The sequence below is a fragment of the Gilvimarinus sp. F26214L genome (assembly GCF_054401055.1).
Genome location: NZ_JBTIYG010000008.1, coordinates 1 through 115,343 on the forward strand (window position 1 = coordinate 1; position 115,343 = coordinate 115,343).

At 59.9% G+C, this 115,343-nt stretch carries 94 protein-coding genes and 1 pseudogene; 36 read left to right on the forward strand and 59 right to left on the reverse strand.

Annotation, left to right across the window (positions count from 1 at the left end):
- Positions 1-77 precede the first annotated feature (77 nt).
- Positions 78-293, reverse strand: a pseudogene (locus tag ACURWW_RS10350) (helix-turn-helix domain-containing protein); the annotation flags it as partial.
- A 650-nt stretch (positions 294-943) separates the two neighbouring features.
- Between ACURWW_RS10350 and ACURWW_RS10355 the strand changes: the two are divergent.
- Together ACURWW_RS10355 and ACURWW_RS10360 are read left to right on the forward strand one after the other, a co-directional pair.
- Positions 944-1,318, forward strand: a complete 375-nt coding sequence (locus ACURWW_RS10355; protein WP_445617343.1) for a PaaI family thioesterase — start codon at positions 944-946, stop codon at positions 1,316-1,318.
- A 58-nt stretch (positions 1,319-1,376) separates the two neighbouring features.
- Complete coding sequence (locus ACURWW_RS10360) at positions 1,377-1,745, forward strand: VOC family protein (RefSeq protein ID WP_445617342.1); 369 nt, start codon at positions 1,377-1,379, stop codon at positions 1,743-1,745.
- Positions 1,746-1,842: 97 nt separating this feature from the next.
- Here the strand turns inward: ACURWW_RS10360 and ACURWW_RS10365 are convergent, their stop codons facing one another.
- On the reverse strand, positions 1,843-2,592 hold the full coding sequence (locus ACURWW_RS10365; protein ID WP_445617341.1) for an FKBP-type peptidyl-prolyl cis-trans isomerase: 750 nt from the start codon (positions 2,590-2,592) through the stop codon (positions 1,843-1,845).
- A 177-nt stretch (positions 2,593-2,769) separates the two neighbouring features.
- Positions 2,770-3,453 (reverse strand): hypothetical protein, encoded by a 684-nt coding sequence (locus ACURWW_RS10370; protein WP_445617340.1) that lies wholly within the window; start codon positions 3,451-3,453, stop codon positions 2,770-2,772.
- Positions 3,454-3,907: 454 nt separating this feature from the next.
- Between ACURWW_RS10370 and ACURWW_RS10375 the strand changes: the two genes are divergently transcribed.
- Together ACURWW_RS10375 and lnt are read left to right on the forward strand one after the other, a co-directional pair.
- Complete coding sequence (locus ACURWW_RS10375; protein WP_445617339.1) at positions 3,908-4,576, forward strand: hypothetical protein; 669 nt, start codon at positions 3,908-3,910, stop codon at positions 4,574-4,576.
- Positions 4,569-6,119 (forward strand): apolipoprotein N-acyltransferase, encoded by a 1,551-nt coding sequence (lnt, locus tag ACURWW_RS10380; RefSeq protein ID WP_445617338.1) that lies wholly within the window; start codon positions 4,569-4,571, stop codon positions 6,117-6,119. The genes ACURWW_RS10375 and lnt overlap by 8 nt, the downstream gene beginning before the upstream one ends.
- A gap of 21 nt (positions 6,120-6,140) precedes the next feature.
- On the opposite strand, the gene ACURWW_RS10385 is transcribed toward lnt, so the two are convergent.
- Together ACURWW_RS10385 and ACURWW_RS10390 are read right to left on the reverse strand one after the other, a co-directional pair.
- On the reverse strand, positions 6,141-7,211 hold the full coding sequence (locus tag ACURWW_RS10385) for a lipase secretion chaperone (RefSeq protein WP_445617337.1): 1,071 nt from the start codon (positions 7,209-7,211) through the stop codon (positions 6,141-6,143).
- 201 nt (positions 7,212-7,412) lie between these two features.
- Positions 7,413-10,067, reverse strand: a complete 2,655-nt coding sequence (locus ACURWW_RS10390) for a nitrate/nitrite transporter (protein WP_445617336.1) — start codon at positions 10,065-10,067, stop codon at positions 7,413-7,415.
- 249 nt (positions 10,068-10,316) lie between these two features.
- On the opposite strand from ACURWW_RS10390, the gene ACURWW_RS10395 reads away from it, so the two are divergent.
- The gene (locus ACURWW_RS10395) at positions 10,317-11,495 is read left to right on the forward strand and encodes a cytochrome P450 (RefSeq protein WP_445617335.1); all 1,179 of its coding nucleotides are present in this window, start codon (positions 10,317-10,319) and stop codon (positions 11,493-11,495) included.
- A 27-nt stretch (positions 11,496-11,522) separates the two neighbouring features.
- Here ACURWW_RS10395 and ACURWW_RS10400 read toward each other — a convergent pair whose 3' ends face one another.
- Entirely contained in the window at positions 11,523-12,533 is a 1,011-nt protein-coding gene (locus ACURWW_RS10400) for a hypothetical protein (RefSeq protein ID WP_445617334.1), read from the reverse strand.
- Between the two features lie 301 nt (positions 12,534-12,834).
- Here ACURWW_RS10400 and ACURWW_RS10405 point away from each other — a divergent pair, with 301 nt between their 5' ends.
- Positions 12,835-15,726, forward strand: a complete 2,892-nt coding sequence (locus ACURWW_RS10405; protein ID WP_445617333.1) for a M16 family metallopeptidase — start codon at positions 12,835-12,837, stop codon at positions 15,724-15,726.
- Positions 15,727-15,751: 25 nt separating this feature from the next.
- On the opposite strand, the gene ACURWW_RS10410 is transcribed toward ACURWW_RS10405, so the two are convergent.
- From ACURWW_RS10410 to ACURWW_RS10425, 4 genes are all read right to left on the reverse strand, one after another.
- On the reverse strand, positions 15,752-16,744 hold the full coding sequence (locus tag ACURWW_RS10410) for a response regulator (RefSeq protein WP_445617332.1): 993 nt from the start codon (positions 16,742-16,744) through the stop codon (positions 15,752-15,754).
- A 57-nt stretch (positions 16,745-16,801) separates the two neighbouring features.
- Positions 16,802-18,661, reverse strand: a complete 1,860-nt coding sequence (gene pepF, locus ACURWW_RS10415) for an oligoendopeptidase F (RefSeq protein ID WP_445617331.1) — start codon at positions 18,659-18,661, stop codon at positions 16,802-16,804.
- A 240-nt stretch (positions 18,662-18,901) separates the two neighbouring features.
- Positions 18,902-19,465, reverse strand: a complete 564-nt coding sequence (locus ACURWW_RS10420; RefSeq protein WP_445617330.1) for a porin family protein — start codon at positions 19,463-19,465, stop codon at positions 18,902-18,904.
- 245 nt (positions 19,466-19,710) lie between these two features.
- Positions 19,711-21,618 carry an outer membrane protein assembly factor BamB family protein gene (locus tag ACURWW_RS10425; RefSeq protein WP_445617329.1) on the reverse strand — a complete coding sequence of 636 codons (1,908 nt, stop codon included), beginning with the start codon at positions 21,616-21,618 and terminating at the stop codon, positions 19,711-19,713.
- A gap of 336 nt (positions 21,619-21,954) precedes the next feature.
- Here ACURWW_RS10425 and ACURWW_RS10430 point away from each other — a divergent pair, with 336 nt between their 5' ends.
- The 4 genes from ACURWW_RS10430 (at position 21,955) to ACURWW_RS10445 (ending at position 25,191) form a co-directional block, all read left to right on the forward strand.
- Positions 21,955-23,517 carry an AbgT family transporter gene (locus ACURWW_RS10430; protein ID WP_445617328.1) on the forward strand — a complete coding sequence of 521 codons (1,563 nt, stop codon included), beginning with the start codon at positions 21,955-21,957 and terminating at the stop codon, positions 23,515-23,517.
- A 70-nt stretch (positions 23,518-23,587) separates the two neighbouring features.
- Entirely contained in the window at positions 23,588-24,382 is a 795-nt protein-coding gene (locus ACURWW_RS10435; protein ID WP_445617327.1) for a DUF1499 domain-containing protein, read from the forward strand.
- 104 nt (positions 24,383-24,486) lie between these two features.
- Entirely contained in the window at positions 24,487-24,942 is a 456-nt protein-coding gene (locus ACURWW_RS10440) for a hemerythrin domain-containing protein (protein ID WP_445617326.1), read from the forward strand.
- A gap of 90 nt (positions 24,943-25,032) precedes the next feature.
- A complete protein-coding gene (locus ACURWW_RS10445; protein WP_445617325.1) occupies positions 25,033-25,191 on the forward strand; it encodes a YqaE/Pmp3 family membrane protein in 159 nt (52 codons plus the stop codon).
- Positions 25,192-25,247: 56 nt separating this feature from the next.
- Here the strand turns inward: ACURWW_RS10445 and ACURWW_RS10450 are convergent, their stop codons facing one another.
- Entirely contained in the window at positions 25,248-26,219 is a 972-nt protein-coding gene (locus ACURWW_RS10450; protein ID WP_445617324.1) for a calcium/sodium antiporter, read from the reverse strand.
- A 915-nt stretch (positions 26,220-27,134) separates the two neighbouring features.
- Here ACURWW_RS10450 and ACURWW_RS10455 point away from each other — a divergent pair.
- Together ACURWW_RS10455 and ACURWW_RS10460 are read left to right on the forward strand one after the other, a co-directional pair.
- Positions 27,135-32,684 carry a HAMP domain-containing protein gene (locus tag ACURWW_RS10455; RefSeq protein WP_445617323.1) on the forward strand — a complete coding sequence of 1,850 codons (5,550 nt, stop codon included), beginning with the start codon at positions 27,135-27,137 and terminating at the stop codon, positions 32,682-32,684.
- Between the two features lie 117 nt (positions 32,685-32,801).
- The gene (locus ACURWW_RS10460) at positions 32,802-34,571 is read left to right on the forward strand and encodes a response regulator (RefSeq protein WP_445617322.1); all 1,770 of its coding nucleotides are present in this window, start codon (positions 32,802-32,804) and stop codon (positions 34,569-34,571) included.
- Positions 34,572-34,686: 115 nt separating this feature from the next.
- Here ACURWW_RS10460 and ACURWW_RS10465 read toward each other — a convergent pair whose 3' ends face one another.
- Both ACURWW_RS10465 and ACURWW_RS10470 read right to left on the reverse strand, forming a co-directional pair.
- Positions 34,687-35,238, reverse strand: coding sequence for an HPF/RaiA family ribosome-associated protein (locus tag ACURWW_RS10465; RefSeq protein WP_445617321.1), 552 nt, complete (start codon positions 35,236-35,238; stop codon positions 34,687-34,689).
- A 56-nt stretch (positions 35,239-35,294) separates the two neighbouring features.
- Positions 35,295-35,684: a DUF3775 domain-containing protein gene (locus tag ACURWW_RS10470; protein WP_445617320.1), complete on the reverse strand. Its 390-nt coding sequence runs from the start codon at positions 35,682-35,684 to the stop codon at positions 35,295-35,297.
- Positions 35,685-36,194: 510 nt separating this feature from the next.
- Here ACURWW_RS10470 and otsB point away from each other — a divergent pair.
- A complete protein-coding gene (gene otsB / locus ACURWW_RS10475; RefSeq protein ID WP_445617319.1) occupies positions 36,195-37,730 on the forward strand; it encodes a trehalose-phosphatase in 1,536 nt (511 codons plus the stop codon).
- Between the two features lie 75 nt (positions 37,731-37,805).
- Here the strand turns inward: otsB and ACURWW_RS10480 are convergent, their stop codons facing one another.
- The 7 genes from ACURWW_RS10480 to ACURWW_RS10510 form a co-directional block, all read right to left on the reverse strand.
- Entirely contained in the window at positions 37,806-38,810 is a 1,005-nt protein-coding gene (locus ACURWW_RS10480; RefSeq protein WP_458618487.1) for an Ldh family oxidoreductase, read from the reverse strand.
- The gene (locus tag ACURWW_RS10485; protein ID WP_445617317.1) at positions 38,789-39,979 is read right to left on the reverse strand and encodes a carboxylate--amine ligase; all 1,191 of its coding nucleotides are present in this window, start codon (positions 39,977-39,979) and stop codon (positions 38,789-38,791) included. Before ACURWW_RS10485 ends, ACURWW_RS10480 begins: the two co-directional genes overlap by 22 nt.
- 48 nt (positions 39,980-40,027) lie before the next feature.
- Positions 40,028-41,164 carry a hypothetical protein gene (locus ACURWW_RS10490; protein ID WP_445617316.1) on the reverse strand — a complete coding sequence of 379 codons (1,137 nt, stop codon included), beginning with the start codon at positions 41,162-41,164 and terminating at the stop codon, positions 40,028-40,030.
- Positions 41,136-41,846, reverse strand: coding sequence for an RraA family protein (locus ACURWW_RS10495; RefSeq protein ID WP_445617315.1), 711 nt, complete (start codon positions 41,844-41,846; stop codon positions 41,136-41,138). The genes ACURWW_RS10490 and ACURWW_RS10495 overlap by 29 nt, the downstream gene beginning before the upstream one ends.
- A 417-nt stretch (positions 41,847-42,263) precedes the next feature.
- Complete coding sequence (locus tag ACURWW_RS10500) at positions 42,264-44,996, reverse strand: cation-translocating P-type ATPase (RefSeq protein ID WP_445617314.1); 2,733 nt, start codon at positions 44,994-44,996, stop codon at positions 42,264-42,266.
- Positions 44,989-46,641 carry a Na/Pi cotransporter family protein gene (locus tag ACURWW_RS10505; RefSeq protein ID WP_445617313.1) on the reverse strand — a complete coding sequence of 551 codons (1,653 nt, stop codon included), beginning with the start codon at positions 46,639-46,641 and terminating at the stop codon, positions 44,989-44,991. The genes ACURWW_RS10500 and ACURWW_RS10505 overlap by 8 nt, the downstream gene beginning before the upstream one ends.
- Positions 46,642-46,733: 92 nt before the next feature.
- Positions 46,734-48,134 carry an MBL fold metallo-hydrolase RNA specificity domain-containing protein gene (locus tag ACURWW_RS10510; RefSeq protein ID WP_445617312.1) on the reverse strand — a complete coding sequence of 467 codons (1,401 nt, stop codon included), beginning with the start codon at positions 48,132-48,134 and terminating at the stop codon, positions 46,734-46,736.
- Between the two features lie 307 nt (positions 48,135-48,441).
- Between ACURWW_RS10510 and ACURWW_RS10515 the strand changes: the two genes are divergently transcribed.
- Complete coding sequence (locus tag ACURWW_RS10515) at positions 48,442-49,455, forward strand: sensor domain-containing diguanylate cyclase (RefSeq protein ID WP_445617311.1); 1,014 nt, start codon at positions 48,442-48,444, stop codon at positions 49,453-49,455.
- Between the two features lie 33 nt (positions 49,456-49,488).
- Here ACURWW_RS10515 and ACURWW_RS10520 read toward each other — a convergent pair whose 3' ends face one another.
- From ACURWW_RS10520 to ACURWW_RS10530, 3 genes are all read right to left on the reverse strand, one after another.
- Positions 49,489-49,815 carry a YqcC family protein gene (locus tag ACURWW_RS10520; RefSeq protein ID WP_445617310.1) on the reverse strand — a complete coding sequence of 109 codons (327 nt, stop codon included), beginning with the start codon at positions 49,813-49,815 and terminating at the stop codon, positions 49,489-49,491.
- Positions 49,816-49,889: 74 nt separating this feature from the next.
- Complete coding sequence (locus ACURWW_RS10525) at positions 49,890-50,105, reverse strand: DUF3820 family protein (protein ID WP_445617309.1); 216 nt, start codon at positions 50,103-50,105, stop codon at positions 49,890-49,892.
- A gap of 54 nt (positions 50,106-50,159) precedes the next feature.
- Positions 50,160-50,636, reverse strand: coding sequence for a DUF2489 domain-containing protein (locus ACURWW_RS10530; protein ID WP_445617308.1), 477 nt, complete (start codon positions 50,634-50,636; stop codon positions 50,160-50,162).
- A gap of 210 nt (positions 50,637-50,846) precedes the next feature.
- Here ACURWW_RS10530 and ACURWW_RS10535 point away from each other — a divergent pair, with 210 nt between their 5' ends.
- Both ACURWW_RS10535 and ACURWW_RS10540 read left to right on the forward strand, forming a co-directional pair.
- On the forward strand, positions 50,847-51,194 hold the full coding sequence (locus ACURWW_RS10535; RefSeq protein ID WP_445617307.1) for a nucleotide pyrophosphohydrolase: 348 nt from the start codon (positions 50,847-50,849) through the stop codon (positions 51,192-51,194).
- 135 nt (positions 51,195-51,329) lie between these two features.
- Positions 51,330-51,668 carry a zinc ribbon domain-containing protein YjdM gene (locus ACURWW_RS10540; RefSeq protein ID WP_445617306.1) on the forward strand — a complete coding sequence of 113 codons (339 nt, stop codon included), beginning with the start codon at positions 51,330-51,332 and terminating at the stop codon, positions 51,666-51,668.
- A gap of 22 nt (positions 51,669-51,690) precedes the next feature.
- On the opposite strand, the gene ACURWW_RS10545 is transcribed toward ACURWW_RS10540, so the two are convergent.
- The 8 genes from ACURWW_RS10545 to ACURWW_RS10580 form a co-directional block, all read right to left on the reverse strand.
- Positions 51,691-54,486 carry a PAS domain-containing protein gene (locus ACURWW_RS10545; RefSeq protein ID WP_445617305.1) on the reverse strand — a complete coding sequence of 932 codons (2,796 nt, stop codon included), beginning with the start codon at positions 54,484-54,486 and terminating at the stop codon, positions 51,691-51,693.
- Positions 54,487-54,677: 191 nt separating this feature from the next.
- Positions 54,678-55,094 carry a YchJ family protein gene (locus ACURWW_RS10550; RefSeq protein ID WP_445617304.1) on the reverse strand — a complete coding sequence of 139 codons (417 nt, stop codon included), beginning with the start codon at positions 55,092-55,094 and terminating at the stop codon, positions 54,678-54,680.
- Positions 55,095-55,200: 106 nt separating this feature from the next.
- Positions 55,201-55,419 carry a hypothetical protein gene (locus ACURWW_RS10555; RefSeq protein WP_445617303.1) on the reverse strand — a complete coding sequence of 73 codons (219 nt, stop codon included), beginning with the start codon at positions 55,417-55,419 and terminating at the stop codon, positions 55,201-55,203.
- A 665-nt stretch (positions 55,420-56,084) separates the two neighbouring features.
- On the reverse strand, positions 56,085-58,079 hold the full coding sequence (locus ACURWW_RS10560) for a pyrroloquinoline quinone-dependent dehydrogenase (RefSeq protein WP_445617302.1): 1,995 nt from the start codon (positions 58,077-58,079) through the stop codon (positions 56,085-56,087).
- Positions 58,080-58,167: 88 nt separating this feature from the next.
- On the reverse strand, positions 58,168-58,479 hold the full coding sequence (locus tag ACURWW_RS10565; RefSeq protein ID WP_445617301.1) for a c-type cytochrome: 312 nt from the start codon (positions 58,477-58,479) through the stop codon (positions 58,168-58,170).
- A 75-nt stretch (positions 58,480-58,554) separates the two neighbouring features.
- Positions 58,555-59,337 carry a rhomboid family intramembrane serine protease gene (locus ACURWW_RS10570; protein ID WP_445617300.1) on the reverse strand — a complete coding sequence of 261 codons (783 nt, stop codon included), beginning with the start codon at positions 59,335-59,337 and terminating at the stop codon, positions 58,555-58,557.
- A gap of 40 nt (positions 59,338-59,377) precedes the next feature.
- The gene (locus tag ACURWW_RS10575; RefSeq protein WP_445617299.1) at positions 59,378-59,731 is read right to left on the reverse strand and encodes a HopJ type III effector protein; all 354 of its coding nucleotides are present in this window, start codon (positions 59,729-59,731) and stop codon (positions 59,378-59,380) included.
- Between the two features lie 156 nt (positions 59,732-59,887).
- A complete protein-coding gene (locus ACURWW_RS10580) occupies positions 59,888-61,546 on the reverse strand; it encodes a carboxylesterase/lipase family protein (protein ID WP_445617298.1) in 1,659 nt (552 codons plus the stop codon).
- Positions 61,547-61,925: 379 nt separating this feature from the next.
- On the opposite strand from ACURWW_RS10580, the gene ACURWW_RS10585 reads away from it, so the two are divergent.
- Positions 61,926-63,026, forward strand: a complete 1,101-nt coding sequence (locus ACURWW_RS10585; protein WP_445617297.1) for an acyltransferase family protein — start codon at positions 61,926-61,928, stop codon at positions 63,024-63,026.
- Between the two features lie 224 nt (positions 63,027-63,250).
- Here ACURWW_RS10585 and ACURWW_RS10590 read toward each other — a convergent pair whose 3' ends face one another.
- Positions 63,251-65,011 carry an autotransporter domain-containing protein gene (locus tag ACURWW_RS10590; RefSeq protein ID WP_445617296.1) on the reverse strand — a complete coding sequence of 587 codons (1,761 nt, stop codon included), beginning with the start codon at positions 65,009-65,011 and terminating at the stop codon, positions 63,251-63,253.
- Positions 65,012-65,157: 146 nt separating this feature from the next.
- On the opposite strand from ACURWW_RS10590, the gene ACURWW_RS10595 reads away from it, so the two are divergent.
- Positions 65,158-65,481 carry a DUF3301 domain-containing protein gene (locus ACURWW_RS10595; RefSeq protein ID WP_445617295.1) on the forward strand — a complete coding sequence of 108 codons (324 nt, stop codon included), beginning with the start codon at positions 65,158-65,160 and terminating at the stop codon, positions 65,479-65,481.
- A 28-nt stretch (positions 65,482-65,509) separates the two neighbouring features.
- Here ACURWW_RS10595 and ACURWW_RS10600 read toward each other — a convergent pair whose 3' ends face one another.
- The 5 genes from ACURWW_RS10600 to ACURWW_RS10620 form a co-directional block, all read right to left on the reverse strand.
- Entirely contained in the window at positions 65,510-66,007 is a 498-nt protein-coding gene (locus ACURWW_RS10600) for a TspO/MBR family protein (protein ID WP_445617294.1), read from the reverse strand.
- 225 nt (positions 66,008-66,232) lie between these two features.
- Positions 66,233-66,934 (reverse strand): DUF1722 domain-containing protein, encoded by a 702-nt coding sequence (locus ACURWW_RS10605; protein ID WP_445617293.1) that lies wholly within the window; start codon positions 66,932-66,934, stop codon positions 66,233-66,235.
- A 44-nt stretch (positions 66,935-66,978) separates the two neighbouring features.
- A complete protein-coding gene (gene blaDIM, locus ACURWW_RS10610; RefSeq protein ID WP_445617292.1) occupies positions 66,979-67,770 on the reverse strand; it encodes a DIM/SIM/IMP family subclass B1 metallo-beta-lactamase in 792 nt (263 codons plus the stop codon).
- Positions 67,771-67,933: 163 nt separating this feature from the next.
- The gene (locus tag ACURWW_RS10615) at positions 67,934-68,314 is read right to left on the reverse strand and encodes a VOC family protein (RefSeq protein ID WP_445617291.1); all 381 of its coding nucleotides are present in this window, start codon (positions 68,312-68,314) and stop codon (positions 67,934-67,936) included.
- Positions 68,315-68,395: 81 nt separating this feature from the next.
- A complete protein-coding gene (locus ACURWW_RS10620) occupies positions 68,396-69,412 on the reverse strand; it encodes a DUF2235 domain-containing protein (RefSeq protein ID WP_445617290.1) in 1,017 nt (338 codons plus the stop codon).
- Between the two features lie 224 nt (positions 69,413-69,636).
- On the opposite strand from ACURWW_RS10620, the gene ACURWW_RS10625 reads away from it, so the two are divergent.
- The gene (locus ACURWW_RS10625; protein ID WP_445617289.1) at positions 69,637-70,116 is read left to right on the forward strand and encodes an SRPBCC family protein; all 480 of its coding nucleotides are present in this window, start codon (positions 69,637-69,639) and stop codon (positions 70,114-70,116) included.
- Positions 70,117-70,142: 26 nt separating this feature from the next.
- Here ACURWW_RS10625 and ACURWW_RS10630 read toward each other — a convergent pair whose 3' ends face one another.
- Positions 70,143-71,012 carry a universal stress protein gene (locus tag ACURWW_RS10630; protein WP_445617288.1) on the reverse strand — a complete coding sequence of 290 codons (870 nt, stop codon included), beginning with the start codon at positions 71,010-71,012 and terminating at the stop codon, positions 70,143-70,145.
- Between the two features lie 26 nt (positions 71,013-71,038).
- Positions 71,039-72,529 carry a SulP family inorganic anion transporter gene (locus ACURWW_RS10635; protein ID WP_445617287.1) on the reverse strand — a complete coding sequence of 497 codons (1,491 nt, stop codon included), beginning with the start codon at positions 72,527-72,529 and terminating at the stop codon, positions 71,039-71,041.
- A 391-nt stretch (positions 72,530-72,920) separates the two neighbouring features.
- Between ACURWW_RS10635 and traF the strand changes: the two genes are divergently transcribed.
- Complete coding sequence (gene traF, locus ACURWW_RS10640; protein ID WP_445617286.1) at positions 72,921-74,063, forward strand: conjugal transfer protein TraF; 1,143 nt, start codon at positions 72,921-72,923, stop codon at positions 74,061-74,063.
- Positions 74,064-74,213: 150 nt separating this feature from the next.
- Here traF and pta read toward each other — a convergent pair whose 3' ends face one another.
- Positions 74,214-76,355 (reverse strand): phosphate acetyltransferase, encoded by a 2,142-nt coding sequence (gene pta, locus ACURWW_RS10645; RefSeq protein ID WP_445617285.1) that lies wholly within the window; start codon positions 76,353-76,355, stop codon positions 74,214-74,216.
- 53 nt (positions 76,356-76,408) lie between these two features.
- On the reverse strand, positions 76,409-77,599 hold the full coding sequence (locus ACURWW_RS10650) for an acetate/propionate family kinase (protein WP_445617284.1): 1,191 nt from the start codon (positions 77,597-77,599) through the stop codon (positions 76,409-76,411).
- 314 nt (positions 77,600-77,913) lie between these two features.
- On the opposite strand from ACURWW_RS10650, the gene ACURWW_RS10655 reads away from it, so the two are divergent.
- From ACURWW_RS10655 to ACURWW_RS10685, 7 genes are read left to right on the forward strand one after another with little or no spacing between them, the layout of a single operon-like run.
- Complete coding sequence (locus tag ACURWW_RS10655; RefSeq protein WP_445617283.1) at positions 77,914-78,471, forward strand: GspH/FimT family protein; 558 nt, start codon at positions 77,914-77,916, stop codon at positions 78,469-78,471.
- A 10-nt stretch (positions 78,472-78,481) separates the two neighbouring features.
- On the forward strand, positions 78,482-79,084 hold the full coding sequence (pilV, locus tag ACURWW_RS10660) for a type IV pilus modification protein PilV (protein WP_445617282.1): 603 nt from the start codon (positions 78,482-78,484) through the stop codon (positions 79,082-79,084).
- Positions 79,081-79,851, forward strand: a complete 771-nt coding sequence (locus ACURWW_RS10665; protein ID WP_445617281.1) for a PilW family protein — start codon at positions 79,081-79,083, stop codon at positions 79,849-79,851. The genes pilV and ACURWW_RS10665 overlap by 4 nt, the downstream gene beginning before the upstream one ends.
- A gap of 5 nt (positions 79,852-79,856) precedes the next feature.
- The gene (locus ACURWW_RS10670) at positions 79,857-80,342 is read left to right on the forward strand and encodes a PilX N-terminal domain-containing pilus assembly protein (protein ID WP_445617280.1); all 486 of its coding nucleotides are present in this window, start codon (positions 79,857-79,859) and stop codon (positions 80,340-80,342) included.
- A gap of 13 nt (positions 80,343-80,355) precedes the next feature.
- Positions 80,356-80,697: a hypothetical protein gene (locus tag ACURWW_RS10675; RefSeq protein ID WP_445617279.1), complete on the forward strand. Its 342-nt coding sequence runs from the start codon at positions 80,356-80,358 to the stop codon at positions 80,695-80,697.
- 22 nt (positions 80,698-80,719) lie between these two features.
- Entirely contained in the window at positions 80,720-84,658 is a 3,939-nt protein-coding gene (locus ACURWW_RS10680) for a hypothetical protein (protein ID WP_445617278.1), read from the forward strand.
- Entirely contained in the window at positions 84,655-85,056 is a 402-nt protein-coding gene (locus tag ACURWW_RS10685; protein WP_445617277.1) for a type IV pilin protein, read from the forward strand. The genes ACURWW_RS10680 and ACURWW_RS10685 overlap by 4 nt, the downstream gene beginning before the upstream one ends.
- Positions 85,057-85,105: 49 nt before the next feature.
- Here ACURWW_RS10685 and ACURWW_RS10690 read toward each other — a convergent pair whose 3' ends face one another.
- From ACURWW_RS10690 to ACURWW_RS10700, 3 genes are all read right to left on the reverse strand, one after another.
- Positions 85,106-85,495 carry a cupin domain-containing protein gene (locus tag ACURWW_RS10690; RefSeq protein WP_445617276.1) on the reverse strand — a complete coding sequence of 130 codons (390 nt, stop codon included), beginning with the start codon at positions 85,493-85,495 and terminating at the stop codon, positions 85,106-85,108.
- Entirely contained in the window at positions 85,492-85,956 is a 465-nt protein-coding gene (locus ACURWW_RS10695) for a carboxymuconolactone decarboxylase family protein (protein WP_445617275.1), read from the reverse strand. The genes ACURWW_RS10690 and ACURWW_RS10695 overlap by 4 nt, the downstream gene beginning before the upstream one ends.
- A 103-nt stretch (positions 85,957-86,059) precedes the next feature.
- Positions 86,060-86,884 carry a helix-turn-helix domain-containing protein gene (locus ACURWW_RS10700; RefSeq protein ID WP_445617274.1) on the reverse strand — a complete coding sequence of 275 codons (825 nt, stop codon included), beginning with the start codon at positions 86,882-86,884 and terminating at the stop codon, positions 86,060-86,062.
- A 256-nt stretch (positions 86,885-87,140) separates the two neighbouring features.
- Here ACURWW_RS10700 and ACURWW_RS10705 point away from each other — a divergent pair, with 256 nt between their 5' ends.
- Complete coding sequence (locus tag ACURWW_RS10705) at positions 87,141-89,885, forward strand: M1 family metallopeptidase (protein WP_445617273.1); 2,745 nt, start codon at positions 87,141-87,143, stop codon at positions 89,883-89,885.
- Positions 89,886-90,174: 289 nt separating this feature from the next.
- On the opposite strand, the gene ACURWW_RS10710 is transcribed toward ACURWW_RS10705, so the two are convergent.
- The 4 genes from ACURWW_RS10710 to ACURWW_RS10725 form a co-directional block, all read right to left on the reverse strand.
- Positions 90,175-90,693 carry a GyrI-like domain-containing protein gene (locus ACURWW_RS10710; RefSeq protein WP_445617272.1) on the reverse strand — a complete coding sequence of 173 codons (519 nt, stop codon included), beginning with the start codon at positions 90,691-90,693 and terminating at the stop codon, positions 90,175-90,177.
- Between the two features lie 103 nt (positions 90,694-90,796).
- Positions 90,797-91,201 (reverse strand): VOC family protein, encoded by a 405-nt coding sequence (locus tag ACURWW_RS10715; protein ID WP_445617271.1) that lies wholly within the window; start codon positions 91,199-91,201, stop codon positions 90,797-90,799.
- Positions 91,202-91,224: 23 nt separating this feature from the next.
- Entirely contained in the window at positions 91,225-91,650 is a 426-nt protein-coding gene (locus tag ACURWW_RS10720) for a YciI family protein (protein ID WP_445617270.1), read from the reverse strand.
- Between the two features lie 241 nt (positions 91,651-91,891).
- Positions 91,892-92,365 (reverse strand): VOC family protein, encoded by a 474-nt coding sequence (locus tag ACURWW_RS10725; protein ID WP_445617269.1) that lies wholly within the window; start codon positions 92,363-92,365, stop codon positions 91,892-91,894.
- Between the two features lie 120 nt (positions 92,366-92,485).
- Between ACURWW_RS10725 and ACURWW_RS10730 the strand changes: the two genes are divergently transcribed.
- Positions 92,486-93,700: an MFS transporter gene (locus tag ACURWW_RS10730; RefSeq protein ID WP_445617268.1), complete on the forward strand. Its 1,215-nt coding sequence runs from the start codon at positions 92,486-92,488 to the stop codon at positions 93,698-93,700.
- Positions 93,701-93,777: 77 nt separating this feature from the next.
- On the opposite strand, the gene ACURWW_RS10735 is transcribed toward ACURWW_RS10730, so the two are convergent.
- Positions 93,778-94,137 (reverse strand): YciI family protein, encoded by a 360-nt coding sequence (locus tag ACURWW_RS10735; protein ID WP_445617267.1) that lies wholly within the window; start codon positions 94,135-94,137, stop codon positions 93,778-93,780.
- A 136-nt stretch (positions 94,138-94,273) separates the two neighbouring features.
- On the opposite strand from ACURWW_RS10735, the gene astE reads away from it, so the two are divergent.
- Complete coding sequence (gene astE / locus ACURWW_RS10740) at positions 94,274-95,311, forward strand: succinylglutamate desuccinylase (protein WP_445617266.1); 1,038 nt, start codon at positions 94,274-94,276, stop codon at positions 95,309-95,311.
- On the opposite strand, the gene astB is transcribed toward astE, so the two are convergent.
- From astB to ACURWW_RS10770, 6 genes are all read right to left on the reverse strand, one after another.
- A complete protein-coding gene (astB, locus tag ACURWW_RS10745) occupies positions 95,308-96,639 on the reverse strand; it encodes an N-succinylarginine dihydrolase (RefSeq protein ID WP_445617265.1) in 1,332 nt (443 codons plus the stop codon). The two genes, astE and astB, sit on opposite strands and share 4 nt — an antisense overlap.
- 139 nt (positions 96,640-96,778) lie before the next feature.
- A complete protein-coding gene (astD, locus tag ACURWW_RS10750) occupies positions 96,779-98,254 on the reverse strand; it encodes a succinylglutamate-semialdehyde dehydrogenase (RefSeq protein WP_445617264.1) in 1,476 nt (491 codons plus the stop codon).
- 43 nt (positions 98,255-98,297) lie between these two features.
- Positions 98,298-99,380 (reverse strand): arginine N-succinyltransferase, encoded by a 1,083-nt coding sequence (gene astA, locus ACURWW_RS10755; RefSeq protein ID WP_445617263.1) that lies wholly within the window; start codon positions 99,378-99,380, stop codon positions 98,298-98,300.
- The gene (locus ACURWW_RS10760; protein WP_445617262.1) at positions 99,374-100,411 is read right to left on the reverse strand and encodes an arginine N-succinyltransferase; all 1,038 of its coding nucleotides are present in this window, start codon (positions 100,409-100,411) and stop codon (positions 99,374-99,376) included. The genes astA and ACURWW_RS10760 overlap by 7 nt, the downstream gene beginning before the upstream one ends.
- A gap of 203 nt (positions 100,412-100,614) precedes the next feature.
- The gene (locus ACURWW_RS10765) at positions 100,615-101,832 is read right to left on the reverse strand and encodes an aspartate aminotransferase family protein (RefSeq protein WP_445617261.1); all 1,218 of its coding nucleotides are present in this window, start codon (positions 101,830-101,832) and stop codon (positions 100,615-100,617) included.
- 324 nt (positions 101,833-102,156) lie between these two features.
- Entirely contained in the window at positions 102,157-103,389 is a 1,233-nt protein-coding gene (locus ACURWW_RS10770) for an RNA polymerase sigma factor (RefSeq protein ID WP_445617260.1), read from the reverse strand.
- 236 nt (positions 103,390-103,625) lie between these two features.
- On the opposite strand from ACURWW_RS10770, the gene ACURWW_RS10775 reads away from it, so the two are divergent.
- Positions 103,626-105,494 carry an alkaline phosphatase PhoX gene (locus ACURWW_RS10775; RefSeq protein WP_445617259.1) on the forward strand — a complete coding sequence of 623 codons (1,869 nt, stop codon included), beginning with the start codon at positions 103,626-103,628 and terminating at the stop codon, positions 105,492-105,494.
- Between the two features lie 69 nt (positions 105,495-105,563).
- Positions 105,564-107,240 (forward strand): hypothetical protein, encoded by a 1,677-nt coding sequence (locus ACURWW_RS10780; RefSeq protein WP_445617258.1) that lies wholly within the window; start codon positions 105,564-105,566, stop codon positions 107,238-107,240.
- A gap of 32 nt (positions 107,241-107,272) precedes the next feature.
- Here ACURWW_RS10780 and ACURWW_RS10785 read toward each other — a convergent pair whose 3' ends face one another.
- Complete coding sequence (locus ACURWW_RS10785) at positions 107,273-108,451, reverse strand: PepSY-associated TM helix domain-containing protein (RefSeq protein WP_445617257.1); 1,179 nt, start codon at positions 108,449-108,451, stop codon at positions 107,273-107,275.
- 329 nt (positions 108,452-108,780) lie between these two features.
- Between ACURWW_RS10785 and ACURWW_RS10790 the strand changes: the two genes are divergently transcribed.
- The 4 genes from ACURWW_RS10790 to ACURWW_RS10805 all read left to right on the forward strand — a co-directional run bounded on the left by ACURWW_RS10790 (position 108,781) and on the right by ACURWW_RS10805 (position 113,448).
- Positions 108,781-110,604 (forward strand): MDR family MFS transporter, encoded by a 1,824-nt coding sequence (locus ACURWW_RS10790; protein ID WP_445617256.1) that lies wholly within the window; start codon positions 108,781-108,783, stop codon positions 110,602-110,604.
- A 107-nt stretch (positions 110,605-110,711) separates the two neighbouring features.
- On the forward strand, positions 110,712-111,566 hold the full coding sequence (locus ACURWW_RS10795; protein ID WP_445617255.1) for an SDR family NAD(P)-dependent oxidoreductase: 855 nt from the start codon (positions 110,712-110,714) through the stop codon (positions 111,564-111,566).
- Positions 111,567-111,825: 259 nt separating this feature from the next.
- Positions 111,826-112,497 (forward strand): class I SAM-dependent methyltransferase, encoded by a 672-nt coding sequence (locus tag ACURWW_RS10800; RefSeq protein ID WP_445617254.1) that lies wholly within the window; start codon positions 111,826-111,828, stop codon positions 112,495-112,497.
- A 24-nt stretch (positions 112,498-112,521) separates the two neighbouring features.
- The gene (locus ACURWW_RS10805) at positions 112,522-113,448 is read left to right on the forward strand and encodes a glycosyltransferase (protein WP_445617253.1); all 927 of its coding nucleotides are present in this window, start codon (positions 112,522-112,524) and stop codon (positions 113,446-113,448) included.
- A 9-nt stretch (positions 113,449-113,457) separates the two neighbouring features.
- Here the strand turns inward: ACURWW_RS10805 and arsB are convergent, their stop codons facing one another.
- From arsB to ACURWW_RS10820, 3 genes are read right to left on the reverse strand one after another with little or no spacing between them, the layout of a single operon-like run.
- Complete coding sequence (gene arsB, locus ACURWW_RS10810) at positions 113,458-114,513, reverse strand: ACR3 family arsenite efflux transporter (RefSeq protein WP_445617252.1); 1,056 nt, start codon at positions 114,511-114,513, stop codon at positions 113,458-113,460.
- On the reverse strand, positions 114,489-114,986 hold the full coding sequence (locus ACURWW_RS10815) for an arsenate reductase ArsC (RefSeq protein ID WP_445617251.1): 498 nt from the start codon (positions 114,984-114,986) through the stop codon (positions 114,489-114,491). The genes arsB and ACURWW_RS10815 overlap by 25 nt, the downstream gene beginning before the upstream one ends.
- Before the next feature lie 23 nt (positions 114,987-115,009).
- Positions 115,010-115,327 (reverse strand): metalloregulator ArsR/SmtB family transcription factor, encoded by a 318-nt coding sequence (locus ACURWW_RS10820; RefSeq protein ID WP_445617250.1) that lies wholly within the window; start codon positions 115,325-115,327, stop codon positions 115,010-115,012.
- Positions 115,328-115,343: the final 16 nt, after the last annotated feature.

Genomic DNA, 115,343 nt, shown 5'->3' on the forward strand with positions numbered 1-115,343 from the left:
GCGCAAAACCTTGTGGACATCGAAGCGTTGTTACCCTGGAAAGCTCAGTTCCAAGATGGGGTTTGCTGATCGCTTACCCACTTGCGCCGGGACTCGCGACGTACGCGGGACGTTCTCTGTATTGCGCGTCGTGCGCAGTATTTGCCGTCTTCTCGACGATTCCTGCGTAACTCCCGCGAAATAGTGCTGGGGCTCCGGCCCAAAAAACGGGCTATCTCAGCCTGACTCTTACGTTGCGAAAGGAGGGTGGCTATAGTATATCTGTCCCCTGCGGTGAGCTGGTGGTACATCACGGTGTTCCTCTTCTTGGCGGTTGAGAAGCACCTAGTGTACGCCAGCTCACCCTATATTCAGCAGTACGGGGCACTGTTGCACTTACATTGTGAATCCGCGACACATAACAATCGCAGGCAGCACGACGCATAAAACGCGCGTCTGCTGCGGGCGTTGTAACTCAGTATGAAACAGCGCACTGAAGAATTAATCAACGAGCTCATTGAGGCACGGGCGAGATTGGGCCTGGCCTCGGATGTCGATGACATTAAGCGATTCAAAGAGCAGCTGTTCTCGGAGTCATACTTGGAGCGGAAAGCGGCTGCAAAGCAAATTGATGATCGTTGTCACGTTAAGTGGTATGGCGATCTTGCGCTTCCGTAAAAAGAGAGGGGGATTACCCGGTTTACGTATCTCTTGATGAGCTACGAAATGCTGTCCGGGCCGAGCTGCAATGAGTTATACCAATCCGTTCAAATTGTCGGCAAGGAGATAGGCGGATGGTGAGCTGTTTGAGGAGATCAAGCGCATATTCGACAAGCACGGCGGCTGTTACGGTAGCCACAGGACCATTAGGGAGCCGCGTAAACCGGGTATTTGAACGGGGCAGGAGCGTGTGGCGCGTCTTTTGGCGTCCGCAGGCATCTTTCAAGACTCAGAGAGATGATATATGAAAGTAACAGGAAATATCGAGTTTACAGTCAAAAAGCAGTCAGACAGTATGGTTGTATCTGAGATGCCTCTAACCGACGGTATCAAGAACCCGTTTGGCGTGGCCCATGCTGGAGCAATACTTTGGTTTGCAGATGTGACAGCTACATTACTGGTTCTGGGTGGTCATGAAGCCAAAGAAGGAATGAAGGGGTTTCCTTTAGCGATCAACCTGAATGCGAATTTGGCATCAAATCAAACAAACGGTGAGTTTGTTGCAAAATCGGAGTTCGTCAAACGTTGTAAAACGGTGAGTATAGTGCGAACAACAGTCACCGGTGCCGGCGATAAACTGATTGCTGACGTTACTACAAGTCATGTTCTATCGAGATGAAATCCTTTAATGGATCGATAGGTCTGGTGAATAGCTCCCACAAACGACAGGAAGACCAATGTTTGATCATGTTGTGTTCGGTGTCAGTGACTATGCAGAGAGCAAAGAGTTCTTCCTGAAGGCGCTGGAGCCGATTGGTTTATCCGTCGTCTGGGAGGGGCCGGAGGGGATAGAGCTGAGTGCAGACGGAAAGTCGTCACTCTGCCTCCGCAGAACCGGGGAAAAATCCGGGCATCTGCATCTGGCGTTTGCAGCCAGGGATCGTCAGCAAGTCGAAGCGTTCTATCGCGCAGCCCTGGAGGCCGGCGCGAAGGACAATGGTGCACCGGGCCTGCGCCCGAACTACAGCGGGAAGTACTATGCCGCGTTCGTCATTGGCCCCGACGGGCACAATATCGAGGTCGTTTGTCACGAATCAGAAGCCTGACATTCTATCGTAACTGGCCGCCCTCGAGGTAGGTGCCGGTCTTGACACCTGTTCAACGGGGTAAGACGAGGCGATGGTCCTTACAGGGTTTTGAGCGTCAACTCCCGATTTCGAGCAATTCAACTTCAAATATCAATACGGCGTTTGGTCCGATATAAGGTTCGGACCCGCGCTCTCCATAAGCAATTTCAGATGGTACGTACAGCTCCCATTTGGAGCCTTCGGACATTAGCTGGAGTGCTTCGGACCAACCCGAGATGAGCTGCTTCACCTGAGCACTGAAAGGTTCGTCACGCTCAAGGGTGCTATCGAACTGTGTTCCGTCGATGAAGGTGCCTCGATAGTGTACCTTTACTTCGTCGTTTTCTGTCGGTTTACGTCCGCCGCTCCCTTCTTTGATGACCTTGTATTGCAAGCCACTCTCTGTGACGACCACCCCGTCCTTCCTGGCATTTGCCGCGAGGAAAGCCTCCCCTTCCTTGCTGTTCTTCTCCGCTGCGATTGCTCGTTCTTTGTCCTTCTTTTTCAAATGGACTTCGCGGTACAACTCTATGGTGGCAGCTGTTTCGTCGGCAGACATTCTTTTCTCGGCGCCTTTAAATGTTGTCTTCATGGCCTCTGCCATAAGATCTACATTCAGCTCAATGCCTTCCGCTCTGAACTTCTCGGCCAGGTCCGCGCCGTAGGCGTAGCTGAATCGATCCATGAGCGTTTTGAAATCCTGCTGTTGTGCGTGGACGAATGACGTTGCCGGTTCTACGTTTTCAGACTGGACCCCCTGACTGTAAGCTCCCAGGCATACCGCCGCCACAACCAGAGTCGCTAAGGCACCCGCACATTTGCTCATCTGAATTCCTCGCTATGTCATACAAGGGTCGACCCATCGTTCCGGGCCAATGTCGCTCCGATAGGATCTGATTTCGACCGCACGTCCTGGGTTTCGCGAGCGCGATCTGCCCGAACCCTAACGAAAAAACCCCAGCCACCTGGGCTGAGGTTTTTCGAGAACACAAGTGGTGCGCGATCAGTTCACCATCCACTGGTTGATGTAATCCCGCATTGCTTCACCAGGCGCGCCACCATCACCCGATGTGGGCGCGAAGTGAGTGCCGGAGGTCAACTCCTGGGAGTAACGGGTAGAGTTCGATCGGCAGTTGGAAGCGTTGAAGGGCAGCGCCGGCGCCAAGGTATCGCCTGTGCTGAAGATACAAACAACGTCAACGTCGCTGGCTACGGGACGATAGATACTGGTGGTGTAAACGGTGTCAGGCTGAACGGCGATCACGCAGTCTGCATCCAGACGGTTCGCAGCGTTGAAGGAGCCGCCGCCACCCTGGGAGTGGCCGGAGGTACAGACTTTCGGGTTTGAACCAACGATGCTGCGGTAGCGGCTCTTCGCTTCATTAACCGCATCGGCGACATCGGAGCCGTCCCCGGAGCTGGAGGTGGTAGCAGCGGCTACCAGCACACACTGCTCTGCGGCAGCTTCAAGAAGCCCGCGGTAAGTGGATGAACCACCGCCGGTACCGTTACCCCATCCCAGGATGTTGTAAGTGCCATCACCACCGCTCGGGACATAGAACACCGTGCCCCAGGTGGAAACACGGGAAACGCTGCAATCGCCGCCGTTGTCACCGGCAAAAGCCGTGGAGGACATTAGGAATCCGGCCAGGATCGACCCGGCTATAAGTGCTTTTCTGAAATTCATAGTTTCACCCTTTTGATTAGCAATGTGGGCATTACCTACAGTGGGTACTAACTACTATCCGGAGCGTAAGGAATGCACATCCCACAGTTTTGCAGTTGAGGTTCGGAACGTCTTTTTCGTGATACTTCCAAGAGTTTGGAACGTTATTATTGCCAGCGGCAAGACTGCGTTAGTTAGTGTTATTCAACTCACCGCGGGGCGCATTCTAGGAAAAATCCTGAAGCAGCGGTATAACTTCACTTCCCCATTCCAAGTAGAAATGGCAAGTCCTGCATGGACTCACTCAAAAGTGCGGATTCGTGCAACAAAACTGGCACAAAACAGTGCGGGTGCGCTATCTATCGTGAGTTTAATTAGGTGTTGCGCCAGCCTCGCAACTGCGGGAGCATATCGGATTTCAAGAAGCGCGAATCGCGCCCGGTCCAACTTCGGATAGCACAATGGTCTGAACGATATGTTTCCTACTGATAAGGTATCGACCTTTGTCACCGGTACACCATCGACGGGACAGCAACGGCCCTTTCTCTTAGCCATTGTGCTAGTCATGAGTGCCGGGGCCTGGTGGCAGAATGCCGGAGACAGCTCCCGGTATCCTGTCCAGAAGTTTTCAAGAACTCCGACGCCCACAGTAGTCGCGGAGCTTGACTTTACCAACGCCGAAGCTTCGTGGAGCGGCTTGCGGTTCGACTCGCGAGGCAACCTCGAGGTCGACGCCTTGACGCATACGGCCCTCGCGGACGCCATCGCCATGCTGAATGTGGATACGCTCAAGCCGCGAACCGAACGCCTTTCATTCCTGCTGGCAAAACAGTTTGGACCAGACGCACGGCAGCAGATTATGGAGCTGGTTCACCTCCTCCACGAATACGAGCAAAAGGAGCGGAGCTGGTTGCAGGACAACGGCGGCAGGAACCCACCGGATTACGAGGAGCTGTTTCAGCTGCAGGATGATTTTCTGGGCAGGGGGCTCGCCAGAAAGCTGTTTCACGAGCAGCGCCGCCTCGCAAGGTTGATGTTGGCCAGCCATGAGATTCAGAACAATCCTGATCTCACCCAGGCGCAAAGGAATGAGGCACTGATGGATCTGCAAAGTGCATTTGAAGACGGTGGGCCCAATGAATAATGACTCGTCGTTCTGGCTGCGCACTGGGTTCTGGGTTCCCTCGACGGCGCTGGCTTGTGCCTGCCTGTTTGCCATCCCCGCTTTGTTTCCCCGGTTTTACCCACTGCAGTGGATTGCCTTTGTTCCCTTCTTGCTGGGTTTGCAGCAGTGTCGCAGTACCTGGCAGGCCTACGGCCTGGGTGTGCTCACCGGGATCCTGGCTTACGGCCTGCTCACTTACTCCATTGCCGAGTTCGTCGTTCTCTTCAAAGGCTACAACACCGCCCACAGTGTGGGGCTGGCCTCGCTTCATTGGCTTTACTGCGCCCAAGCCTTCGGCCTTATCGCTGTATTGACCCATTACGCTCGGCGCGGAGGCGCCGTGCTGTGGGCGTTCCCGACCGTACTTGCGCTCGTTCTGGCGCTGTATCCCACTATCTTCCCGTGGCAGATCGGCAACTCTCAGAGTGAATTTCTGGTGGCCTTGCAGGCGGTAGAGATCACCGGCGTCAGCGGCCTGGATTTTGTGATCGGCGTCGTGAATGTGCTGGTTGCCCAGGCGTTGATCAGTCGGCCGTTATTCTTCCGGCGCGGCGCACCCGTGGCATACGTTTTGGTAGGTGTTTGGTTTGTGTACGGCTTGTTCAGCCTCGCCTGGTGGGACAGAGCCGTCCCGAGTTGGGAGGCGCTCAAGGTGGGCATCGTACAACCGGATGAACCGCCCACCATTGGCACCCCCGGGCCACGGCCAGGTTTCAGCCTGGGCTATCCCGTAGAAATGGATCTGACCGAGCAGTTGGTAGGAGCTGGTGCCGACCTGGTCATCTGGCCTGAATTGCGGAACAAGCAGTATTACACCAAACCGTTTGTGCAAGCCGCTTTCCAGCGGCAGGTGGCAGACCTTGAACGCCCTTTGTTATTTCAATCCTTTGAGCCCGTGGGGCGCGGCGACCGGGTGCGCAACTTCAACACGGCTACCCTGATTGACGGGAATGGAAATCAGAATGGCCAGTATCGGAAGGTGAAGCGTATCGCCATCGCAGAGTACCTGCCGCTGTTCGACGATTCGGAGACCGTGAAATGGTGGGTGCGGCAGTATCTGGGGGAGTTCTTTGGCGATTTCAGCGCTGGCCGGGATCTCGTGCGTTTCGATCTTGGCGAAACATCGATCAAACCGTTCATTTGTTACGAGGTTCTTTTCCCGGGGTTCGTAGCGGCTTCAGTTCGCAGCGCCGGGGGCGACATCCTTACTGTGCAATCCAACAACAGCTGGTTTGGTGATACCCGGGTTCCCTACCAGCACATGGGTGTTTCGGTGTTACGCAGCGTCGAGAATCGCCGCCCGCTGGTGCATGTGATGAACAATGGACTGGGTGGAGTGGTGCTGCCCAGTGGCCGTATTCTGCTGCGTACCGCACACCGGGAGATTGCCGGTTATTTGCTGGACGTACCCTATCGCCGGAATGCCGACACGACCTTTTACAGTCGCTATCCTTACGGGCTGATTACTCTTCTTGGGCTCGGGTTGGTGCTGATGTTGGTGCGCGCACGTCGGGCGGCGTAGGTTCCCGTGGGCGGGACTGCCTTACTCCGAGTCTCGCGCCTGCCATTCGAAGCTGGTGATGCGGGCTCGCTCTCGTTCCTCAGGGCTGAAGTGCTGCGCGAGTAACAGCTCGATCTGGCGTTCCTGCTCGGCTTCGTCCAGACTCGCCTGCATAACCTGCTGGCGGGCCTGCCAGAACCTTTCAAAACGGCTTTCCCACTCGGCCTCTTCACGGTCGGCCGCCGCAAGTTCTTGCGCCCTTTCGGGGCCAAGGTATGCCTCACGTGCGGAGTAGATGTCGGCAGTGGAAGCACCCGTTTCGCGCAGGCGTCGTACTTCCTCCGCCGCGGCTTCTTCCGGTTCCAGCTGGCCCAGCGCCAGTAAGCGATCATTCAGTTTTTCTTGCAAGGCAGCCTGTCGAGACTGCTTCTCTTCTTCGGTGAGGTCTTCACTTTGCTGCACTCCAATCGCGCCGAGCATATGGCGTGCCTGGATGTCTTCTACCGCAAACAAACCGTCGGCAATTTCATCACCGAGGAAACGGCGCCGCAGTTGTACCAATTCTTCGTAGCTCTCCGCGGTGGGTAAGTCACCGTTCTTCGGCCGTTGCCGATTGAACTCCTCCTCCGCCAGGCGGAAATCATAATAATTTTTCATGATGCGGGCTGCTTCTTCTCCCGCTTCGCCGGGCAACCCGATGCGGATCAACTCCTGCAGCTCTGACATGGCCTGCGGACTGATGTCAGGCCCAAGATACGCAAAGCCATCTTCAAGGGCCTCCTTTGCCATTTGATCCGGTACGACGCGGCCCTGTTCGTCGAGCTCGATGCTCTGCAGAACGTTGTAGATCGCAACCACGTCAAAAGGTACTTCACTGGGCGAGCCAGACGCGTCCGCTTGTGCATCACTACGGGCAGTAGGCGCTTGATCTGGTTTGGTTTCGGTGAAGTTGTCCCACTGCCATTGATTGGCAATAGCGTTAGGGTTCTGGGCGTCCTTGTTGGGGGTCGGTATCGGCACCAGGCCTTCATTTGCTGACAACTGCCAGTACGTCAAGCCACCGACCACGGCAAGTGCTGCAAGACCGGAAATCATTACAGGTGTTTTTGCCATGGGACCATCTCCATTGTCGTCGTTCTTGTTATTTTGTTTTGGTATAACCGAGCAGGGTCCACCTCCCGCCCGTTTGGAGTCTCAAGCATAACTCTGAAAACCGAATCGGGTCCAGAAGCGCCTGGGGCGGGTTTCGCTCCCTGTGAACAGTGGCCACATGTGAAACCGCCACACGAACCGCGTCATTTCCCAAGGCCGGTATCAACATGGCAACTCCGCATTCCTTCGCGCGTAGTACCACCAGGTAATCGCAATGCAACTCAGATAGAACACCACAAAAATCATCAGGGCCATGTTTACCCCGCCCGTCATGGTCATGGATGTGCCGTAAGCCTTGGGCACAAAGAAGCCGCCGTACGCAGCGATGGCGGAGATGAATCCGAGCACGGCCGCGGATTCGCGATTGCCTTCGAGTTCCGCCTGAGCCAGTTGTCCCTCGCCCAGCTCCCGCCGACGCAAGGTGAGAAACATCACCGGCACCATGCGGTAGGTGGAGCCGTTGCCGATGCCGGTGGCAATAAACAGGACCAGGAACATGAGGAAAAATCCCGCGAAGTTGCCACCGCTGCTTTCGCTCGGCACAAAGGCCATCAGCCCCAATACACCGGCGGACATGAGCACGAAGTTCCACAGGGTTACACGAGCACCACCCAGCCTGTCGGCAATTACCCCGCCGGCGGGGCGTGCCAGCGCCCCCAGCAGGGGGCCGAGGAAGGCGTACCGGGTAGCGTCAATCTGCGGGAAGAGCATGCCGGTCAGCAGGGGAAAGCCCGCGGCAAATCCGATGAAGCTGCCGAAGGTGCCCAGGTAGAGCCAACACATGAGCCAATTGTGTTTGCGCCGGAAGATGACTGCCTGCTCCCGGAAGGAGGACTTGGCGGAGGCGATGTCGTTCATCCCCAACCAGGCCGCGAGAGTGCCGATAATGATCAGCGGCAGCCAGATCAGCGCCACGTTCTGCAACCAGAGTGGCTGGCCTGATTGGCTGCCGGTTTGCGCCACGATGGGGTCGCCACTGAAGGGCCCGAACACCTGGCTGGCGATGACGAGCGGGCCGAGCAGTTGCAGTGCGCTGACGCCAAGGTTGCCGAGGCCGGCGTTCAGTCCCAGTGCCTTGCCCTTCTCCGCTTTGGGAAAAAAGAAACTGATGTTGGCCATGCTGGAAGCGAAGTTGCCGCCACCAAGGCCGCACAGGAGGGCGAGGATCAGCATTACCAGGTACGAGGTGTCGGGGTTCTGCAGCGCAACGCCCAGCCACAGGCACGGCAGAGCCAGGGAAGCGGTGGATAGCGCCGTCCACCGTCGCCCTCCGAAGGCAGGCACCAGAAAGCTGTAAAAGATGCGCAATGTTGCCCCCGACAAAGAGGGCAGGGCGGCAAGCCAGAATAACTGGTTGGGTGAGTAGGGGAACCCCAGCTCCGGCATCTTCACTACCAGGATGCTCCAAATGGACCATACCGCAAAGGCGAGAAACAGATTGGGGATGGAGATCCACAAATTACGCTGGGCAATCCTTCGTCCGTGGTCGCGCCAGAACGTCGCATCCTCGGGGCGCCAGTCTTCCAGAACAAAGGCCTTGGGGGTCGACAGTTCGGGCAGGTCCACCACCTCCTGGCCGCCGGCCCATTCCAGCCGTTCAGCGCGGCGGATTGCGTAGTGCATCCAGGCAAGGGCCGCGGCAGCGATCAGGAAGAGCAGCATGAACGTGCTCTGCCAAATGCCCACCACGTCGTTGAGCATGCCGAAGGTGAGAGGAAGAAAGAAGCCGCCGAGGCCGCCCACCATTCCCACCGCGCCCCCCACCGCGCCCACGTGTTGGGGGTAGTAGCCGGGAATGTGCTTGAAAACGGCGGCCGCCCCGAGGGACATGAAAAATCCCAGTACCAGAATCAGTATCAGAAACACGGGCAGAGTGGTGGCAAGCCGAAAACGAATATTTCCTTCGATCCCCTCAACCAGGTACTGGGTAGGTGGATAGCTGAGCAGGAAGGTACAGATCAGCGCGCTGGTGAACGTCCAGTACATCACGCGTCGCGCGCCGTAGCGGTCGGCCAGCCAGCCGCCCAGAATGCGGAACAGGGACGCGGGGATGGTAAACATAGCGGTCAGCACGCCCGCCGTGGCGATATCCAGGTGGTAGACCTCCATCAGGTAGTGCGGCAGCCAGAGGGCCAGCGCAACAAACGCACCGAAAACGAAGAAGTAGTAGAGGGCGAAGCGCCACACGCGCAGCTCGGTCAGAGGTGCCAGTTGCGATCGCAGCGTGCGCGCCGGTCCTTGCTCCGCCGGGGCGGATTTGGCAACTGCCATGAACAGGATGCCGGCAAACCCGAGCACCAGCGCGTAAACCTGCGCCGTTGCCTGCCAGCCCAGTTGGAGCAGCAGGAAGGGCGCAACCAGGTTGGTAAGGGCGGAACCCACATTGCCGGCGCCGAAGATGCCGAGGGCAGTGCCCTGCTGCTCGGGGGGGTACCAGCGCGAGGTATAGGCCACGCCCACAATGAACGACCCACCGGCAAGCCCAAGCCCCAGCGCGACCAGCAGCATCAGGTAGTAATTGCCAATGGCGCTGAGCAGGAAGGTACAGGCTGCGCTGAGCAGCATGACAGCGCCGAACACCCAGCGTCCGCCCAGACGATCGGCCAGAATGCCGAGGAAGAGGCGACTGACGGAACCGGAAAGAATCGGGGTTGCGAGCAGCAGCCCCAGTTGGGTATCGCTCAGGTTCAGCTCCGCCTTGATGCGGATGCCGATAATGGAGAACAGCGTCCAGGCGGCAAAGCAGAGGGTAAATGCCAGGGTGGACAGGAAGAGTGCGCGGCGCTGATTGCCGCGACTGATTTCCGACGGCGCCATACCGCCTCCTTGCGGTGTTATTGATTTCGCGCACTGCGCGCCGTGCGCACGAGCGCTACACTAACAGAAGTTGCCAGCGCCGTTTCAATCCGAGGCGCCAGCGGGCAAAAATTCCTGCGGCACCAGTGCGTAACTCTGGCGCGCGCAAGGCCCTCCGTTGGCACAACAGTTTCATAGGCGTGGCGTATGCAATATCCGCAACATCGCCCCACACATCGCCCCACGTACGCAATTTGGCTGGAGCCGTGTATGAGTATCTTCAATGCCCCCGACCCGGAATGGAATCCACACGCACAGTCCGTCCGGGAAGATTTGCTGGCCGCCTGCGATCACATGCGCAAGCACCGGCCCGTCGCCTATCACGACGAACTCCAGTGGTATGTGTTTCGCCATGCCGACGTGCTGCGGGTGATTGAAGATCATCAGACCTTCAGCAACGCCGTGTCGACCCACCTGTCCGTGCCGAACGGCATGGACCCGCTGGAACACAGCAAGTACCGGCCGCTGATCGAATCTTTTTTCGAACCGGCCGCCATGGCCGGGTTCGAACCGCAGTGTCGGGCATTGAGTCGCAAGCTGCTGGCCAGCGTCGTGCCGGGCAGCGGGCAGGAGAGTGAGCCGGAGGTGATGAGTGCCATCGCCCAGCGCTTTGCCCTGCGCGTGCAGTGCACGTTTCTCGGCTGGCCCGACGCCATGGAGCAGACTCTCGGGCGCTGGTTTGAAAAGAACCAGGTCGCCATTCGAGAACGCGACAGGGAGTCGCTGGCGGCAAACGCGGCGGAGTTTTCCGCGTACATCGAAAGTTTGTTGCGCGAGCGACGTGAAGCGGTCACCGGGAGCGAGGTCCCGGATGTGACCTCGAGGTTGCTGCGCAGCGAGGTGATGGGCCGCCCGCTCACGGACGACGAGATCGTCAGTATTCTGCGCAACTGGACCGCAGGCGAGGTGGGCACCATTGCGGCCAGTGTGGGCATTCTGTTGCACTTTATCGCTGCCCACCCGGAGCTGCAGCGGGAACTGCGCGATGCTCCCCAAAAACTGCCCGAGGCCATCGACGAGATTCTGCGCATCCATGGGCCGCTGGTTTCCAACCGCCGAAAAGCCACTTGTCCGGCCCACATCGGCGAGCACGGAATCGGCGCCGGCGAGCGCGTGTCTGTCCTTTGGGTGTCCGCCAATCGGGACGAAGAAGCATTTGAGGACGCGAAGCATTTCCGCTGGGGGCGGGACCAGAGCAAAAACCTGCTCTACGGCGCCGGTGTTCACGTGTGCCCCGGAGCACCCCTGGCGCGACTGGAACTGCGGGTGATTATGGAAGAGATTCTCGCCGCCACCACGGACATCCGCCCCGGGGGCGAAGCCGCCCAGCGGGCCGAGTATCCGGCCAGCGGCTATGCGCGGCTGCCACTCGTGTTTGCGTGGCGCTGAGAAAGGGCCGCAGTATTGCGCGCGTGATCAATCCCCAGCCGCCCGTTCTTGCGCGCGCGCCCCTTTCAGAATGCCGATGATTCCCATGTTTCCTTCGTGGCAGGCGTACTCGTATACCGGCCCGTCCACCGCGTTGAAGCTCATTTCACCGCGCCAGGGGCGGGTGTAGTAGATCGGGTCGTCCACTTCGAACTCGTAGAGGATCTGCTGGGCCGAGTAGCGGGTGAAGCGTTCGATGACCTTGCCCCGTTCGGACATGTAAATGGGGCCCTGCCGCGCCTGCTCCGGGTGCCAGTTGCGGGTTTCCACCACCAGGGTGTCCCCCTCCCACCAGGCGGCGGAGTTGCCAAGCCAGCGGGGAACGGAGCTCACTGCACGGCGCGCCTCTGCGGGCCCGGCGTGGATGGGAATCACGCGGGCGTCGTGGACCATTTCCACCAGTATCATCAGATGCTCGGGGGTTTGCACGATTTCGTAGGTGTTGTTGTACAGGGTATTGAGCATGGGCGGGCCGCCGTTACCCCCGAAGCTGATCAGGCAGCGCTCTCCAAGGGCGCGCGCCTCCGGTCCCGCCGCTTCCGCCCGCTCGGCGCGTCGCTGACCCCGTTGTTTGCGCCCCGTTGCAGTGAAGGGAATCTGGCCGTCCGCCGGGTCCACGATCCATGAACTGCGGCGGGTACCCTTCACCAACCCGAACTCCCTGCCCGGGTCGATCCAGAACGCGTTATAACCCCGCCCCATGGCCAGGTCGGAGCCATCCAGCAGGCCGTCCTCCGGTTGCAGGTGGTCGTCTGTCCTCTGCCGCACCACTTGAGGATGGGCGTCGGTCAGAGCGGCAAGTTCGGTCTCTGAAATCACCAGGTCCTTGTAGTCGCGGCCCCGTGTCAGCCGGGTGATGGAGGCGTTGGACCAGGTGCCCTGCAGGCTGGGTTTGCCGTCCGCCATGCGCGGGGGCTTGTAGTCGCCGGCGGCCGGCAGGGAAAGGCAGAGCAAGAGGCCGGCGCAAGCGCGCAGAGTGGGCGTGATCCAGGCAATCATGGGCGCTACCTCGTCAATTATTATTGTTGGGTGCCACTTTAAGGCGGTGCCCGCCTGGCCACAAGGCGGCTTGGTAGTTCTTAACCGTTTTGCAGCAATGCTGCACCTCCTGTGCTCGGTTGAAATACCCACCGGGAGCCTCTAATCTGCCCCGGCGCCGGTACACCGGCACATAAAGCCGAATAGAATGCAGCAAGTCGCCGGAATTGCTGTCCTAACAACTCATTTGCTTATATGGCTCGGATACAGTTGCCGTGGTGTTTCCCCGCCAGTACCTGTTTTGAACCCCTGGGAGAAATGAATGATTAGAAGTGTGCTCGTTGGCCTTTGCTCGGCCGTTCTGATGGCCTGCTCCGTGGGGCAGGGTCCCTCCGCACCGGCCGGTGACGGCCTCCAGGTGGACAGCGACTGGCGGGACAATCCCCCGCTGACCTTGCTGGAAAAAGTGGATGCGGACGACGGCGAGATTGCGATTCCCTACAGCAAGTACCGGCTGGCAAACGGGTTGACCGTCATCATTCACGAAGACACTTCCGACCCTCTGGTCCACGTGGACGTGACCTACCATGTGGGTTCCGCCCGGGAGGAGCCGCGCCGTTCGGGCTTTGCGCACTTCTTTGAACACATGATGTTTCAGGGCTCGGCCCACGTGGATGACGACGAGCATTTCAAGATCATCACGGAAGCCGGTGGGCGCATGAATGGCACCACCAACTACGACCGCACCAACTATTTCGAGACCGTGCCCAGCAATAATCTGGAAACGGCGCTGTGGCTGGAAGCGGACCGGATGGGCTTTCTGCTCGAAGCAGTAACCCAGAGCAAGTTTGAGATTCAGCGTGCCACGGTCAAGAACGAACGGGGGCAGAACGTTGAGAACCGCCCCTACGGGCGCTTCAACGAAGTGAACAATGCCGCTCTTTATCCCGCGGGCCATCCCTATTCCTGGCCCGTGATCGGCTATCCCCAGGATCTGGACGCGGCAACCCTTGAGGATCTGCAAAACTTCTTTCTGCGCTGGTACGGGCCCAACAACGCCACCCTCACCATCGGCGGCGATGTGGAAGAGGAGCAGGCACTGGAGCTGGTGCAGAAGTACTTTGGCAGCATCCCACCGGGTCCCGAGGTGAAGGATGCCGAGCAGGCACAAGTGGACCTGGATGAGGACCGCTATGTCTCCTACCTGGATAAGAACATCCGCTTTCCGGCCTTGCTGTTTACCTGGCCCACGGTTCCCCACGACCACCCGGATCGGGTGGCTCTGGAATGTCTGGCGGACGTAGTCGGCGGCGGGCGCAAGTCCTTGCTGTACAAGCAGTTCGTGCTCAGCAATAAGGCAATTGACGCCAGTGCCTTCAGCAACACCATGGAACTGGCCGGCTCGCTCACCTTTTTCGTCATGCCCTATCCGGGGGTCTCCCTGAGCGAGATGGAAGGGGAGATGCGCGAGCTGTTTGCGGACTTCGATGCAGATTCCATCAGCGCCGAAGACGTGCAGATTTGCCGCGCGTCGCGGGAGGCCAGCATGGTGGAAAGCCTGGCCGGTGTTCAGGGCAAGGTCTCGCGGCTGGCCTATTACCAGACGTTTTTTGATGACCCCGACTACATCCGCAAGGAGTTGGACCTGATCCGTGCCCTGGACAAGGGCGACGTGCTGCGGGCTTTTGAGACGTACGTCGCTGGAGAGGCGGCGGTTGTGCAGAGTGTGGTGCCCGAATCCGACCCCAACGGTCAGGCTCGGCCCGACAATTATGAATTGCCGGAGCCCCTGCCGCGCACAGAATCCGAAACTGCGCAGCTGGAGCCCCGCCCGGTGCAGGACGACTTCGACCGCTCCCAGCGACCCGAACCGGGGCAGGCCCCCCTGGTGCAGGTTCCGGACTACTGGACAGAACAACTGGACAATGGTGTGGAGCTGATCGGCACCAAAAGCGATGAGCTTCCCCTGGTGACACTGGAGCTGATCTTCGAAGGCGGCCATCTGCTGGACGACCCCGACCACAACGGCCTTGCCAACCTCACCGCCGTGATGATGAACGAGGGAACCGAGAACTACAGCGCCGAAGAATTCGAAAAAGAACTGCAGAAGCTGGGCAGCCGCATCCACGTGGTGGCGGGAAGCGACGAGTTTCAGGTCAATGTGAGCAGCCTCAGCAGGAATCTGGACGCAACTCTGGATCTGCTGGAAGAGCGCCTGCTGCGTCCGCGCTTCACCCAGCAGGATCTCGAGCGGCTTCGTCAGCAGGAGATCGAGGCCATTGAGGCCAACCGGCAGCAGCCGCAAACCATTGCCGGCGATATCTATCGCAAGCTGGTCTACGGCGCGAATCACAGCCTTTCGGTTCCCGCGTCCGGCGAGCCGGAAGGTCTGCGGCGGATCAGCCTGGAGGATGTGCAGAACTATTACCGCAACAGCCTTGCGACGGAAGCCTTGCAGGTGGTGGTTGTGGGCGATGTGGAAAAGGAGCGAATCATTGAGGAGCTTGCGTTTCTCGACAAGCTGCCGGCGGACGCGCCCGAATTGCCTGATCAGCCCGCCGCACCGGAGCGGGAGCAGACCACGCTTTATCTGGTGGACAAACCCGGCGCCCATCAGTCGGAAATTCGCGTGGGCTATCTGACGGACCTGACCTACGACGCCACTGGCGAGTACTTCGAACGCTATCTGATGAACTATGTTCTGGGTGGTGCTTTCAGCAGCCGTATCAATCTCAACCTGCGCGAAGACAAGGGCTACACCTACGGAGCGCGCAGCGGCTTCTCGGGCAGCAAACTGCCGGGCCCGTTCACAGCGTCAGCCAGCGTCAAGAAGGAAGCCACCGCGGACGCCGTGCGCCAGTTCATGAAGGAGATCCGCGATTACCGGGAGCAGGGAATCACCACCCAGGAGCTGGAGTTCATGCGCTCCGCGGTGGGCCAGAGCGACGCCTTGAGCTACGAGACGCCGCGCCAGAAAGCGGGCTTTCTCGCCCGGATCATCCAGTACGATCTGCCGGCAGACTTTGTGGACCAGCAACTTCGCACTATCAACTCCATCAGCCGCGAAGACGTGAATCGCCTGGCCCGGGAGCACCTGCCCATTGATGAGATGTTCATTCTGGTGGTGGGCGACAAGGAGGCCATCGGCGAGTCCGTCCGGGAGCTCGGCTACCCGGTGGTTGAACTGGACAGCTCCGGCAGGGCCCTGCGCTGAGCGCGCAGGGTCCGCGTCGCGCGGACTACTGCTTCTTTGAGAATTCCAGCTCCTCGGAAAAACCGAGGGGCGTTTTCAGAAACTGATGGTAGGTGGTGCGGCTCGCATTCCCGTCGTGAAGGTGGCCGCGCTTCATGAAGGCGCAGTACCAGGTCCGGCTTCCCTCGATCACCGTGGGCGCAAACAGATTGTTGTCGCGCAGGCAGGTCGTCCCCTTGAGGGGCCCGGGAATCATCTTGCGCGTGGTCAGCGCCTTGAGCCCGGCTGACGAGAGCGCGGAGGTGTCGGTCTGGGCCAGCATGCGCTCCAGGTCCTCCTCTGAATACACCACCAGGTCGCTGGTTTCCCCGAAGCTGTTGATCAGGCAGAACCCGGCAGTGTCCTGCAGGGGGTAGTGTTCCACTGCTTCCATGGTCTCCAGCGTATCCTCAAAGAAATCCGCAAAGGCCGTATCGAACAGGTGCGGCAGTACGGCCCGTACCTCCACGTCCCGGCTCCAGCCGAAAAGGTCCTGGAAATAGCGGGTCTCCAGGTGAAAGAGAATATTGCGCAGGCGGTGTGCGAGGGAGCTCTCCCGCTTGCTGATGTAGAAATCGATAAGGTCCGTGTTGAGCGCGTCAATGGCGACTTTCTCGTCGGCCACCCCGGTGAGCAGCACCTTCTTCACATTGGGATTGGTGATCTGGGAAAAGAGGTCCAGCCCGTTCATGGCCGGCATGCTGTAATCCACCACCAATACGGAGGGTTCCGCAAAGCGGTGCGGGTCATTGAGCTTGCGTTCGACCTGGGCGAGCAGATTACTGACGCTTGCCGAGGCGGAGGGCGGTCGCGCGTGAGCCGGTACATCGTAGGCGTCAGCAAACTGGTTGACGTAGCTGAGCGCCTGGGACGGGTCGGAAAACGAGCGGTAAGGCAGCCGGTCCACGCCCAGAGCGATGCTGTAAAGAAACTCTTCACTGTCATCCACAAAGATGGTGGTGGTGGGGTGGTGAAAAAGGCTGAGTTCTGGTTTGTGCAAAATGGACTCTCTGTTGTAAAGGCGCGGCCGATGGCCGCGCCTGGTACCTCGATTCGGCTAGAGCAGCGCTTCGATGCGGTCCATCAATGAGCTCATGCGCCGCATGACGGGCTCGTAAGCCTCGGCCTTGGTCATGTCCAGACCCGCTTCCTTCAGCAGGATGTTGTGCGGGTAGTCGGAACCACCGGCGCTCAGTACCCGAATGAAGGCGTCACGCACGTCCTCGTCGCCTGCCAGGAACTGCTCCGCAAACCAGGCCGCCCCCGAGATCGAGGTGGCGTACTGGAACACGTAGAAGTCCCGATAGAAGTGCGGGATGAACGCCCACTCGCGGGTGTAAAGCTCATCGATGGTCATCACGCCCTGATCATGCCCGTGGTACTTCTTCAGCAACTCTCCGTAGATCCGTGAGAAGTTGGGCCCGGTCAGGGGTTCGCCCCGTTCCGCTGCTTCGTGAATCGCAAGCTCGAACTCGGCAAACATGGCCTGGCGGAACAGGGTGCCGCGCAGACTCTCCAGAGCATAGCCCAGATAGTAGAGCTTTTCCTGGTCGGTCTTGGCGTTGGCCACCATGTGCTCTTCCAGCAGGATCTCGTTGATGGTGGATGCCATTTCCGCGATGAATGTGGAGTAGGATGCGGTCTCCCAGGGATTGTTCTGGTTGGCCAGCAGGGAGTGCACCGCGTGACCCCATTCGTGGGCAAAGGTGGACAGGGAGCTGTAGTCGTCATTGTGGTTGAGCAGCACATAGGGGTGCACATCGTAGGCGGAGCCATTCATGTAGGCGCCGGACCTCTTGCCCGTTTGGGGGTGGCTGTGCATCCACTGCTGAGACAGCCCGTGTTCCAGCAACTCCAGATAGGTGTCACCGAACGGTTGCAGGGCCTCAAAGGTGATCTTCTCGGACCGCTTGAGATCGAAAACCCCCGTGTTAACGTCCACCAGCGGCGGGTAGATGTCGTAGTAGCGCAGGTCGTCCACCTCGAGCATGCGCGCCCGCAGTTTCAGATAGCGGTGGAAAAGGGGCAGCGCCTCGTTGACCTGCTCGATCAGGCGGGTGTAGGTTTCCGGCGGCAGTCCGTCGTCAAACAGATTCTGGGCCAGCACGCCCTCGTGGTTGCGGGCACGGGCGGCGAATACGTTGGACTGGACCTCGGCGGCAAGGGTGGCACCCATACCGTCGGCGTATTGATCCCAGGTGGACCAGAAGGTGTCGAAAACCAGTTTTCGGTCCGCTCGGTTGGACGTCTCGCGCCAGCGGCCGTACCCCGCCTGATTCAGCTCCACTTCACGCCCATTGCTGAGGGTGACGGTAGGCCAGGGGATGTCGGCATTGGCGTAATTCTGGTAGATCTGGCTCGGCGCCGAAAGGGCCAGGTCCGCCTGAGCCAGCAATGCCTCGGTTTGCTCATCGAGCGTATGGGGTGCCTGGCGCAGGATGTCGCGCAGCATGAACGCGAACCTGCCCAGCTCTTCTTCCTTTTTCAGAAAGCGTTCGACCTTCTTCTCCCCCAGGGCCAGTACTTCGGGGTTCAACCAGGCGGTGGCTTCGCTCAAGTCCGCCAGCATCTGTCGGGCTATGTTGAAGCGCGCCTGCGCCTCCGGCTCGCGCTGATCCTCATCCCGCGACAGACTCGTGTACACGTAAACCCGCACTGCTTCCTTGTAGCTGTTGCTGATCTCCGTAAGGGCCTTTGCCATGGCCTGGGGGCTGCGGCCGAGGGTGCCCTTGTAGTCCGGGAGCGCGTCGATGCGCTCGACTGCGGCTTTGCGTGCGTCATCCCACGCTTCCAGAGAAGGGTAGAGCTCAGTGAGGTCCCATTGATAGCGGACGGTTTCCCCGTTTTCGGACTGTGCCTGGGCCAGGGGCAGCCACATCAGGAACACAAGACTGATGATCGCACGTGGTAATTGCATTGGATCTCCGATGAGTATAGAAATTATTGTGATCAGCGCCGAAGGGTCTTGCGGGCCGGTTCAATGCCGCACCGGGAGGGAGAGCCGCGGCAGCGCCGCCGGAGAGCCCCGTCCCGGGTCGGTCGATAGTATGAGTCTACCCAATATAGGTGAGTTTCAACAGGAGGTCGTCGGCAGGGCAGAGCCCGGATGCCGCCGGGCTCTGCAGGTGCGCAAGGCTACAGAAAGGGCTCTTGTTGGTTAAAAGTTGACCTGGATGCTGGCCGAGGCGTAGTCCAGATCAGGCTCGATATCATCCTCCAGTTCAAAGCGGTCGTATTCGAGGCGCAGGTCGATGGATTCGGTCAGCCCCAGGCTCAGGCCCACCCCGAAGAAGGCGTCGTCCCCGTCCAGTTCATCCCCGAATGCAAAGCCCTCCGGCGCCGCGGTTTCCACATCGGCCTCCCAGAAGAACCAGCCAGCCTTGGCGAACAGGGCAAATCGCTCGTGCAATGGGGCCCTGAACACGGCGGCAATGGAGGCCGCTTCCAGATCAGTGGTGATACCGTTGTCGTCCCCCTCGTCGAAGTCATAGACGCTGATCTCGGCACCGAAGGCGTCCGTGAAATTCATGCCGCCGAATATCCGGAAGGCGTTCTGGTCATCGTCGAAGTCAGTATCCACATCGGCATCGAATTCCAGTTTGTACTGACCGTACCCGAAACCGATATAGGGTGACATCTCGCGGTCCTGAGCGTAGGCCCCGGAGGCGCCAACGCTCAACGCAATGCAGGCGAGAATGGGAAGATTCGTTTTCTTGATCATGGTGGTCACTCCTGTGATGGCGTGCTGCAGTGAGCCAGCCGGAAGAGCACTCCTCGAGACCCGGCTGGTTGGTATCCGGGCATTTTGCAATTCAAGTGCCATAGCTCACTGGAAAGCGACAATACGGGGGAATGGAATGACAGAAAGGGAGGTATCCGGCGCAGCGGGGCCCGCATTGTCGCCGGCAACCTTTTGGGAGCGTTGGGGAAGGGGCCGCCGGACGGCGGCCCCAGGTGTGCAAGTATTTACTTTGGTTTGAAGGCCAGGAGAACGTTGCCGGGCATCTGTCCGAACATGCCATAGCCTGAATTCACAAAGAGATAGCCGTTGGCGGCCACGATGGAAGCGTTGTCGATGGCGCCGCCCTTTCCTTCAACTCCGTTAATGGTGTCGAACGATTGGGCCGTGTCGAACTGGAACAGCACCTTGCCGTTTTTGGCGTTCAGAGCCCGCAGCATGCCATCCAACGCGCCTTCCACCACCACGCCGTCGATGACGGTGGGCGCGCCGGACAGGCCGATGTTGCTGTCGCAGGCGGGAACGCGATGTTTGCGCTCACCACTGCAGTCCGGGGTTGCGGCATAGGTCCACAACACCTTGCCGTCATCGACGCGCACCGCGTGCATGCCGGGCTTCTGGCTCTTGTCCGGACCTTCCACGCCAAAGCCGTAGGGCCGGTTGATCGGCGCGAAGATTCGCTGGCCGTCAAAGGCGATGCCCCAGTGGATGCCGCCCAGCGGCGAGCCCTCACCAAAGTCCTGGCGCCACACGACGGCGCCATTCTTGTCAGGATCCAGCGCCCACACGGTACCGGATTTCTGGCCGCCCACAATCAGGTCTGAACCGTCGCTGCGTTTGGCCAATATCAGTGACGCCCCGAAATCCACGTCCCGGTAGACCGTGTCTTCCGGCCTGGGGCAGTTGGGGCTGCGCGTGCGCGGGCCACACCCGGCGATGAAGATGTCGTTCTCGGTGGCCTGGAAGCTCCACTTGATATCGCCGGTTTCCAGATCGATGCCCAGAATTGCGTCCGTATGCTTGTGGGCGGGTTCGGAGGTGGCTTCGCCGGTACCCACGTAGACCATTCCGCGCTTCTCATCGATCAGCGGTGAGTTCCAGATGGGCGCGCCGGAGGGGCCCCAGATCATCTGTCCATCGCCCCGGTCCCGCACCGGTTTCGCGTCCTCCATGGTATGGGCAGTCCAGATCTCCTTGCCGGTGGCGGCGTCCAGGGCCGTTACGGCCCCATGGGTTGTGCAGCATTCGTGCTCCGGGCTGGCGGCCACCATGATTTCGAACTGGGAAATGGGAACGATCACCTTGTCCTTGTGGATCACGGGTGTGCCCGTCGTTACGGACAATTCCGAAAAGCCCACGTGTTGGGTCCAGATGCCCTGTCCGGTGCGGGCATCCACCATATGCACGTTGGAGCCCAGGTCGCCCACCACAACCACCGGGCGGCCATCTTCCAATTCATCGTAACTTGCGCTGGTGCGCAGGGGCACTTCACTCTGGTACACCCACTGAATGCAGGGCTCGCCGTCGATGTTGAAGGCGAACATCCTCGCCGCGTCCGCCACGGGCAGGAAGAGGGTTGAGCCCATCACGGCCGGCTGGGAGCGCATGGTGGTGGCGCCCGGGAAGGCAATGGCCCAGGCCAGTTCCAGATTGCGGAAGTCGCTGCCCTTCAGTCCGGCCTGTTCACGGGTCAGATGCCGGTCGTTGCGCTCATTGAAGCCAAATCCGGTCACCGTGGCTTGCTGGCGGGTATCGACCGTGCGCCGTTCGGCGGGGCACATCATGCCGGCAATCCATTCATCGCTGGTTTGCTCCATACCTGCCAAATACTCAATCAGCACCCGCTTTTCGTCCGATGACAGTCCGGCCGCCTGGGTTTTCATCTTCCCTTCATTCAGCGCGTAAGTCAGCGATTGCACCCGCATTTGCTTCAGGGTGGTCAGGGAGGGGGAGCGGGTTGCTTCGGGGTTGTCATGGCAGGTGGCGCAGGTCTGGTCGTAAACGGCGCGTCCGGGGTGCCGGGGGTCGTCGCCGGCCTGGACCGAGCCGCTGGCCAATCCCGCGGCCAGCAGACTGGCCATGAAAACAGAGCGTCGCCTCCAGTTGGAGCGGCGGGCAGAGTCAGTAAAAATCATCGGATGCCTCAGTGCTTGAATCGTTCGCTTGGGGTCTTGAGAGAAGATCCGCCTCGCAGACGGTAGTTGTTGTAATTGGAGCCGTGCTCCCTGCGGAGCGGCAAGGGAATGACCTTATCACCGCCATTTGGCCCCCTCCCTCAAATTTACACGTATTTACAGCCCCTTGTTTTTGCGACCGGCCGGACGCGAACTCATCCCTTTTTGACAGAGACGACAGAGCACCTGACAATGGCCGCCACTTTCGCCCCTGGCTTCGCCTGCTCCCTCTATGCGACTGGCCACAAACGCCAGCGGCGACATCCCTTTATCACAAAATAACGAGAGCAGCGACACATGACGCAAGACTCCAAAGCAAGCACAGGAATACTGGGCTGGATCGAACGGACCGGTAACCGGTTACCTGACCCGGTATTCATTTTTTTCTGGTTGATTCTGTTTCTGGTCATTATCAGCGTTCTGAGCGCGGCCGTGGGAATGAGCGCACCTCATCCCACAGCCGTGGACGATGACGGTAACGCGGTGATCATCAGTGCTCTGAGCCTTCTTTCAGCAGCGAACATCCAACGGCTGTGGGTGGAAATGCCCGCAACTTTCACCCACTTCCACCCCCTTGGTTACGTGTTGGTGGTCATGCTCGGGGCCGGCATTGCCGAGCGTTCGGGCCTCTTCGCCGCCGCCATGCAGCGGGCGGTCAAGCACGCGCCCAAGGCCTTTCTGACCCCGGTGGTCGCACTGGTGGCCATGGTGGGTAATCTGGCCGCCGACGCGGCCTACGTGGTACTGATTCCGCTGGCGGGTGTTCTTTATGCCGCGGCGGGGCGTCACCCGGTCGCGGGTATCGCGGCCAGTTTTGCCGGTGTGTCCGGTGGCTTCTCCGCCAACCTGCTGCCGGGGCAACTGGACGCACTGCTGTTCGGTATTACGGAAGCGGCGGCGGAAAGCATCGCCCCCGAGTGGAACGCCAACATCGCCGGGAACTGGTACTTCATCGCCGCCATGACCGTGCTGTTCCTGCCGGTAATCTGGTACGTGACCGATCGCATCGTCGAACCGCGCTTGTCGCCCCTCACAGCGGAAGCGTCCAGCAAGGCGGTAAAAACCGACCAGGGTGAACTCACGGACGCAGAGAAGAAGGGGCTGGCGCGTGCCGGCTGGGCCGCGCTCGCTGTCATTCTGCTCTGGGTGCTGTTCACCGTCGGACCGGGTACTCCTCTCTACGATGAGGCCGCCAGCCCCGAAGGGCGTCTCAGCCCGTTTTACCGCTCGTTGGTGGCCGGCTTCTTCATCCTTTTTCTGGCTAGTGGCTGGGCATACGGCTCCGCCGCCGGCACAGTCAAGAATCATCGGGATGTGGTCGGCATGATGTCCGAATCCATGGCGGACCTGTCCTACTACCTGGTGCTGGCTTTTGCCGCCGCCCATTTCGTGGCCATGTTCAACTGGTCCAACCTGGGCCTGATATTCGCCATTCAGGGCGCGAACGCCATCGAAAGTGCCCAGTTGCCCATGGCGGCGGTACTGGTGCTCCTGGTTCTCTTTACCGGATTGACCAACCTGTTCGTGGGCTCGGCGAGCGCCAAGTGGGCCCTGCTTGCACCGGTACTGGTTCCCATGATGATGCTGTTGGGCGTCAGCCCGGAGATGACCACCGCCGCGTACCGGGTAGGCGACAGCGCCACCAACATCATTACTCCGTTGATGGTTTACTTCCCGCTGATCCTGACCTTCTGTCAGCGCTGGCAAAAGGATTTCGGCCTTGGCAGTCTTACGGCCACCATGCTCCCCTATTCGCTCTGGCTGCTGGGCGCCGGTCTGATCATCACCCTGATCTGGGTCCTGTTCGGTTTGCCGTTGGGGCCGGGCGCAGGCATGCACTACAGCCTGGGGCAGGGATAGCCGCCGGGGCCGCGGAGCGCCCCGTGTCCGGTGGACTTATCTTTCATCAAAAACAAAACGAGAAATTGCAATGGAAGAACAGACTCGCACATCACGACCGGCGGTTCCGCGCTGGACACGACCACTCGCAGTGCTCGCCCTGGCGGCGGGCCTGCTCGTTGGCCTGCTGGCCCTGTTTGCCGCGCTCGGCGTGTGGTTCGGGTGGTGGGACTTCCGCCGCGGTTTTGCCCTGTTGCGCATCGCCAACAGCGCCGCGTTGTGGGTCGCTCTCGGTTGCGGCGCAATTGCGTTCGCCTTGTTTTTCACGGTGAGAAAACGCGATCGGCAAGGGGCCATGTCCCTTGCCAGCATGGCGTTTGCGGGCGGTGTTGCGGCCATTCTGGCGTGGCAGGTGCCCCAGAGCTACCGGCCGCCGGAAGGCACACCGCCCATCCACGATATCAGCACCGACACGGAGAACCCGCCGCCATTCGTGGATGTGCTCCCCCTCCGTGCCGATGCTCCCAACAGCCATGTCTACGGCGATTCGCCGGACCTCACGCCGCAAAAACTGGCCGAGCTCCAGCGCGAGGCTTATCCGGACGTCCAGCCTCGTTACTTCGACCAAAGCCGGGAGGAGGTATTTGCCCGCGCGTTGGAAGCCGTCGACGAGCTGGGCTGGGACCTGGTGGCGCAATCTCCGGAAGAGGGCCGTATCGAGGCGACGGATACCACCTTCTGGTTCCGCTTCAAGGACGACATCGTCATTCGTATCCGGGAGGAAGGTGACCGCACGCGGGTGGACGCCCGTTCCGTGTCGCGTGTCGGAACAAGTGACGTAGGCAAAAACGCTCAGCGTATCCGCGAATTTTTCGCCGCACTGTAGATCCACGGTTCAGATCCACTCTTCGGGCCCCGGCTGACTCCAGTCGGGATGGCCCGCTAATTGCTCCTCAGCCATGCCCCCTTTCGATTTTCAAGGAGAGTTCCATGGCTCAGGACGCGATCAGCCTTCTGAAGCAGGACCACAAAACCGTCAAGGACCTGCTGGCGCAGTTGACCGAAACAACCGACCGGGCGATCAAAACCCGCACCGACCTCCTGGAACAGATCGCCAGCGAGCTGCGTGTTCACACGAAGATCGAAGAAGAGGTCCTATACCCGGCCTTTCGTGATGCGGGCAAGCAGGACGAGAAAAAAATGTTTTACGAAGCGGTTGAAGAACACCGCGCGGTGGAAGAACTGGTTCTTCCCGATCTGGAAAAAACCGACCCCGGCTCCAATCAATTTGCAGGCCGCGCGAAAGTGCTGAAGGAACTGGTGGAGCATCACATGGATGAAGAAGAAAGCGAGATGTTTCCGGCCGCCAAGGAGCTCTTCGGCAAGGAGCAACTGACTGACATGGGCGAAAAGATGGCGGGTCTCAAGCAGCGCCTGACTCCCTGAGGCCCTGCAACCTTCGTACGGTTTCCCGGATTCAGTTGCGTGTCCCGCCGGGAGTGTTGAAGCGATTTATCGCACGCGAGGAGGAACGAAGTGGATGTTGTTCGGATAATCTGCGCAATCCTGCTGCCGCCCCTGGGCGTCTTTCTCCAGGTGGGAATCGGCCCCCAGTTCTGGATCAACATCCTGCTGACCCTGCTGGGTTACGTCCCGGGGATCGTGCATGCCATCTGGATCATCGCCAAACGGTGAACCCTGGGGCGCGAACCATACCACCGAGCTAATACCACCGAGCTCATGCAACGACTTTAGGCCAGGAAGGCGCTGTTGATGAGCCAGCCGGTGTAGGCGAGGTAAGTCGCAACAAGTGCGGCGCCCTCCAGCCGATTGATGCGCCCCGGACCGCGGAAGCCGTAGCAGAAAACAAATAGCGCGATGGTCAAGCCGGCCATCACCGGAATGTCCCGGGTGAGTACATCAGATTCCACTGTCAGGGGGTGGATTGAACCTGCGATACCGACTACCGCCAGAGTATTGAACAGGTTCGATCCCAGCACATTGCCCAGGGCAATGTCGTGTTCGTTCTTGCGCACGGCGGCCAGGGAAGAGGCCAATTCAGGCAGGGACGTGCCCACTGCTACCACCGTCAGGCCGATGATCAGGTCACTGACCCCCAGGTATTCCGCAATGAGAACGGCCCCCCACACCAGCAGCTGGGAACTGGCGACCAGCAGCACCAGCCCCACCAGCAGCCACATGATGGCGCGGCGGAGAGGCATCGGACGTGTCTGAAGGTCCGCCTCCACTTCGATTCCCAGGGCATCGTCGCGCCCGCGCATGCCCTGGTACACAGTCCAGCCCATGGTCATTGCGAACACCAGCAGCAGGCCGAATCCGTCGAGCCGTGACAGCTCCCCGTCCCATAGTTGCCAGGCGGCGAACGCCGTGATGGCGAGCAGCAACGGCAGTTCACGACGAAGAATCTGGGAGTGAACGGCAATCGGGGCCAGCACAGCCGTCAGTCCCAGAATCAATGCGATATTGGTTATGTTGGACCCGTACCCGTTGCCGAGGGCGATCCCCGGGTTGCCGTTGAGGGCAGAAAGCGCCGAAACCACCATCTCCGGTGCCGAGGTGCCGAAACCCACAATGAGCATACCGATCAGCAATGCGGGAACGCGGAAATGCAGGGCGGTGGCGGCTGCCCCGTCCACAAACCGGTCGGCGCTCCACACGAGAATGATCAAACCAACAACAACCGCGGCAATAGCTAATAACATCGCAAGACCTCAAGGAGTGTGGCGGCGGATAATAAAGCCTGCGCTGGTTTCAGTCCAATCCCTCTGCTCGCGCTTGGTGCGTTTAAGGGAGCTGCGCCAGTCGGATGGCGAGAGTGGCCGTCGGCGCCGGGTAAGGACCCTGGTCCTGCTGGTCAGCGCGCAATGACAGCACACGGGAGGCTCTTTCCTGAGTGTCCTGTTTGTGTCCCCCTGTTTGTGTCGCTCGCGCAACGCGGCTGCTCATTCTGCAACAGGAGTTTCCCGGCACTTGGCCGGAGCTTCGCTCGCTGCGTCAATCCGAGACCAAGCACATGTCGCGGACCGCATTTGCACGCGCCACTCTGCAGTTGTTTTTGCAATGGTTCGTGTTTGTTCGCCGTCATTTTAATGGTTGGGTCGGTTCGAGTCGCGTTGTTGCAGGGAGTCTGCTGCATCGACTTTCTTATACTTTTTATTCGAGACTCCGCTTGTAAAAATTACAAAGAAAAATTCGTGGGGCCCGTAGCGGAACGAACAGGGCAGAAGAACCAATTGCTTCACAGTTTTCGACTGCCGCGCCCGTGTTCGTATATGGACTTTGCATTTCCCTCCGTTTATTCTCTGCGCCGCAACAATGTGATTCGAGCCAATGCGCGGGCAGAGCGGTTGAATCCAGGCGATGAAATTCGCTGTGTATTACCGTTCGGGAACATGATGCCCCGGGCAGCCTGCCACCTTTACTTGTCCGAAAGTTAACATTTGCTTTGGCGGTTCGGCAGCGCTCGAACCCAGTGTTTATTAGCGGTTAGAAAAACATCTCAATTGGATCAACCGGTTCGTAGCGGAGAATGATGTCCGTTTCGAGGGTGATCGGCGGCACGGTGATCTTCCTCGCCAATGGGCTCTGCGCTCGGGCACATCAGTTAGAGGCCACAGATGACGATGGAAGAGGACGGGCAGATTGTTGCAAGCCGCGGCCGGGGGGCCGGAACCAAATCCCGGTCGGGAAGTGCCAGTGGTAAATCCAAGACCGTAGTCTCCTCCAGTTCCAGGGGCTCCCGAGCAGGGGCGAAATCCGACGCCGACGGCGGCGGCTATGATCCCAGTGCGTTACTCGCCGCCCTGCAAGCGGTTCGGGACGGAGATTTCGAGGTCCGCCTGCCCGGGGACTGGACCGGTATCGAGGGCAAAATTGCCGATACCTTCAACGACATCGTTGCAGCCAACAGCCGAGTCGCCAGTGAGCTGGAGCGAGTGGGTCAAACTGTCGGCCAGGAAGGCAAGACCCGCCAGCGAATGCAATGCGACCGTCGCTCCGGGGCCTGGGGCGAGATGGAAGCCAGCGTCAACAATCTCATCGATGATCTGCTCTGGCCGACAACCGAGGTGACCCGCAGCATCGCTGCAGTGGCAAAGGGCGATCTCTCCCAAACCGTGCCTCTGGAGATAGAAGGTCGCCAGTTGCAGGGCGAATTCCTCCGCTCCGCAAAGATCGTCAACAAGATGATCGAACAGATGAGTGTGTTCACTTCTGAAGTAACAAGGGTTGCGCGGGAAGTGGGTGCGGAAGGAAAACTTGGCGGCCAGGCCAAGGTAAAAGCAGTGTCAGGGGTCTGGAAAGATCTCACTGATAACGTGAACTCCATGGCCAACAATCTCACCGATCAGGTGAGGAACATCTCCGAAGTAACCATTGCCGTTGCAAATGGTGATCTCTCCCGAAAAATCACTGTGGACTCGCGCGGTGAAATCCTTCAATTGAAAGAAGCCATCAATACGATGGTGGACCAGCTCCGCTCCTTCGCTTCGGAAGTGACCCGCGTGGCCCGCGAAGTGGGCACGGAAGGGAAGCTCGGTGGCCAGGCCATCGTGCCCGGTGTAGCGGGAACCTGGAAAGATCTGACCGATAACGTAAACGTAATGGCGGCGAACCTGACCGATCAGGTGCGCGGTATCGCGGAAGTGGCGACCGCCATTGCTCGAGGGGACCTCAGCCGCAAAATCACAGTGGATGTGAAGGGGGAGATTCTCGAACTGAAAAACACCATCAACACGATGGTGGATCAGCTCAACGGTTTTGCGGCGGAAGTGACACGGGTGGCCCGCGAAGTGGGCAGCGAAGGAAAGCTCGGTGGCCAGGCGGAAGTGCCGGGAGTTGCCGGTACCTGGAAGAATCTCACCGACAACGTGAACTCCATGGCCGGAAACCTAACGGCTCAGGTGCGAAACATCGCCGAGGTGGCTACTGCAGTTGCACGTGGCGACTTGAGTCGCAAGGTTACGGTGGATGTAAAAGGGGAGATCTCCGAGCTCAAGAACACCATCAACACCATGGTGGATCAGCTCAACGGTTTTGCTTCCGAGGTGACCCGTGTCGCGCGGGAAGTAGGCACGGAAGGGGAGCTCGGCGGACAGGCCATCGTGCCCGGTGTGGCCGGAACCTGGAAGGACCTGACCGATTCCGTAAACGCAATGGCTACCAACCTCACGGCCCAGGTGCGCAACATCGCGGAGGTGACCACCGCGGTGGCGCGGGGCGACCTGTCCCGCAAGATCACGGTGGATGTAAAAGGCGAAATCCTCCAGCTTAAAGACACCATCAACACCATGGTGGATCAGCTCAACAGCTTTGCTGCGGAGGTTACGCGCGTTGCGCGCGAAGTTGGTACGGAAGGGAAGCTGGGCGGCCAGGCCGAGGTGCCCGGAGTGGCGGGCACCTGGAAAAACCTCACCGACAACGTGAACTCCATGGCGGGTAATCTGACTGGCCAGGTGCGCAACATCGCGGAGGTGACCACCGCGGTGGCACGGGGCGACCTTTCCCGCAAGATCACGGTGGACGTAAAAGGCGAGATCCTGCAGCTTAAAGACACCATCAACACCATGGTGGACCAGCTCAACAGCTTTGCATCGGAAGTGACGCGGGTGGCTCGCGAAGTGGGTACTGAAGGCAAGCTGGGCGGGCAGGCAACCGTTCCCGGTGTGGCCGGAACCTGGAAGGATCTGACGGACAATGTAAATGTGATGGCAACCAACCTCACCGATCAGGTGCGGGGGATTGCTGAAGTGGCAACGGCCATTGCAGGCGGGGACCTGTCCCGCAAGATCACGGTGGATGTACGCGGTGAAATCCTTGAGTTGAAGAACACCATCAACACCATGGTGGACCAGCTCAACAGCTTCGCCGCGGAGGTAACCCGGGTAGCGCGCGAAGTGGGTACGGAAGGCAAGCTCGGTGGCCAGGCGGAAGTGCCCGGCGTCGCGGGAACCTGGAAGGACCTGACGGACAACGTAAACGTGATGGCCGCAAATCTCACCAATCAGGTGCGCGGCATCGTCAAAGTGGTCACGGCGGTCGCAAACGGTGACCTCACCCAGAAGCTTACGGTGGAATCCAAGGGTGAGGTGGCCGCGCTGGCCGATACGATCAACAGCATGACCGACACGCTCGCAACCTTTGCCGACCAGGTGACTACAGTTGCGCGCGAAGTGGGGGTGGAAGGGCGTTTGGGCGGTCAGGCGAATGTGCCGGGAGCGGCCGGTACCTGGAAGGATCTGACCGCGAACGTGAACCTGCTTGCGGCCAACCTGACGACCCAGGTGCGCGCAATCGCCGAGGTGGCCACGGCGGTTACCACGGGCGATCTGACCCGTTACATCCAGGTCGACGCCAGCGGCGAAGTGGCGGACCTGAAGAACTACATCAACGCGATGATCGGCAATCTGCGCAAGACCACCGAGCGCAACACCGAGCAGGACTGGCTGAAGACCAACCTGGCCAAGTTCAGCCGCATGATGCAGGGCCAGCACGATCTCACCACGGTGGCCCAGATGCTCCTGTCGGAGCTCGCCCCGCTGGTTGAAGCGCACCAGGGTGTGATGTATGCCATGGTGGAAATTGACGGCGAGTACAAGCTCCGGCAACTGGCCGGCTATGCGGACAACTGGGGCGGCGACAACCACGAGCGGGAATTTCGCCTGGGCGAAGGGCTGGTGGGGCAGTGTGCGAAGGAGCGCCGTCAATTCGTCATCACAGAGACGGATCACCAACCCTTGCGAATCACCTCTGGACTGGTGGAAGTTCCGCCACGGGTCGTGATGGTGTTGCCGGTACTGTTTGAGGGCCAGGTCAAGGCAGTGATCGAGCTGGCTTCCCTGAAGGAGTTCAACGCGTCCCATACGGCCTTTCTGGAGCAGCTCACGGACATCGTGGGCATTGTTCTCAACAACATCGAAGCGACAATGCGTACCGAGCGCCTGCTGTCCCAATCCCAGCAACTGGCCGCGGAGTTGCAGACCCGGCAATTGGAGCTGCAACAAACCAACGAGGAGCTGGCCCAGAAGGCACAGCTACTGGCCGCACAGAACGCGGAGGTGGAGCGCAAGAACCAGGAGATCGACCAGGCCAAGCGGGCGGTGGAAGAGAAAGCGGCGGAACTGGCGCTCACGTCCCGCTACAAATCGGAATTTCTGGCGAACGTTTCTCACGAGCTGCGCACGCCCCTGCACAGTATTCTCATTCTCGGCGAGCAGCTCTCGGAAAACGTCGACGGCAATCTCAGCCCGCGACAGGTGGAGTTTGCCCACACCATCCATTCCGCTGGAACGGATCTGCTGAATCTGATCAGCGACATTCTCGATCTGTCCAAGATCGAGTCGGGCACGGTGACCGTGGAATGTGAGGAGTTGCCGTTTGCGAACCTGCGGGAAACAGTGGAGCGCAACTTCCGTCACGAGGCGGAGAATCGCAAACTCGCCTTTGTGACTGAGTTTGGAGAGGACCTGGGGCCCGTTATCTACACGGACCCCAAGCGCCTGCTACAGGTCTTGAAGAATCTGCTGTCCAACGCTTTCAAGTTTACCGAGGACGGGAGCGTCCAACTGTATGTGGATGTGGTCGAAGACGGCTGGACCCGTGGACATCCGGTTCTCGACGGGGCCGACACCGTAGTGGCTTTCTCCGTGACCGATACGGGTACCGGTATCCCACCCGAAAAGCAGAAGCTGATCTTCGAGGCCTTCCAGCAGGCGGATGCGGGCACGGCCCGCCGCTACGGGGGAACGGGGTTGGGGCTGGCCATCAGCCGGGAACTGGCGCAGCTGCTGGGCGGCGAGATCCGTCTGCAAAGCACTCTCGGGCGCGGCAGCACCTTCACGCTCTACATTCCGCTCAACTATGGCGACCCGGCGGCGCGAAATGTGCCCCAGTCGGAGGAGCAGCGTTCCGGGGAGGAATCCGGGGGATCGCAGGTTCTGCTACCGGCAGCGGCTGTGGAAGAGGTGCCCGACGATCGCGGCACAATCACCGCGCAGGACGAGGTCATCCTGATTGTCGAGGACGATCCCGACTATGCCCGTATTCTTCTGGATCTGGCCCGCGAGCAGGGGTTCAAGGGGCTGGTAGCGACCCGCGGCTCCGATGCAGGGGAACTGATTGACGCTTTTCGGGTCGACGCTGTCTCTCTGGATGTTTTCCTGCCGGATATGCTCGGCTGGACCTTTCTGAGCCACCTGAAGCAGGACCCGGAGACCCGACATATTCCCGTGCAGATCGTCAGCGACGAAGAAGAACGGTCTCACGCTCTGGCACGGGGAGCCTATGCTTACGTTAATAAATCGGCAAGCTCGGACGTGATCAGCGCGGCCCTGGCCCGGCTGCGGGATTTTGCCCGTCCCCGCAAGCGGCGATTGCTTTTGATCGAGGATGATCCTGCCGAACGAGCCGGTCTGGTGGAGCTGCTGGATCACGACGATGTGGAGATTGTTACCGCGGAGGATGGGGCCATTGCGCTTCGGATGCTGCGTGGCGAACCCTTCGATTGCGCCGTGCTGGATCTGCGCCTGCCGGATATGAGCGGCTTTGATCTGCTCGCCGAAGTGCAGCGGGATGCGGATCTGCGCCCCGTGCCATTTGTAATCTGCACCGGCCAGGCTCTGAGCGACCAGGAAGAGGACATCCTGCGCAGCATGGCCCGCAGCATCGTGGTCAAAGATGCGCGTTCGCCGGAACGGTTGCTGGATGAAACTGCGCTGTTCCTGCACCGGGCGGTAAACAACCTGCCGGAATCGCGCCAGCGAATGCTCGAGCGGCTCTACGAGAGTGATGAGGCCCTCGTTGGCAAAAAGGTCCTGGTGGTGGACGACGATGTGAGGAACATCTTCGCCCTCTCCAGCATCCTTGAACGCCATAAGATGGAAGTGCTGACCGCCAATAACGGACGAGATGCGATCGATATTATTGAAAAAACACCGGACCTGGCATTGGTGCTCATGGACATCATGATGCCGGAGATGGATGGATACACGACCATGCGCCAGATCCGTGCCGAATCGCGTTTTCATATGCTGCCCATCATTGCTCTCACGGCCAAGGCCATGAAAGGCGATCGGGAGAAGTGCCTCGAAGCGGGTGCCTCCGACTATATCGCCAAGCCGGTCAATAACCAGCAACTGGTTGCGCTGCTGCGAACGTGGCTGCACCGGTGAAATGAGAGACCACCTGTCGAACATGAACACTTGTCATGAACGTCAATCGCGGGCTTCGAGGGATAATCTTTTCAGGGAGAGAAACCGCCACGTCGTAAGCAGCCGGGGGAGCCAGCGTTGACGCAGGATACAACAGAGACGCCAATGGTCGTCCATCAGGTCAACATCCTCCTTGTCGACGACAAGCCGGAACGGTTGTTGAGCTACGAGGTTGCCTTGGGGCGTCTCGGGCACAATCTGGTGCGCGCTCACTCCGGAACTGAAGCTTTGTCCCTCCTGATGAAGATGGAGTTCGCAGCCATTCTTCTCGACGTGAGCATGCCGGTGATGGATGGCTTCGAGACGGCAGCGCTCATCCGCGATCACCCGCGCTTCGAAGAAACTCCGATCATCTTTGTGACCGGCATTCACATAACGGACCTCGACCGTCGCCGCGGGTATGAAATGGGCGCGGTGGATTATGTACAGATTCCGGTTATACCCGAGATTCTCCGGGGCAAGGTGCGGGCGCTGGTCCAGCTCTATCTCCAGCGTGCAGAACTGTCCCGGCTCAACGATGAGCTGGCGGACGCCAACTCTGAACTGGCCCGCGCCCACGAAGAGCTCAAGGCCAAGAATACCCGGGAACTGGAAAAACTCAACGCGAACCTGGAGCAGGCCAACACCGAACTCAAGGCCACCAATAGCAAGTTGATGGCGGAGATCGCGGAGCGTGAAAAGGTGGAAGAAGAGCTGTTCAAGTCGGCCCAGCGCAAGGACGAGTATATTGCGATTCTCGCCCACGAGCTGCGAAACCCCCTTTCCGCAATTCACAATGCGGTGCAGGTGATGCAAATGGATCAGGTGTCGGAGCAGCAGATCAGCTGGGCACGGGAGCTTCTCCAGCGCCAGGTGAATCATCTGACCTATCTGATGGACGATCTCCTGGACGTTTCGCGGATTTCCAACGGGCGCATCGAGTTGCGGCTCGAGGCGGTGGAACTGGCAACGGTTCTGGCCCAGGCCCGCGAGACCGTTGCCTCCATTGTCAGTGAACACGAACACCGCCTTGAAATCATTCAACCGGACGAACCTCTTTGGGTCCAGGGTGACCTGGTTCGCTTGACCCAGGTGCTGGGCAACCTCCTCACCAACGCCGCCAAGTACATGGAAAACGGCGGCCTGATCCAGGTGACCCTGGAAAAGGAGGGCAACCACTGGGCGCGGATACGGGTGCGGGACCACGGCGTCGGCATTCCCAAGGAGTTGCTGGACAGCTTGTTCGATCTGTTTGTCCAGGCGCCCACGGCGCTTAACCGGGCCCAGGGGGGCCTCGGTATCGGCCTGGCCCTTGTCCGGGCGCTGGTGGATCTCCATGGCGGCACGACCCATGTGCGCAGCGAAGGCGAAGGTCGCGGTGCTGAATTCTCGGTCCGCCTGCCTCTTCTTGAGGTTCTGGAATCCCAGGGTCCTGAGCCCGACACCAGCGGCTGCATGGATGCGGAAACCGCCGAAGTTGCGGGGGGTGCGAGACCGGTGGTGATCATCGATGACAACGAGGATTCAGCCGGCGCGCTGGCCATCTGCCTGGAGACCCTTGGTTACGACGTGCAGGTGAGCCACACAGGCGAGAGCGGGCTGACGCTGGTCCGGGCGTGCAATCCGGACGTCGTGCTGCTGGACATCGGTTTGCCCGATATAAACGGCTATCAGGTGGCGGAGCAGTTGCGGGCGGAGGAGACGTCCGATTCTTCCCTGCGGATCATCGCCATGAGCGGCTATGGTGGTGCTTCGGACCAACGCCGGGCTCTGGAAGCCGGGTTTGACCACTACCTGGTCAAGCCCGTGGACTATGGGCGGCTCATGGAACTGCTCAGCGAAGAAGTCGCCCCCAGCGAGGCACTCTGACGCCTGTTTCTGCCCCGTGTTGGCGGCCTTTCAGCAGCCTCGACGGGCCAATCAGGTGATGCCATGCTCGGCGAGCCGAACCTCCGTGTTCGGCGTAACAGAGGCTCCATCCTCCCTAATGCTTGGGCAACGTGACCTGCTTGGCCTGGGGCCCTTCGTAGCCCATCTCTTCCACATAGCGAACGTCCATACCTTCCATCAGCTTGTTGAAGTCGCCATTGCGCAGCGCGTTGCGATGGAAGTACACCTCGTCCCCCTCAGGGGAGAGCAGAAAACCGTAACCCTCATCGGGGAAAGTCTTCGAGATGGTCCCCGGCATGGGAATATCATGTTCCTTGACGTCGCCCTGCTGCACCCGCGCGTAATCCTGCAGTTGCCGTCGTGCGGCGTTGAAGGCGTCGCGGATGGTGACGTACATGTCCTCGTGGGCGTTGTTGTCTCCCGGATCGCGGGTAACCACGATTTCCTTGCCGGGAACGTTGATGATGATGCGCAGGCTGTAGTGGTTGCCCCGTCTGTGCTGGCGGTGCGGAGCACTCACTACCACATGGCAGTTGATGATCTTGTCGTGGTATTGACTGAGTTTTTCGGTCCTGCTGCGGATGTCCGCTTCAAGCGCGTCTGATTGGGGTATTTCATGCCAGGTGATCTGCAAGGGCGGTCGCAAAGCATTCTCCTTCTTTGAACAGTTATACGCGGCTACTTGGACTCGCGCGAAAGGGATTATTCTCCGCAGGAGTACTCGTGCAGATTCAGTCCTTCGCGCCAGTAGTCGGCGACCAGTGGCGTGGCTATCAGGTAGTCCGCCGTACGGTCGTTGTGCTCGGCCGCGGCCTGTTCCAATGCTTCGTCCCACTCCTCGAGGGTGAAGTCCCCCCGGCCCATCCACATCAATGCGACGAGGGTAATTTGCTGGTCGGGCTCCAGGTCTTCAATGGTTGCGACCATGGTCTGGTAGCTGGGGTCGTCCTGGTGGTCGGCGAGTACCTGGGTGGCATCGTCATCACTGGGGTTACTGGCCGAGTCAGGGAAGGAAACATCCTCTTTGGCGTGAAACTCAGTGGCCAGATCGATAAGGTGGCAAACGATCTCAGGGTTCAGGTCCATGCTCATGAGTTGTCCCCTTGCGCTTTGCGCAGCCTCGGCGTTACGGTACTCGTTCGGTTCTACATAATGCTTGCTTTGCACAGTCGATCCCAATCCTGTCAGTTATTGGCGAAGTTCAGCTTTCGGAGCCGGATGCTCGCGAGCAGTCCGCCGACATCAGTAAGCAAAACCCGTACAAGATGGCGGGTTCACGGATCGGGAACCGGTCCCCCGCAAACGTTAATAGGGGTGAGCGCGGCAGCTGCAACAGCCCGCGAGTCCGGCCCCGTGGGGCCTTAAGATGCGGGTACGAGCTTTGCAGCTCTCATCCGGCCCGCAGTCTTTCAGGCGCATGCGTTGCGATTGTGCGCGAAGATTTCAAGCGCCATGGTAAAGGCTTCACCGCCCCGCTTGCGGAGCTCGTCCGGAACGCAAGAGCCTGCACCTGGCAGGCTGCTTGAAGATTCTTTTTCACTGCGATTTTGATTCGATTGCTTCCCCGTACCGGGAGGGAAGCTAAACCGAGGAGCACCATCAATGAACAGACATGTCCTCAGCGCTGCGCGGGACGAACCCTACCAGGCTGTCATCGCTGACATGGACAGCGTTCTGACCCGTATGAGCAGTCTCCACGAGCGTGCCTGGCAGGGGGCCTTCAATGAGTTTTTTGCGCAGCGCAAGGCAGCGCGGGGCGAGCAGCATTCCGAATTTGCACACATGGAATATCGTAAGCACCTGGACGGCAAGCTCCGCTACAAGGGGGCGGCGGACTTTCTGTCCGCGCGCCACATCGATCTCCCATTCGGCCGTGAAGATGACGCACCGGGAGTGGACACCGCCTGCGCTATCGGCAACCGCAAGGAGCAATTACTGGTAAAGCTTCTGGAGCGGGAAGGCGTTGCGGTCTTCGAAGACGCACTCGCCTCACTGCGCCGCTGGCGGCTCGGCGGGATGAAGCTTGCCGCCATTTCAGCGAGTTGTAACTGCCGCAATGTTCTTCGCCTGATCGAGCTGGAAAACTACCTGGATGTAATTGTGGACGGGGAACTCGCAAACGAGTTGAAACTGACGGGGAAAGAAGAACTGATGCTCGAAGCGGCCAGGCAACTGGGCGTGGATCCGGACAGCACGGTGGTTCTTGAAGATACCGCGGGCGGCATTCGGGCCGGGCGCAAGGCCGGCTTTGGGCTCAATGTCGGCGTCAACCGCAACCATCACGCGGCGGAGCTGGAAAATGCGGGAGCCGACGCGGTGGTTCGCAGTCTGTCCGCCCTGCGTTTTCCGCGTCGTCTTCCCTCAGCGCTGGACAACCTGGAGGCGTTGCTGGAGCAGACTGGCCGCCGGAACCGTGCCATATTCCTGGACTTCGATGGAACCTTGGCGCCCATCGTGGACGACCCCCGTACGGTAGAGGTCGGCGAGAGCATGAGTAACACCCTGAGAGCTCTTGCAAAAGTCTGCACGTTGGGAATTATCAGTGGTCGCGATCGACAGGATCTGGAGGATCGGATCAACATCGATGGCATCGTTTACGCGGGAAGTCACGGACTTGACATTGCCGGGCCGGGGTTCCAGAAAGTTCTTCCCGAAGCGGAGGCCGCGATTTCCGAGGTGGACAGTGCCGAAGTCCGGCTGCGTGATGCTCTGGAAGGGATTTCGGGCGTTATTGTGGAACGCAAGCGCTTCGCGGTGGCGGTCCATTACCGAAAGGTGCGCAGCGATGTGGCGATTCAGCAGGTGAATCGGGTGGTGGACGGCGTTCTCGCCGATACCCGATTGCGCAAGCGCCTGGGGAAGCAGGTGCTCGAGCTGGAGCCCGCCGCTGATTGGGACAAGGGCCATGCCGTGGAATGGTTGCTGGAAACCGCGAACATCGAGCCGGCCCACGTGCTCGTCATCTACATCGGCGACGACGAAACCGATGAAGATGTTTTCGCCGCTCTGGCAGGGCGCGGCACGAGCATTCGAGTGGGCGATGAAGTGGCCGCCTCCCTCGCAGACTATCGGCTACCGCAACCCGCGGACGTTGAGAAATTTCTACAATGTCTGGCCGAGGCCTGTGGCCCATCCTGACGAGCCAGCGGCCGATCCCGACAAGGGGATAAAAGGGCCAGACCGGGGCGGCGCCGCCCTCTGTCGGGGCGCAAGCTACTGGGACGCTGGTGGGTGAAACCGGGCATGCAGGGTGGTCAGGACGTCCCGGGTGCGCAGGTCCAGGTGAACCCCTTCCTCATCGCTGCGGCGAAGCGCTTCCCAGCGGTGTTCGCCGGGATACTTTACAGCCTCGTGTGGACCGGACTCCCGCAGCCAGTCCACCATCGTCCGCATGCGTTCGCCAAACTGCGCAAGGGGCATGATCGACTCGATGTCGAGGGCCAGGAAGAAATGACCGTTGTTGCCCGGCGACTGGAAATTCTCGTACATGGAGTTGACCTGCCGGGAGAAGCCGGCCCCCGTCAACAGCCCACTCAAGACTTCCACCATCAGGCCAAGGCCGTATCCTTTTGCGCCGCCCAGGGGCTCGATCAACGCGGGTTCCCTCCGGCCGGATTCTTCCTGCTGGCGACGCACGGTCGAGCCCGCCTGCGCCGAGGTGGCCATGTCCAGAATCAACGGCCGACCTTCCTCAGCCGGGCACCCGAACGCCAGGGGATTAGTGCCCAGCACCGGTTGCTCGCCTCTGTAGGCGTGAACCTTCGGAAAGGAGTTGCTCAGAGCGACCCCCACCATTCCGGCGGTCGCCGCCATGTTTACGTAGTAGGCGCCGGCACCGAAGAAGTTGGAGTTCCTTACCAGGACCGCTCCTATTCCCCCATGCCGGGCGATCGCGATGGCGTGCTCCATGGCTTTGGCAGCCACGAAGTGGCCTTGACCGGCGCGCCCGTCCAACAGCGCCAGACTTGGGCCGCGCATTTCGATCACGGGCTTGCAGGGGGTTTCATAGAGACCGCGCTCCAGACGGTCGCACAGTACCGGCAATCGCCAGACGCCCTGATTGGGGCGGCCCACCCGATCACACCAGACCAGCACCTCTGACACAATTTCCGCTTCAGAACAATCGCTGCCCGCGGAGCAAAGCAGATCCTTGCTGAACATGTGTAACGCCTGCGGGCTGACTCGGGCGGGCAGAATCATTTGGTTCCCAGCATCCATTGGGCACGCCGTTTCAACTCCTGACGCGTTGCGTCCAGAAAGGGCTTGGGATCGTCCAAATCAAAATAGCAAAAGACCTGGGGCCTGAGAATGCTGCGCAACCAGCGCGTGGGGGTGAGCATGCTGGCGGCTCTGAGATCGCGAAAGGCGTCGAAGTCCTCGAATGGCAGCCACAGGGTCATGAATTCCGTAAAACGGCTGCGGGCGGTGCGCTCTTTGCGGGTGAGGTAACGGTAGATGATGTAGGGCATGTTCAGGCCGCTGCGGGTAATCAACTCCTGGGCGCCGGTAAACCGGGCGTTGCATTCGATCACTTTGAGTTTTCCGTCCCGCGGGTCTGTTTTGAACTCGATGTTCCCTAGCCCTCTGAAGCCGATCCCCGAAAAAAACTTGTAACCGGCTCGCGCCGTTTCCGGAAGCCATTCCGTGATGTGATATGAGCCGCCGCCGAAATTGGGCGGCGAACGACGCAGAATGCGTTTGGTGAACTCGAAGAGCTTCTCCCCCGACTCGTCGATGTACACATAATAACTGTTCAAAAGATCGTCCGGTCCCGGAATAAACTCGCAGAGCATGAAGTCGATGCCGGCGTCAAGCACTTCACGGCTCTTCTCCAGCAGTGCTTTTTCGCTTTCAATGTAAAACAGTTTGACCCGGAACCGCTGCTGAAAAATGTGCGAATGAATGGGCTTTATGAGCAGCGGGTACTCAATGGTGGGAAGGAGCGCGTGAACGTCTTCGATGTTGCCAACGTTCCAGGACCCGGGCGCGTCCACGCCTGCCTGACGTGCCAGCTCCAGGGTCTTTTCCTTGTCCAGAAGCTGGAGTTGTTGTTCCGGGTCCTGAATGTCGAGCACGTAGCGCTTTTTCAGATCGGTCTTGTTCCTGGCGACGAATTCTATTGCCGCGTCTTCGCAGGCAAAGATCACCGACCCAGCGGGAAAGGCGCGTTTGTCCAGCAGCATTCGCTGAAAGTACTCGCCCGCCGAGTAGCCCTCCGGAATGGGAAAGGGCTTCACGTACTTTGAGTGCAGCGCCGCACTTCTGGTGGCGGCGATTACCGCCACCGGAACACCCTGGCGACCCAAGGCCCGAGCAGCAGCGGTAGTGTTTGCCAGTCCGCCCAGCAGAATCGCAAGAGGTTGTTCGCGTTTTATTCTTTCGATCATAGAGCACCCAACAACCAGTTAAAGTGATCGTTCCTCGGAAAAGAGTTCTCAGGCTGAAGCGGGAAAACAGGCGCTGGCCATGCAATACCCGAGCAAGCGCTCCGCGATCTCTGGATCGCGACCCTGGTCGGTCAAGTAATGATGATGCAGCCCCGGGCTTCCATTGATCTCGTTAATGACCCCGCCGGTCTGTTCCAGCGGCAGGCTGATGTCCGTGGTCAGAACATCCACCCCGGACAGCTGTAACCCCAGGCAATCGCTCGCCCGTGCGCCGGTCTCGATGATGCTGGGATGAACCTGACCAGTCACATCGACGTTATCTCGGGCCCCGTTCTGATTCACAACCCGTTTGACAACTACGGTTTGCCCATGAGCAGGGCGGGTGTCCAGGTTCATGCCCTGTTGCTTCAAGGTCGCCATGCAGTCCTGGTCAATCTCGAGCAGAAACAGGGACTGGGTTGCCCTGCCTTGTTGACAGCGTGCATGATTTGCGTTTTCGATCAGCTGTCTGACGGTAGAGCGTCCGTCACCCACCACGCGGGGCGGATCACGCCGGACGCCGTGGATGTACTCCCCATCCAGAAACAGAAGCCGGTACGAACTCCCTGCAATCGTCTCTTCTATCAGCAAGTCCTTGCACTTGAGTGAAGCCGAGAGCGCAGCTTTGCGAAGTGCAGCTTCGGAAGCCACACCGGTCACGACACCGGCTCCCGCTCCGGTATCACGCGCCGGTTTCACGACGCAGGGCCGTCCCTGCTGATGCAGGAAGGTACGGGCTTTGTGAATCCCCTGAAGAGTGAATTCCTGGAAGGCTGGCAATCTGTAACCGGGAACCGACTGCGCAATCCGATGCGAGACAACCTTGTTGCCGGCAAGATTGAGGGCTACCTGTGAGTCAAGGGCCACGCTACCCCCGCGGCCCCGAACTTCGTTTCCCCGCCCATTGCTGACCGCCCAGAAGCCGTAGCCCATGTCCCGATAGGCGTAACCGAGCCTTTCGGCCGAACGGCTCCAGAGATCGCGGTAAAAGCGGCTGCGGAAATTTTTGTCTTCGAAGTCCGAAGCCTGCCGTCGGATTCCAAATGGAAGCACGTCCAGCAGTTTGCTGAACTTGTAGCGCAGCGCGAGGACTCTTCGGTCCCACTCGACAGCGGCGTTACTCGTGGATATCGCAGCGCGACTCACGCAGTACCTCGTCCACCCAGGCGTTGGAAAACTGTCCCTGTTTGACCGCAGCAACGTACGATTCGAGGGCGGCTTTTTTCGATTGGAGCTGCGATAGCACCGTTTCGGCGAAATCCTGGCGAACCACCACAATGCCGCTTTCATCGGCTGCAATGATGTCGCCAGGTTTTACGACGATTCCGCCACAGCTGATCGGGTAGTTGATTTCGCCAGGCCCCCGGTGCAATGGTCCAATGGGCGACACACCCCGGGCGAAGACTGGCAGGCCCACCTTGCGCACTTCGGGGAGATCCCGGATCAGTCCGTCGATGATGATGCCCTGGGCGCCTCGATGTTTTGCTTTGCTGGCGATCAGATCTCCGATAACTGCGTTGTTCTGGGTACCGGAGGCGTCCACCACAATGATGTCCCCGGGCCGGATCAGGTCCAGCGCCTTGTGGACCATCAGGTTATCGCCGGGGAATACCTTGACCGTAACGGCGGGGCCGACGATCGCATCGCGGCTTACGAGGTTGTGTATGTCGCAGCACATGGCGTACATGCGATTCAGGATGTCGGAAATGTCCGGCGTATCGAATTCCCTGTAAGCCTCGACGACCTTAGCGGAAGGGCGGTCGACGCTGGTCTTGATTCGAAACCCGGGTCCGTTGTTCATTTCGGCGGATCGTGGCCTCTCTGCCATGCTCACTCCTTGTTGGTTCAGCGACTGAATCCTTCCTGCGAGCCGTGGGGCAGGCTCGACGACACGCAATCCCCCTGTGTTGCTTCCGGCCACCCGGGTCGTTTTGGACTTCGTCAGGCCGAGTTCTGTTCACCAACATCTTCACGAAATGAGCTCGTGAGCTGTTCCCGATGTTGACGTGTCCCGCAAAAAGAACTCTGGGACATGGTCGTCGAATCACCAGGCTAACCCTGTCGACGGCAAGGAATGGGACCGAGGGAGAATGCAATTGAATGGACAGCTGCCACGCGCAAAGTTTCATCGGACGACGAAACGAAGAACGGAACGTTGCTGTTAAAACTGGCAACTGCTGTGGAGACACGTTGGGTGTCAAACCTGCGCACGGCCATCCGTCAGCCGAAACCTGCGGGTGGTCTGTTATCCGGACACGGTGTCCGTCGCTGCCAGGGACCGGGTCGGCGCCGCATGGCGCCATAACAGTTTTTCCACCTCCACCATCATCAGAACGGGAAGTGTGAGCACTGCGATCCATATCCAGGCTTCAAGAGTAATGGGGGCAAGGCCGAAGATGCGTTGGGAGATGGGCAGGTAGGTAAAGCCAAGCTGCAGGAGGATCACCGCCACGATCGCCAAAAGGGACGGCCAGATCCCACGGAGCATGGCGCGGTTGAACACTGTACCAGTGAGCAGGCGGCAGTTTATCAGGTAAACCGCCTCAATCATTACCAACATGTTCACGGCCACGGTCTGGGCGAACGCAACGCCCACCTCGGTGTGGAAGTGGGAGAACAGGAAAAATATTACAGTCGCCGAGGTGAGCCCCACCAGGAAAATTCGCGACAATAGGGCCGGCGTAACAATTCCTCTACCGCGGGGGCGCGGCGGGCGCTGCATGATGTCCGCTTCCGGCAGTTCAAAGGCGAGGGCCAGCGACAGTGTTACGGCGGTCACCGTGTTGACCCAGAGAATCTGCACCGGTGTAATTGGCAGTACGACGCCGAAAAGAATGGCGATGACGATCACGGAGGCTTCCGCGATGCTGGTGGGAAGAATAAAAAGAATGGACTTGAGGATATTGTCGTATACCGTGCGTCCTTCTTCCACGGCCTTGGCGATGGTTTGAAAGTTGTCATCCGTAAGGACGATGTCGGCGGCTTCCTTCGCGGCGTCCGTGCCTTTCTTGCCCATGGCCACGCCGATGTCGGCCCTGCGCAGGGCCGGCGCATCGTTTACGCCATCTCCGGTCATGGCGCCGATGTGATTCCGTGCCTGCAGCGCTTCCATCAATTTCAGTTTGTTGGCCGGGCTTGCCCGGGCGAAGAGATCGACAGTGGTCACGATGTCCTGCAACTCTTCGTCCGACATTCGATCCAGTTCGGCGCCCGTTACCACGCGCCCGGCTTTCAGTCCCAGTTCCCGGCCAATTGCGCTTGCCGTCACCGGACTGTCGCCGGTGATCATCTTTACGGTGATTCCGGCTGAATGGCACTGGCTGATACTATCGATGGCTTCGGCTCGGGGAGGGTCGCTGATGCCGATCAGGGCGACGAGGGTGATCTCCCTTTCGGCCAGATCCGGTAACAGTTTGTCGGTCCCGGCCGGCACCTCACGCTGCGCCAGTGCCATCACACGCATCCCGCCGTCGGCCATGGCGTCCTGCATGCGCTCCCAGTAGTCGCGGTCGATGGGCTCGGGCCCATTGCTGCCCAGTTGGTGAGTTGCGCAACCGATCAAACGGTCGGGCGCGCCCTTGATGGCGAGCAGATGGTAATCGCCCGGCCCACGGTGCAAGGTGGCCATGTAGCGTTTTTCCGTAGCGAAGGGTAGCTCGTCGATGCGCGGCCAATCCCGCTCGGTGCCATCGCGGGTGTAGCCAAGCTTCATGGCCAGAACCAGGAGGGCCCCTTCGGTGGGGTCACCGGTCAACTGCCATTCGCCATCGTCTTCCCGCACGCTGGAATCATTGCAAAGCATTGCGATCAATGCGGCACGATGGAGCAGGGGGTCGTTGTCATCGGCGAGGGACGATTGGTCATGGCGATGGGCGACATCTCCGTCCGGGCGGTACCCTTCGCCACTGACCCGGTAGTGATGAACCGAATGGACCACCTCTCGCGACGTCATGGTATTGGTGGTCAGCGTGCCAGTCTTGTCCGAGCAGATCACGTTGACCGAGCCGAGCACTTCCACGCTGGGCAGCCGTCGCACCAGCGCTTTATTGCGCGCCATGCGCTGAACGCCAATGGCCAGGGTAATGGTCACGATGGCGGGCAGGCCCTCCGGCACAGCCGCCACGGCGATGCCAATGGCTGCCTGGAACATGTTCGCGAGGGTGTAATCCCGCACCATTACACCAAACAGCAAGGTGGCAACGGAAAGCACCAGAATGCCGACGGAAAGCTGTTTTGCGAAGCGTCCGAGCTGGGCCTGCAGGGGCGTGGGCGCCATCTCCGTTTGTTGCACCAGTTTGCTGATTGCACCGATCTCGGTCCGGGGCCCCGTGTTGCACACGTAGCCGCGCCCCGTGCCGTAAACGGCGATGGTGCCCATGTAGGCCATGTTGGTGCGCTCTGCCAGCGGCGTGTCCTGGGGTAGTGCTTCACTGGTTTTGTCCACCGCCAGGGATTCGCCGGTCAACGCGGATTCGTCGCAGCGCAGATTCTTGCTGTAGAACAGGCGCAGGTCCGCCGGCACCCGGTCGCCCGCCTGTATGGTGACCACATCGCCCGGGACCAGCTCGGCGCTGTCGATCGACCGTTGCACGCCGTCGCGCAGTACAGTGCAGTGGGTCCTGGTCATGGACAGAATTGAACGCAGGGCGCTCTCGGCCTTTCCTTCCTGGATGAAGCCAACCAGGGCGTTGATCACCACCACCGCCAGAATCACACCTGCGTCGACCATATGCTGCAGCACGACGCTGATGAAGGCGCTGATCAGCAGCACGTAAATGAACACATTATCGAACTGGCGCAGGAACCGCTTCCAGGCCGGTGTCGGAGGTGCCATCGGAAGTTCATTGCGGCCGAAGCGGGTCAGGCGCGCCAGCGCTTCAATGGTCGCAAGACCGGACTCCGTTGCGTCCAGGCGCTCACTAATGGCCGTTGTGGTCTCCGCATGGGGGGCAGACTGGAAAGTGTTTCGTTCAGACATCGGCACTTGTTTCCTTCAGTGCGGGCCGGGACAGCTCCGTGATTTCCGTGCTCGGCGCCACGAATGCCGAGTCTTGCAGAGTCGATGACACAAGGTGCGAGGACAACTGTCCATAAGCCTCTTTTGCGTGGAGGATCTGCTCCACAAAACGGCGACTGAGGCTGGCGGCCTGCAAGGCGAGGTCCACAGCTTGTATCTCGATTTTGTCCCCTTCGAGGGTACGGAGGAGTTGCTTCTTCGTGTTCCGATAGCTGTTCAGCATCTCTGCCATGTTATCCGGTGGGAGCGCGGATTGGTGCCGCTCAATGGCGCTGGCGAATTGGGTGGCCAGCGCAAACCAGTCATGCAGGGACTTGGATGTGCCCAGCGAGGTTTGTTCAATGTTGGCATAGCGCTCCGCCACCTCCTCGTAACTGGAGCAGGCGTAGCGCAGGTGGTGGCTCACGGTGAGGCCCTGACTCAGGAGGTCGCTCTGCCGGCGGGTAAGGTTGGCTTTGAGAGTCTGGGCGATGAATCCGTTGACCCCATCCAGGCGCCCGTTGAGTTGTACGAAAGCTTGCTGATCTTCGGGTCCTCCCGGTGCGGGCAGACGCAGTTGCGCCACGTCCTTCAGCAGGTCGTTCAACTCCAGGCTCAGGGCCTGCAAAGCCAGATCCGGCACTGTGGCCACGTTGGCATCCAGATGGCTCGGCACCGGATGGTCGCGCGGTTCGAACAGGGACAGCAGTTTGCGCGACAGGGCCGGTTCGATGCCCCACATGAGCAGTACGCCCAGCAAATTGAAGCCGGTGTGAAACACGGCGAGCAGCAGGATCAGGGACTGCCCCTGCGGCGCGGGTTCCGGCGCGAGGAAATGGGCAAAGAGAGGCAGCGCCAGCATGGCGGCCGCAGCGGTGATGAGATTGAAGGCGACGTGGGCCAGCGCCAATCGTCTGGCCTGGGCGGTCGCTCCCAGGCTGGCGAGCAGGGCGGTGGAGGTTGTTCCCACGTTGGCACCGATCACTGCGGCCGCAGCCACGTCGAGGCCAGCGACACCAGAGGCAACGGCTGTGAGAATGATGGCGATAGCGGCGCTGGACGATTGGGTCAGAGCGGTGAGGCCGAAGCCGATCACCAGTGCAGTCAAGCCGGAACCGGGGCCCCCGAGTATTGCCTGGAGGTTCGCCTGCTGGGCGTAGCCCCCGAAGCTGCCCTGCAGGGCGTCGATCCCCATGAACAGCAGCCCGAAACCGGCAAGTGCCATGCCGAGCGCTTTGCCGCGGTCATAGGGGGCAAAGATTCGCAGCGCCGCCCCGATGCCCACCAGCGGAAAGGTGAAACTGTCCAGGTCAACGGTAAAGCCGAAAAACGTAACAATCCACGCGGTAAAAGTCGTACCCAGATTGCTCCCGAAAACCACCCATACCGCCCGCTGAAACGTCATCAGGCCGGCGTTTACAAAACCGATCGTGGCGACGGTTACCGCGCTGGAGGATTGCACGAGGGCGGTGATCATGACCCCCGCCGCAAAACCCCGGTAACGGCTTGAGGTCCAGCGGCCGAGCAGCCGGCTCAGGGCCTGTCCACCGGCAAGCTTGAGGCCCTCGGTCATCAGCCACATGCCCAGAAGGAACAAGCCGAGTGAGCCTATGAAACTGGCGATCAACGGAAACTCCGCATACAAAAGTGACTGGAAGCGATGCAGCCCCTCACGGGGCTGCATCCGAACAGGACGTCAGAGTCCGCAGACGGACTTTGTCAAAATGCAATGCTTTGCCCCGGACGGGGGATCTCTGCGGAGATACCTTTTTCCTCCCAGAGTTTCTCCGAGAGCGCGTCCAGGGCAGTGGCTTCCCCGTGCACGAGCAGGATCCGCGGGTCGGACTTGAAAGCACTGGCCCATTCCATGAGTTCCGTCTGCCCCGCGTGAGCGGAAAACCCGCCCAGGGTCTCAACCCGCGCTTTTACAACGAAATCCTCCCCGAACATTCTGATGTGCTTCGCCCCGTCCACAATGATTCGGCCCAGGGTACCGCGTGCCTGAAAGCCGACGAAGATGACCCGGTTGCGCGAATCCCAGATACGCTGTTTGAAATGGTGGCGAATCCGGCCCCCCGTGCACATCCCGCTGCCGGCAATGATCAGGGCCCCGCGCTTGATACTGTTCAGGGCGATGGAATCCTGAGGGGTAATGGACAACTTGAGGCGGGGAATGAAATCCCGCAACAGGGACTGATCCCCGGAACACAGGGGTCGAATGCCCTGGCAGTCCAGGGTGTGCAGCCAGCGGTCGTAAAGCCGGGTGACCTCAATGGCCATGGGGCTGTCGAGTACGATCTCCCAGTTGTCCAGTTCGCCCTCGCGATGCAGGCGGCCGAGATAGAAGAGTAGCTCCTGGGTGCGCCCGACGGCAAAAGACGGAATCATTACATTACCGCCTTCCGCCCACGCGTCGTGGAGAATATCCCGGAACTGGTCCACTGTATCTTCGATGGAGCGGTGATTGCGGTTTCCGTAAGTGCCTTCCATAAGGACCACGTCCGCCTCATGCAGCACAGCGGGGTCATTCATGAGCACTGCGTGTCGGTTGCCCAGATCGCCGGAAAAAACCAGACGTTTACGCTGGTTGCGATCAGTGAGCGTGAGCTCGACGATGGCGGAGCCGAGGATGTGCCCAGCATCGTGAAATATCAGTGAGGCGTGCTCGCCCAGGGCTACGGTTTCCCCATAGGGCCACGGGTTGCAGAGTTCCAGGACGCGAAGCACGTCCTGCTCGGTGTATTCGGGTTTGAGCGCCTCCTGACCACGGCGGGCGCGGCGGAGGTTTTCGTATTCCAGATCCCTGAGGTAGATATGGGCTGCGTCGCGCAACATGATCGGGAGCAACTCGGCGCTCGCGTCAGTGCAGTAAATGGGCCCGGAAAACCCCTCGTGAACCAGCTTGGGGAGCCGGCCCGAGTGGTCGAGGTGGGCGTGGGACAGAATTACCGCATCGATGCTGTCCGGCGCGAACCCGAACCGGTCGCTTTTGCGATCGTCCCCGTCGCGGCCCTGGTGCATGCCGCAGTCGAGCAGAATGCGGCCAATGGACGCGGATTGCAGTAGATAGCAGGAGCCCGTGACTTCCTGGGCAGCTCCGTGAAAGGTCAGTGTGGCCATAGCCTGATTTTACTCCGGGTTGATCGGCTCGGATGAGCCCGGGCCGATAGTATAAACGTGGGAGCTCAGTGAAGTTCCGCACTCCAAGGTATGAGCTTAACATCGGTTTTTGTCCATGGGCTTGAGCCAGGTCAAGCAGACGCTGTAGAAAAAGGCGAATTCGCTTGTCAAAACCATGGCCAGTCCCAATATAACAAGCGGCTCGGCTTGCCGAGCCAGATGCTTCCCCGATGGGCCGGATGCCTGCTCGATACTACCTGTTGCCTGCTCGATACTACCTGTTGCCGGACACCGCTGTAGTGATTCCATGACCGATGTTATACCGATCCTCGTGGTCGGGCTCCTCTTGTTTGTTTCCCTGTCCGGCTGGTTCGTGGCCCTGAATCGCTACCGCCGCCGATGCTGCACGCCCGCTCAGGCACTCTCCGCCGTGACTGGGAACTTCCCGGACAATGTCCTGATCGTGAACCGCGAGGGGCGGATTATTGCCTTCTCCCAGCCCGCAAGCGAATTCTTCGGATATTCGCCGGCGGAACTCAGGGGTCTTGACGTAGAAGCGTTGATACCAAAGGGTGCGGCCGAAACACACCGAAAAGGTCGCAGGGATTTCATGCGCGGCCGGCCGGGCAAGGCCATGGACAACGAAATCGTGTGCATCAACAAGGATGGGGAGGAAATCCCGGCAATTACCCGTGTACGGACCTTTGAACTGGGTGGAGAGCTCTACGGCCTGGCGGCAATTCTCGACCTGCGCAGTTTCCGTGACCGTGAAGCGAATCTGCGCGCGCTGTCGGAAAGGGACCCGCTGACCGGGCTGGCCAACCGACGACGATTCGATCGGGACCTGCACCGGGAATGGCAGCGTGCACTGCGCCAGGCGCGACCTCTCGCAATCGTGATGGTGGATGCTGACTCGTTTAAGGAATATAACGATTATCACGGACATCCGGGGGGCGATGCCTGTTTGGAAACTCTCGCGGGTATTCTCTCCGAGGTCTGCAAACGCGCGCCCGACCAGGTGGCTCGATACGGAGGTGAAGAATTCATCTGCCTGCTGCCGGAAACCGATACGGAGGGCGCTGCCCATGTTGCTCGCCAGATCCGGCGTCGCGTGGAGGAAGCCAACATTCCGCACGGGCGTTCGCCGGTTTCTCCCTGGGTTACTGTCTCAGTTGGTGCAGCCGCCGTGATTCCCACGATGGATCAGGACATGGGCGACCTGGTGAAGTTTGCAGATACCGCTCTTTACGCAGCCAAGGCGGCCGGGCGCAACGGGGTCAGCGTGTACGAGGAGCCAGTCCGACCGGTGCTTCCGGAATAACCACCGTCAAACGCTTTATGGGGGCGGTGTTGCTTATCCTTCCGACAGCGTACGGTCGATCGTGCGCAGGGTTTCGATGAGATTTTCGGGACTGTAGGGCGTTCCGCGAAAATATTCCTCGGCCATGGGCGCCAGACCCGAATTGTTCGGCAGTGGCAGCCGGCGTTCTACGAGTATGGAAATCCGTTCGATGAAGACAAACTGCAACCACTGCTGGAACTCCAGTGTATCGACGCAAAAAGGCTGCTGGCTCGCCAGGGCCTCCGCACTGGGGCGCTGTTCGCTCCAGAGCCCGAGATTGCGCAGGCTGGCTTCCAGGTCCATGATCAGTGTGGCGATTTCGTCGTGTCGAGTGTTCATTAACTGTTCCGGTTGACTTGATTTAAGTTTCTCAAATCCAAAGCTGGCTGCCCGGCGCGTGTTTGTTACGGGCCTCAGCGCTCATCAACCAGCGGACGCAACATCCTCTCTAGGCCGTTGAGCTTGATTTCATACATCATGGCCAGTTGTTCGCCGAGCTTGCCATCGGGAAATCCCTGCTGGTGAAACCACACCAGGTAGGGCTCCGGAAGGTCCAACAGCTTTCGTCCCTGGTATTTGCCGAATGGCATGGTCTGGTTGATGGCGGCGAGCAAGGCTTGTTTGTCCATAGGTCGATGTCCCAGAGGTCGATGGCCTTAGGTCGTTGGCCACAGGTCGATTCGTTAACCGTTTCCCGGAGTGTACATTCTGACCGCGTCGCCCGGCAGGGCTTCGCACAGTTGCCGCGCCGAGATTTCGACGGCCTCGCCATAGTCGCGTTCGAGTGTGTCCATCTGGCGGCGGTGCAACTCCCGTTGCGCGCGGGACAGGTCCTTCCAGGCCTGGTGAGTGGGAATGTGCGCGGTGGCCGAATACACGGTGTCCCAGACGCTCAGGTCCAGGCTCGCAATTCGCGGGTCACTGTAGTTGTCCAGGAGCACCTTGATACGAATCGCCCCTTCCACCATCGGCAGTTGGCCGTCCAGAAGACTCTGGGCAAGAATCTGCAGGTCTTCCGCCAGGCGTTCATTTCGCGTGTTTTCCCGGTCTCTGCGATTGTGTTCCATCTGCCATACCCGACGCCACAGGACAATGGCGTAGATGCTCAACCCGGCGATGATGCCGAGACCGGCGATAACCAGCCAAATGGGAATATTCATGTTCAGTGATACCGATGAGAAATGTCCAGCGAAAGCAGATGGGCAGTGTAGGAATCCCCGGGCCGCGGGTAAAGTGTAATCTTTCTTCGGATGGGCCACATGGACCTTGGAGAGGGAGTCATCCATAATGTCGGCCTTCACTACGAAACACCTATCGGTTGCTGCTTCGGATCCGAAAAGCCAAATAAACTTCAATTTGCGGAGGACCCAGTGGATTCCCTGAATCAATTGCAAAAGCAATTGCTCGAATTTGCCCGGGAGCGCGACTGGGAGCAGTTCCAGTCACCCAAGAATCTGGTGATGGCCCTGTGTGGTGAGATGGGCGAGCTTGCGGAATGTTTTCAGTGGCTGAGCGAGGAGCAATCGCGCAACCTCAGTGCCGAGCAGAGAGCGCAAGTGGCGGATGAGGTGGCAGATCTTCAGCTTTATCTGATCCTGCTCGCAGCGCGCCTGGACATGGATATTATCCCGGAGTGCGAGCGGAAGCTGAGACAAAATGCTGCCAAGTACCCGGTGGAAAAATCCCGTGGCAGCGCCAGGAAGTACACGGAGCTGTAGCCACCCGTGGTTCGGGGTTGAGGCGAACATGAGGATCGGGGTTGCGGCGAACATGAGTTGCCGCGTGCTAAACTGTTTACACGGTCGTCAGGCACGGCTGTGACTGACTCACATCTTTTTCAAAGCAGGACTGTCATGCAATCGCTCCCCAACTGCCCTCAATGCAACTCCCAATACACCTACCTGGACGGACTCATGTTCGTTTGCCCCGAATGCGCTCATGAGTGGAGCGGCGAAGAAGCGGCGGATGGCGACGATGAGAAGGTAGTGAAGGATGCGAACGGCAACCCGCTCCAGGACGGCGATACGATTACTGTAATCAAGGACCTGAAGGTCAAAGGCTCTTCGCTGGTGGTCAAAGTGGGAACAAAAGTAAAAAACATCCGGCTTGTCGACGGCGACCACGACATCGATTGCAAGATCGAGGGGATTGGCGCGATGAAGCTCAAATCCGAATTCGTCAAGAAGGCCTGACCCGTCTCAATGGGCACTGTTCTCAATGCGCACTGTTGATAAAGGCTGAAAGTGCCCGGAAGTTCACCGGTTTGACAAAATGGGCGTTGAAGCCGGCTGCCCGGGCCTGCTCCCGGTCGCTGGACTGGCCGTAGCCCGTAAGAGCCGCAATCACCGCGCCCCGGGTGTGCGGGTTTTCCCGCATGCGCCGTGCCACCTCATAGCCATCCATCCCGGGCAGCCCGATATCCAGCAGCACGATGTCCGGCTCGAAGCTGTCGGCTTTTTCAAGGGCGGCTGGGCCTGTGTCCGCCGCCGTCACCCTGTGGCCTGCCTCGGTGAGCAGCAGTCCCAGAGTTTCCGCAACGTCGGGGTGGTCCTCAACCACCAGAATGCGTTTGCGACTTTGATCGGTCCGCGGTGATTCGACCGTTTCCTTCGGTCCCGCGTCCACTCGCTCCGCCAGGGGCAGGCGCACTATGAACTCGGCACCTTTGCCGAGCCCTGCGCTGTGCGCCTCAATGGTGCCGCCATGCAACTCCACCAATGTTTTCGCGATGGTCAACCCGATGCCCAGACCCCCCTGGGCGCGGTCCAGTCCTCTCTCCGCCTGACCAAACAAAGTGAAGATCCGCTGCTGCATTTCAGGCGCGATTCCAATCCCCGTGTCCTTGACGCTCACTTGCGCCCATCCGTCGCTCGCGGAGATTCGAAGCTGGATCTGGCCTTCCGGGTCCGTGTACTTGGCCGCATTGGTCAGCAGATTGACCAGGATCTGCTCCAGGCGAACGGGATCGCCGTAAACGTCCACCGCTTCGGTAGGAAATTGCAGATCCAGCACGTGCCCCTTGTTTTCCAGAAGGATGCGTACACTTTCCAGCGCCTGACCGGCCACCGCTGCCAGATTGACCCGTTCCTGTTTGAGCATGATAAGGCCGCGCGTCACCCGCGATACGTCCAGAAGGTCGTCCACCAGACCACTCAGATGGCCGCTTTGCCGCTGCAGAATATCCAGGTAGCGTTGGCTGCGTGGGTCCTGAACGGTATGACCCAGCAACAGCACCGCATTGTGAATGGCGGCCAGCGGATTGCGCAGCTCGTGCGCGAGCATCGCCAGAAATTCGTCCTTGCGCCGATCGCTTTCGACCAGTTGAGCATTCAGGGTACGCAGCGCTTCCTCCGCCTGGCGCCGCTCCGTCAGGTCGAGCATTGCGCCGATCATGCGGTAGAGTTTGCCGTTTTCGTCCCGGGCCAGGTAGCCGCGATCAAGCAGGCTGGCATAACCGCCGTCCTTGCGCTTCAGGCGATATTCCTCGCTCCAGGTTCCGTGCTGATTTTCCACCGCTTTGCGAAAACTGTCCCGGACCCGTGCGCGATCATCCGGATGCACCCTCTCATACCAGTCCTCGAGGGTGGGCATGTCTTCGGGCTCCAGATCAAGCTGTGATCGGAGCGACTCGTTCCACTTCAGTCGGCCGGATTCCGGGTCCCAGTCCCAGATCACATCATTGGTGGCACGGCTGATCAGGCGGTACAGCTCTTCGCTCTTGCGCATGGCCTCTTCCGCATCGGCGCGCTCCATGGCGTTCCAGATGCGATCGCCGGCCTCCTCCAGCAGCATCACTTCCTGGTCGGACCACTCTTTTGGTTCCGGTCCGCTGACTGAGAGAACTGCGGCGAGCCGGTCCCGCCGTATAAGCGGCACTACCACCAGATTGGTAACCTGTATGTCACGGTACGCGGATTTTTCTTCCGCAGTGAGTCGGGGATCCTTCTCGATTTCCCTGACGACCAGCGTGCGGCCCGAGGCGGAGTCCCGATTGAAGATCCGCCCAAAGGCGCTGATGCGGTAACAGCCGAGCATACTGGGCGCATCCTTCGCGTACTCCTCCTCCACAATGGCCCATTCATCGTGGACGATTGCGAAGTTGGCGCGGGACACCCCGAAGTGTTCGCCGATAATCCGGGTTGCAATGCGCTGGATGTCTTCCGAGCGCTCCAGCGGACGAATCGCATCGGATAGCGCTATGCGGAAGGCGTTGGGCCGGGCTTCGTGGCGCAGTGCCTCGTCGGACGCACGGGATTCGCTGACGTCTCTGCCGACCGCGTAAATCACCCCCTCCTCTGCAACCGTGGTGCTGGTCCATGCAATCCAGCGTGCGGAGCCATCCTTGTGAAGCAGCCGGTTGACGAAGTCCTGTGGTCCGTGGATCTGCTTGATCCGGTCTGTTTCCTGGCGGGTGTGGTCGCGGTCGTCAGGGTGCACGAAAAGGGAAGAGGGGCTGGCGAGGACTTCCTCCTCGGTCCAGCCAAGAAGCTCGGTAAAACTGTAGCTGATGCGGCGATAGCGCCCGTCGAGTCCAACCACGACCAGGAGATTGCTGGAGAGCTGACACATGCGCCGCAGGTCCTGTGCGAGCAGGGACCCGATGTTGGCTGGAGCGTTTTCGCTGATGCCCTGGGAGTAGAGGCCAAGCAGCGGAACGCCGTCATCGCTCATCAGTGGCTGGACGACCCAGTCGAGGCTCCAGTCGGCGGTGTTTGACTGCCCACTCTGATCCACGGAAAAACGAAACGGAGAGGGCGACAGATCGCCTGCTCCCCGTGCTTCGCGCACGCGCTTCAGAACGGGGAGCAGGCGCCGCAGTTCCGGCAGGGCATCCTGTAGCGGCCGGCCCAGCAGATCTCGATGAGCCACCATCGCGGACAGATGTCGATTGACGTAGCGCAAGACACAGTCGTCACCTTCCAGCACAGCCATCATGAATGGCGCCGCATCCATCAGCGCTTCGCACGGGAACGAGCTCTGGACTCCGGGCGCTTTTCTGGACTTTCCCATTTTGCTCACAACTGCCGGAAAGTTGACCTGTGTCCGCCGAGTATACCCGCTGCCCGCACTGATGGACCCGCCAGCAGCAGAACGAAGGTGAATATCGGCGTGTAAACACAAGCGGGAAGCTCAGTTGCTGCAAGAGGCATTCCGGCAGACGAAGAGGATATGGGCTGGAGAGGGCCGGTGGCCGTCGTCTGCTAGTCGGCTTCCGGATCAACCTGGCCGCCCACGTACAGCCAGCGCCCGGCAACGCGCCGAAACTCGGAGTGTTCGTGCATTACTTGCAGGTTGCCTTCCGCCCCGACCGCTGACGCCCGCGGGCGATAGTAGGCTTTAAACTCAACACTGGCCTGATCGCCGCTCTGAGACTTGTTCAGAACTTCCAGCTTTTCCCAGCGCAGCTGACGGTCGGACAGCACCTCTTCGCTCAACCCAGCGGCCGTTGCCGGAAACCAGGTATCCAGGAGGTATTGGCCGTACCCCCCGAGTGCGTAGGCACTGAAGCGCGAGCGCATCAGCTGCTCCGCCGTCCGCGGGAGGTCGCGGCCGCTGAGGAAGCGGCCACAGCAGGCATCGAAACTTTTCTCCTTTCCACAGGGGCAGGGGTCAGCCATGGCGGTAATTCTCGCAGTAGTCGGGAGTGGGATGAGATTGTGGGGAAAGGGAGCGCAAATTGCCAGTGGGCAATGGCTAGCGGGTCGGGGCTCCAGCAGCCTGTTGCTAACTGGCCTTGATGCTGCCCACCTTGCTGCCGAGCAGTGCAATCACCGCCAGCGCGGAAAGGATGGAAAGCGCCACCAGCTCCTGCCCGCCATTGTGGGCCAGCCAGAGGGTGGCGAGGCCGGTGACGAAGGACAGCAGCGGCAGCTTGCGCTTACCTTCCAGCAGGCTGAAAGCCAGCGCGCCCAGCCAGAATGCGGCGACGACATAGAGGGACATCGGACACTTCCTCGTTATTATGGTACGGCTCCGGGTCCGCTCCGCCGGCGGCCATCTGCTAGACCAGATGGCCGATCCAGCGCCCCATGAGCATAATGCCGGACCAGAGCCAATGGAGATTACAGCGCTAAGCTTTGCCTCAAGGGGTGTTTCCGTCAAGGAACCGGCTCGAGTAATCAGACCTTTTGCGGACCGCTGCACAAAAAAATGAAATATCAGCATGTTCAGGCCCGCCAGACCCAGCAATAAAAACTTCAGTAAAAATGCTGTGTTGGTTATATACCCGCTCGCCTGGACTGAACGGAGACGATGGTGCCGGAACGCGGGTTCGCCCGGCTCTGCCGCGACACGCCGTGAACCCATCCCTGGGGGCTCTTCACCAGCATCCCTGCTGGTGAAGGTCGCGGCAGAGCCGGGCGAACCCACGTTCGAGAGATTTGTGCCAACGTTCTTGTGTAAGAATGTCACAACGAACGATTCCATCTCAAAAACTGGCGCGATGCCAGTTCGAGGCCGGGCTCCCCGTTTCAAAACCCTAACGGCAGGGAAGCGGTGAGGAGCTACAGGGATGTATTCACGCGTTTTTGAAACGGGGAGCCCGGCCTCGAACGGAGTGGTCTCCCCTGATCGACGTCTTGTCATTAGCAGACTGCGATCCAATCAGGTTACTCGGCCACACTGAGAGCATCGGGCAGTGCATAGGCAACCAACTGCGCCGGCGCGCCACCGCCACCGGTGGCTACAACAATGTACTGCCGCCCCTGGTGAAGGTAGGACATGGGTGTGCCGAATGGGGCCACATCCATCTGGTGTTCCCAGACCACCTCGCCCGTTTTCTTGTCGAAGGCCCGCAGGTAATTTTCTGTTTTGGAAAATGCCGGGCTCTCAATTTCCCGCTGGACCTGGTTGATAAAAAGAAGCGTCTTTGTAACCAATGGTCCGCCCGAGGACAAAAACGAATGGCTGGAGGCGCCCAATGGCGGAAGGTCCAAATGACGGATCGCCGGATGGTCGCGCGGGCCATCGCCGTGCGCAACCTGCCAGGCAATCTCCCCTTTGTTCAAATCGATCGCTGTAACCGCACCATAGGGCGGTTTGGTCAGGGGCAGTCCCTCCAGCGCACTGATGTCCGGTGTGCGGCCGCCACCGAAGTACCGGGCGGAGCCTTCCTGGCCATTTCCCGCCTGCAAGGGGGTGAACGAGGGCTGATTTGCTGATTGCAGAAACAGATAGCCCAGCTCCGGATCAAAGCCCGCGCCTCCCCAGTTGGCGCCACCTGCGGCGCTGGGCATCTGCAAGGTTCCGAGCGTCTCGGCGTCGGGCAGACTCGGCGGTGTGTAGAGCGGGCCCAGTTGATAATTCTTCACGATCTGCAGCGCTTTTTGCCTCAGCTCTGGCGTGAAATCGATCAGGTCGTCCTCACTGATTCCCTGCCGGGCGAATGCGGGCGGTTGGGTGGGGAAGGGCTGGGTGGCCGAGGTCTGCTCTCCGGGTACGGTGCTTTGGGGCACCGGACGCTCCTCGATCGGCCAGACCGGCTCGCCGGTGATCCGGTCGAACACGTAGGTGAAGCCCTGCTTGCTGACCTGCGCTACCGCCTTGATGGGTTTGCCGTCCACAACGATGTCCACGAGATTCGGTGCCGCCGGCAGGTCGTAGTCCCACAGCCCATGGTGCACCGTCTGAAAATGCCAGACCCGCTTACCGGTTTCCGCATCGATGCACAGCAGGCTCTCGCCGTAGAGGTTGTCGCCCTTCCGGTGGCCGCCATAAAAATCGTTGGTGGGGGTGCCGGTGGGCACGTAGACGTAGCCCAGTTCCTCATCCACGCTCATCATGGACCAGGCATTGGTATTGCCGCTGTAACGCCAGGCATCGTCTTCCCAGGTTTCCACGCCCGGTTCCCCGGTCTGGGGCACCGTGTGGAAGGTCCAGCGCTGTTCGCCTGTGCGTACGTCGAAGCCCCGCAGGTGACAGGTGGGCATCTCCAGGGTTCGCACACCGTCCGCGACAGTGCAGCCCACCACCACGGTGTCCCGGACAATCGCCGGGGGCGAGTTGTAGCCGATCAGCCGTCGCTCCTGCTCATTGCGGGTGATGCCTGCCTGCAAATCCACTCTGCCGTGATCGCCGAAGCTTTCGATGGGCTGGCCGTCTTCCGCGTTCACCGCAATCAACTCCCCGGTGCCGGTGGTGATGATGACCCGCTTGTCCTGGCCATCTTCCCAGTAACTTACACCACGGTGTTGCCAGCCGGAATTGGCCGGGCGGCCCTGTTCGTAGGCTTTGGGGTCGAACTCCCAAAGGGTTTCGCCGCTGGCCGCATCGATGGCGCTCACCACGTTCAATCCCGTGCTTACATAGAGCTTTCCGTCCACCATCAGTGGGGTTGGTTTGAAGTAGGAGGGGCGCTGGCGGGTGACGGATCCCTGCAAGGTGTTGTCCGGACTCTCCCAGGTCCAGACCCGCTGCAGTTGCGCAACATTGCCTGCGTTGATCTGCTCCAGGGGTGTGTACTTGCTGCTGGCGCCGTCCGCGCCGTAACTGCGCCATTCGCCGCTGGCGGCAGTGGTGTTGTGTTCCGGAGTGAGATTGAAACAGGCACTGAGGGACAACAGCCCCAGAGCGGCGCCCACCAGGCGCGGGGAAATCGCTTTCATAAACTTGCCCTTGGTTATTGTGACCGGTCCGGGCCGGCCTTCTTGCTCGTTAGAACGCCGCTTTTTTTATAATAGGCGTTAACAGGATTCAGGATTCGGCAATCATCATTTCCACAACTGCCTTCAGTTCCTCCTCCGTGCAGTCGGCGCAGCTGCCCTTGGGTGGCATGGTGTTGAAACCCTCCACTGTGTTCTTCAAAAGAACGTCCAGACCTTTTTCCTTGCGCTCGTCCCAGGCGAAACTGTCGCCCAGCACCGGGGCGTTATCCCAGCCGGTGCCGTGACAGGAGAAACAATAATTGTCAAAAATGGAATCGGCGTCGCGCGGGTCCGCAGTGGTGCCGGTCGACAGGCATGCTACTACCACGGCGGTCAGGAGAGAGAAGGTTCGGTGGTGCATTTTGTTACCTCGTGTTCCATCGAAAATAGTTGGGCCTGGAACGCCCCGGGTTGCAGCATATTTTTTGATGTTCGGTCAGCGCCAGCGGCGGTTGGTTCGCTGCCAACTGCGCGTGGGCGAGCGCTTGTTCCAGCCATGGTAGGGGTGCCGGTCCAATAATTTTCTGTCCCGAAAAACCAGGACCAGAATCGCTCCCGCAACGAACCCGCCCACATGGGCCCAGAAGGCCACTCCGCCGCCCTCCTCCGAGGCGGACACGCCGCTGATCAGCTGGAGGAAAAACCAATAGCCAAGCATCAGTACCGCCGGCACCGCCACGGTGGTGATAAAAAAGCCCAGGATCACCAGCATGTGCACGTGGACGCGGGGGTAGAGCAGGATGTAGGCGCCCATCACGCCGCCGATGGCGCCGGATGCACCCACCATTGGTATGGGCGAGCCCGGGTCAGTGGCCGCCTGGGCGGCAGCGGCGGCGAGCCCGCACAGCACATAAAAGACGGCGAATCGCACGTGTCCCATGGCGTCTTCCACGTTGTTGCCGAAGATCCAGAGGAACCACATGTTGCCCAGAATATGAAACCAGCTCCCGTGCATGAACATGGAGCTCAGGGGCGTGTACCAGGCCGCCGAGTCACCGGGCTGACAATACCGATTGGGGCCCAGTTGCAGGCTAAACTGCTCGGGAAGCGTACCGAGCAGTTCGGCGGGAATCAGACCGTAATGGCAAACGGAGGACGAGAGCTGTGGCTCGGTGCCAAAGCCCTGAAGCAGAAACCAGCACACCCCGTTGATGGCTACGATAATGTAGGTCACGTAGGGCGTGAGGAAGTGGGGATTGTCGTCTCGAATGGGGAACATCGGGGCTGGTCCGCTTCAGGGGGCCGTCAATGACCCGGGGTCAATGAAGGCGAGGTGCCGTCAGGGCCTCACCGGCAAAGCGAACGCCCGTCCAGCCGTCGAGAATGAAGTTGCGGATGTTCAGGTGATCCTCACCCGCCGGGTTGCCCATGACATCGTCGCGATAATAACTTCCAAACAACGCCAGGGTCTCTGCCTCGCTCAGCTTGTTGAGTTGTGCGAAATAGAAAACCTTGCAGGAGCATTCGTTCTTCCCCGCCTCATTGATGATTTCGCCGTTCTTGAAAGGAGTCGGCTGGTATTCGTAATTGTCGTCGATGACCTTCATCACCTGGTCGAATTCAACCGACTCGGGGTGTTGTCGAACCTGTGCAAGTAATTCGTCTACAGTCATTGTTACTCGCTTTACTGCTGCGTGTTGGAGTCGCCGGATCGGAAAAGCCCGACCCGGCCCGAAAGCGGGCCCGCTGTAATCCGCGCGGTTAAACGTCACCGCGAGCGGTAACGCCTTTGGCGGGTCCAGCGGCCCCCTTGTCTGTGAACCGGCAACCTATTGCCCGTTCAGCATCTCCGCCCCCAAGGGCGCAATTTCCTGTTCCGCGTACTGCTGGGAGCCGAACGAAAGCATCAGTTCGCGCTCTGTGCCGCGCGGGTCATTCTCCATTCGGCACGTCCTGTCCAGCACCATGGTGGGGCGGGTGTCGGCATTGTACGGGGTCCAGCGGCCAATTGCTTCCGTGCTCGGGTCGCCCGTGCGCGCGAAAGTGGCCCAGGCCTGGCTCATTTTTGCCGCCAGGGGTTCCGGGTTGTCGCCACGGGCCAGATGAACATTGTTGAAGGCAAAAGCGATTTCCGAGCCATGAGGCACATGGGTGCGGCCGTTGCCGAGGGGTTGCTCCCACTCGAAGGAGTAGAGGAAGGCGGGTGCCTTGCCCTGTTCGGCCTTGCGCGCGCTCTGAATGGTGGAGTCCAGGAAGTAGCCCCGGTCGGTCCCCACCCGGAACAGAATCTCCGCCGGTTGCAGCTCCGGATGCAGTTTCCTGTACACGCCATACACGTTGGCGGCCTGGTCGGGGGGCACCAGGTCCGCAATCCGGGCAATCACTCCTTCGTCATCCAGCTTCATTACCCGCGGGTCGCGGCTCATGAAGAAGGAGACCTCGGTTTCGTTGGTGCCAATCATCATGGGAACCGAGGCGGAGACTGCCGGCGCTTTGGGGTCGAAGGGGTGGGTCGGCAGGGCCGGTGAGCCCACGGTGGGCCGGAACTGCCCCATGACCGCGGAGGCGCGGCGCATGGCGCCCAGCAACTTCTCCGGCGGGATGTCCTTGAGTTTGCCCAAGTCCCCGTCCCCAAGGCCAAGAGCCTCGAGGAAGAGGCGGGCGCGGTGAGTCCCCACTTCCTGAGTGTCCGAGCGCAGCTGGGAGCCGCTCTGGACGATGGCCCGGTGAAAGAGCCCCTGGGCCGGCGGCATGGCCATCAGGTTGCTTACTTTGCGGCCACCACCGCTTTCCCCGAAGATGGTGACCAGATTCGGGTCGCCACCGAAGCGTTCAATGTTCTCCCTGACCCACTGCAGGGCCAGAACGATGTCCAGCATGCCCGCCGCTGAACTGTTGGCGTACTCCTCGCCGCCCAGCTCGGCCAGGTCCAGATAGCCGAAGGCGTTGAGGCGGTGATTGAGGGTGACCACGACCACATCCTGAGTGCCCGCCAGGTTGGTACCGTCGTAGAGGATTGAGCCACCGGAGCCGGAGGAAAAGCCGCCCCCGTGGAGCCACACCATCACCGGACGTTTGCCCTCAAAGCCCGGGGTCCACACGTTCAGATAGAGGCAATCCTCGGAAAAGGTTGCATTGGGCCCCTGAAGGGAGAAGCCGTTGGGGGGAGTGCGTTCGGGCTCCATGGACTGCCCCTGGGGCGAACAATGCCCATAGGCCAGGGCGTCTCGCACCCCGGTCCAGCTCTGGGCGGGACCGGCCGGCTTGAAGCGCCGGGCGCCCCGGGGCGGCTCCCCGTACTGAATGCCCTTGAATACCTTGACTGCGCCGGCTTCGGCGCCCCGCAGCTTGCCGGCGCTGGTCTCTACGACGGGGCCTCTGGTCTGAGCGGAGACTGAGACAGGCAAAGTCAATGCGAGCCCGCCAAGGGCGCTGCCCTGCAGGAGTTTGCGGCGGCTGATTGCGGTTTGAATGGGTTTCGTGGACATCAAAGTTCTCCCTGTCGTTGCTATTGCGAGAGTGGTGGCTCCAGGTCGTGCCTGGGAGTAGCGGCGATCACGCTCGCTCATGGCGACGGCGGATGCACATCGCGCCCAATCTCTGACCGAGCGGTATTGTATCCCTCCCGCCGCGCCCGAATAACGCCGGAAATGTTAAAAAAGGCAAGGCGACGCCGCGATACCGCCCCATTTTTTTACCCGGCGGTGCGTGCCAATTCTTACACATCCAAGATGTTCAGTTGACAGTCGCTGGCAATGTAACGACCGGCGTGCCGATCTTAACGAAAGTTAAAACTTTTCCGTGAATTTCTGCGATACAACTTCGCTTTGCAATTTCCAGTAGTCAGACAGGTGGGCGGACGGCACGATGCGTTTGTATTTTCTCGATAACATCAAGGTAGCCCTGATCTCGCTCGTTGTGATTCACCATGCGGGCCAGGCTTATGGCCCCACAGACTACTGGCCCATTCAGGCCGGGGAGCGTCTGAATTTTCTAGGTCCGATCTTCGATGTGAATGGCGCGTTTTTTATGGGTCTTTTCTTTATGATATCGGCCTATTTTCTTCCCACTTCGCTGGACCGCAAGGGAGCAAGGCGCCTGCTTCGCGACCGATTGATTCGTCTCGGTGTCCCGTTGCTTTTTATGGTCGTTGCGGTATTTGGCCCGATCACCTATTGGGCCGATGGTATTACCGGTAATTTTTGGCGATACATGATCGTCGATTACATCGGCGGAGCGGATTTCGAAGTCGCTCACCTGTGGTTTGTGTCCCTGCTCTTGTTCTTCACTCTTTGTTATTTGGTTGGACGGTACGTAATGGGACGTTTTTCCGCCGCACGGCGTTTTTTGACAATCGAGGCAATGTCCCACAACGAAAAGTCAGAAGCACCATCCCATGTTGCCTTGCTTTTTTTTACGATCATTCTGGGGGGGGTTAACGGTCTGGTCCGCCACTGGATTCCTCTCGGTATCTGGGTCGAGGTCGTTCCGTTGATGCCGATAGAAATCGGTCGATTGCCGCAATACATTGCATTCTTCGGTATCGGGTTGATTGCCAGCCGTCGTGGATGGTTGTTATCCATGCCGATTGAGCGGGCAGTTATCTGGGGTGGCGCCGGCGTGCTGGCGGCTGCTTCAGTTGCTTTCACCCGGCAAGTGGAATGGCTGCCTGAATGGCTCTGGTTGCTTCAGGAGGCTGTGATCGGTGTGGGATTCTGTACCGCCATACCCGTCGTGGCGCGGGAATTCTGGAACCGGCGAAGCGGCGTCCTTAAACGCCTGTCCGATAACGCATTTGCCGTGTATCTGATCCACATCCTCGTTATTTATGTGTTGCAGGAGGCTCTCGAGTTAACGACGCTGACAGCGGCAGTGAAATTCGCGGCCGCTTCACTAATCGGGTTGATACTCAGCTTCAGCATCAGCGACGGTCTGCGGCGAATCCCGCAACTCCAACGCATTTTGTAAATCCGGGGCGTTCCGCGGATGAGCGCCTGCTTGCCGCCTCGAACGCTGGTGTCGACCGCGGACGAACTGTAGTGTCGCTTCCGCCGCTCGTCGTCCCAGGTGTAGGGCGGGTTCAAGATCCGCGACGGGATGGTGACGAAGCCTGGCAGGCAATTGATAAAGCCGGAGCGAAGCAGCCGCGACTCACCTTGCACAAAAACCGTGCTCAAGCAGATCACGTTACGTCAGAGCTGCAGGCTTACACCCAGAAAGGCGGCGGTGCGCTCCAGGTGTTCCCGGTCGCCGCCACTGACTCCGGCCCGCAGCCGTGCCCCGGGGCTGAGCTGCACTTCCAAACCGGCATCGTAGCGCACGTAGCCGCGCTCCGGCTGGTACAGTTCGGTGCGGTAGCTGACCGGGGCGCCGTAGGGCAGCAGGGTCAGCTTGCGCTCTTCATCCTTGAACTCGTAATTGAACTGGGCCTCCACATAAATGCGGAGCGAATCGATAATCCGGGCGTTGAGCTCGATTCCGGCCAGGCCGCGCAAGCTGTGCAGCTCCTGGCTGCTGAAGCGGGCGCTGGTGGATAGCGCCTGATCCTCATGGAAGCCGTCCACCTTCAGGTTCTCAAAGATGGCGCCCATGCGGGGCACCAAAGCAACGCCATCGCCAAGAGGGTATGTTTTGCCCACGCCTGCGCCCAGGCTGAAGAATCTCGCATCGGTTTCACTTTCGTGCTCGCGCAACACGGGCCCCAACTGCACGCTGCGGGTGAGGTTTTCGTAGCGGGCGCGGCCCACCATTGCGTCCGCATGCAGGTGCAACCCGTTCGCATCGCCCTGAACGTAAAAGAGAGCGCTGAGGGCATCCACGTTGTAATCGCCCTGTGAGTGTTCAAACTCCCCTTCACCATCACTGAGGGTCAGGGCGATGCCGTAGCTGGTGTCCTCATGAGCGCGGTGGTCCACGCCAAGATTCACCATCGCACCATCTTCTTCCAGGCGCACGATCTGCGCGGAGCCATCGGTTTTAAAATCCTGATAACCCACGTCGGCGAACACCGCGCTGGTGCCCACTTCCTGTCCAAGCCCCCGGCGAATTGCAGGTTCCAGAATATCGCGGTGGCTTCGGAACAGGCTCTGTCCGCCATAGACAAGCTGGCCGATCTGCTCCGGCGCCCGCACCAGGCTGGCAATGGCTTGCCCCTGAATCCGCTGGGTCTTTCCCGCCGGATGAACGTCATCGGCAAGCAGGTGGGTTTCGTTGGCATCGGGGCTCACCCAGTCGGCCTGGGTGCAGGTGAGGGAGCCGACGCTGCCGCAGGCGGGCTCCAGAATCGCAGTGAAACCGAACGCTCCCGCGTCCGCCACCAATTCGTTGAACAGGGCGTCCGTATCGAAATACAGGGCATTAACCTGGCGCGCCGCGAGGGCTTGTTCGTACCGTTCATTGAAGAGGATGAGGCCCGCGTTGCCGCCCGTTTGTACCGCCATGGTCACGATCCGCTCTGCGCCGGCAGCCTGCACACGGGCCACTTGATCCGCCAGTCGGTCGGCCGCGGTGGTCAGCACGTTCGAGGGGCCGCCGCCGGCAAAGGCGAAAAAGTCATTGCCGCCGCCCTGGATGTAGACAAGATCCTGCTTGTTGAAGCGCTCATGGGCCCCAAGGAAGGCGTCGATCTGCCGGACAATCGGTATGCTGGCCCCGTTTTCTTCCAGAACGCGCGCGTCGCCCGTGGCGTAATTGCTGCCGCCCTCTCCGTAAGCCACCGACAGGGGCAGGCCCAGCTCGGTGCTGAACACCTCCGGTGCCACCGGGTCGGGATTGGTGGTAAAGCTGCTTCCGGCGGGCAAGCCCAGAGCCTCGGAGTAAAAGCCGCTGTCGGACAGGCTGTCTCCGAAAACCACAATGCGCTGTACAGAGTCCTCAGCGGCGAGCAGGGGAAGCGAGGCGGTTAGCAGAAGGGGGGCGGTGACGACCTGAAGCGATCGGCGAAGGCGGTACATTTCACTCTCCTTGATGACGGCGGCAAAGCAGATGCCTTAGGACGCAGAACATTACACCATCGCGGGTGACTCTGTGAACCGTTTTGGTTTCTCCCTGCAGCGGGGCGGGTGTATCATGAAGTTCCGATCTTCACCGAAGTCAGACAATGCCCGAACTCCTCATCGGCGCCGCAGCAGTGAGCGCTGTCATCATCTGGTTCCATATGCTGTCCGTGCGCGAGTTGGCCCTCAGCGCCGCCAAACGACACTGCCGCGAGATGGGCGTGCAGTTCCTGGATGGAAGTGTGGTTCTGACCTCGGTGCGGCCCGCGCGTGGGCACTCGGGAGCCATCACTCTCCTCCAGCGCTTCCAGTTTGAATTCACGGTCACCGGCGAGCGGCGTTACCGGGGCGCAACCCGCTTCCTCGGCAAGCGACAAGTGAGCATGCAGCTGGAGCCCCACGTGCTGCAGGGGGATCGTCTCCACTGAAGCATCGCCGGGAAACGGGTGGGACGCTTTAACCCAGGGATTGGGGGTTCATCTGCCACACCGTGTAGTTGAGCACGGCTGCAAAGCTGACCCACAGCAGATAGGGAATAAGCAAGGCACCTGCCCAGGGGGAAATGCGCCCGAAGGCAATGGCCGTCGCGCAGATCAGCAGCCACAGCAGCAGAACTTCCGCGAAGGCCAGGCCACCCAGGTGCCAGGCGAAGAACAGCCAGCTCCACAGTGCGTTCAGCGCGAGCTGCACCAGAAACAGCGTAAGGGCAAGCTTCGCACCCGCGAAGCCGGCGGTACGCCAAACGAGCCAGGCTGCAATACCCATCATGATGAAAAGCGTTGTCCAGACCGGACCGAAGACGGAGCCGGGCGGGGCCCAGTCCGGTCGCCGAAGCTCGGCGTAGAACGCGGCGGCACGAATGGAAGCGATGGCGCCGATGGTAGCCGCCACAAAGCTGACGGCAAGCCAGGCGGCGAGGCCGATCAGCTGTTTTTGCAGAGAAGACGAGATCATGGGAGCTCCGGTGGTTCAGGTTTTCTGCCGCGGGTAGCGCGGGCACCTGTCATCAAGCACGAACCAGTCCGACGCTGAATCACTGTAGATGTGATAACTCGGCTCGGGGATGTGACCAGAAGTAATCGAACCCACCCGCAGCCTGAGAACCCCCGGCTTGTCACTGCGCGCGCTGAACAGGGGGCTGCCGCACGCGGGGCGGAATACCCGCCGCTGGTGGAAAGATCAGCGTGCTGCCGGCAGCCATGCCATCAGCTCGCCCAGGGCTGTGGACGTCTTGATGTAGGGTGCAGCACCGGCCATGGCGCGCTGCTGGGTCTCGCGCAACAGTCTCTGCAGGGACCAGCGGCTTACGGAGGTGTCCGCCTGGGCCGCGTCGTCGGCGACGTATCCCCACATATGCTGGACCGCGTTTTGAATCCCGCCCTCGGTCGGTTGCTGTCTCAGGATGCGGGTGAGTAGCAGGGACAGCTCGGCGAAGTCGATCCGCGACTCCGCCAGATCACGGCCAATCTGTCTGTACACACCCTGATTGCGGGCAAGCGCCGAGTATTTGTGCTGGCTCCAGAGTTGCTGCGCAGTCGCGGGCAGCGGTATCCGTCCATCCTGCTTGCCCTTGTACTTCTCCCGGAGAAGTTCGAATTGGCGCGAAGGCGAGTCGATGAATGTCTCGGGCCAGATGCCCGAGCCGGACCGGGTTGCTACAGGCGTTCGATCCCGGTATCCCCGTAGCATCATCTCGCAGGCAATCTGTCGGTGACGCATCTTCAGGGCCCAGCCGTGCCCCTCCCAGCGCAGGGTTTCCGGATGACGGGCATATCCTCGCTTGCGATTCACGATGATGGACACAATCCCGTGCAGTTCCCGGTGCTCGCCCAGCAGACTCTGGCGATTCAGATATCCCGGATCGATGTCCCAGATTCTCATGGATAAACTCCGGGCAAGATGCAGTGTGGTGGCAGGGGGGCACTCTACCGCGGGGTTTCTTCTGCGTCGGTTCGCCGGCGGTCCGTAGCATGCGGGGCGGCAAGGGCCCGCGTATGCTCCAACAGCGAAGCGTCTCCGACCGGGCCGTGTCCGGGGATGACCAGCCTGGCATTGCCGTATCGGGCGATCACGTTGTCCGCGGAGCCCGACCAGGCGTTTACGGCTGCGTGGCTCAGGTTGCCCAGGTTGTCGGTCTCTTTCGCGCGGATAAAACAGCCGCCGAACAGGATTTGGCTGTCCGGCAGCCAGACCACAAGGTTGTCCCGCGAGTGCCCGGGGCCTGGATAGAACACCTCGAGTCTGTCGTTCAGCAAATGGACGATGTCGTCATCGAATGAGTGCCGGGCCGGCGTGCGCCCCGTTTTCTCGAGCAGCGCGTTGGTGCGGGCGGAGGCAAAGGTGGGGATGGATCGGGAATTGAGAAAGCCGATACCGGCTGTACGATCGTCGTGGAAGTGGGTCGAAATGCTGCCTTTGATGGTGTAGCCCCGATCTGAAAACCAGCTCACGAGCTTTTCGGTATCCTCCCCCGACCAGGGGGTGTCCACGATGAAACCATCGGTTCCATCCACCACCACAAGGCCGTTGGATTCCACCAGACCAAAGCCGTCCACCTGGCTGAAGGACCGATGTAAGAACGTGGTCTCGTCCAGTTTTTCTATTTCGAGTTCGGGGATACTGCTTTGCGCCGAAGGTTCGCGGGGATCGGCGTCCGCGGAAACAATTCCAACCGGCCACGCACACACGCATAGCAAGCAGGTGAGTATTCTCTTCATGGGGTCAGATCCTATTCAAGTGATGTAGGGCGTGCGGTCGGCCGGTCCTCTGTTGGTCAGGACCACGACGCTGAACACGGCGCTGGCCCTTGCGATGCGCTCGGCCCAACGTGGTAATAAGCCTGGCAGAGCCGTTCGGATGGCGCATTCGGCTGCGTTCCAATCATCGATTGGCAGGATCGGATTCGGAAACGAGATGAATAATATTGGCCGGGCTGGACAACCAGAACGCCCTGAATCCCTCGGGCAGCGGTTCGATTTCGTCGCGGCGAGCACACTCGTTCTCTTTCAGGTAATCCGCTGCCCCGTCCAGGTCATTTGTTACCACCTCCAGCCACAATTCGGCCTGGCTGATACCGGGCACCCGGTCCAGCCAGAGGACCTTGTCGCCGAACTCGAAACGAGGTGTGTGGTTCCCGGTGGCATCGTTGGGCGTGAGCTCTTTGAATCCGAGTACCTGGCGATAAAAACGCAGGGTTTGATCATACTCGTGAGAGGGCACCTTCATGGCGATATTTCGCCCGGGCTTGAAATCTGGTTTCATTTTCATCTCCGCACATTGTTGGGGTAAGAGCAGTTTGGTGGCAGGTGTACACGGGTGACAGGCTGCGGGCCGGGTCCGGCGTCAATCCACAACCTCGATCTTTGACCAATCTCCATCGACGCTGTCCAGAAGACTGCGCAGGGCGCGACTTTTGTGGCGATATCCATGGGCGTTTCTGTCCCAGCGCTTCTTTACTGATGTATGAAGCGGCCCTTCGATCGTTCGAACATGTTTGCCCCGCGCCAGATAGATGCCCTTGCGCTCGTTGTGCTGTTTGTCGAAGGCGGTATTGCGGCTGACTTTAAGGCAGTGGGGCTCGAAGGTCAGCCCGCAGGCATCCGCTTCCTTGAGAATCCAGCGACCCGCGCAATGACTGAGCTGTCCGTCCTGGTAACCTCCACCCACGTCGGAATGAACGCCCGCAAACCAGACTTGCTTCAGGTCCAGCCCTTCCTTTGGAGTCCAGAGGGTTGGGGTAAAGTCCTCCCGATCCTCATCGATGGACAGCGCGTGCCGGGCGTGTCGGACTATTTTGCTGGGTTCGCAGTCGTGGAAGAGAAAGTCCCGCTCCCCCAGTGTTCCCCAGAACGGCACCGGAATGCCCAGCGCTCCCACAGTGTCCCATACGCCCACGAATTCCACGTGGGTCAGGTCCGCCACCGCATAACGCTTGCGAAACTGCCTGGCCTGGGCGCTGTTGGGCCCGCTGGAGGCGGGCCGCTTGCGGTAAAGTTTGTAGGCGGCGGGGATCTTGTCGGCGTTTTCGCGCTTCAACAGCCCGGCGTTGCGAATGAAGCCGGCCAGGGAGCGCACCGTATAGGCACCGCGGCTGAAACCGAAGAAGTAGAGTTGGTCGCCAGCGTTGTAATTGTGAACGATGAAGCGATAGCAATCCTGAATGTTCTTGTCGATCCCTTCACCGCGGATACCGCCGCTGAGCTGTTTGCGATCCGTCCCGACGCCCCAATCGTAGAAGGCGATCTGCTCGACGCCATCCACATGGGGCATCACCGCTCGGGCCATCTGCAGCACGTTGGTGGCACCGCCCTGCTCAGGTGAGTTCCAGGTGCCGTCGGCAAATATGCAGATCCTTTTCATGGCTGTTCCTGACGTCCTTATGGTGGCTCCAAGAGTATTGGAAATGGCCGCGCTTGTGCAATACGAAGGTAAGCACCAGTGGGGGGGCTCCACAGGAGCCGAGCTCCTGTCGTGGCCTGTACATGGAGGCCTGCGCCATTCTTTCCCGGCCGGTCTTGACAGAGCGGTAGTGCCTTGCCTAACTCGCCCCTGGCAAAGCGCATACGCGTTTCGAGGAGAGGGTAATGGAGCGACCGCATTTCAACTACGTCATCTATATCGCAAGTACACCGGAAAAGGTCTGGCAGGCACTGACCACCGGTGAGCATCACCGGCATTACTGGGGTGGTCGTCACATGGAGTCTGACTGGCGACCGGGCTCCCCGTTGAAGCTGGTTCGGGACGGTGGCGAAGTGGAATGGGAAGGAGAGGTGTTGGCGGCTGAAGCACCCCGCCGGCTTTGTTTCACCGTTCGGTTCCTGGCCGATGACGAATTGCCGGAGTACGAGGGTGAAAGCGTCGGGTTGGAGAAGCACGAACCGCCGTCCCGGGTGGTGATCGAAATCAGCGAATACATGGGCCAGACCCGGCTCAACCTCGAACATAATGGCTTCGAGCCCGGCAGCCGTTTGTATCAGGGGGTCAGTTACAGCTGGCCGGCGGTCTTGTCAGGGCTGAAAACCTGGCTGGAGACAGGGGCGGTATTGTTTCCGCACTTTCCCTGAGCCAGGGCTGGGGTATCTCGGCATTATCAACGCAGCAACAGTAACGGCACTTCGCTGTTGCTGATCATCTTGGAGGTGTTGCTGCCCACAAAAAACTGCCGAATGCGCGAGTGGCCGTAAGCCCCCATTACGATCAGGTCCAGGTGATTGTCGCGCTGATAACCCAATAGCACATCCTGCACATCCCCTTCGAGAATGTGAGCGGAAACTTCAAACCCGGCCTCAGTTAACTTATTTGTTGCTGCGTCCAGCTGTCGTTGGCGCTCGCTGGTTTCCGTGTCCACCATAATCAGGTGGCAGGCCAGGCCCTTCAGCAGCGGACTGGACGCGACCATGTCCAGAGCCTTTTCCGAGGTGGCACTGCCGTCGTAGGCAATCATGAAGCACCGGGGTGACTTGAATTCGGGCACGGCGATGAGGATGGGGCGATCCACCGTGCGCACCACGTTTTCCAGATGCGAGCCGATACTGTGTACAGCGTTCTCGTGCCCTTCGCCCAGCCGGCCCATGACCAGCAGGCGCGTACTCTCTGACAGTTCCAACAGGGTTTCCACAAGGCTCCCATGGCGTTGCAGTTTGGAAACCTCGAGGGCGTCGTGCTCCCCGGCGCGAGCGGCAGCGGCATCCAGCATGTGCTTGCCGTGTTCCAGAGCCAGCTTGCCGCGCCGCTCATCCAGTGCGATCAGCTCTTCCAACAGGTGTTCGCGGCTGCCGAGCCCGATGTTGCCGGAAAGATTCGGGTTTCCCGCGGGCTCCGTGGTGGGGTATTCGGATTTGTCGAGCACGTGCAGGAGCTGCAGCGGCGCCTGAAGCCGTTGGCTGGCCCAGACTCCGGAGTCGCAGACGGCAGTGGAAATGGCGGAACCATCAATACAGGTGAGCACGGCCTTTGTCATTATTGTCTCCTCATTCCCGCTAATCGTTAATGCCCGGCCAGCAGTTTTTCCACTTCTTCCGGTTTGTCGTGAACCCCAAAGCGATCCACGATGGTGGTGCTCGCTTCGTTCATGCCAATTACTTCCACATGGGTTCCCTCGCGCCGGAATTTGATCACCACCTTGTCCAGCGCGGACACGGCGGTAATGTCCCAGAAATGGGCCTGCGACACATCAATGATGACACGCTCCAATACCTCTTTGAAGTCGAATGCATCAATAAAGCTGTTGGCCGACGCGAAAAACACCTGGCCGACAACGGTGTAACGACGCTGGGCGCCTTCGTCCTCGCTGGCGCTTCTGACCAGCATGAAACGGCCGATCTTGTTGGCAAAGAACAACGCAGCCAGCAGGACTCCCACAAGCACGCCGATGGCCAGGTTATGGGTCGCGACTACGACCACGACGGTGGAGACCATAACGATGCTTGACGACAACGGATGAGTTTTCAGATTTCGCAGCGATTCCCAGGAGAAGGTGCCGATGGACACCATGATCATCACGGCCACCAGAGCCGCCATGGGAATCTGCCGGATCCACTCATCGAGAAAGACCACCATGATGATCAGGAACAGCCCTGCCGTGAAGGTGGACAGGCGCCCGCGACCGCCGGACTTTACGTTGATAATGGACTGGCCGATCATGGCGCAGCCCGCCATGCCGCCCATCAGACCGGCGCCAATGTTGGCGACGCCCTGGCCCTTGCACTCGCGGTTCTTGTCGCTGTTGGTGTCGGTGAGGTCATCGACAATGGTGGCGGTCATCATGGATTCCAGTAAACCCACCACCGCCAGGGCGACTGAATAGGGGAAGATGATGGCCAGGGTTTCCAGATTCAGGGGGACCTCGGGCCAGAGGAAGATCGGCAGAGTATCCGGCAGCTCGCCCATGTCCCCGACGGTGCGAATATCCAGCCCCATGAATATGGCTACGGCCGTCAGCCCTACAATGCAGACCAGGGGCGAAGGCAGGAGTTTGCCCACAAAGGGGACCAGGGGCAGCAGGTAGATGATGGCAAGTCCCGCCGCGGTCATGGCGTAGACCGGCCAGCTTGCATCAGTAAGCTCCGGCAACTGAGCCATGAAGATGAGAATCGCCAGCGCGTTGACAAAGCCCGTGACCACCGAACGGGACACGAAGCGCATCAGGCTGCCCAATTTCAGAAAGCCTGCGCCGATCTGCAGCACGCCGGTCAGGAGTGTGGCGGCGAGCAAATATTGGAGACCGTGATCCTTGACCAGCGTGACCATTAACAGGGCCATGGCGCCGGTGGCCGCCGAAATCATCCCGGGGCGGCCTCCGGTGAAGGCGACCACCACCGCAATACAAAAGGAGGCATAAAGCCCCACTTTGGGGTCCACTCCGGCGATGATGGAGAAGGCGATGGCCTCCGGGATCAGCGCAAGAGCTACCACGATTCCCGCCAGGGAATCGCCTCTGATATTTCCGATCCAGTCTCGTTTCCAGGTTTCCAGCATGTTCATTCCTGATGTTTGGGATGCGCCGGACAGCGGCGCTTGCTCGGTTCAAGGGCCCGCAAAGATGCGGACTCCCCCTCAGCCACGGATGCAAAGGTTCCGGGCGGCTGCGGGTCCGAGGGCGTTTTCAGTGGGATATGTAACTAACGGGGAAGCGGGTGCGCTAAGGCGGGGTGATCGTCACGGAGTACTGCCCAAAAAAAAGCGCGCGAGCCTATCACAAACCATCAGGACCCACAACGCAGCGGCTGGTCAGAGGCGTTCTGGCAGCTACGTTTCGTTTTGTTAAGGCACTGGCGACTTGGCTGATCGCAGTTATGCTTATTTGGATGCCAACTTTTTGGCAGATTTTCGACTCAGGTCACAGTTTTATTCGATCGAAGGACTACTGATGGTCAAGAAGACGCTTGCAGCTTCCATCCTGCTGATTGCCACGGGCAGTTTTGCCCAGGCCAATACGTTTAACGGCAAAACCACTGCTATGTCGGATACCGGCGTAGCCACTTCCAGCTACCTGGAGGGTATGAACCTCAATCCGGCGGCCCTGGCCACCTTTGAGGGAAACGACGATTTCAATCTTCATCTGAATGGGGGAGCCCTGGGCTCGGATGAGGATGATCTGCTGGATAACGCGGAGGACCTCACCGATGCTCTGGACCGTCTGGACGGACAGTTGATCGGTCAGGCCGAGGTGGACGAGGTCATTTTTCAGCTCCGGGAAATCAGCGGCAAGACCGCGGTGGTGGAGGCCGGTGCAGGCCTTTACATGAACATCCCCACCAATCTGATTTCGGTGGGGCTGTTTGGCCGATCCCAGATGTCTGTGGGGGTGATTTCCCAGGTGGACGAGGGCGACATTGCCCTGCTGGAGAATGCGGTCGGGTCCATGACTCCCTTTGACTCAGATGACCTTAACAGCTCCGTAATGGCGCTGGGCGCCATGGTGACGGAGGCGGGTCTGACTTTCGCGCGTCAGGTTGGCCCTGTTTCGGTGGGAGTGACGCCCAAGCATCAGAAGGTGGAGATCATCGAGTACGTCGCCCATGTGAACAATTTCGACGAAGACGACTTCGACGCGGATGACTATCTGACTGAAGACTCCAACTTCAATGTGGATTTGGGCCTGCAGGCGGCGTTCGGCAACTGGCAGTTGGGGGCAACCCTGGCCAATGCGCTGGAGGAGGATTATGAATCCATATCCGGACGGATTGTGACCATTGAACCGCGGGTAACCGTGGGTGCCGGCTACCGCAACAGCTGGCTGACCGCCGCGCTGGATGTGGATGCGAACTCCACGGCAAACCTGATCACCCGTGAGGAGTCCCGTTTTGCCCGTGTGGGTATCGAGATGGATGCCTTTGGCTGGGCGCAGCTTCGGTTCGGATACAAGTCGGATCTGGAGTCCGTGCTCGACGATACCGTGTCTGTCGGTTTGGGTCTGAGCCCATTTGGCGTCATCAATCTGGACATTGCGGCTGTATCCGGTGAGAACGACACCGTCGGCGCGGCCCTGCAACTGGGATTCTCGTTCTGACAGCCTGTTGAAGAATCATTTTTGCAAGCCTTAAATGCTGAACATGGACGTTCGGCTCGCGAATCAAACGTTCCCCATTCGCAAAGCAAACCTCAAAAAAACACCCAAGCTGCCAATCCCGGCCATCGGCTGTGTGCCGGACGGCCGAGCTCAGCCGCCAAGCTGTCCTGCCTGAATTCCCGTAATCGCTATTGTATAGATGATGTCGTCCACCGACGCCCCGCGTGAGAGGTCGTTCACCGGTTTGCGCAAACCTTGCAACATGGGGCCAATGCTCACCACGTTGGCACTGCGCTGCACGGCTTTGTAAGTCGTGTTGCCCGTGTTCAGGTCCGGGAATATGAACACGGTGGCGCGACCCGCGACCGGGCTGTCCGGCGCCTTGCTCCTGGCTACACTCGCAATGGCGGCCGCGTCGTATTGCAGGGGGCCGTCGATCAGCAGATCCGGCCGGCGCTCCCGAGCGATCCGGGTTGCCTCTCTGACTTTGTCCACATCCTGACCGCGACCGGACGCGCCGGTGCTGTAGCTGATCATGGCAACCCGCGGTTCGATGCCGAAGGCAATGGCAGACTCCGCGCTTTGGATGGCGATGTCCGCCAGTTGCTCAGCATTTGGGTCCGGATTGATGGCGCAGTCCCCATACACCAGCACCTGCTGGGGAAGCAGCATGAAAAACACCGACGAGACCAGGCGCGCACCCTCGTGAGTCTTGATCAACTGCAGCGCGGGCCGCACGGTGTTTGCGGTGGTGTGTACCGCGCCGGAGACGAGCCCGTCCGCTTCGTCCTCCGCAACCATAACGGTGCCGAGTACCACGTTGTCCTCAAGCATGGCCTCGGCCAGGGTGCTGCCCAGTTCCTTGGGGCGGCGCAACCTGATCAGTGCATCCACATAGCTCGAACGCACCTGGGCCGGGTCGATGATCTCAATGCTGTCCGGCAGGGTCAGCCCCAAGGATCCCGCTACGTCCTCGATTTCCACCGGGTCGCCCAGCAGAACACAATGAGCCAGCCCCCGTTCCTCGCAGGTGGCGGCCGCTTGCAGGGTGCGCGGTTCATTCCCTTCGGGCAGCACGATGCGCTTGTGGTATTTCCTCGCCCGCTCGGATACCAGGTAGCGGAACGCGGGCGGTGAAAGAGTGCTCTGGCGGGGAACCTTCAAGTGCTCCCGCAGCCACTCCGCGTCGATGCGCGATGACACGGTATCCATCGCGTTCTCGATGCGCTCCGGGTCGTCGATGGGAATGGCCGTCGAAAGATTCGCAAGCCGGTGAGCGGTTTCATAGGTGTTGGTGTGTGCCTGCAAAACAGGCAGTCCGGTGTCCAGCGCGCGGCGACACAATTCCCGCACCCGTTCGTCCGGCAGCATGCCGCCCGTGAGCATGAGTCCGGCCAATGGCACACCGTTGAGTGCAGCCACGGCAACGGTAACAACAATGTCCTCGCGGTCCCCCGGCGTGACCAGCAGTGTGCCGGGCCTGAGGGTGTGGATCATGTTGCGAATGCTGCGCGCGCACACGGTGACCCGCTGAATGCGACGGGTATGTATCTCACCTTCGTGTAACACGGACACCTTCAGTTCCCGAACCAGGTCCGATGCCCGCGGCGCCAGCAACTCCGGTTGCCACGGTATGGTGGCCAGCAGTCGGAAATGCCCCTGGCTGAAACTGCTGCATTGGGCTGCGTAATCGAATGCTTCCCGCACCTGATCCGGGTCGTTGCGGCGCAGGAACTCGGAGCGCTCAGGCTCGCCCACCTTGTTCAGGATCACTCCCACCACGTTGCTCTCGGTGGGGCTGGCGAACAACCGGGCGGAGAAATCCAGTTCCTCGTCAACTGCCTGCGGCGAACGGTTGCGCGGAGCGCTCAACAGAATAACTTCCGAGCCCAGGTTACGGGCGATCTCTACATTGAGGCGGGCGATGTAGGCTTCCCCCGAATCCATCCCCAGCGCTTCGATGATGACCACATCCACCGTGCTGGCGACTTTCTGGTATTCACCCACCACACGCTCCATGAGCAGGTCGGACTGGCCACGGTTGAGCAGGCGCTGGGCCTCTTTCAGGGACAGAGGGTCCGGTGGCTCCAGTCCGCTGCGATCCCGTGCGAAGGCCACCGACGAATCCCGGCTGCCGTTGTGTTCCAACTCGCCCCGATTTACGGACTGGCTGAAAGGCTTGTAAAAACCCACGCTGACCCCGACCCGTTGCAAGGACCGGAGCAGTCCCAGGCACACTGAAGTGAGCCCTGCCTCTCGGGATGCGGGAACAACCAGAAGGTTCTTTGCCATGGGAAGTGTCCTTGTCAATTCATTCAATACAGTTCGCGGGGGTACGCGTCCAGCTAACTCGACGCAGCGAGCGCCTCTTGAGCAATCACCTTTTCCTCATCGGTGGGGATCACCAGAACCGGGAAGCGGCTGTTTGGGCTGTGAATCCGGGCTTCGCTTTCACGTCCGTGATGGTCGTTGGCCCGGGCATCGAGCGCGAAGCCGAGGAGCTTGAGGCGGGCCACAGTCTTGCGCCGCACCAGTGGGCTGTTTTCCCCGATGCCGCCCGTGAAAACCAACGCATCCAAGTTATCGAGGGAGGCCATCATGGCCGCCACGTACTTGGCCAGCCGGAAGCAGAAGATATCGATGGCCAGGGCTGAGGCTTCGTGGCCGTCTTCCGCCAGTCCGGCCAGAGTTCGCATGTCGTTGCTGCGCCCGGACAGGCCCAGCAGACCACTTTCCTGATTCAGAATCCGGTGTAGTTCGCGGGCGCTCATGCCCTTGCTGTCGAGAAAGTCGAACAGCCCCGGGTCGATGTCACCGCTGCGGGTGCCCATCACCAGTCCTTCCAGCGGCGTCAGTCCCATGCTGGTATCGACGCTGCGTCCCTTGCTGACGGCGCAGACGCTGCACCCGTTGCCCAGGTGGGCGGACACAATGGAGGTTTCCTCCAGCGGCTTTCCCAGCAAGCGGGCCGCTTCGCTCGCCATGTAGGCATGGCTCGTTCCATGAAAGCCGTAGCGGCGCACGCCCCATTCTTCGTAAAAGCGACGCGGCAGTGCGTATAGATAGGCGTGCGGAGGAAGTGTCTGATGGAAGGCCGTATCGAATACGACCACCTGAGGCGCTTCGGGAAAAAGGGCAGAGGCCGCTTCGATCCCGGCCAGGTTCACCGGGTTGTGAAGGGGCGCAAGCGCCTCGCAGCCCTTGATGCTGCCCAGAACATCCGCATCGATCCGGGCAGCCTCCCGAAAGGTCTCGCCCCCATGGACCACTCGATGGCCAATGGCCACCGGTGATCGATCTAACAGACCTGCCTCGCGAAGATGGGCCACCAACTGGGCGAAGGCGCTTTTATGGTCGCCGGGGGGAGAAAGCTCAAAGGTGACCTCGGTTCCGACGTCGCCGGTTACGCGCGCATATGGCCGGTCCCGGCCCAGGCGTTCCGCAAGGGCAGACCGGAGCTTTTTCAACTCCGGCGAAAACAGCGCCAGTTTCAGAGAGGAGCTGCCGCAATTCACTACCAGAATCGGTGCTTCCATTAACTGTTCCAGTGATGGGATGAATGGCGTCCATCTTATCAGTGGGAATCACTTGTTGGGACAGGCAAGTGACGGGCCCGTTCGGGCAAGCGACGGGCCCGTTCGCCTGCAACCGGTGTCAACCTTATTGCTGAGGCAGACCTTGTTTCCTTGTGGCTGATCCGGGCTGCCGTACAACTGCGCCGCCGATTCCCCGTCCAGCCGTTTTGCGGCCACTCATCCTCTGCAGCGGCTCGTTTATCTCGGCAAGCTGGCGCCCTCACTCAGCCTTGTCATAATCCGCCTCGACTCCAATGAGAGAAGTACGGATCGCCATGAAACCCAGCGCAAAACCGTTCACGCCACAATTACGACCGTCCGCCGGTCTGACGCTGATCGAATTGATGGTGGTGCTCTTGCTGCTCGGCATTGTTCTCGGCATTGGCGCGCCTTCCATGCGCACGGTGATCGAGGACAATCGCCTGTCGGCGCAGCGCCGGGTGCTGCTGGGTGCGCTCAACCTGGCCCGCAGCGAGGCGGTTCATCGCAACAAGACCATCACCCTTTCCCACAACAGCGCCACCGCGGGCGATTGGTCGGACGGGTTGCGGATTTACACCGACGAAGCCGCGGGGGGCAATACCGCCTACGACAGTGATGATGATGTGCTGATCAAGGAGATTGATTCCTTTGGCGGCAATGGAATCACGGTCAAGTCCAGCGAAGCCGGCGAGAATCACCTCAGCTTCCGTCCCAACGGCATGCTCAACGAGAGCGGCAAAACGGTCACCTTCGCCATTTGCGACGGACGTGGCGCAACCGAGGGTACGGCGGTCACCGTCTCGCTTTCCGGTCGCGCGGATGTGAGCGGCACGGCGACCTGCGACCCCTGAGACTTTTCATATGAACGCAATCGGCACACACCTTAATCGACACGAGAACGGGCTGACCCTTATCGAAGTGCTGGTAACGGTCCTGGTCATGAGCATTGGTCTCATGGGACTTGCGGCTTTGCAGATGAACACCTTGAAAGAGAGTGTGGATGTGTCGCGACAGACGCACGGAACCTGGCTGGTGGACGAACTGGCAGCCAGGATGCGGGTGAACCAGGCCGGTTTGGGGAGCGGCTATACCACCGCGGCGGCGAAGCCCAAATTGTGCGAAACCGCCCCCGCCAAACAGTGCGCCGACTACAACTCCGGTAGTGCGAAGGTCAACGCGGCCAACAACTGCTCCGCCAACGAGATGGCCGAATTCGATGTATGGCAGGTAGCCTGCGGCTACGCTCTGGCAAATATCGACTCCAACAACGCCGACAGCATCGACATTACGGACTACGACATCACCTGCGACGACAGCGACCCGGGCGACGCCATCGATTGCTCACCGCTGTCTCCCTTCACCATCAAGCTCACCTGGAAGCTGCGCGCCGCGGGTGATGCCAACGAGAAGCAGTCGATAACTCTGGACACCACACAAACCATCGAGCAGATCGTCATCCCATGAGTACAACGGCCCTGAACCGTCAATCCGGACTCACCCTCGTTGAGCTAATGATTGCCCTTGCGCTCAGCCTGGTGGTCGCCACTGCAACAATCCAGATGTTCGTGGGTACGCGGCAAACCCAGGGGCTGAACGACGAAATCAATCGGTTGCAGGAGAACGCCCGATTTGCCCTCGAGATTCTAACGGAGAACATCCGCCTCGCCGGCTACACCGGGCCGAACTACGTGGGCGCGCTGCCCGCCTACTTCCTGCAGGATGCCTGCGACACGTTTGATCCCTGCACCGACGACGGGGGCGCCAGCAACAGTGACCGCATCGCAGTGCAGTTCAATCCGCCCCCTGACGATGGCACCGAGACGGATTGTACCGGCGCGGTTGTTCCCGCCGATGTGGTAATCGCCAACGTCTACCACATCACCAGTGCGGGCGGCGTCAACAGCCTTAGCTGCCGGGGCTACAACGTGGACACCGGAAGCTGGGTCGCAGCCGCCCAGCCCATCATCAGTGGTATCGACAGCATGCAGGTTCAATACGGCCTCGATGCGAGTGGCGATGGCGCAACGGCGTTCGTCTCCGCCGACCGGGTTACGGACTGGAACGAGGTCGTGGCCGTACGCATCGGGTTGTTGGTCAATGCCGGGAGCGGTACCGGGAGTGGGGAAACGGTGAGCAAGGATTATGTGCTGCTGGATGCGAACAAACTCACCTTCAACGACAAGCTTGCGCGGCAGATCTACACCACAACCGCCGCCATTCACAACAGGTAGGAGCTATGAAACGCTTTCAGTTGATTCCGCCAGTTTCGCAACAGCGTGGAGCCGCGTTGATCGTTTGCCTGATCCTGCTTCTGATTCTGACCATTACCGGTACTGCCGCGATCGAAGACCTCAGTCTGCAAACCAACATGGCCCGCAACAGCCAGTTTCATATGCAGGCTTTTCATACTGCGGCCAGTGAAATCAACGGGCAACTTATCAAGTTGGGCAGCAACGAGGCGCCGCTGACATCTGCCATGACGTCAGCAACCGGAGTACTCCAACTCACCGGAAGTGAGATAGTCATGTCCGCCACGGACACACCCTTCGAGCAGGAAGTAGCTGTTCGATACGAAGGATACGCTGGCTCGGCCCCCGGATGTCGACTGGATGTATGCGCCGGCTATCACTTCGAGATGGATAGTACCGCGAAACTCGAGAACTCCGGGACCCGATCGGAGCAGGTCCAGGGCCTGCTGTTTACTGGTCCAGCGACCAATTGAAGGGGGAAACACAATGAAATGTCGTGCCACTATCGCGTTTGCCGGCCTGGTGATGCTGTTTAGCGGATCGGGCCACGCCGTGCGCATCGCCCATGTTCCTGATCTGGTAACGATCGAAGTCGCTCACATTGAGCTGCTACATAACCGCCAGAAAGGTGATGGGATGCTTATCGCCCGACCCGCCGAGCTCTGTAGCGGCTGCTCGCCCGTATCTTTGACTTATGATGCTTCAGTCGATCTCAGTGTGAATGGTTTTGACACTGACCGGGCGATTGACCGCTCCCAGATCTTTCACGGAAGCGTCAGTTACGATCCAGAGACCATGAAGGCTGCCACAATAAATATTTATGAGTGATTTCCCCATTCGAGGATTGTCCATGATCACACGTTTCGAACTCCGCCCTTGGATGATCACCGGTGCATTGATTGCACTCCTCTGGGGCGGCCAGGCCCTTGCAGACGACACCGACATATATGTTACCGAGCGCGAGGGGGCCGAAGAAAGTTCCCAGCCCAACGTGCTGTTTATCTTCGATACTTCGGGGAGTATGGCGTACACGATCGAGACATACGTTCCCTACGATCCTGATACAGATTATGGTGATTCGTCCGACGACCGAATTTATGTTTATTCGACGGATCTCGAAAACCTGATTACCTCCATCGAGCCGGAACAAAATAACTGCCAGGCGATGCAGCAGCAGATCGATGCAAACACAGGCAATCCTGTGTGGCAGGGGACGGCCGCGTTCTGGAAGCCGGACCCCCAAGGCGGGGGAAACGGGGGTGGCGACAATGCCACTTATCGAGACGAGTTTGACAGTCGGCGCTATGACAATAATGACGGATCATCGAACTGGTCGTCCGATTGGACCGAAACCAATGATGATGGGGACCCGCGGCGCGGCGCCATTCAGGTGCGGAATGGAACCAACGACCTGCGCATCCGCGGTGCAGGAGTCGGAATTGAACGTACAGCGGATCTGAGCGGGTACGACACTGCGAGCTTGTCATTTTACTACGACATGGATATTCAACCCGTTTGTACCGATTACTTCTTATGGTTTTGCAGAAATGAAGAGTTTCCGGCAGATCAATCGGTTTCTCTCATCGTCAACGGAACGGTTGTTCGGACTTTTGATCACCAGGACGGCAGCGGCACAACGGAACCGATAGATTTCACAGCAGAGGTTGGAGCACCGCTGACAATCGAGTTTTCGTCGTCAAACGGCTTTTACCGACAATCCGGTCAGGACTCAACCCCGACCTTTTTCATTGACAATGTGTCGATCTTGACAACCGCCGCTAATGACGCGCCAGAGGAACACGCGGAGCCCGGCAGCTGGGAAAACCTCTGCGGAAATGGATGGAGTTGTGACTACAAGGACACGAGCATCGTAGAGTGCGCAGCGGATGCCGGAGTTCATGGCTCAGGAGACGACGACCTCAACTACGCTGCCGACGCCAGCGGGCCGTACACAAGTAATTCCTCGAATGCATTCGATTGGAACGGCATTGTCGATGACCGTAAGTACGTGTCCGCCAATTACCATGATTACCTCAGGCAAGGAACGACGATCGACCGCCGAAAAATCGACGTTATGAAGGATGAAGCCAAATCCCTGGTGGATATCTTCGATGGAATCAATCTCGGATTGATGCGCTTCAACTACTATGATGGTGGTCACGTTGTCCACCATTTTTCCGATATATCTGATAACGATGAGAAGGAAACAGTAAAGGGTGTCATTGATGAGCTTCCCGCCAGTGGAAGTACGCCGCTAACGGAATCACTTCACGAGGCGATGCGATATTTTCGGGGAGAATCGCCCATATATGCTTATAAGAAGAGGACCCAGAACCAGTCGGATGGGGTATCGGACGGCATAGATCCGAGCGCGATTGATGGCGCAACCTACAACTCACCGATTGTTAACTCCTGTCAAAAAAACTACATCGTACTGCTCTCGGACGGTCAGCCTCAGTATGACGATGACAGCGATGAAGCCATCCGAGCGCTGACGGGCAGCAACTGCAACGCAGCGCGAGTGGACTTCAACGGCAACAGTTGTCTGGATGAGTTGGCGGGGTACATGGCGAATAATGACCAGAGTACGGTCACCGGCGATCAGGTGGTTAAGACTTACACGATTGGTTTTGACATCGATCTGCCGTTGCTGGGTGAAACCGCCAGCGAGGGACAGGGCAAGTACTATACGGTCGGAGATTCCAAGGACCTCAAGGACGCGTTTTCCCAGATCATTGCGGAGATCCTGGATACCAGCGCCACGTTTACGGCTCCGGCAGTGACGGTGAATGCCTATAACAACCTCCAGCACCGTAACGAGCTGTACTACGCTATGTTCAAGCCACGGGCCACCTCGCGCTGGCCCGGGAATATCAAGCGCTATCAAATCAACGGCGATGGAACGGTAACGGATGTTACCGGTGCCGAAGCGATCGATGAGAACACCGGCTTTTTCAGCGGCACGGCCCGAAGCTGGTGGTCGCGGGAGCGCGACGGCGAGCGTGTGGAAAAAGGAGGAGTGGTCGACAAACTCAATTCCTTGCGGGATGTGTATGTTTACACTGGAGCAGCCTCGCCGGCCAATGTCTCGCTGGCAACCGATGAACACAAGCTGCATCCGGATAATGACGCGCTGACAAATGCTCTGCTCGGACTGCCTGATGGAACCTCAAGCGCTGCGCGGAATACGCTGATAAACTGGGCCCGTGGTTACGACGTCCAGAATGTGCGTGCCGAGAGCGATTATCACAACTTCTTCGCGGACCCGCTTCATACACGACCAGCAGTAGTGACATACGGTGGCGACGACGACAACCCGGACGACGTGGTGTTTGCCATGACCAACCTGGGCTATTTGTCGGCGATCAATACTGATGATGGCGAGGAGATTTTCAGTTTCATCCCCAAGGAAGTCTTGCCCAACTTGAACAAGTACTTCACCGACAGCGCGGAGATCAACAAGGTCTACGGGCTGGATGGGCATCTGACTGTATGGCGGGAAGAAAGCAGCGAGGACGCGGACGTCGAGATCGAGCCCGCCGATGGCGACCGGGTTCACCTTTACTTCGGAATGCGCCGAGGCGGTAACCACTATTATGCCCTGGATGTGACTAACCGCAGTAATCCCAAACTTATGTGGCAGATCACGGGCGGCAGCGGCGACTTCGCCGACCTGGGGCAGACCTGGTCTAAACCCGTGCTGGCGGATGTGGACTGGGGCTGCGACGGTGATGGGAATAACTGCTCGACCAAAAAGGTACTTATTTTCGGGGGTGGCTACGACACGGTTCATGACACTGCAGTTGCACCTACTACGGATGATACCGGCGCCGCGGTCTTCATGGTGGACGCCACCAACGGCAACCTGCTCTGGTCCGCCGGAAAGGACGTGGGGCACGACCTCACTTTGACCGGAATGGAGAACAGCATCCCCGCCAATGTGACTACCGGCGACCTGGACGGCGACGGGACCATCGACGTGATGTTTGCTCTGGATATCATGGGCCACCTGTGGCGCTTCGACGTGAACGACGAAACCACCTCGGCGTCGGACTTCGTCACCGGGGGCTTGGTCGCCGACATGTCTGTGTCCGTCACTGACGCGGATGGGAACGTTAATGAACCGGAAAAGTTGCGTCGCTTCTATAACTCGCCGGACGTGGCCATGTTCACGCCGCGCGGGCAAAAACCGTTCTTCACCGCTTCGTTCGGTTCGGGCTATCGATCGAAGCCGAAAGATGAGGTAATCACTGACCAGTTTTACGTCGTTTTTCTGGACAGTGTTTTCCAGGCACCTACCGATGAAGAAGGTGATGTGGAATATTCGGTGGTGGAGCACGACGACCTGTTCGATGCCACATCGGAGTTGGCTAATAAGGCAGTCAACGCGCCCAACGGATATCGCATCGATCTTACCGGCAGCGGTGAAAAAGCCATAGCGGATTCACTTACATTCAACGGCAGGGTTTTCTTTACCACCTACATCCCGGACTGGAGCGCCGATGCTTGTGGAGTGGATATCGGCGGAAGCCGCTTGTACGCGTTGGATGTTCTAACCGGCAAGGGACTCTTCCCCAACGGTAATCGTTCTGAGGACCTTTCACACGCGGGAATTGCCGCAGATCCTGTAATTATCTTCACGAACAAGGACACGGACGGTGATGACGATACGGACGATGGAACCACGGAGCCTATTCTCTGTGTAGGGACTGAGTGTTTCGGCGAAGGTGATGGGGATCTTACCGGTAGTAATGAATTGCTGAACAAAACGTACTGGAGAGAACAATGATGTTTCCGCGCAAAGCCGGAGGTTTTACCCTTATCGAAGTGATGATCACCTGTGTGATTGTCGCCATCCTGGCCGCCTTCGCTTACCCCATGTATCAGGACAGTGTGGCCAAATCCCGGCGCTCGGACGGTATCGGAATGCTCAACCAGGTTATGCAGGCCCAGGAACGCTATTTCACCCGCGAGATGACCTATACGGACAAGCTCAAGGGGCTCGGCTACAACAACGATTCGGCTGAGCCGTCCGCGGAGGGCTATTACAAGGTCACCGCCGGTGCCTGTGCCGCTGGTGTGGCCCTGTCCGAATGCGTGCTGGTGACGGCGGTACCCCAGGGTCAGCAAGCCGGTGACGGCAATCTGACCCTGAACAGCCGTGGAGTGAAAACCGGGCCCTGGTAATCCCCGCTCGGCCCGGTTCTCCACGTGAGGCGATTTCGACGGGCGCTGCTCAGTGCACCGGTACGGTGGTTGGAGCGCCCGCCGGGTGCAGAAACATCACCAGTATCCTGGCCGGTTCGGTGTTGCTCGTGTTGCGCGCCACCACGTGGACGTCCTCGGGTGACTCGTAGAACGTATCTCCGGTTCCAAGCTCCACCAGTTCACCCCCTTTCACCTGAAACTCCAGCTTCCCTTCCAGTACATAAACAAAGGTGTGGGCATTGTGCCGATGGGGAGCGGAGGCTTCTCCCGGCTCAAATTCCACCGTTACCATGGTCGCTTCCCGGTTCTCTTGAAGCGATGGAAGCTTCTGGCGGGCAAGGGTGTCCACAGCCGTCGCGAAGCCGGACTCCGCGACCATGCACAAAAGGAGCGCTGCGAGTGAATGAGAGCGGATCATTTTCCAACCTCCGCTTCGAGACTGGGCTTGAATCCGGCAGTGGCCACCACCCGGTTCCAACCGTTAATCACGACGATGACGGCGATCAGGTCCATCACCTCCTTTTCACTGAATTCAGTTCTCACCTGTTCGTAGGCCCGATCCGTGACCGGACCGTTGCCCGCCAGGCAGGTCAGAGTTTCACATAGGCTCAGGGCAGCGCGTTCGCGCTCAGTGAAGCAGGGTGCTTCCCGCCAGGCGGGCAGCAGGTCCAGTCGAGCCTGATCCTCTCCATCCCTTCTCGCTTCACCGTTGTGCATGTTCAGACAGTAGGCGCAGCCATTGAGCTGCGAGGCGCGCACATTGACCAGGTGTATGAGGCCCGGCTCCAGGGAGGTGGCGGCCTCTCCCAGAGCGCGCAAGGATGCCAGGATCTGGGGTTGGAGCTGGTAGGCGCGCGCGGGGGCGATTCGTTCGTGCATGGGGGTCTCCTTCATTGGGCAGTTCTTCAGGGGAAAGCGATCACGCTCTCCGCCTCGAAGCGTAAGTGGCGGTGAGGAAGGAGGATTGTATTTTTGCGTCGGGTCAGGGGCCTGAAGTGCTCAGGTGCGCCCGATGGCGGCGCCGATAGTTACCGGGCGTCACTCCAGTGACCCGCCTGAACTGGCGGATGAAATGGGCCTGATCGTAGTAGCCGCAGGTTAGCGCGAGATCCGTGAGGGATAGGTCCGCCTCCTGTTTGATCAGGGTCCGGGCCTGCTTCACGCGCAACAACAGCCGTGCTTCGTGAGGGGCGAGGCCGACCTGCTGCCGGAACAGCCTTTCCACGGTGCGCCGGCTGGCGCCCCAGCCGTCGAGTAACTGGTCGGTGCTCAAATGGGTGCGGAACAGCCGTGGCCAGAATCGGGCAATCTTGTTTGGTTCCGAACCGCATCGCGCGGCTTGCTTCAGTAACCACGAATCCAGCAACTGTGCCCGCTGCGGTGGACTGGCCGGGCGCATCTGGTCGATCAAAGCCTCTATACCCGGCAGTTCCAGAGTGGCCGCGTTGCAGGGCCCGGCAACGAGCTCTCCAATCGGGAGACCGAGCAGATGAAAGGCACCCGCCGGGTGAAAGCGCAGCCCGAACAGATCCGCGTCGCCTGGCAGGCTCAATTGCCTGAGTGCCTGGGTGGCATTGAAGGAGGCATGTGGGCTGCCGGAGAATTTGAAAATCAGACTGGTGGCCCCGTCGGGGTACAGATTCTGTTTCGTGTCTGGCGTGGGGTTGCACCTCACCGACCAGTAGGATTCCACCCATTGGCACAACGCCGGGTGGGGCGACAGGCGTCGATAGCCGAGATGGTCCAGGCCCTGGGTCAACACCTCGCTGGAGCATGCCGGATTAGCTGAGTCCCTGTGTGTCCTCATGGATGTCTCCCGATGATTCCCATCTGAATATCACAACCCGCTGAGCGCTTCAATATATCCCCAACCGCTTTGCGACCAATGCCCTTGCTCCCGGCGAGGTGTATGTGGAAAACTGCGTCCCGACTTTTTTTATTCATGCTCACCAGGTTGTTGACCAAAGATCTGCTTGAATACTGGAGCGTTGCGCCGCGATTCTTCCACCGGCGTCGTTAAACCCGCTCACGATCGTCAGCAACCTGCTACAGGGAATTTGTCTATGTTTGTTCAAACCTTCAGCAGGAGTATCTTGCGTCCTCTGTTCACAGGCCTGGCCTTGTCTGCGCTGGTGGCTTGCTCCGGAGATCCGGAATCCGGCCAGGAGCTGACCGGAACCCCGGGGTCAGTTGAGTCCGCTGCGGACGAGGCGCCCCTGGGCCGTTTGCCCAAAACCGTCGAGCCTCTGCATTACGATCTGCGTCTGCGAATCGACCCGGACCGTGACTCGTTCTCGGGCACGAGCCGCATTCAGGTGCGCCTGCACGAGTCGGGCGATACCGTATGGCTGCACGGGAAGGACCTTGTTGTAGAGTCCGTTCGCGCGGAACTGGAAAATGGTGAAGAAGTAACCGGCCGCTACGATCAGGTGGCCGACATCGGTGTGGCGCGGCTGCAGTTTCCATCTCCCCTGCCGGCCCAGGACCTGACTCTGAACATCGAATACAGCGCACCCTTCAACACCAGTCTGGAGGGCCTGTACAAGGTCAGCGCCGGGGGGCAGGACTACGCATTCACACAGTTCGAGGCCACGTCGGCCCGCCTGGCCTTCCCGGGTTTCGACGAGCCCGCCTTCAAGGTGCCCTTCGACATCCAGGTGGAAACAAGAGAGGACTACGCCGCGGTCAGCACCACGCCGATTGCGGAAGAGACTCCACTGGATGGCGGCTTCAAGCTGCTGCGTTACCAGCGCACGAAGCCGCTCCCCACGTATCTGATCGCTTTCGCGGTGGGCCCGCTCGATGAGGTCGAGGGCGAACCGATCCCCGCCACCAACCTTCGTGAGAATCCGATCCCCTTCAGCGCCTACGCAGTCAAGGGGAAGGGCCCGCAACTGCGATATGCACTGGAGAATACTGCCGATATCGTCATCGCGCTTGAAGAGTATTTCGGTCAGGCCTACCCCTACGAAAAGCTCGCCTTGATTGCCGTACCGGATTTTGGCGCGGGAGCGATGGAGAACGTAGGGGCAATCACCTACCGTGAGCAGCGCCTGCTGGTTGACGAAGACAGCCCGCTGGCGGTGCGGGAAAATTTCTTCCTCACCCATACTCACGAGCTGGCCCACCAATGGTTCGGTAACCTGGTGACCCCCAATTGGTGGACGGATATCTGGCTGAACGAAGCTTTCGCAACCTGGATGGCCACCAAGGTTATGCACCAGCTTCAGCCCGGTGCCGGCTATGCCCAGCAGATGCTGGACAATGCGTTATCGACCATGGACATCGATCGCCTGGTGAACGCGCGCCAGATTCGCCAGCCGGTGGAGAAGCATGCCGACATCGGCGCCGCATTTGATGGCATTACCTACCAGAAGGGCGGGGCAGTACTGTCCATGCTCGAGGGTTTTGTGGGTGAAGAGGCCTTTAAACAAGGCATTCAGAATTACATGGTCACCCACCGACACGGTATTGCGGATGCCCGGGATTTCGTAAGGGCCATCGCCACCGCCCGCACGGACCTGCCGGAGGGGCAGATTGAAGCGGCCTTCTTCTCCTTCCTCGAGCAGCCGGGTACTCCACTGGTTGATCTGGACTGGGAATGCGAAGAAGAGGGCGGGGCCAGCGTAGCGGTTCGCCAGTCGCGCTATCTTCCCCTCGGCTCTGAGGGCTCACCTGAGACATCCTGGGTTTTGCCCTTGTGCGTTGCCTACGGACAGGGCGATGCCCGGGCGGAACACTGCCAGGTTATCGACCAGCCGGAAGCCAGCTTCGACCTGCCAGGAGCGTGCCCGAGCTACATCATGCCCAACGCGAACGCGTCGGGTTACTACCGTTTCGCGTTGTCACAGGACAACTGGGAGAAACTGTTGAATGCTGAGGGCCTGAGTGCGAGGGAGCAACTGGCCGCGGCCAACAGCCTCAGTGGCGCTTTCCATAACGGCGCCATAAATGCAGGGCAATATCTCGACATGCTCGCCGCGGTAGCCAGGGTCGACGATGCGCAAGTGGTGAACGCGCCGTTGCCCGACCTTTACCTGATGAATCAGTACATGCTGAGCGAATCAGAGCAGGCGGCATTTGCAGAACGTGTGGCCGGTCTTTACGCGAACGCATTGGAGAAGGTGCAGCTTGGCGAAGAGTTGGAGACGCTGGATCAGGTCCGCCTGCGCACCACTCTGTATCGTCTTTTCGCCATGCTGGTAGAGGAACCCGCAGTCCGGCAGCAATTGACGGGGATGGCTCTGGAATATACCGGCTTTGAATCCGAAGCGGGTCCCGCAACAGATGCGCTCGAAAGCAATCTGCGGGAGGTTGCGCTGACTGCGGCGGTGCGACAGGAAGGCCGGGAGTTCGCCAGGCATCTGCTGGCCCTGTTCCATGACAGCGACGACGCGGTGCTGCGCGAGGAACTGCTCCGTGCAGCCGCAAATAGCAGTGATGCACAGTTTCGCGCTGAATTGCGCGAGCTGGCCCTCTCCCCGGATATCCGCGACAACGAAGTGGAGCACATCCTCGCGCCCATGATGAATCGGAAGGAGAGCCGGGAGGAAACGTGGACGTGGCTCCGAAGTAACCTCGATGCGATCATCGAGCGCCAGCCGTCCTGGTTCCAGGGGCGGGTGATTGAATATGCGGCCGGGTTCTGCGATCTGGAAACGGGCCGAACCATCGAAGCCGAGATGGGCGACCGGATCGCGTCCCTGCAACGAGGGCCGCGCAGCCTGGCGACAACCCTGGAGCGGATTGAACTCTGCGCCGCATTGGTTGAGGAGCAGGCACCCGGTTTGCGGGCCGCGCTGCAATAGCATTGATTGTTGGGTTACGCTTCGCTAACCCAACCTACGCACTAACCACGATCCGGAGCGTAGGTTGGGTTAGGCCTATCAAGGCCGTAACCCAACAATCAACACCCCCCGGATTCCACACCCCAAACGGGAGGTGCGACGTAGGTTGGGTTAGGCCTGCAAGGCCGTAACCCAACAATCAACACCCCCCGGATTCCACACCTTGATTGGGAGGTGCGACGTAGGTTGGGTTAGGCCTGCCAAGGCCGTAACCCAACACTCATGCTCCCTGGCCTACCACAGCCTCATCCTATGGAGTGTTCGACGTACCGGCTTTCGCACGACGCACCGGGAGCCAGATCTCGATCGGTCCCGCTCCGCGCTGCCAGTCAAAACTGTCCCGGTAACATTCGAGCACCGGCCCCGCCACAGGGCGATAACCCGAACGCGGAAGCCAGCGGCCGTGAATGGCCGCAAACGCATAGCCCAGGTGGCCCATCGGGCCGCGGTGGAGGAACACGGCATAATGCTGGGTGGGTATCGGGACCTGAATCAGCCCGGGTGCAAGAAGAGATTGGTGGCTTGTCCGGACACCGCACAGGTAATCAAATCCGGCTTCGCGGCTGTTCCAGCACAATCCAAAGGTTTGCTCGCCGCCCGCCTGTCGGATTTGCTGCAAAGGTTCCTGGGCATCCCGCCACTGATCGGTGATTCCGCTCCGTTCCGCGAACTTATAGCTCCGGTTCAATCCCACAAGGTGGAAACCGGTCTTCTCTCCCAGATACAGGGGTTCGGGTGCTCGAGAATTCGGCGCCGCTCCAACATTCATGAGGCCTCCTTTCGATACCGGACGGCAGAACCATGGCGGAATCTTCCAAACAAATCGGCAGCCGTCCGGTCGTCTCCTGCTGCCGGCGAACCGCCGCCAGTGCTCAACTCTGCACGGTCGCGGGGTCCATCCAGATCAGTTCCCAGACGTGGCCATCCAGATCCTGAAATGCATGCTGGTACATGAATCCATGGTCCGCGGGGTCGTTGAAGGTTTTGCCACCTGCTTCCACCGCTTTGCTCACCAGTTGGTCCACCTCTCCGCGGCTCTCGCAACTCAGCGCAATCATGACCTCATTCTGTTGCCGGGGATCACTGGGCGGGTTCGGCGAGAAACCGGTAAAGTAATCCCGAGTCAGCAGCATGGAGTAGATGGTCTCACTGATGACCATGCATGCTGCGTTTTCATCAGTGAACTGTGGGTTGAACGAGAAACCCAGAGCTTCGAAGAAAGCCTTCGACTTATCCAGGTCGGAAACGGCAAGGTTCACAAAAATCTGTCGGGTCATTGGCAGTTTTCCTTTGCTGGCTTTCAGTTGGAGCGCTCGAGTTCCTGGCGCATTCGTTCCTCCCGCTCCCGAAGCTCGGGAGTGAGTTCATCGCCGAAGTCCTCCGCTTCGAAAAGGGGGCGAATTTCAATCTCGGATTTCCCCTCCATGGGATTGGGGCAGCGCTTCACCCAGTCGATGGCCTCGTCCATGGATTTGACGTTCCAGACCCAGTAGCCCGCCAGCAGCTCGCTGGTCGCCGCAAACGGTCCATTGACCACTTCGCGGTCCTTGCCCTGGAACTGAACGCGCACACCCTTTGAGCTGGGGTGAAGGCCCTCACCGGCGAGCATGATTCCGGCAGCGAGAAGTTCTTCGTTATATCGGGTCATCTCCTGGAGGAGTTGTTCAGTGGGCATCACGCCCGCCTCGGATTCCGCTGTGGCTTTGACCATTACCAGGACTTTCATAGTGCTTTCCTCGTTTGAGAGTCAACAGACTTTGTTGGGTTACGCTTTGCTAACCCAACCTACAAACGTGCCCCGGGGCTGACTCCTTCCCGTAGGTTGGGTTAGCGAAGCGTAACCCAACATGAAGTGGGAGTTTCGCACTCCTCCGGGTCCGGTTCAGTTCGGTGCCCGTAGGTTGGGTTAGCGAAGCGTAACCCAACACCCTGAGGCCCGGCACCGGCAGTTCGGTTCGTGCCATAGGTTAGGCTGGCTCCGCCGCCTGCCTGAGAGCGGGCAGATCCAACTTGATCATTTTCAGCATTGCGCTTACCACCCGCCCCTTGGTGGCTGGATCGGAATTGTTGAGCAGGTCCATCAACTCGGTCGGCACAACCTGCCAGGAGACTCCAAACCGGTCTTTCAACCAGCCGCATTGCTGTGCCTCTCCGCCCTCCAGCAAACGTTCCCAGTAGTAGTCCACCTCGTCCTGGTCCGCGCAATTGATTACGAAGGAGATGGATTCATTGAACCTGAACAAGGGGCCGCCGTTCAGCGCGGTAAACTCCATACCTTCGATTTCAAAAGAGGCTGTCATGACCGATCCTTCCGGGCCCGGCCCTTCCTTGCCGTAGCGGGCAATGGTGCCGATTTTGGCATCCCGGAACACGGAGGTGTAGAACTCGACGGCTTCTTCGGCCTGATTGTCGAACCAGAGAAAAGGGGTAATCTTTTGCATGGCTGGGTCCTTGTGTGCACTGGGTGACTTTGTGTCTTCTAGTCGTGCCGAACACCAGCCAATCGACAGCAAAGCGGCCAAAAAAGCTACATTGCCGTCCCAACCTCCCGGAGAACATCCATGCAGCAAGTGGTTACACGCCGCCAGGCGGTCAACGTCGGAATCCTCACCCTGGCCCAGGGGCTTTATCTGATTACCTCGGTCACGGCCATGACCCTGAGCGCAGTGGTGGGGCGTCAGCTCGCCAGCGATCCCGCGCTGGCGACCTTGCCAGTGGCCCTGATGATGGTCGGAACCCTGATCGCCACTTTGCCGGCTTCCCTGGTAATGAAAAAAGTGGGACGCAGAGCGGGACTGATGGCGGGCACGTTGCTGGGGGGTGTCGGCGGCGGCCTGCTCTGCGGATTCGGAATCGCGGGTGGTGATTTCTTGTTGTTCTCCGCGGGCAATTTTCTGTTGGGAATCTATCAGGCGTTTGCCATGTACCATCGTTTCGCGGCAGCCGAGGTGGCGACCGACTCATTCCGAAGCCGAGCCATATCGCTGGTGATGGTGGGGGGCGTCATCTCGGCATTTCTTGGCCCCTGGAATGCACAGTTCTCCCGATCGCTCTATCCGGAGCAACCCCTGCTCGGTCCCTATGCCGTGGCGACCGGCCTCGCCGCGCTGGCTGTCCTGCTGTTGATCGGCCTGCGCGTTCCCCGCGCCGGTACTGAGCAGGCCGGTGGCACGGCCCGGCCTCTGGCACAGATCGCCGCCGCCCGGGCGGTGCCTGTGGCGATGCTGATCGCCGCTTTTGCCTACGCGCAGATGATGCTGGTCATGACCGCAACACCTCTGGCGATGAGCGAGGCAGGGCTGCAAATGGATGATATCGCACTGGTCATGCAGGCCCACGTGCTGGGTATGTTTGTACCCTCATTTTTCACCGGCAGTCTCATCAGTCGCTTCGGGCTGGTACGGATCATCCTGCTGGGAGTCGCCATCCTTGTAGCCTCCTGCGCGAGCGCCATGGCCGGAGGCTCATTGGCTCACTTCGTAATCGGCCTGCTGTTGCTTGGGGTCGGCTGGAACTTGCTTTTCATCGGCGCCAGCACGTTGCTGACCGAGTCCCACACACCGGCCGAACGGGGGCTCGTTCAGGGCCTTAACGATCTGGCGATTTTTGCCCTGGTAGCGATCGCTGCCCTGTTATCCGGAGTTTTGCTGGACCGCTTCGGCTGGGCCAGCCTGAACGGGTTGATGTTGCCATTGCCGTTGGCCGCGGGCACGGCCATCCTATTTCTGAAACGGCCGCGCCGCCTTGCTTTGAAGACTGGCTCGCCAACGGGTTAGCGGCACGGGTCCGCACTTTCGCCATGAGCATCAGCCTGGTCCACGAGCGTCAGCATGGAACTATTGGAAAATGGTTTTCAACCAACGCCGGGCAGGTTGGGCAATTCCTCCACCGGCCGAACCTCCACGGTGCCCCGCTTGGCGCCCGGGATGCGTTCGGCGATGGCAATGGCCTCGTCCAGGTTGGCCACATCCACCAGGTAATAGCCGCCCAATTGTTCTGCCGTTTCCGCAAAGGGCCCGTCGGTCACCATGGTCTTCCCGTCCCGCACCTTGACGCTGGTGGCGCTGGAGACCGGATGCAGGGGCGACGCCCCCAGGTATTTCCCGTCCCGGGCCAGGTCATGGCTCAGTTCCGTGGATTCGTCCATACAGGCACTGCGCTCCTCGGGTGTCCAGGCGCTCTCCGCACCGTAAATCAACAGCATGTATTTCATTGTTTTCTCCTTTGAAGATGCGCTGAGCGCAATGTATCACTTCCGGTAATCAGTCGTCCCGCACAGCCGGGTTTCGACCCAAGGCGTTTGCGAATCCTGCTATGCTTCTCGCAATTTTCCCGAGGATTAGCGTGCTATGAATGCGAGTACTGACTTCTTCGGTGTGCACGGAGATTGGCTGGCGCACACCCTTGCCGAGGCCGGGAAGGCCGTAAGCGAGCTACGAATGGAGCTGGATGACGGCACCCGGGTGACCCGGCACGGTTTGGGCCTGCTTTCGGTCCGCCCTGCCGCGGGGGTAAGCGCCACGGAAGCGATGATCGTCTCCGCCGGCATCCACGGCAATGAGACCGCCCCCATCGAAGTATTGAACGCGCTGGTTGCGGAATTGTTGGCCGGTCATTGGCAGGCGCGCAACCCCCTGTTGCTGATTCTCGGTAATCCGGCGGCGATGGTTGCGGGCGAGCGCTTCGTGGACGTGAACCTCAATCGCCTGTTCAATGGCGCCCACGCCGCGCCCGAATATGCGCAGTCGCCCGAAGGTCGGCGGGCTGCGGAACTGGAGACGTTGTGCAGCACCTTCGCAGCCGATTACTCGTTGCCCCTGTCCCACTACGATCTGCATACGGCGATTCGTCCCTCGGTGCGGGAGAAGTTTGCCTTGTATCCCTTCAACGAAGGTCGCCGCCCTCCAATGGAACAACGTGAGTTTCTTCTTGAGGCCGGGATCGGTACTCTGCTGCTGCAGCATCGCAAAGGCACCACCTTTTCCGCATTCACCACCTCGTCCCTGGGCGCCGAAAGTTTCACGCTGGAACTGGGCAAGGTGCAACCCTTCGGGCACAACGATCTGCAGCGATTCAGCGCGGTGGAGCATGCCTTGCGACGGCGGTTCAAGGGTGAAGCTCCTTCGCACAAAGAACGCGGGCAGCCTCTGGAGACATTCCAGGTAGTCCAGGAAATTCTGAATACCGGCCCATCGTTCCGCTTTCATGTACCGGACGACGTGCCCAACTTCACCAGCTACCCGCCCGGAACCGTAATCTGGGAAGACTCGCAGACCGTATACCGGGTGGGCGAGCGGCCCGAGTCCATCGTGTTCCCGAATCCCGCGGTGCCGGTGGGCCAGCGGGTGGGCCTGCTGATCCGACCCTGCGGGGAGGCCGGAGGCTAAAGCTGAAAGTCGTAGACCGAACCGATTCCGAGAATCCCCGTCAGTTCGTCCAGGGCAGTGCGCACTTCAGTCAGAAGCTGCGGGTCCGCCAGATCGTCCTGACTCAAACGGTCCCGATAGTGCCGCCCCACCCACTCGCACAGCTTCTGGTAGAGGGCATCGTCCAGCAGCGTCCCGCGATCCATGGCTGCCAGTTCCTCCTTACTCAGCACCACGCGCAGACGCAGGCAGGCCGGGCCGCCGCCGTTGCGCATGGACTGTTTGAGATCAAACACTTCGACCGAGCGAATGGGTCCGTCGCCGGCCAGCAGTCCGTCCAGATAACGACTTACTGATTCTATCTCCCGGCACTCGGCCGGCACGACCAGCAACATGCCTTCTGGAGTGCTCAGCAATTGACTGTTGAACAGATAGGATGCAATTACGTCCGCCAGCGGAACGTCCGCTGTGTCTACCCGGACCGGCTGAAGCTCTGCGTTTTGCAGGCGCTCACTCAGGGCTGTCAGGGTTTGCTCTTCCCGGGCAAAAGCCAGCTCGTGATAAAAGAGGACGTTGCGGTTGGCCACCGCAATCACATCGTTGTGAAAGACGCCGGCATCAATGGCAGCGGGATTCTGCTGGGCGAACACCGCGTTTCGGTCCTCCAGTTGATGCAGGCGCGCTATGGCCTGTGAGGCTTCCAGCGTCTGTCGGGCAGGATATCGTTGTGGTCCCTGGGCGCCTTCGTCGGCGCTGCGACCGTACACAAAGAGCTCCACCCCGGGCGCGCCGTAATCAGCGCAGAGCCGCGAATGATTGGCCGCGCCTTCGTCGCCAAGCTGGCCAACCGGGGGCAGGGCGGGGTGGTGGGCAAAGTGGGTTTCGCTGGCGAAAATGGCTTTCAGAATGCGTCCCGTAACCGGGTGTTCAATGGAGCGGTGGAACTTCGCATTGAGGTTGGCCGGCGTGAAATGAACGCGTCCGTCCGCAGTGTCAGCACTGGGCGAAACCGTGGCCGCGTTGGCCGTCCACATGGCCGACGCGGAGGATGCCGCCGCCAGAATCCAGGGGTGCCCCGCGGCCGCGGCCAGGATCTCCGCATCCGTGCCGCGGAATCCGAGCGCGTGCAGGGTGGGAATGTGCGGGCGTTCATGAGGTGGCAGAACGCCCTGGACAAAACCCCGGTCCGCCAGGGATTTCATTTTCGCCAGCCCCTGCAGTGCCGCCTCTCGGGGATTGGCAACCGCATGCACATTGCTGAGCGATGCCACGTTGCCCCACGACAGGCCTGCGTAGTTGTGGGTGGGGCCGACCAGGCCGTCGAAGTTTGCTTCTACCGTGTGGTTCATGGTTTTTCCGGCTTTGTAGTCTTGTCGGGCTGCGCTAACCCAATCGAGCGCGGTAGGTTGGGTTAGCCGCAGGCGTAACCCAACAGGGATGGTCTATAACGCGCTGAAGGTTGGGTAAGCGCGGCGTAGCCAATGGGCCTCAATCGAAGTCCAGCCCGGGCGCCAGGCTCTCGGGCAATGTGCTGCGCTCCGCTTCCAGCGAAGCCATGGGCCAGGCGCAATAGTCCGCCGCGTACCAGGCGCTGGGACGGTGGTTGCCGCTGGCACCCACGCCGCCGAACGGAGCGGCGCTGCTGGCGCCGGTCAGAGGACGGTTCCAGTTCACGATGCCCGCACGGATTTCTTCCGCGAAGCGTTCGTAAAGGCTGCGATCGTCCGTAAGAATGCCCGCCGACAGGCCGTAGCGCGTGTCGTTCGCCAGGGCCAGGGCCTGATCGAAGTCGTCGTAGCGTCGCACCGTGAGTAGCGGCCCAAAATACTCCTGATCGCCCACCTCGGCCCCGGTAACGTCCACGATGCCGGGCGAGAGCAATCCGGTATTCGCCCGCAGGGATTTCATTTCCAGCAGCGAGCGGCCGCCGCGCTCGAGCATGTTCTGCTGAGCGGCGAGCAGCTTCTCCGCAGCCACAGAGTTGATGACCGAACCCATGAACGGCTGTGGCTCCTCATCGAATTCGCCGACGGTGATCCGGGCGGCCACCTCCGCCAGTCGGCTCAGGAAGCGGTCGCCCCGATCCCCCCGGGGGACCAGCAGGCGCCGGGCACAGGTACAGCGTTGCCCGGCGGAAAGAAAGGCCGATTGAATCGTATGGTGGACCGCCCCATCCTGGTCGGCCACGTCCTGGACAATCAGCGGATTGTTGCCACCCATTTCCAGTGCGAGAATTTTTTCCGGCTGGCCGCCGAACTGCTGATGGAGCAGGTGGCCCACAGTGGAACTGCCGGTAAAGAACAGACCGTCAATGCCGTCATGGCCGGCCAGAGCCTTGCCGGTTTCGGAGCTGCCCTGCACCAGGTTGATCACTCCCCTGGGCAGACCGGCCTGCTCCCAGAGCCGGATCGTCAGTTCGGCCACCGCAGGCGTCATTTCACTGGGTTTGAAAACGATGGTGTTGCCGGCCAGCAGAGCCGGCACAATGTGCCCGTTGGGCAAGTGGCCGGGGAAATTGAAGGGCCCGAACACCGCAACCACTCCGTGGGGGCGGTGGCGCAGCACTGCCCGGCCACCGGCCGCTTCTTTATCGGAATGCCCTGTTCGTTCCTGGTAGGCGGTGGTGGAAATGGGGATCTTGCCAATCATTGCGCCCACTTCCGTACGGGATTCCCACAGGGGTTTGCCGGTCTCACTGCCGATCTGCCGCGCCAGCGCTTCCTTGTGTTGCTCCAGAAGTCCGCCAAAGCGCTCGACGATTTCCAGCCGTTCTTCGAAACGGAGCCTGCGCCATGCGGGGAATGCTTTGCGGGCTGCGCGTATCGCTTCGTCCACATCTTCGCTGGTTGCGCCGCGCCCCTCCCAGAGGGTGGCACCGGTAACGGGCTGGCGGGAAGCAAAGCTCTCCCCGGAGCCGGCCCGCCATTGACCATCAATGAATAACTCGGCTGTGAGCGTTGCCATAACCATTGCTCCATTCAAGAGTATGAAATCTGATTCAGTTTTGTCACAACATTTCCTGAGGGCTTACCGCCGACCCGCTCACCAGCGGCCGGCTGTCCTTCAGCGGCGCCACCCGCACGGCGTCGCCGGAGTCAAGGCGCAGCAGCGAAGCCATCTCGCGGGGCACGGTGATCTGCTCCCGTCCCACACAGGAAACAGGCAGCGTAGTCACTCGGAAGTCAGAAAATGAGCGATTGGAAATCATCACCCGCTCCTTGGCGGGCACCTCCAGGTCGATCGGCTTATCGGCCAGCTTGACCGTGCGCGTGACGCTGGAGCGGATGGTGCGGATGCTGGCGATAAAAGCCTCCACCACCGGCCCCCCGTCGAAGATGTCCACAAGGCCGTTGTAGTTAAAGCCTTCCGCTTTCAACATGGCCAGTGCCGGTGCGGTGTTTTCGTGGACCTGACCGATCACTGCCCGGGCCGACTCGCGCAGCATGGGCAGGTAGATGGGGTACTTGGGCATGAGCTCGGCGATGAACGATTTGTTGCCGAGGCCCGTGAGTACGTCCGCCTGAGTGAATTCCATATCGAAGAATTTGCTGCCGAGCGCGTCCCATAAGGGGCTGCGTCCCTCCGAATCGGATACGCCGCGCATCTCTGCGAAAACTTTCTCGGAAAAAAGGTGGCTGAAGTCGTCAAGGTACATGAAGCGGCACCGCGACAGGAGCAGGCCGTTGCCTCCACCGCGGTGGGATGCGCCGAGCAGCAGCGAACAAATCTCCGAGGTGTCCGTCATGTCGTTGGACAGGTGGAGAGTGGGGGTTTGCACATGCACGCCCAGTTCCCGGGAGGAATTGACCACGGTACTGACACGGTAGTTGTAAAACACTTCGTCCAGGCCCACTCGCGCCTCGATACCGCTGATGCCGACGCAGCGCTCCAGGGCTGTGTCCTCGAGGGCAAAGAGGTACAGGCGGTGCTCGGGCGCAGCGCGTTCGGTAAAAGCATCTTGCGCACGCGCAATTTTTCGCTCCAGCAACTCCCGGTCCGCGGGGAGCGATGTCATTCCGTTTCCGGCCGCTTTGGCCATGGAGTAGAGATCGTCCAGATCTTTAGCCTGCAGCGTGCGGATAATCAGCACAGCGGGTCTCCTCCTTCGAAGGTCTCGGCACTGCGCACAACCCCTCCGTCCTCACAGCCGAGAATCCGCCGGGTATTGTCCCCAAGATATGCGCGGTCCTCGACCTGCTGTATCGGGCCGAGCGTGCAGCGAAAGTCCGGGCCTTCGCCGCAGGCGAGCAGGCGAACGGGGCCATCCACCGAACTCGCTTCATGGGCAGCCAGAGGATGGCTGTTCTGCACACTGAACAATGCATCGGTTTGCGCTTCGAGCACCGGGCCCGCATCGAAAATGTCCACGTAGCAACCGGTTTCGAAGCCTTCCCTTCGAAGTACGTCACAGGCAGCCCGGGCGGCTGAGTGCGCCTGCCCGACGGCAGCCTGTGCCGCTTCTGTAAGCAGGGTGACGTAGATGGGGTTCGGAGGCATCAGCTCGGCAATAAAGGTCTTGCTGAGTACGGTGGAGTAGTGGTCCGCGGTTTCAAAATCCATATTAAAGAAATGGCGGCCGAGGCTGTCCCAGAACGGGACACTGCCGTCTTCATTCTGAAGACCCTGAATCTCCACTACGGAATTTTCGGCGAAGCGGGAGCGATGCCCGGCCATGAAAAGAATCCGCGCTCGCGACAGCAACTCGAAAGCGGCGCTGCCCGCAAGCTCTTTTTCGATGGCGAAGCCGCAGAGCAGGGTGCGGTCGGTGATGGCGTGCGCTGGATAGAGCATCTCCACCCGACGCGAGATGTGCAGCTCATGAGAGGCGTGAATCAAACTGTCGCGCCGGTAATTGTAAAAGGGCTGCCCGTTGCCCGCGCGCGCATCGATTGCGGATACGCCACGAACTTTTCCCAGGTCCGTGTCGTCAAGCACAAAAAGAAAACGTCCCGCCTGGCCTTGGGGTACGGTGTCTGAAAACGACCGGCCGGACAGCTCGATTCTCCGGGCGAGAGCGTCTGCGTCCCGGGGCAGGGTGGAGGAAAGCCCCCGGCCCCGGGCACGAACGATGTGAAGGATCTGATCAAGGTCATCCGGTAGAGCCGGACGTACCAACCACATAATCGATTCCTTGCTCTGCACGATGTTCAAAGTGGAGTTAACGGCTTTTTTACCGCCTGGCGAAAGGTGCTCGCCAGCAGCCTGTTCAAAAAGTCCGCCTCGGATATGCGATCAGGGTTTGCGGTCCGCAAACCCTCCAGGTCGAATCAAGCCATAGGGCGCCTGATTCGCGAGCCGAACATCCATGTTCGGCCCAACGTTTATTAGCTGGCCAGTTTCTTCACTGCTTCTTCGAAGCGATTCATGCCTTCGCTCAGATCAGCTTCGGAGATGATCAGGGAGGGAGCGAGCCGAACCACGTCGTTCCCGGCCGCCAGAATCATGACGCCGGTGTCCAGTCCCGCCTTGAGGAAGTCCCGCGCCTTGCCCAGCCACTGTTCGGTGAGCTGACATCCCAGCAGTAGTCCCGCGCCGCGCACTTCGCTGAACACGCCGTAACGCTCGCCAATGTCCATCATGCCCTTGCGCAGTATGTCGGAACGTTCCTTGACTCCGTTGAGTACATCCGCCTGGCTGATAATGTCCACCACCTGTTGCGCAACCGCACAGGCCAAGGCGTTGCCGCCGTACGTGCTGCCGTGGGTCCCCACGCCGAGGCTTTTGGCAATGTTGGCGGTGGTCAGCATGGCCCCAATCGGGAAGCCGCCGCCGATTCCCTTTGCGGTGGAGAGAATGTCCGGCACCACGTCGTACATCTGATAGGCATAAAGGTGCCCGGTGCGACCTGCGCCGGTTTGCACCTCATCGAAGACCAGCAGCGCATCATTCTCGTCGCAGAGCTTGCGCAGCCCCTGAAGAAATTCCAGGTCGGCGGGGAGGACACCGCTCTCGCCCTGAATGGGCTCGACCACTACGGCGCAGGTTTTTTCCTTAGAGATCAGCGCTCGCACGGAATCCAGGTCATTGAATCGGGCGTGGTGAATGCCGCCGGGGGCCGGCTCGAAGCCTTCCAGATACTTGGCCTGCCCGCCAACGCTGACGGTAAACAGGGTGCGGCCGTGAAAGGCATTCTGGAAGGAAATGATCTCGTGTTTTTCCGGCCCGAAGTGTTCCCAGGAATAGCGCCGCGCCAATTTGAAAGCCGCTTCGTTGGCCTCGCCGCCGGAGTTGGCGAAAAAGACGCGCTCGGCAAAGGTAAGATCGCACAGGGTTTTGGCCAGACGTAGGGCGGGCTCGTTGGTCATCACATTGGACAGATGCCAGAGCTTGTTGGCCTGCTCAGTCAGGGCGCCGACCAGTTGCGGGTGGCAATGGCCCAGGCAGCTCACTGCGATGCCGCCTGCGAAATCCACGTATTCACGGTCCTGCTGATCCCATACGCGGGACCCCTGGCCCCGCACGGGAATGATGGCGCCGGGTGCGTAATTGGGCACCATTACTTCGTCAAACAACTCGCGTCCTATGGGCTTCGTATTCTTCATGGGGCCTCTCAGCAAAGATGAAATCAAGATCCGCAGCGCGCCATCGGGAGCACTGACACATCAGAGCAAAAGCGGGGTGAGTCGTTCCGTCAATCGGAGGCTTTCGTCACTGAATCGAGCTCCTCAGGAACCGGCCTGGCCGCACCCGTGGCGGAGAGAAACTTTAACATTAATGATCCGGTCGTTGTTAGAAAGCTAATTTGCCGGTACGGCATTTGGAGAATTTGTTTGCCTGGGGTGTGGGGTAAGCCGCAAAAAAAAGCCCCGCTTGAGATGGCGGGGTTCAGCAGTCCAGCCCTTTGCCTGCGAAGGGGGTTCAGCCGCTCAGGTTCGGGAGCGAACTTGCTTCAGCCGGGCCTGCAAAAACCGCTGTTCCGGCCCCTGCTCCGCGAGTGACAGCGCTTTCTCGTAGGCGGCTCGCGCGTCGGCGCGATTGCCGATCCGGCGATAGAGGTCAGCCAGGGCCGCATACGCCAGGTGGTAGGTGTTCAGTTCACCACGCTCGAGGATGGCCTTGATGGCTTCGATACCAACTGCCGGACCGTCCAGCATGGCGAGGGCCACCGCGCGGTTGAGCTCCACCACGGGCGAGGGATCCACGCCCAGCAGCAAGTCGTAGAGGGCCAGAATCTGACGCCAGTCCGTGTCTTCCGGGGTCGAGGCCTCGGAGTGCACCGCAGCGATTGCCGCCTGCAAACTGTAGGTGCCGAAGCGACCGGAGCGCAGCGCGCTTTCCACCAGCGCCCGGCCTTCTTCCATCTGTCGTGCATCCCAGAGGCTGCGGTCCTGATCCTCGAGCAGTATCAGCTCGCCGTCGGGCGAGGTGCGTGCAGTTCTGCGGGCATCGTGGAGCAGCATCAGACCCAGTAATCCCATTACCTCCGGTTCCGGCAGCAGGTCCAGCAACAGGCGGGCGAGGCGGATGGCTTCGCCGCACAGTTCGGCCCGCAGCAACTGGTCGCCTTGGGAGGCGCTGTAACCTTCGTTGAACACCAGGTAGATCACGCTGAGTACCGCATCCAGGCGTTCCGGCAGATGCTCGGGGTCGGGCACCTCGTAGGGAATGCCGGCGGTGCGGATCTTCGCTTTGCCGCGCACCAGGCGCTGGGCCAGAGTGGGAGGCTGAAGCAGAAACGCCGCGGCAATCATCTCGGTGGTGAGGCCGCACACCTCGCGCAGCGTCAGGGCAATCTGCACATTGGGCGCGAGGGCCGGATGGCAGCAGGTAAAGATGAGCCGCAGACGGTCGTCAGGGATGTGCTCCTGTTCGTCCGGAGGGGTGAACTGGGCATCCTCCATCTGCATGGAGAGCTCGTTGTGAGCTGCTTCCGCGCGGGTTTTCTTGCGGATGCGGTCGATGCCCTTGAAGCGCGCGGCGGAGACCAGCCAGGCGCGCGGATTCGCGGGCAGCCCTTCATCAGGCCATTGCCTGATGGCTGCGGCAAATGCTTCCTGCAGGCTTTCTTCCGCCAGGTCGAAGTCCCCCAGCAGGCGGACCAGGGTGGCGAAGATCCGGCGTGACTCCTTGCGGTAGATTTCTTCGATTTGCGCGTGCACGGCTGTGGACTATTGTTGTTGGGGATCGAAAGCGTACTACATCTGGCCGGATGCAGGAATGAAGCAGACAGCAACATGCCGCTTTTCAATCGGGTGGGGAGAGGGGGAAGCAACATTCTGCCCGAAAACTTTCACTGTACTATAACGGAAGAGTCACAGTTCGTCCTTACTGTCCTGCCCTGATATCCGCAGGGTCGCGCGGAGTCAGAACAAACACATAACGGAGAGAAGAAGCCATGTTGCACGAACGAACTCTTTGCCTGGCGATTCGCCGCGCTCTGTGCCTGGGGTTGCCCCTGGTACTTCTGGCGGGCTGTAACAACGATGGGGATGATGGCGTCGCGGGTCCTCCCGGCGAGCAGGGTCCGGTGGGAAGCGACGGCCAGAACGGCACCGACGGTCAGAATGGGGGCTCGGGCGGCCGCCTCACTCGCCTTGCCACGGTTCCCCTGGGCGCGGAGGTGACCGGAGCCTTCGTCACCGACAGCGGGGATCTGTTCTTCAATGTGCAGCATCCCGATAGCGCCAACTCGCTCGCGGACGCGGACGGAAAGGTTTTTGATCACGGAACGGTCGGGGTGCTGGCGGGAGTCAATGTTCACCAATTGCCGGAGAATCTGATTTCCGTTGCTGTGCCGGAAAGCCAGCAGGAGAAGGAAACGGTGCAAGTGGCCTACGGGCAGTATCAGGTGCTTGCCCAGACCACCGACACCTTCGGCGGCGCTCTCCCGGAAGGGCTGGGCACCGTGATTGCCACCGACGGATCCACCGTAGTGACATCCATCGATGATCCAGACTTCAACGGCTTCATCGCCACCGGCGATAACGAAGGTTATCTCTTCACCAACTGGGAAGCCGTCCCTGGCGGTATGAGTCGCATCAAGCTTGAGAAGAATCCCGCCAGTGGCCGCTGGTCCGTGGACAATACCGATGTGACCATGCTGGACTTTGGCCCCTACGGCACCATTGCGAACTGCTTCGGTTCGGTATCACCCTGGGGTACGCCGCTGACGTCCGAAGAGTGGGGCAATTTCGGAGATAATACCGCCGACTGGAACAATCCCGATCCTGGAGTCGATCCCTACGGCAACCGCGACATGCTGGCTCTGTACACCTCACCCAGCGCCAACTCCGCGGGGGATGCGGCGGTGTTTCCCAATACCTATCGCTATCACTACATCGTCGAGATTACCGAGCCCACCGGAAGCCCGACCCCGGTCAAGCATTACGCCATGGGTCGTTTTGAGCATGAGAACTCCATCGTTATGCCCGATCGGAAAACGGTGTATCTGTCCCAGGACGATAGCCGGGGCGTGTTGTTCAAATTTGTAGCCGACAACCCGGGTGACCTGAGCGCCGGCACCCTCTACGCGGCCAGGCTCCAGCAGGATGCAGGCAGCAGCGAGCCACTCACCACGGGCTTCGACATCACCTGGATTGAACTGGCCCACGGGGACAACGCTTCGATCGATGGCTGGATCGCCGACTACGACGACATCAACTACAGCGACTTCGTCACGGGCCAGAGCAACTATCTGACCGATGCGGATGCTGAGGCATGGGCCGCGGGCGAGGGCAATTACCCGTCGGTTGCGGACGGTGGCGGTTCCACTACGGCCGGTCAGCCCATGGACGATCGCATCGCCTTTCTGGAATCGCGCAAGGCGGCCCGCGCCAAGGGGGCGACGGCTGAATGGCAGAAGTTCGAAGGAATTTACATCAACCAGAAGCGCGCTCAGGAAGCGGTGGAAGGCATCGACCGGGTTCCAGGCGAAGAGGTGACGAACGCCTACGTGTACTTCGCCATAGCCGACATGGACAACGCAATGATCGATAGCGACGGTGACATGCGGCTTTCCGCCCGCGTCAAGGATTGTGGCGGTGTATACCGGATGAAACTGGAGGCGCCGAACTATGATGTTTCCCGCATCGAGCCGGTTGTGATGGGTTCCACCTATCGCTCCTCCCTGACGGGGGCAGCCCGCTGCGATGTGGATCAGCTCTCACAGCCGGACAACGTCATCGTTCTGGATGACGGGCGGCTGATCATTGGGGAGGACGGCTTTCAGGTGAACAATACACTTTGGATGTACGATCCCGCCTGACCCCTCCGTCCGTGTCATCGACCGGAGGAATGGAGGCCTCCGGTTGCTTTTCAGGAGCAGCACAAATTCATGAACCGAACAGCCTTCTACCCAAGCCTGATCAGTGCATTCTTTATTGCCTTGGTTCATTCCCCCGCGCAGGCCCTGGATGGGGCAGAACCCGCACCGACGCTTCCGGCCGAAGCCTACCTGAGTCACGGCGAAGTCCATAACGCCGAAGCGCCGATCCCGCCCCAGTGCTACACGCGCACCGAAGGCAAGTACAACCCGTGCTACGTTTGCCATCAGAGTTATGCCGGAGACAAGCGACGCACCAACGGCATGCGCGACGGCTTCCAACAAGGGTCCTATGCATTCTCGGACCTGGGAGTAAAAAACCACTGGAGCAACCTGTTCCGCGATCGTCGTAAGGAAATTGCCGGAATCAGCGACGAATTCATTGTCGACTACGTTCACCAGGACAACTTCAGTCATTTCATCGACTCCCTCCGGTCCAGTGAATGGAGCGGTGTTATCCCGGCGTTGGAGGGCTTGCACCGCGGCGCCGCCGCCTTTGATCAGTACGGCCTCGCCCGGGACGGATCTCACTGGGTGGCGTTCAACTACAAGCCTCTGCCCAGTACGTTCTGGCCCACCAACGGGTCAACCGACGATGTAATGATCCGCCTTGAGGAACCCTTTCGCCAACTGGGTGGAGAATTCTCCCGAGATGTGTACTACGCAAACCTCGCGTTGCTGGAATTGGCGATCAGCGGCGAGCTGAAAACCAGTTCCATTGCGCTGAATGAACGGCATCTGCAGACCGACTTGAACGGGGACGGAAAGCTGACAGCGGGTGTAACGCAAGTGCAGCGACGCAGCCATTATGTGGGTGACGCAAGCGATACCAAGCTGAGCCACATGTTGTACCCGGAGGGCACGGAGTTCCTGCACACCGTCCGTTATGTGGGGGTGGACGATGGGGGCCGGATCTACAACGCGCCGCGGATGAAGGAGGTGCGCTACATGCGCAAGGACACCTTCATGCCCAGGGAACGTTTAATGGGCAGTTACTACCGGGAGGCGAAGGAGAAACACTTCGGCAATCTGCCGTTCTCAGTGCATCGGGGCGAGCAGGGCACCAGCAACGGCTTTGGCTGGTTACTGGTCGGCTTTATCGAAGATGAACAGGGCGAGTTGCGCCCGCAACACGAGCAGGAGCAGCAGTTCTGCATGGGCTGCCATAAAACCGTCGGCGCGACCATCGATCAGACTTTTGCCTTTCCCCGCAAGATGGCCGGCGCCGATGGCTGGGGCTATATCGACCTTAAAAAGTTGACCGATGCGCCCAATGTGGACGGCAAGACCGGCGCCCCCGAGCCCGCCGGCGAATACCTGACCTATCTGCAGCGGGTCGGTGGCGGCGACGAGTTTCGCCAGAATCGGGAGATGCTGGAGCGCTGGTTCAATGAGGACGGCACCGTGAAAGTGAACGAGGTGCGGGCCCTGCCTTCCATCTACGAACTGATTACTCCATCACGGGAGCGCGCCCTGGCGTTGAACAAGGCCTACTACCTCATCGTACGGGAGCAGAGCTTCCTGTTTGGCCGTGACGCGGTGCTTGCACCGGCCAGCAACGTTTATGGCGAGGTGGATACGGAGGTGGCGCCGCTTCCGCCAACTCACCACTATCCCTGGGACATCCGGCTGCACTGGCCGGGTCATGCCAGCGGTCGTCCGGGCGATATCAGTTCAAAAGCGGAGTAGGTAGCCCGCCGCTCCCTCAACCCGTTTTTTTGTCAACGTTCGTCCGCCGCCTCGCCGGCCGTCCTTGCGCGCGCCTGGGTGCTGCGTCGGGCGGCGGCCCTGCGGCGGTAGCGTGCCAGCCGGCGCAGCGCGAGCGCGAGGCCGGTCCAGACCATGATGACGCCGGCAAAGGAGGCGAGGCCGGCAATGGTTTGCCCCACAATGCCAAGCGCTTCCCCGGTGTGGAGAAAGCGCACCCAGGAGCGGGCCTGGCGGCCCGCTGTCTGGCTGCTGAAGGGAATCATTTCCACTAACTCGCCCGTTTCTGAGTCCAGCGTGAAGCTGTGTCGCTTCTGGGGCTGACCGCCGTTGCCCTGATCTACGCTGAACGAAACGGTGGCGGCGCCGGGAGTCGGCAGATTCAATGTCAGGCTTTGCCAGGATTCCACTTGAGTGGAAGCTTTGCGGAAGAGTTCGTCCAAGGTCAGCGGATTGGCATTCGCTGCCGGGGTCGAGGGCTGAGAAGCGGTTGGCGGTCCACCCCGCTGGGGAGGCTCTTCCCCCGCCAGCCGGTAAACCAGATTGTTGGCCCAGCTGTAATTGAAGACCGTGGCCGTGGCGACGATCACCACCAGGGGAAGGGCTGCCCAGATCCCGAACACGTGGTGCCAGTTGAAATCCCGGGCAGCGCTGTTGGGGGCCTTGCTGAACCAGAGGCGAAGCCGGAACAGGCTCCAGCGATAGATCTTGGGAAGCCAGAGATAAATACCGCTGATAATCAGAAACAGGAACAATAAATTGCTCGCACCGGTGATGGCGCGGCCCGTGTTCCGCGCCTCGCCACTGAGGTTGAACCACCGGTGCAGCCGGGTCACCGTGCCAAAGAGGTTTGCCAGGCCCTCATTGCGCGGCTCGAGGATCTCGCCTGAGTAGGGGTTGACCAGGGCACTGCTGGCGCGCCCCGCGCGCAGCGCTACCGGCGTGTCCGGATCGGCCCGGACCGTAATGCTGCCGGGCTCGAAGTCCAGCTGATCCTTGCTGGCTGCGAGCAGTGAGTCGATGGACAGCCGCGCCTGCCCGGGCCCGGCCTGAAATTCGTAGCCCTGGTCGGCTGCGGCAAGAATCTGGCGTTCATAGGTGAGCAGAACCCCGGTTACCGACATCATCAGCACCACCAGTCCTGCGATCACGCCAGCGGTCAGGTGTGCCCAGAAGATTACTTTGCGAATCATCGCCTTTTGGCTCCAGCAGTCGAAAGACGCGGATGATAATCGTTATCATTATCGCTTTCAATAGATCAGCTCGCCAGGCACCCGCCAAAGCCGGTAGTCATGCCCATCCGGAGGCCGGCAATAGCCCTGCAGTTGCAGGGGGCATAAGCACGAGGTAATCTGGCGCGCCCTGCATCGTCGAGCGACCTCCCGCCACCTGAATGGTTTTGCAGGCTCCTGCCGTCCCTCCCTGCCACAGATTGCTCCTGCGGCTCCCGGGTACGACCCCCGCGGTGGGTCAGGTTGCTTGATCCCAGTATTTCGCCCGCCGGGCGAGTCATGGAGTGAAAATGGTTACGGAACAGCAAAAACGAACCACCCTGATCGCCTTGCTGGTGGTCTTTCTTCTCAGCGCACTGGACATGACGATCATCTCGACCGCCATGCCGCGAATCATTGAGGACCTGAACGGACTTGAACTGTATGCCTGGGTAACCACCGCCTACATGCTCACGTCCACCGTGCTGGTACCGATCTATGGCAAGCTCGGTGACCTGTACGGACGCAAGCGCATCCTGGTAATCGGTGTGAGTATATTTTTGCTCGGTTCAGCGCTATGCGGATTGAGCGGGGAGTTCGGCACCCTGCCGATACTCGGGGATGGTATGCAGCAGCTCATCATCTTTCGGGCGGTGAAAGGTGTGGGTGGGGCCGCTCTGTTCACCAGCGCGATGGCGATCATTGCCGACCTGTACGCACCGCGGGAGCGCGCCAGGTTCGTCGGCCTGTTCGGCGCCGTATTTGGCCTGGCCACTATCATCGGGCCCGCCATTGGTGGCTTTCTGACGGACTTTGCCACCGTCACGCTATTCGGCCATGAGGTTCCGGGCTGGCGTTGGGTGTTCTACGTCAACCTGCCGCTGGGGTTTGTCGCCCTGTTCATGATCATCGCCAAGACCCCGAATACCAATCACGCCAGCGGCGGTCGCGTGGATTACCTGGGGGCGACTCTGCTGGTAATGGCCTTTGTGCCCTTTCTGTTGGCGTTGACCTGGGGTGGCCACGAGTACGCCTGGGACTCTCTGGAGATCGCGGAGATGCTCGGCGGAGCCGCGCTGGCGCTGGCGCTGTTCGTGCTGGTGGAGCGCAAGGCGGAACACCCGGTGATTCCCCTGGAGCTGTTCCGAAATCCTGCATTTACGATTACCAACCTGACCACCTTCGTGGTGGGCATGGCGTTTCTGGGGGTGGTCATGTTCATGCCCCTGTACATGCAGGTGGTGCAAGGGGTCAATGCCACCACCAGCGGCATGGCCCTGTTTCCGCTGATGATGGGAATGATGGTCAGCAGCATCGTGAGCGGGCGTCTCGTCTCGCGCCTGGGTTTTTACAAGTCTTTCATCGTGGGAGGTAACCTGGTGCTGGTGCTCGGGGTCATTCTGTTCACCCGCATCGGACCGGACACCACGACGCTGGATCTGGCCTGGCGGATGGCGGTGGTCGGCTTCGGGCTCGGCCCCACGCAGAGCCTTACCAATCTGGTGGTACAGAGTGCGGTGGCACCGTCCCAGCTCGGCGTGGCCACCAGCTCCACCCAGTTCTTCCGACAGATCGGCTCCACTATCGGTATCGCGCTGTTCGGCACCTTCCTCACTCATAACCTGGTTCAGGAACTGCCCCGGCAGCTGCCGTCCATGCCCGGGATGAGCGCAGAGAGCATCGACCTCAGCCAGGCACAATCCCAGGCGATGAACCCGGACCTGGCCCGCCTGCGGATCGAAGCCCGTTTCGAGGAGTTCTATGGTGTGGTGGATCGCGCCTATCACGGCGACGAAGGCGCACGACAGGAGATTCTGGACAACCCCGCGCTGCCGGAGCAGCTCAAAGAGGCTGTGGCCTCCGCAGCCCAGGCTTCACCAGAACAGGTGGAGCAGAACCTGGCTCTGCTCCACGTGGCCTTGAAAGAACAGGCGGCCGCATTCAGTCACCGTTTTGGCCGGGGGATCAAAGTGGCTTTCTCCAACGCCATCACCAATATGTTCGCCACCGCTCTGTGGATCGTAATCATCGGCACCCTGATCAGTTGTTTCATTCCGGTTTTTCCTCTCCGCAGTCAGGCTGCACGCCCCGCAGCTCGCGCCACTGATTCCCAGGAGGAAGTGCTCGCTGATTGATCAGGGCCGATCGGCAACGGCACCGAATGCCGTGTGGTCCGGCGATTGACAGGTGGTTAGTGTTTCGGCAATCTGACAATTGATCATGTCAGATTATGGGGGAAGGAATGGAGCGGCAGACTCTCAAGGGACGGACCGTAGTGATTACCGGCGCGGGCTCGGGCATTGGTCGCGGGTTGGCCTCGGTCCTCAGCCGCCGCGGCTGCAAGGTAGCGATTTCGGATATTGACGAAGCGGGGCTCGCGCAGACGGCTGGAAGCCTCGAAGGCGAGTGCTTCAGCGAAGTGGTGGACGTGTCTGATCGCGCGGCCGTATTCGCCCACGCCGAGCGGGTTCGCCAGCGTCTTGGGCCGGTGGACGTGGTAATCAACAACGCGGGTGTGGATGTCTCCCATCCATTTGGCGAACACAGCCTGGAAGATTTCGAATGGCTGATGAACATCAATTTCTGGGGCGTCGTATACGGCACCAAGGCTTACCTGCCCGACATGCTGGCGCGCAACAGTGGCACGATTGTGAATGTTTCCAGCATCTTCGGAGTGGTGGGCTGGCCCAGCCAAAGCAGCTATTGCGCCGCCAAGTTTGCGGTGCGGGGTTTCACCGAGTCCCTGCGCCACGAGTTGGACGGCACGGGGGTGAAAACCCTGTTGGTCCACCCGGGGGCGGTGGCCACAAACATTGTCAGAAATGCCCGGTTTTACATGGATGAAAACGGCGGCCGCGATAAAAACAAGATTGTGAGCGAGTTTGCAAAAATCGCCAAAACCACTCCGGAGCAGGCTGCGGAAACCATTGTCGCGGCGTTGGAAGCGGGCCAGGAACGGGTGCTCCCAGGTGATGGAGCCCGCCTTCTGGACTGGCTGCAGCGTCTGGCCCCGGTCAGCTATCATCGCATCCTGAGCAGACTCAAACCGGGTAATCCCTCGCCCGAACAACTACAGAGCACTGACGACGCGGGCTGAGCGGCCTGTGTTCCTTCCGAGGGCCCGCTGAAGACGATCTTCCCAAGCCGGGTACCTCGCCGCTTGCCGCGAAACTTCGCCGCGATATCAGGCATCGACTTTCTTCGAATCGGACTTCCGTTTCTGCCGACAAACCGCTTTTCTCACCTGTTTACCATGCCAATCAACTCCAACGAAGCCTTGTACGCCATGGGGCAAAATCCATTTCGCCCATGCTAGACTTGATCGCTCACTAATCGACCAAGAAAATGTTAAGCCGATGGATGCGACGGCGAGAAACCTGCTCGACCTGGAGGCCAAGCCTCAGGGCTATTACTCGGGTGAGCGAAAGGACATGCTGCCTTACGTGCCGCGCGACACTCAGCGCCTGCTTGAAATCGGCTGCGCGGAAGCGGCGTTTTCCAGTCGTCTGAAGCAGGACCTGGACCTCGAAGCCTGGGGTGTGGAGATGAATGCCAGCGCGGCGGCGCGCGCCGCGGCGAAACTCGACCGCGTGCTTGAAGGGCGCGTCGAAGAGGTGCTGGGTCAGCTTCCCGACGGCTACTTCGATTGCATCGTCTGCAACGACGTTCTCGAGCACATCTATGATCCCTATGCTTTGCTGACGGCGCTCAAAGGCAAGCTCAGTAACACCGGTGTAATCGTCTGCTCCATCCCCAATATCCGTTACTACAAGACGCTGTACCAGCTGGTCTTCAAGAAACAATGGCGTTATGAAGATTCGGGCGTGCTGGATAAGACCCACATCCGGTTTTTCACCCTGAACAGCATCCGGGAACTGTTTTCCGAGCTGGGGTTTCGCATCATCCGGATCGAGGGCGTTCGGCCGACCCGCAAGGTCAAGATCCGAATTCTGTCCTGGATCACATTCGGCTGGTTGGCGGATATTCAGAGCTGTGAATACGCGTGCGTCGTCGCGCCACAGTGCTGACTCCGGACATCGCTGGAGCACTGTATGAAAGTGACCGTCGTCATTCCGAGCTACAACCACGGGCTGTACGTGGCGCAGGCCATTCACAGTGTCATGGAACAATCGATGGATAATGTCGAGCTCATCGTAATTGACGATGGCTCAACCGACGCTAGCCGCGACGTCATTGCCGCCCTCCATACAGATTACAACGGCGCATTTCGTTACCTTGCCCGGGAAAATCGTGGTCTGGTGGCGACCTTGCAGGAAGGGCTGGATCTGGCCTCAGGTGAGTACTTCTGCGAACTGGCTTCGGACGATTATCTGCACCCGGAGAATCTCGCCCGCCGGACAGCGGGGCTGGATGCAAACCCCGAGGCGGTGATGGTTTTTACCGACGGGCTCAATGTGGACAAGGACGGGAACGTAATCGGGCCCATCACCAAGGAGAGAATCAAGGCTGTTTACCGCAGCGCCAATCCGATTCCGCAAATTCTCAACAACAATACGCCTGTTTTCGCTACCGGCTTGGTCCGCACCGATGCCCTGCGCCGGTGCGGTGGGTTCGACGCAGATACTTTCCGGTATTACGAGGATATCGACACGCCGATCAGGCTTTGCCGGCTCGGTCGCTTCGACTACATCGACGAAAAACTTTTCTTTCATCGCCTCCATGCAACCAACGTGTCGCGGGTGACCAACCACATTCGCCGGGAGAAAATCCTGTTTTACCGCAAGATGTTAAGACAGCCGGAAATGCAGGCCTATCGAACGCTGTTGTTGAAACGCATGCGCCGCAGCGGTATCGCCCTGGCGCGCACCCTCCTCAAAGGGAGCGGTATCAACGAGGCTGATTGTCGAATCCTCACCGAGACGGTCGATCGCTTTCCACTGGATCTGCGGCTGCGCTGGTACAGCAGGCGAGTTCGGCAGAAGAACTCGCAATGCGTACCAGGTCTGGAAGCCGGCTGACCGCCACTGCTAACCGTTCAGAACCTCCGTATGTTCGCCGTGTGGTGCATCTTCAAACCAGTGACGCGTGCGGTTTGCAAACGCAACCAGTGACAGCATGACCGGGACCTCAACCAACACCCCCACGACCGTTGCCAGCGCAGCACCTGATTGCAGGCCAAACAGCGAAATCGCCACAGCCACTGCCAATTCGAAAAAGTTGGACGTGCTGATCATACACGCGGGGGCCGCGATATTGTGGGGCAGTCGCAGCCGTCGCGCGGCCAGATAGGCGAGGGCAAAAATCCCATAAGTTTGAATCAGCAGGGGAATGGCAATCAGCACGATCGCCAGAGGTTGCTCCAGGATTGTTTCCGCCTGAAAGCCGAACAGCAGCACCACGGTTGCCAGCAGGCCGAGGACCGACCAGGGTTTGAGCCATTGAGTGAAGCGGTTGAGCGCCGCGGGGCCCTTCCGGCTCAGCAGCTGCTGGCGGGTGAAAAAACCGGCCCCCAGCGGCAGCAGGACATAGAGCGCCACGGACAGCAGCAGGGTTTCCCAGGGGACCTCGATGTCACTGACGCCCAGCAGGAAGGCTGCGATGGGGGCGAAGGCGAAGATCATGATCACGTCGTTCACTGAAACCTGCACCAGCGTGTAGTTGGCATCGCCGCGGGTGAGCTGACTCCAGACAAACACCATGGCGGTGCAGGGGGCCACGCCCAGCAGGATCATTCCCGCGATGTATTCGGACGCCGTCTCGGGCGATACCCAGGAGGCGAAAAACACCCGAAAGAACAACCAGCCCAACGCGGCCATGGTGAAGGGCTTGATCAGCCAGTTCACCGCCAGCGTCAGCAGCAAGCCTTTCGGCCTTTCGCCCACGCGCTTGATGGAGGCGAAATCCACCTGAACCATCATGGGGTAAATCATGAACCAGATGAGTACGGCCACGGGCAGGTTGACGTGCGCATACTCAAGCCGGGCAAAAAAGGCGAAAGCTTCCGGCGCGAAGTTGCCGAGCAGGACGCCCGCCGCGATGCACAGGGCGACCCACAGGCTCAGGTAGCGTTCGAAAAACGGCATGGATTATCCTCGGCAATCTGTTCAAGACGGTTGATATTACTGTCCCGGTCTTCCGGGTCCAGGTCGACTTCGGCCAGCGCTGCGATGCGCGCTTCCAGCGCATCCATTACGGCGCGAAACGCACCCCCCACCCGGTCTGCGGGGGCGTTCAGCCTGGAGGGGTCGGGCAAACCCCAGTGGACTTTGAGGCTTCTGCCCAGCCAGACGGGGCAGGCCTCCTGGGCCGCGCTGTCGCACACCGTAATCACCAGATCCGGCTCAAAGTCGTTCAGTTCGCTCCAGGACTTGCTGCGCAGCCCCTCGGTGGGAACCCCCCGCTCCTTGAGGTAGTGGAGGGATAGCGGGTGAACCTCTCCCGCCGGTTGACTCCCGGCGCTGGCCGCTTCGATCCACCCCCCGGCGGTATGCCGGGCGATGGCTTCCGCAAGGATGCTGCGGCAGCGGTTGTGGGTGCAAATGAATAATACCTTCATAACGGATCCATTTGTTTGATCGCTCAAGCGCACTGGCTTGCTGCGAGCCGACGAAGGCGTGGGCGCAGTTTATTCGCTTCGGCCCGCGACGCCTGTTCAAGAATTTCCCGCGCCCAGTCCGGCAGGCGGGCCAGAGAGTAGTACACCCATTGGCCCTCCCGACGGTCGGTGAGCAGCCCACAGTTGCGGAGCTGGGCCAAATGGCGGGAGACTTTCGGCTGACTGAGATCGAGGGCGCTCACCAGTTCACAGACGCAGGCCTCTCCGGATTCGAGAATCAGCAGCATGCAGGCCAGGCGGGTCTCGTCTGCTAAACATTTGAAAAAGCTGACGGTTTCCATCGCTTGTTTCTCTATA

Excerpts from the sequence above, each read along its gene's own strand:
- ACURWW_RS10520 (WP_445617310.1), bottom strand. The coding sequence starts at position 49,815 with ATGAACACTCGACACGACGAAATCGCCACACTGATCATGGACCTGGAA.
- ACURWW_RS10815 (WP_445617251.1), bottom strand. The coding sequence starts at position 114,986 with ATGAAGGTATTATTCATTTGCACCCACAACCGCTGCCGCAGCATCCTT.
- ACURWW_RS10530 (WP_445617308.1), bottom strand. The coding sequence starts at position 50,636 with ATGAATATTCCCATTTGGCTGGTTATCGCCGGTCTCGGCATCATCGCC.
- ACURWW_RS10540 (WP_445617306.1), top strand. The coding sequence starts at position 51,330 with ATGCAATCGCTCCCCAACTGCCCTCAATGCAACTCCCAATACACCTAC.
- ACURWW_RS10730 (WP_445617268.1), top strand. The coding sequence starts at position 92,486 with ATGCAGCAAGTGGTTACACGCCGCCAGGCGGTCAACGTCGGAATCCTC.
- ACURWW_RS10470 (WP_445617320.1), bottom strand. The coding sequence starts at position 35,684 with ATGAGCATGGACCTGAACCCTGAGATCGTTTGCCACCTTATCGATCTG.
- ACURWW_RS10515 (WP_445617311.1), top strand. The coding sequence starts at position 48,442 with ATGACCGATGTTATACCGATCCTCGTGGTCGGGCTCCTCTTGTTTGTT.
- ACURWW_RS10620 (WP_445617290.1), bottom strand. The coding sequence starts at position 69,412 with ATGAAAAGGATCTGCATATTTGCCGACGGCACCTGGAACTCACCTGAG.
- ACURWW_RS10425 (WP_445617329.1), bottom strand. The coding sequence starts at position 21,618 with ATGATTTTTACTGACTCTGCCCGCCGCTCCAACTGGAGGCGACGCTCT.
- ACURWW_RS10710 (WP_445617272.1), bottom strand. The coding sequence starts at position 90,693 with ATGAATGTTGGAGCGGCGCCGAATTCTCGAGCACCCGAACCCCTGTAT.
- ACURWW_RS10635 (WP_445617287.1), bottom strand. The coding sequence starts at position 72,529 with ATGCTGGAAACCTGGAAACGAGACTGGATCGGAAATATCAGAGGCGAT.
- otsB (WP_445617319.1), top strand. The coding sequence starts at position 36,195 with ATGAACAGACATGTCCTCAGCGCTGCGCGGGACGAACCCTACCAGGCT.
- pilV (WP_445617282.1), top strand. The coding sequence starts at position 78,482 with ATGAACGCAATCGGCACACACCTTAATCGACACGAGAACGGGCTGACC.
- ACURWW_RS10500 (WP_445617314.1), bottom strand. The coding sequence starts at position 44,996 with ATGTCTGAACGAAACACTTTCCAGTCTGCCCCCCATGCGGAGACCACA.
- astB (WP_445617265.1), bottom strand. The coding sequence starts at position 96,639 with ATGAACCACACGGTAGAAGCAAACTTCGACGGCCTGGTCGGCCCCACC.
- ACURWW_RS10615 (WP_445617291.1), bottom strand. The coding sequence starts at position 68,314 with ATGAAACCAGATTTCAAGCCCGGGCGAAATATCGCCATGAAGGTGCCC.
- ACURWW_RS10705 (WP_445617273.1), top strand. The coding sequence starts at position 87,141 with ATGTTTGTTCAAACCTTCAGCAGGAGTATCTTGCGTCCTCTGTTCACA.
- ACURWW_RS10365 (WP_445617341.1), bottom strand. The coding sequence starts at position 2,592 with ATGAGCAAATGTGCGGGTGCCTTAGCGACTCTGGTTGTGGCGGCGGTA.
- ACURWW_RS10600 (WP_445617294.1), bottom strand. The coding sequence starts at position 66,007 with ATGATCTCGTCTTCTCTGCAAAAACAGCTGATCGGCCTCGCCGCCTGG.
- ACURWW_RS10430 (WP_445617328.1), top strand. The coding sequence starts at position 21,955 with ATGACGCAAGACTCCAAAGCAAGCACAGGAATACTGGGCTGGATCGAA.
- ACURWW_RS10405 (WP_445617333.1), top strand. The coding sequence starts at position 12,835 with ATGATTAGAAGTGTGCTCGTTGGCCTTTGCTCGGCCGTTCTGATGGCC.
- ACURWW_RS10550 (WP_445617304.1), bottom strand. The coding sequence starts at position 55,094 with ATGGCTGACCCCTGCCCCTGTGGAAAGGAGAAAAGTTTCGATGCCTGC.
- ACURWW_RS10790 (WP_445617256.1), top strand. The coding sequence starts at position 108,781 with ATGGTTACGGAACAGCAAAAACGAACCACCCTGATCGCCTTGCTGGTG.
- arsB (WP_445617252.1), bottom strand. The coding sequence starts at position 114,513 with ATGCCGTTTTTCGAACGCTACCTGAGCCTGTGGGTCGCCCTGTGCATC.
- ACURWW_RS10435 (WP_445617327.1), top strand. The coding sequence starts at position 23,588 with ATGGAAGAACAGACTCGCACATCACGACCGGCGGTTCCGCGCTGGACA.
- astD (WP_445617264.1), bottom strand. The coding sequence starts at position 98,254 with ATGGCAACGCTCACAGCCGAGTTATTCATTGATGGTCAATGGCGGGCC.
- blaDIM (WP_445617292.1), bottom strand. The coding sequence starts at position 67,770 with ATGAAGAGAATACTCACCTGCTTGCTATGCGTGTGTGCGTGGCCGGTT.
- ACURWW_RS10665 (WP_445617281.1), top strand. The coding sequence starts at position 79,081 with ATGAGTACAACGGCCCTGAACCGTCAATCCGGACTCACCCTCGTTGAG.
- ACURWW_RS10560 (WP_445617302.1), bottom strand. The coding sequence starts at position 58,079 with ATGAAAGCGATTTCCCCGCGCCTGGTGGGCGCCGCTCTGGGGCTGTTG.
- ACURWW_RS10625 (WP_445617289.1), top strand. The coding sequence starts at position 69,637 with ATGGAGCGACCGCATTTCAACTACGTCATCTATATCGCAAGTACACCG.
- ACURWW_RS10455 (WP_445617323.1), top strand. The coding sequence starts at position 27,135 with ATGACGATGGAAGAGGACGGGCAGATTGTTGCAAGCCGCGGCCGGGGG.
- ACURWW_RS10385 (WP_445617337.1), bottom strand. The coding sequence starts at position 7,211 with ATGGCAAAAACACCTGTAATGATTTCCGGTCTTGCAGCACTTGCCGTG.
- ACURWW_RS10590 (WP_445617296.1), bottom strand. The coding sequence starts at position 65,011 with ATGTACCGCCTTCGCCGATCGCTTCAGGTCGTCACCGCCCCCCTTCTG.
- ACURWW_RS10630 (WP_445617288.1), bottom strand. The coding sequence starts at position 71,012 with ATGACAAAGGCCGTGCTCACCTGTATTGATGGTTCCGCCATTTCCACT.
- ACURWW_RS10580 (WP_445617298.1), bottom strand. The coding sequence starts at position 61,546 with ATGTCCACGAAACCCATTCAAACCGCAATCAGCCGCCGCAAACTCCTG.
- ACURWW_RS10370 (WP_445617340.1), bottom strand. The coding sequence starts at position 3,453 with ATGAATTTCAGAAAAGCACTTATAGCCGGGTCGATCCTGGCCGGATTC.
- traF (WP_445617286.1), top strand. The coding sequence starts at position 72,921 with ATGGTCAAGAAGACGCTTGCAGCTTCCATCCTGCTGATTGCCACGGGC.
- lnt (WP_445617338.1), top strand. The coding sequence starts at position 4,569 with ATGAATAATGACTCGTCGTTCTGGCTGCGCACTGGGTTCTGGGTTCCC.
- ACURWW_RS10780 (WP_445617258.1), top strand. The coding sequence starts at position 105,564 with ATGAACCGAACAGCCTTCTACCCAAGCCTGATCAGTGCATTCTTTATT.
- ACURWW_RS10480 (WP_458618487.1), bottom strand. The coding sequence starts at position 38,810 with ATGGATGCTGGGAACCAAATGATTCTGCCCGCCCGAGTCAGCCCGCAG.
- ACURWW_RS10575 (WP_445617299.1), bottom strand. The coding sequence starts at position 59,731 with ATGACTGTAGACGAATTACTTGCACAGGTTCGACAACACCCCGAGTCG.
- ACURWW_RS10795 (WP_445617255.1), top strand. The coding sequence starts at position 110,712 with ATGGAGCGGCAGACTCTCAAGGGACGGACCGTAGTGATTACCGGCGCG.
- ACURWW_RS10545 (WP_445617305.1), bottom strand. The coding sequence starts at position 54,486 with ATGGGAAAGTCCAGAAAAGCGCCCGGAGTCCAGAGCTCGTTCCCGTGC.
- ACURWW_RS10675 (WP_445617279.1), top strand. The coding sequence starts at position 80,356 with ATGAAATGTCGTGCCACTATCGCGTTTGCCGGCCTGGTGATGCTGTTT.
- ACURWW_RS10395 (WP_445617335.1), top strand. The coding sequence starts at position 10,317 with ATGAGTATCTTCAATGCCCCCGACCCGGAATGGAATCCACACGCACAG.
- ACURWW_RS10725 (WP_445617269.1), bottom strand. The coding sequence starts at position 92,365 with ATGCAAAAGATTACCCCTTTTCTCTGGTTCGACAATCAGGCCGAAGAA.
- ACURWW_RS10765 (WP_445617261.1), bottom strand. The coding sequence starts at position 101,832 with ATGAAGAATACGAAGCCCATAGGACGCGAGTTGTTTGACGAAGTAATG.
- pta (WP_445617285.1), bottom strand. The coding sequence starts at position 76,355 with ATGGCAAAGAACCTTCTGGTTGTTCCCGCATCCCGAGAGGCAGGGCTC.
- ACURWW_RS10585 (WP_445617297.1), top strand. The coding sequence starts at position 61,926 with ATGCGTTTGTATTTTCTCGATAACATCAAGGTAGCCCTGATCTCGCTC.
- ACURWW_RS10670 (WP_445617280.1), top strand. The coding sequence starts at position 79,857 with ATGAAACGCTTTCAGTTGATTCCGCCAGTTTCGCAACAGCGTGGAGCC.
- ACURWW_RS10700 (WP_445617274.1), bottom strand. The coding sequence starts at position 86,884 with ATGAGGACACACAGGGACTCAGCTAATCCGGCATGCTCCAGCGAGGTG.
- ACURWW_RS10695 (WP_445617275.1), bottom strand. The coding sequence starts at position 85,956 with ATGCACGAACGAATCGCCCCCGCGCGCGCCTACCAGCTCCAACCCCAG.
- ACURWW_RS10605 (WP_445617293.1), bottom strand. The coding sequence starts at position 66,934 with ATGAGAATCTGGGACATCGATCCGGGATATCTGAATCGCCAGAGTCTG.
- ACURWW_RS10390 (WP_445617336.1), bottom strand. The coding sequence starts at position 10,067 with ATGGCGCCGTCGGAAATCAGTCGCGGCAATCAGCGCCGCGCACTCTTC.
- ACURWW_RS10760 (WP_445617262.1), bottom strand. The coding sequence starts at position 100,411 with ATGTGGTTGGTACGTCCGGCTCTACCGGATGACCTTGATCAGATCCTT.
- ACURWW_RS10485 (WP_445617317.1), bottom strand. The coding sequence starts at position 39,979 with ATGATCGAAAGAATAAAACGCGAACAACCTCTTGCGATTCTGCTGGGC.
- ACURWW_RS10525 (WP_445617309.1), bottom strand. The coding sequence starts at position 50,105 with ATGGACAAACAAGCCTTGCTCGCCGCCATCAACCAGACCATGCCATTC.
- ACURWW_RS10655 (WP_445617283.1), top strand. The coding sequence starts at position 77,914 with ATGAAACCCAGCGCAAAACCGTTCACGCCACAATTACGACCGTCCGCC.
- ACURWW_RS10450 (WP_445617324.1), bottom strand. The coding sequence starts at position 26,219 with ATGTTATTAGCTATTGCCGCGGTTGTTGTTGGTTTGATCATTCTCGTG.
- ACURWW_RS10785 (WP_445617257.1), bottom strand. The coding sequence starts at position 108,451 with ATGATTCGCAAAGTAATCTTCTGGGCACACCTGACCGCTGGCGTGATC.
- ACURWW_RS10800 (WP_445617254.1), top strand. The coding sequence starts at position 111,826 with ATGGATGCGACGGCGAGAAACCTGCTCGACCTGGAGGCCAAGCCTCAG.
- ACURWW_RS10375 (WP_445617339.1), top strand. The coding sequence starts at position 3,908 with ATGTTTCCTACTGATAAGGTATCGACCTTTGTCACCGGTACACCATCG.
- ACURWW_RS10805 (WP_445617253.1), top strand. The coding sequence starts at position 112,522 with ATGAAAGTGACCGTCGTCATTCCGAGCTACAACCACGGGCTGTACGTG.
- ACURWW_RS10355 (WP_445617343.1), top strand. The coding sequence starts at position 944 with ATGAAAGTAACAGGAAATATCGAGTTTACAGTCAAAAAGCAGTCAGAC.
- ACURWW_RS10650 (WP_445617284.1), bottom strand. The coding sequence starts at position 77,599 with ATGGAAGCACCGATTCTGGTAGTGAATTGCGGCAGCTCCTCTCTGAAA.
- ACURWW_RS10360 (WP_445617342.1), top strand. The coding sequence starts at position 1,377 with ATGTTTGATCATGTTGTGTTCGGTGTCAGTGACTATGCAGAGAGCAAA.
- ACURWW_RS10440 (WP_445617326.1), top strand. The coding sequence starts at position 24,487 with ATGGCTCAGGACGCGATCAGCCTTCTGAAGCAGGACCACAAAACCGTC.
- ACURWW_RS10715 (WP_445617271.1), bottom strand. The coding sequence starts at position 91,201 with ATGACCCGACAGATTTTTGTGAACCTTGCCGTTTCCGACCTGGATAAG.
- ACURWW_RS10400 (WP_445617334.1), bottom strand. The coding sequence starts at position 12,533 with ATGATTGCCTGGATCACGCCCACTCTGCGCGCTTGCGCCGGCCTCTTG.
- pepF (WP_445617331.1), bottom strand. The coding sequence starts at position 18,661 with ATGCAATTACCACGTGCGATCATCAGTCTTGTGTTCCTGATGTGGCTG.
- ACURWW_RS10420 (WP_445617330.1), bottom strand. The coding sequence starts at position 19,465 with ATGATCAAGAAAACGAATCTTCCCATTCTCGCCTGCATTGCGTTGAGC.
- ACURWW_RS10820 (WP_445617250.1), bottom strand. The coding sequence starts at position 115,327 with ATGGAAACCGTCAGCTTTTTCAAATGTTTAGCAGACGAGACCCGCCTG.
- ACURWW_RS10680 (WP_445617278.1), top strand. The coding sequence starts at position 80,720 with ATGATCACACGTTTCGAACTCCGCCCTTGGATGATCACCGGTGCATTG.
- ACURWW_RS10775 (WP_445617259.1), top strand. The coding sequence starts at position 103,626 with ATGTTGCACGAACGAACTCTTTGCCTGGCGATTCGCCGCGCTCTGTGC.
- ACURWW_RS10735 (WP_445617267.1), bottom strand. The coding sequence starts at position 94,137 with ATGAAATACATGCTGTTGATTTACGGTGCGGAGAGCGCCTGGACACCC.
- ACURWW_RS10595 (WP_445617295.1), top strand. The coding sequence starts at position 65,158 with ATGCCCGAACTCCTCATCGGCGCCGCAGCAGTGAGCGCTGTCATCATC.
- astE (WP_445617266.1), top strand. The coding sequence starts at position 94,274 with ATGAATGCGAGTACTGACTTCTTCGGTGTGCACGGAGATTGGCTGGCG.
- ACURWW_RS10510 (WP_445617312.1), bottom strand. The coding sequence starts at position 48,134 with ATGGCCACACTGACCTTTCACGGAGCTGCCCAGGAAGTCACGGGCTCC.
- ACURWW_RS10495 (WP_445617315.1), bottom strand. The coding sequence starts at position 41,846 with ATGGCAGAGAGGCCACGATCCGCCGAAATGAACAACGGACCCGGGTTT.
- ACURWW_RS10690 (WP_445617276.1), bottom strand. The coding sequence starts at position 85,495 with ATGATCCGCTCTCATTCACTCGCAGCGCTCCTTTTGTGCATGGTCGCG.
- ACURWW_RS10685 (WP_445617277.1), top strand. The coding sequence starts at position 84,655 with ATGATGTTTCCGCGCAAAGCCGGAGGTTTTACCCTTATCGAAGTGATG.
- ACURWW_RS10720 (WP_445617270.1), bottom strand. The coding sequence starts at position 91,650 with ATGAAAGTCCTGGTAATGGTCAAAGCCACAGCGGAATCCGAGGCGGGC.
- ACURWW_RS10570 (WP_445617300.1), bottom strand. The coding sequence starts at position 59,337 with ATGTTCCCCATTCGAGACGACAATCCCCACTTCCTCACGCCCTACGTG.
- ACURWW_RS10555 (WP_445617303.1), bottom strand. The coding sequence starts at position 55,419 with ATGTCCCTCTATGTCGTCGCCGCATTCTGGCTGGGCGCGCTGGCTTTC.
- ACURWW_RS10565 (WP_445617301.1), bottom strand. The coding sequence starts at position 58,479 with ATGCACCACCGAACCTTCTCTCTCCTGACCGCCGTGGTAGTAGCATGC.